This window comes from Thermochromatium tepidum ATCC 43061, assembly GCF_009664085.1.
GTDB lineage: Bacteria > Pseudomonadota > Gammaproteobacteria > Chromatiales > Chromatiaceae > Thermochromatium > Thermochromatium tepidum.
Genome location: NZ_CP039268.1, coordinates 2786303 through 2901645 on the forward strand (window position 1 = coordinate 2786303; position 115343 = coordinate 2901645).

At 64.1% G+C, this 115343-nt stretch carries 86 protein-coding genes, 1 tRNA gene and 1 other RNA gene (2 of these 88 running past the window's edge); 47 read left to right on the forward strand and 41 right to left on the reverse strand.

Annotated features, from left to right (window positions below):
• Together E6P07_RS12870 and E6P07_RS12875 are read right to left on the reverse strand one after the other, a co-directional pair.
• On the reverse strand, window positions 1-2975 hold the 5' portion of the coding sequence (locus E6P07_RS12870; RefSeq protein ID WP_153975971.1) for a DUF1156 domain-containing protein. 286 nt of this gene lie to the left of the window's left edge; only the first 2975 of its 3261 coding nucleotides appear in the window; it begins with the start codon at window positions 2973-2975; its stop codon lies beyond the left edge, outside the window.
• Window positions 2976-3069: 94 nt separating this feature from the next.
• A complete protein-coding gene (locus E6P07_RS12875) occupies window positions 3070-6657 on the reverse strand; it encodes a helicase-related protein (RefSeq protein WP_153975972.1) in 3588 nt (1195 codons plus the stop codon).
• Window positions 6658-7224: 567 nt separating this feature from the next.
• On the opposite strand from E6P07_RS12875, the gene amrB reads away from it, so the two are divergent.
• The gene (amrB, locus tag E6P07_RS12880; RefSeq protein WP_153975973.1) at window positions 7225-8025 is read left to right on the forward strand and encodes an AmmeMemoRadiSam system protein B; all 801 of its coding nucleotides are present in this window, start codon (window positions 7225-7227) and stop codon (window positions 8023-8025) included.
• Complete coding sequence (gene amrA, locus E6P07_RS12885; protein WP_153975974.1) at window positions 8003-8626, forward strand: AmmeMemoRadiSam system protein A; 624 nt, start codon at window positions 8003-8005, stop codon at window positions 8624-8626. Before amrB ends, amrA begins: the two co-directional genes overlap by 23 nt.
• Before the next feature lie 29 nt (window positions 8627-8655).
• Here the strand turns inward: amrA and E6P07_RS12890 are convergent, their stop codons facing one another.
• Both E6P07_RS12890 and E6P07_RS12895 read right to left on the reverse strand, forming a co-directional pair.
• Window positions 8656-9492, reverse strand: coding sequence for a hypothetical protein (locus E6P07_RS12890; protein WP_153975975.1), 837 nt, complete (start codon window positions 9490-9492; stop codon window positions 8656-8658).
• Between the two features lie 109 nt (window positions 9493-9601).
• Entirely contained in the window at window positions 9602-11680 is a 2079-nt protein-coding gene (locus E6P07_RS12895) for a molybdopterin-containing oxidoreductase family protein (protein ID WP_153975976.1), read from the reverse strand.
• 71 nt (window positions 11681-11751) lie between these two features.
• Between E6P07_RS12895 and E6P07_RS12900 the strand changes: the two genes are divergently transcribed.
• Window positions 11752-12948, forward strand: coding sequence for an alkaline phosphatase family protein (locus E6P07_RS12900; RefSeq protein ID WP_153975977.1), 1197 nt, complete (start codon window positions 11752-11754; stop codon window positions 12946-12948).
• Between the two features lie 118 nt (window positions 12949-13066).
• Here E6P07_RS12900 and rimI read toward each other — a convergent pair whose 3' ends face one another.
• A complete protein-coding gene (gene rimI / locus E6P07_RS12905; RefSeq protein WP_153975978.1) occupies window positions 13067-13507 on the reverse strand; it encodes a ribosomal protein S18-alanine N-acetyltransferase in 441 nt (146 codons plus the stop codon).
• A 291-nt stretch (window positions 13508-13798) separates the two neighbouring features.
• Between rimI and nifJ the strand changes: the two genes are divergently transcribed.
• Both nifJ and E6P07_RS12915 read left to right on the forward strand, forming a co-directional pair.
• Window positions 13799-17380, forward strand: a complete 3582-nt coding sequence (gene nifJ / locus E6P07_RS12910) for a pyruvate:ferredoxin (flavodoxin) oxidoreductase (RefSeq protein ID WP_153975979.1) — start codon at window positions 13799-13801, stop codon at window positions 17378-17380.
• A 78-nt stretch (window positions 17381-17458) separates the two neighbouring features.
• Window positions 17459-18475: a dihydroorotate dehydrogenase-like protein gene (locus E6P07_RS12915; RefSeq protein WP_153975980.1), complete on the forward strand. Its 1017-nt coding sequence runs from the start codon at window positions 17459-17461 to the stop codon at window positions 18473-18475.
• Window positions 18476-18530: 55 nt separating this feature from the next.
• Here E6P07_RS12915 and E6P07_RS12920 read toward each other — a convergent pair whose 3' ends face one another.
• The 6 genes from E6P07_RS12920 to E6P07_RS12945 all read right to left on the reverse strand — a co-directional run bounded on the left by E6P07_RS12920 (window position 18531) and on the right by E6P07_RS12945 (window position 27801).
• Entirely contained in the window at window positions 18531-19094 is a 564-nt protein-coding gene (locus E6P07_RS12920) for a peptidylprolyl isomerase (protein WP_153975981.1), read from the reverse strand.
• Window positions 19095-19409: 315 nt separating this feature from the next.
• Window positions 19410-19844 (reverse strand): rhodanese-like domain-containing protein, encoded by a 435-nt coding sequence (locus tag E6P07_RS12925; RefSeq protein ID WP_153975982.1) that lies wholly within the window; start codon window positions 19842-19844, stop codon window positions 19410-19412.
• An 84-nt stretch (window positions 19845-19928) separates the two neighbouring features.
• Window positions 19929-23090: an efflux RND transporter permease subunit gene (locus E6P07_RS12930; RefSeq protein ID WP_246172858.1), complete on the reverse strand. Its 3162-nt coding sequence runs from the start codon at window positions 23088-23090 to the stop codon at window positions 19929-19931.
• The gene (locus E6P07_RS12935; protein ID WP_153975983.1) at window positions 23087-24316 is read right to left on the reverse strand and encodes an efflux RND transporter periplasmic adaptor subunit; all 1230 of its coding nucleotides are present in this window, start codon (window positions 24314-24316) and stop codon (window positions 23087-23089) included. Before E6P07_RS12935 ends, E6P07_RS12930 begins: the two co-directional genes overlap by 4 nt.
• A gap of 632 nt (window positions 24317-24948) precedes the next feature.
• Window positions 24949-26766 carry an asparagine synthase (glutamine-hydrolyzing) gene (gene asnB / locus E6P07_RS12940; RefSeq protein WP_153975984.1) on the reverse strand — a complete coding sequence of 606 codons (1818 nt, stop codon included), beginning with the start codon at window positions 26764-26766 and terminating at the stop codon, window positions 24949-24951.
• Between the two features lie 6 nt (window positions 26767-26772).
• The gene (locus E6P07_RS12945; RefSeq protein WP_153975985.1) at window positions 26773-27801 is read right to left on the reverse strand and encodes a quinone-dependent dihydroorotate dehydrogenase; all 1029 of its coding nucleotides are present in this window, start codon (window positions 27799-27801) and stop codon (window positions 26773-26775) included.
• Window positions 27802-27928: 127 nt separating this feature from the next.
• Between E6P07_RS12945 and E6P07_RS12950 the strand changes: the two genes are divergently transcribed.
• From E6P07_RS12950 to E6P07_RS12965, 4 genes are all read left to right on the forward strand, one after another.
• A complete protein-coding gene (locus E6P07_RS12950) occupies window positions 27929-28516 on the forward strand; it encodes a DJ-1/PfpI family protein (RefSeq protein WP_153975986.1) in 588 nt (195 codons plus the stop codon).
• Window positions 28517-28539: 23 nt separating this feature from the next.
• Complete coding sequence (locus tag E6P07_RS12955) at window positions 28540-29001, forward strand: OsmC family protein (protein ID WP_153975987.1); 462 nt, start codon at window positions 28540-28542, stop codon at window positions 28999-29001.
• A 199-nt stretch (window positions 29002-29200) separates the two neighbouring features.
• Window positions 29201-31186: an SEC-C domain-containing protein gene (locus tag E6P07_RS12960; protein WP_153975988.1), complete on the forward strand. Its 1986-nt coding sequence runs from the start codon at window positions 29201-29203 to the stop codon at window positions 31184-31186.
• 25 nt (window positions 31187-31211) lie between these two features.
• Window positions 31212-32261, forward strand: coding sequence for a BPSS1780 family membrane protein (locus tag E6P07_RS12965; protein WP_153975989.1), 1050 nt, complete (start codon window positions 31212-31214; stop codon window positions 32259-32261).
• 47 nt (window positions 32262-32308) lie between these two features.
• Here E6P07_RS12965 and E6P07_RS12970 read toward each other — a convergent pair whose 3' ends face one another.
• Window positions 32309-33166 (reverse strand): PIG-L deacetylase family protein, encoded by an 858-nt coding sequence (locus tag E6P07_RS12970; RefSeq protein ID WP_153975990.1) that lies wholly within the window; start codon window positions 33164-33166, stop codon window positions 32309-32311.
• Between the two features lie 14 nt (window positions 33167-33180).
• On the opposite strand from E6P07_RS12970, the gene E6P07_RS12975 reads away from it, so the two are divergent.
• The 7 genes from E6P07_RS12975 (at window position 33181) to E6P07_RS13005 (ending at window position 44189) form a co-directional block, all read left to right on the forward strand.
• A complete protein-coding gene (locus E6P07_RS12975; RefSeq protein WP_153975991.1) occupies window positions 33181-35727 on the forward strand; it encodes a tetratricopeptide repeat protein in 2547 nt (848 codons plus the stop codon).
• A gap of 41 nt (window positions 35728-35768) precedes the next feature.
• Window positions 35769-36728, forward strand: a complete 960-nt coding sequence (locus E6P07_RS12980) for a GNAT family N-acetyltransferase (protein WP_153975992.1) — start codon at window positions 35769-35771, stop codon at window positions 36726-36728.
• Between the two features lie 412 nt (window positions 36729-37140).
• Entirely contained in the window at window positions 37141-38307 is a 1167-nt protein-coding gene (locus E6P07_RS12985) for a hypothetical protein (protein ID WP_153975993.1), read from the forward strand.
• 314 nt (window positions 38308-38621) lie between these two features.
• Window positions 38622-40307, forward strand: coding sequence for a WD40/YVTN/BNR-like repeat-containing protein (locus E6P07_RS12990; RefSeq protein ID WP_153975994.1), 1686 nt, complete (start codon window positions 38622-38624; stop codon window positions 40305-40307).
• A 73-nt stretch (window positions 40308-40380) separates the two neighbouring features.
• Window positions 40381-41532: a glycosyltransferase gene (locus E6P07_RS12995; protein WP_153975995.1), complete on the forward strand. Its 1152-nt coding sequence runs from the start codon at window positions 40381-40383 to the stop codon at window positions 41530-41532.
• A 3-nt stretch (window positions 41533-41535) separates the two neighbouring features.
• A complete protein-coding gene (locus E6P07_RS13000; protein ID WP_153975996.1) occupies window positions 41536-42744 on the forward strand; it encodes a hypothetical protein in 1209 nt (402 codons plus the stop codon).
• A gap of 5 nt (window positions 42745-42749) precedes the next feature.
• Complete coding sequence (locus E6P07_RS13005) at window positions 42750-44189, forward strand: hypothetical protein (RefSeq protein ID WP_153975997.1); 1440 nt, start codon at window positions 42750-42752, stop codon at window positions 44187-44189.
• On the opposite strand, the gene E6P07_RS13010 is transcribed toward E6P07_RS13005, so the two are convergent.
• The 3 genes from E6P07_RS13010 to E6P07_RS13020 are packed head-to-tail and all read right to left on the reverse strand — an operon-like array spanning window position 44135 to window position 46499.
• Window positions 44135-45328, reverse strand: coding sequence for a glycosyltransferase (locus E6P07_RS13010; RefSeq protein WP_153975998.1), 1194 nt, complete (start codon window positions 45326-45328; stop codon window positions 44135-44137). The genes E6P07_RS13005 and E6P07_RS13010 overlap by 55 nt on opposite strands.
• A 3-nt stretch (window positions 45329-45331) precedes the next feature.
• Window positions 45332-45706, reverse strand: a complete 375-nt coding sequence (locus tag E6P07_RS13015; RefSeq protein ID WP_153975999.1) for a DUF2304 domain-containing protein — start codon at window positions 45704-45706, stop codon at window positions 45332-45334.
• 7 nt (window positions 45707-45713) lie between these two features.
• Window positions 45714-46499, reverse strand: a complete 786-nt coding sequence (locus E6P07_RS13020; protein WP_343031235.1) for a glycosyltransferase family 2 protein — start codon at window positions 46497-46499, stop codon at window positions 45714-45716.
• Window positions 46500-46853: 354 nt separating this feature from the next.
• Here E6P07_RS13020 and E6P07_RS13025 point away from each other — a divergent pair, with 354 nt between their 5' ends.
• The gene (locus E6P07_RS13025; RefSeq protein WP_153976000.1) at window positions 46854-48473 is read left to right on the forward strand and encodes a hypothetical protein; all 1620 of its coding nucleotides are present in this window, start codon (window positions 46854-46856) and stop codon (window positions 48471-48473) included.
• Between the two features lie 127 nt (window positions 48474-48600).
• On the opposite strand, the gene trpE is transcribed toward E6P07_RS13025, so the two are convergent.
• The 3 genes from trpE to rpe all read right to left on the reverse strand — a co-directional run bounded on the left by trpE (window position 48601) and on the right by rpe (window position 51635).
• Window positions 48601-50100: an anthranilate synthase component I gene (gene trpE, locus E6P07_RS13030; protein WP_153976001.1), complete on the reverse strand. Its 1500-nt coding sequence runs from the start codon at window positions 50098-50100 to the stop codon at window positions 48601-48603.
• A gap of 137 nt (window positions 50101-50237) precedes the next feature.
• A complete protein-coding gene (locus tag E6P07_RS13035; protein ID WP_153976002.1) occupies window positions 50238-50912 on the reverse strand; it encodes a phosphoglycolate phosphatase in 675 nt (224 codons plus the stop codon).
• Window positions 50913-50942: 30 nt separating this feature from the next.
• Complete coding sequence (rpe, locus tag E6P07_RS13040; protein WP_153976003.1) at window positions 50943-51635, reverse strand: ribulose-phosphate 3-epimerase; 693 nt, start codon at window positions 51633-51635, stop codon at window positions 50943-50945.
• A 269-nt stretch (window positions 51636-51904) separates the two neighbouring features.
• On the opposite strand from rpe, the gene E6P07_RS13045 reads away from it, so the two are divergent.
• Window positions 51905-52945, forward strand: a complete 1041-nt coding sequence (locus E6P07_RS13045; RefSeq protein WP_153976004.1) for an NADP(H)-dependent aldo-keto reductase — start codon at window positions 51905-51907, stop codon at window positions 52943-52945.
• 14 nt (window positions 52946-52959) lie between these two features.
• Here the strand turns inward: E6P07_RS13045 and E6P07_RS13050 are convergent, their stop codons facing one another.
• The 3 genes from E6P07_RS13050 to E6P07_RS13060 all read right to left on the reverse strand — a co-directional run bounded on the left by E6P07_RS13050 (window position 52960) and on the right by E6P07_RS13060 (window position 57763).
• The gene (locus E6P07_RS13050) at window positions 52960-53352 is read right to left on the reverse strand and encodes a septal ring lytic transglycosylase RlpA family protein (protein WP_153976005.1); all 393 of its coding nucleotides are present in this window, start codon (window positions 53350-53352) and stop codon (window positions 52960-52962) included.
• A 153-nt stretch (window positions 53353-53505) separates the two neighbouring features.
• The gene (locus E6P07_RS13055; protein ID WP_153976006.1) at window positions 53506-56145 is read right to left on the reverse strand and encodes a glycosyltransferase; all 2640 of its coding nucleotides are present in this window, start codon (window positions 56143-56145) and stop codon (window positions 53506-53508) included.
• A 10-nt stretch (window positions 56146-56155) separates the two neighbouring features.
• Window positions 56156-57763, reverse strand: a complete 1608-nt coding sequence (locus E6P07_RS13060) for a glycosyltransferase family 39 protein (RefSeq protein WP_162008647.1) — start codon at window positions 57761-57763, stop codon at window positions 56156-56158.
• Between the two features lie 411 nt (window positions 57764-58174).
• On the opposite strand from E6P07_RS13060, the gene E6P07_RS13065 reads away from it, so the two are divergent.
• Window positions 58175-58849: a response regulator transcription factor gene (locus E6P07_RS13065; protein ID WP_153976008.1), complete on the forward strand. Its 675-nt coding sequence runs from the start codon at window positions 58175-58177 to the stop codon at window positions 58847-58849.
• A complete protein-coding gene (locus E6P07_RS13070) occupies window positions 58846-60261 on the forward strand; it encodes a sensor histidine kinase (protein ID WP_153976009.1) in 1416 nt (471 codons plus the stop codon). The genes E6P07_RS13065 and E6P07_RS13070 overlap by 4 nt, the downstream gene beginning before the upstream one ends.
• Here the strand turns inward: E6P07_RS13070 and E6P07_RS13075 are convergent.
• Together E6P07_RS13075 and E6P07_RS13080 are read right to left on the reverse strand one after the other, a co-directional pair.
• Complete coding sequence (locus E6P07_RS13075; protein ID WP_246172861.1) at window positions 60255-62471, reverse strand: patatin-like phospholipase family protein; 2217 nt, start codon at window positions 62469-62471, stop codon at window positions 60255-60257. The two genes, E6P07_RS13070 and E6P07_RS13075, sit on opposite strands and share 7 nt — an antisense overlap.
• A gap of 123 nt (window positions 62472-62594) precedes the next feature.
• Complete coding sequence (locus tag E6P07_RS13080) at window positions 62595-63803, reverse strand: exo-beta-N-acetylmuramidase NamZ family protein (RefSeq protein ID WP_153976011.1); 1209 nt, start codon at window positions 63801-63803, stop codon at window positions 62595-62597.
• Between the two features lie 137 nt (window positions 63804-63940).
• On the opposite strand from E6P07_RS13080, the gene queA reads away from it, so the two are divergent.
• From queA to E6P07_RS13110, 6 genes are all read left to right on the forward strand, one after another.
• Window positions 63941-64972, forward strand: coding sequence for a tRNA preQ1(34) S-adenosylmethionine ribosyltransferase-isomerase QueA (gene queA, locus E6P07_RS13085; RefSeq protein WP_153976012.1), 1032 nt, complete (start codon window positions 63941-63943; stop codon window positions 64970-64972).
• 179 nt (window positions 64973-65151) lie between these two features.
• A complete protein-coding gene (locus tag E6P07_RS13090) occupies window positions 65152-65541 on the forward strand; it encodes an H-NS histone family protein (protein ID WP_153976013.1) in 390 nt (129 codons plus the stop codon).
• Window positions 65542-65856: 315 nt separating this feature from the next.
• Complete coding sequence (locus E6P07_RS13095; protein ID WP_153976014.1) at window positions 65857-66132, forward strand: RNA recognition motif domain-containing protein; 276 nt, start codon at window positions 65857-65859, stop codon at window positions 66130-66132.
• Window positions 66133-66234: 102 nt separating this feature from the next.
• Window positions 66235-68070 (forward strand): M61 family metallopeptidase, encoded by a 1836-nt coding sequence (locus tag E6P07_RS13100; RefSeq protein ID WP_153976015.1) that lies wholly within the window; start codon window positions 66235-66237, stop codon window positions 68068-68070.
• Window positions 68063-69061 (forward strand): bifunctional biotin--[acetyl-CoA-carboxylase] ligase/biotin operon repressor BirA, encoded by a 999-nt coding sequence (birA, locus tag E6P07_RS13105; RefSeq protein ID WP_153976016.1) that lies wholly within the window; start codon window positions 68063-68065, stop codon window positions 69059-69061. The genes E6P07_RS13100 and birA overlap by 8 nt, the downstream gene beginning before the upstream one ends.
• Window positions 69058-69831, forward strand: coding sequence for a type III pantothenate kinase (locus E6P07_RS13110; protein WP_153976017.1), 774 nt, complete (start codon window positions 69058-69060; stop codon window positions 69829-69831). Before birA ends, E6P07_RS13110 begins: the two co-directional genes overlap by 4 nt.
• Here the strand turns inward: E6P07_RS13110 and E6P07_RS13115 are convergent.
• The 5 genes from E6P07_RS13115 to ppsR all read right to left on the reverse strand — a co-directional run bounded on the left by E6P07_RS13115 (window position 69810) and on the right by ppsR (window position 74006).
• Window positions 69810-69886 (reverse strand) — tRNA-Arg (locus E6P07_RS13115). The genes E6P07_RS13110 and E6P07_RS13115 overlap by 22 nt on opposite strands.
• Before the next feature lie 56 nt (window positions 69887-69942).
• Complete coding sequence (locus E6P07_RS13120; RefSeq protein WP_153976018.1) at window positions 69943-70227, reverse strand: hypothetical protein; 285 nt, start codon at window positions 70225-70227, stop codon at window positions 69943-69945.
• Window positions 70224-71417, reverse strand: coding sequence for a geranylgeranyl diphosphate reductase (locus E6P07_RS13125; RefSeq protein WP_153976019.1), 1194 nt, complete (start codon window positions 71415-71417; stop codon window positions 70224-70226). Before E6P07_RS13125 ends, E6P07_RS13120 begins: the two co-directional genes overlap by 4 nt.
• A 125-nt stretch (window positions 71418-71542) precedes the next feature.
• A complete protein-coding gene (gene chlG, locus E6P07_RS13130; protein WP_153976020.1) occupies window positions 71543-72457 on the reverse strand; it encodes a chlorophyll synthase ChlG in 915 nt (304 codons plus the stop codon).
• A 100-nt stretch (window positions 72458-72557) separates the two neighbouring features.
• Window positions 72558-74006 carry a transcriptional regulator PpsR gene (gene ppsR, locus E6P07_RS13135; protein WP_246172862.1) on the reverse strand — a complete coding sequence of 483 codons (1449 nt, stop codon included), beginning with the start codon at window positions 74004-74006 and terminating at the stop codon, window positions 72558-72560.
• A gap of 456 nt (window positions 74007-74462) precedes the next feature.
• On the opposite strand from ppsR, the gene bchF reads away from it, so the two are divergent.
• From bchF to E6P07_RS13200, 13 genes are all read left to right on the forward strand, one after another.
• On the forward strand, window positions 74463-74984 hold the full coding sequence (gene bchF, locus E6P07_RS13140; protein ID WP_153976022.1) for a 2-vinyl bacteriochlorophyllide hydratase: 522 nt from the start codon (window positions 74463-74465) through the stop codon (window positions 74982-74984).
• On the forward strand, window positions 74981-76225 hold the full coding sequence (locus tag E6P07_RS13145) for a ferredoxin:protochlorophyllide reductase (ATP-dependent) subunit N (RefSeq protein WP_153976023.1): 1245 nt from the start codon (window positions 74981-74983) through the stop codon (window positions 76223-76225). Before bchF ends, E6P07_RS13145 begins: the two co-directional genes overlap by 4 nt.
• Window positions 76226-76229: 4 nt before the next feature.
• Window positions 76230-77786 carry a ferredoxin:protochlorophyllide reductase (ATP-dependent) subunit B gene (bchB, locus tag E6P07_RS13150; RefSeq protein WP_153976024.1) on the forward strand — a complete coding sequence of 519 codons (1557 nt, stop codon included), beginning with the start codon at window positions 76230-76232 and terminating at the stop codon, window positions 77784-77786.
• Window positions 77761-81489 carry a magnesium chelatase subunit H gene (locus E6P07_RS13155; RefSeq protein WP_153976025.1) on the forward strand — a complete coding sequence of 1243 codons (3729 nt, stop codon included), beginning with the start codon at window positions 77761-77763 and terminating at the stop codon, window positions 81487-81489. Before bchB ends, E6P07_RS13155 begins: the two co-directional genes overlap by 26 nt.
• 2 nt (window positions 81490-81491) lie before the next feature.
• Complete coding sequence (gene bchL, locus E6P07_RS13160; protein ID WP_153976241.1) at window positions 81492-82397, forward strand: ferredoxin:protochlorophyllide reductase (ATP-dependent) iron-sulfur ATP-binding protein; 906 nt, start codon at window positions 81492-81494, stop codon at window positions 82395-82397.
• Complete coding sequence (bchM, locus tag E6P07_RS13165; protein ID WP_153976026.1) at window positions 82397-83098, forward strand: magnesium protoporphyrin IX methyltransferase; 702 nt, start codon at window positions 82397-82399, stop codon at window positions 83096-83098. The genes bchL and bchM overlap by 1 nt, the downstream gene beginning before the upstream one ends.
• Window positions 83099-83329: 231 nt before the next feature.
• Window positions 83330-84109, forward strand: coding sequence for a photosynthetic reaction center subunit H (gene puhA / locus E6P07_RS13170; RefSeq protein WP_153976027.1), 780 nt, complete (start codon window positions 83330-83332; stop codon window positions 84107-84109).
• Window positions 84106-84765 carry a photosynthetic complex putative assembly protein PuhB gene (puhB, locus tag E6P07_RS13175; RefSeq protein ID WP_153976028.1) on the forward strand — a complete coding sequence of 220 codons (660 nt, stop codon included), beginning with the start codon at window positions 84106-84108 and terminating at the stop codon, window positions 84763-84765. The genes puhA and puhB overlap by 4 nt, the downstream gene beginning before the upstream one ends.
• Window positions 84766-84778: 13 nt before the next feature.
• Window positions 84779-85237, forward strand: a complete 459-nt coding sequence (gene puhC, locus E6P07_RS13180; protein WP_153976029.1) for a photosynthetic complex assembly protein PuhC — start codon at window positions 84779-84781, stop codon at window positions 85235-85237.
• An 83-nt stretch (window positions 85238-85320) separates the two neighbouring features.
• A complete protein-coding gene (gene puhE, locus E6P07_RS13185; RefSeq protein WP_246172863.1) occupies window positions 85321-86211 on the forward strand; it encodes a putative photosynthetic complex assembly protein PuhE in 891 nt (296 codons plus the stop codon).
• A gap of 353 nt (window positions 86212-86564) precedes the next feature.
• A complete protein-coding gene (gene hemN, locus E6P07_RS13190) occupies window positions 86565-87926 on the forward strand; it encodes an oxygen-independent coproporphyrinogen III oxidase (protein ID WP_246172864.1) in 1362 nt (453 codons plus the stop codon).
• Window positions 87923-88522 (forward strand): bacteriochlorophyll 4-vinyl reductase, encoded by a 600-nt coding sequence (gene bchJ / locus E6P07_RS13195; protein ID WP_153976030.1) that lies wholly within the window; start codon window positions 87923-87925, stop codon window positions 88520-88522. Before hemN ends, bchJ begins: the two co-directional genes overlap by 4 nt.
• A gap of 50 nt (window positions 88523-88572) precedes the next feature.
• On the forward strand, window positions 88573-89913 hold the full coding sequence (locus tag E6P07_RS13200) for an AMP-binding protein (protein WP_246172865.1): 1341 nt from the start codon (window positions 88573-88575) through the stop codon (window positions 89911-89913).
• A gap of 89 nt (window positions 89914-90002) precedes the next feature.
• Here E6P07_RS13200 and E6P07_RS13205 read toward each other — a convergent pair whose 3' ends face one another.
• The 6 genes from E6P07_RS13205 to E6P07_RS13230 form a co-directional block, all read right to left on the reverse strand.
• A complete protein-coding gene (locus tag E6P07_RS13205) occupies window positions 90003-90800 on the reverse strand; it encodes a DUF4412 domain-containing protein (protein ID WP_153976032.1) in 798 nt (265 codons plus the stop codon).
• Between the two features lie 52 nt (window positions 90801-90852).
• Window positions 90853-92151: a phenylacetate--CoA ligase family protein gene (locus E6P07_RS13210; protein WP_153976033.1), complete on the reverse strand. Its 1299-nt coding sequence runs from the start codon at window positions 92149-92151 to the stop codon at window positions 90853-90855.
• Window positions 92152-92189: 38 nt separating this feature from the next.
• Complete coding sequence (locus E6P07_RS13215) at window positions 92190-92627, reverse strand: ACT domain-containing protein (RefSeq protein WP_153976034.1); 438 nt, start codon at window positions 92625-92627, stop codon at window positions 92190-92192.
• A 22-nt stretch (window positions 92628-92649) separates the two neighbouring features.
• Window positions 92650-93987 (reverse strand): phenylacetate--CoA ligase family protein, encoded by a 1338-nt coding sequence (locus tag E6P07_RS13220; protein WP_153976035.1) that lies wholly within the window; start codon window positions 93985-93987, stop codon window positions 92650-92652.
• A gap of 87 nt (window positions 93988-94074) precedes the next feature.
• Window positions 94075-94563: a 2-oxoacid:acceptor oxidoreductase family protein gene (locus E6P07_RS13225; protein WP_153976036.1), complete on the reverse strand. Its 489-nt coding sequence runs from the start codon at window positions 94561-94563 to the stop codon at window positions 94075-94077.
• 268 nt (window positions 94564-94831) lie between these two features.
• Window positions 94832-96457 carry a thiamine pyrophosphate-dependent enzyme gene (locus tag E6P07_RS13230; RefSeq protein ID WP_153976037.1) on the reverse strand — a complete coding sequence of 542 codons (1626 nt, stop codon included), beginning with the start codon at window positions 96455-96457 and terminating at the stop codon, window positions 94832-94834.
• A 178-nt stretch (window positions 96458-96635) separates the two neighbouring features.
• On the opposite strand from E6P07_RS13230, the gene E6P07_RS13235 reads away from it, so the two are divergent.
• From E6P07_RS13235 to E6P07_RS13255, 6 genes are all read left to right on the forward strand, one after another.
• Window positions 96636-99137 carry an EAL domain-containing protein gene (locus tag E6P07_RS13235; protein ID WP_153976038.1) on the forward strand — a complete coding sequence of 834 codons (2502 nt, stop codon included), beginning with the start codon at window positions 96636-96638 and terminating at the stop codon, window positions 99135-99137.
• 203 nt (window positions 99138-99340) lie between these two features.
• Window positions 99341-103297: a response regulator gene (locus E6P07_RS13240; protein WP_153976039.1), complete on the forward strand. Its 3957-nt coding sequence runs from the start codon at window positions 99341-99343 to the stop codon at window positions 103295-103297.
• A gap of 58 nt (window positions 103298-103355) precedes the next feature.
• Window positions 103356-103532, forward strand: a complete 177-nt coding sequence (locus tag E6P07_RS14100; protein WP_343031236.1) for an MCP four helix bundle domain-containing protein — start codon at window positions 103356-103358, stop codon at window positions 103530-103532.
• Between the two features lie 19 nt (window positions 103533-103551).
• Window positions 103552-105594 (forward strand): methyl-accepting chemotaxis protein, encoded by a 2043-nt coding sequence (locus tag E6P07_RS13245; RefSeq protein ID WP_246172867.1) that lies wholly within the window; start codon window positions 103552-103554, stop codon window positions 105592-105594.
• A gap of 33 nt (window positions 105595-105627) precedes the next feature.
• Window positions 105628-106860: a fused response regulator/phosphatase gene (locus tag E6P07_RS13250; RefSeq protein WP_153976040.1), complete on the forward strand. Its 1233-nt coding sequence runs from the start codon at window positions 105628-105630 to the stop codon at window positions 106858-106860.
• A 53-nt stretch (window positions 106861-106913) separates the two neighbouring features.
• The gene (locus E6P07_RS13255; RefSeq protein ID WP_153976041.1) at window positions 106914-107987 is read left to right on the forward strand and encodes an HD domain-containing phosphohydrolase; all 1074 of its coding nucleotides are present in this window, start codon (window positions 106914-106916) and stop codon (window positions 107985-107987) included.
• 10 nt (window positions 107988-107997) lie between these two features.
• On the opposite strand, the gene E6P07_RS13260 is transcribed toward E6P07_RS13255, so the two are convergent.
• From E6P07_RS13260 to purK, 4 genes are all read right to left on the reverse strand, one after another.
• Window positions 107998-109152 (reverse strand): PilT/PilU family type 4a pilus ATPase, encoded by a 1155-nt coding sequence (locus tag E6P07_RS13260; protein ID WP_153976042.1) that lies wholly within the window; start codon window positions 109150-109152, stop codon window positions 107998-108000.
• 60 nt (window positions 109153-109212) lie between these two features.
• Window positions 109213-110250, reverse strand: a complete 1038-nt coding sequence (locus tag E6P07_RS13265) for a type IV pilus twitching motility protein PilT (RefSeq protein ID WP_153976043.1) — start codon at window positions 110248-110250, stop codon at window positions 109213-109215.
• Between the two features lie 67 nt (window positions 110251-110317).
• A complete protein-coding gene (purE, locus tag E6P07_RS13270; RefSeq protein WP_153976044.1) occupies window positions 110318-110845 on the reverse strand; it encodes a 5-(carboxyamino)imidazole ribonucleotide mutase in 528 nt (175 codons plus the stop codon).
• Window positions 110842-111996, reverse strand: a complete 1155-nt coding sequence (gene purK, locus E6P07_RS13275; RefSeq protein WP_153976045.1) for a 5-(carboxyamino)imidazole ribonucleotide synthase — start codon at window positions 111994-111996, stop codon at window positions 110842-110844. The genes purE and purK overlap by 4 nt, the downstream gene beginning before the upstream one ends.
• A 182-nt stretch (window positions 111997-112178) precedes the next feature.
• On the opposite strand from purK, the gene smpB reads away from it, so the two are divergent.
• Both smpB and ssrA read left to right on the forward strand, forming a co-directional pair.
• Window positions 112179-112658, forward strand: a complete 480-nt coding sequence (gene smpB / locus E6P07_RS13280) for an SsrA-binding protein SmpB (RefSeq protein ID WP_153976046.1) — start codon at window positions 112179-112181, stop codon at window positions 112656-112658.
• 56 nt (window positions 112659-112714) lie between these two features.
• Window positions 112715-113072, forward strand: a transfer-messenger RNA (tmRNA) gene (gene ssrA, locus E6P07_RS13285).
• A gap of 54 nt (window positions 113073-113126) precedes the next feature.
• On the opposite strand, the gene E6P07_RS13290 is transcribed toward ssrA, so the two are convergent.
• The 3 genes from E6P07_RS13290 to E6P07_RS14045 all read right to left on the reverse strand — a co-directional run.
• Window positions 113127-113885: a ParA family protein gene (locus E6P07_RS13290; RefSeq protein WP_153976047.1), complete on the reverse strand. Its 759-nt coding sequence runs from the start codon at window positions 113883-113885 to the stop codon at window positions 113127-113129.
• A 77-nt stretch (window positions 113886-113962) separates the two neighbouring features.
• Complete coding sequence (locus E6P07_RS13295; protein ID WP_246172868.1) at window positions 113963-114982, reverse strand: PD-(D/E)XK nuclease family protein; 1020 nt, start codon at window positions 114980-114982, stop codon at window positions 113963-113965.
• 87 nt (window positions 114983-115069) lie between these two features.
• Window positions 115070-115343, reverse strand: partial view of a methyl-accepting chemotaxis protein gene (locus tag E6P07_RS14045; RefSeq protein ID WP_281346819.1) — the end only. 971 nt of this gene lie beyond the right edge of the window; only the last 274 of its 1245 coding nucleotides appear in the window; its start codon lies beyond the right edge, outside the window; it ends in the stop codon at window positions 115070-115072.

Here is a 115343-nt window from a genome sequence, read left to right on the forward strand (position 1 = left end):
TTGCGGGCGCGCCAGTCCTTGAGCTTGTACTTGCCACCACCGCCGGTTGCTGCGGCTTCCTCGGCATCGCCGTCCTCGTCGTCGTCCGCGGGCTCCGCGTCCTCGGCTTGGGATCCCCCACCACTCTTGGCCAGCAGCTCATATTGATCGGCCAGCTCGCGCTCTGACAGCCCGCAAGACACGGCGTAGAGGATGCACGGGCCGGCAGGGGCCTCCTTGAGGCCGAAATCATTGCGATGCAGCAGGTAGTACGTCGTCACGTCGTCCAGCGGGTGGTCGCCAGGCGCGGGCTCTGATTGCCCGTGCGAGAGCACGCGACCGACGACGAAATCCACCACGATGCGGCGCACGTGACCAAGGAAGTCGGTGACCGACATCAGCGCCCCAGGTTCGGACGCCTTCTTGACTGCCGGATAGCGGCTGTATGACTCCAATGCCGGTCCAGTGGCGGCCCAGATGAAGTCAGGGCCGCGGATGCCGGCATCCCAGAAGTCGCGCAGCTTGGTCGTGATGCTCGACTCCATCTCCTTGAGCACCTGGGTGTCCCATCCGGCGCGGGCCAGCGGGTCGCGCTTCCTGCAGACCAGCCACACCGAGGAGGCGAGGGCGGCGGAGGCCATCGCCCGCATCCGGTTGCCCATCTCGGTCTGGATGGGCCAGCTGCCATCGACGACGAAACCAGCCTGGATGATCGCTGAGACCAGCGTTTCCCAGGCGTCGGGCTGCTTGTGGGCGAAGACGATCACCAGCCGCCCCTCGGGCCTGAGCGCGGCATGGCAGGCCTTGAAGGCGCGTGCCATGCCGGCTTCGTAGTTGCGCTTGGACGCCTCGCGATCCCCGCCAAAGCGCGAGGCGTCGTCGATCAGCTCGCCGTCGTTGGCATCGTGGTTCCACTTGGGCGCAAGCGGCGCCGCAAAGGCGGCGTCGAACTCTGGCGACACGCCCCAGAGCGTGCGGCGCAGCCAGACGTAGAAGAAGTCCATCAAGTCGGAGTACGGAATGGCATCGTAATACGGCGGGTCGGTGACCACCACGTCGAACACACCGTCGAGGATCTGAGTCGCTGATCTTTGCAACGTTTGCGCCTGCCCGCATGCGGCCGAAAGCCCATGTTCGATGTAACGGGCAACCCAGTCCAGCTGTGCCTGCCAGCCGCCACCAACGCCATTGATCGCTGTAAGTTCTGCGATGTCCCATACCATCGGCAGCGCAAAGCGGGCGAAAGTATGGCCTATTTTTTCCCCTGAGTTATGCCATGTGCAGATGGCGGAGCTGTAATCTGCGGTCTTGTCGAACAAGATCGACAGGTACGCAAGTAGCGCCTCCCGCCACTCCGCCTCCGCGAAACTCAGTTCCCCAGGCACGGCGCGGATCGCCTTCACGAATACGCCTAGGGCCAGAAGCTGCCGCGGCGTGAACAGTTTGTGCCACTGATCGAGCCCGTAGCCGTCAACAGAGAATGCCCGCGCCGCTCCCGCGCCTCCCTTGGGAGTCTGTTCGTCTGGCAGTCCGAAAGGCATGTCTGCGAAGACACCCGCAAGCATCGACTCCGCTGAGCAAGCCATCTCGATCTCGTGCGCGGTGGGCCGCCGGTACTCTTTGCCTTCCGGGCCATCAACCACCACCGCGGTCATCACTGCACCCATCCGCCCGGCGCGGCCTTCCAGTCGCAGGTCTTCCATCGTCATGATCGTGCCGCAGCAGGGGCAGGTGACACCGGCGCGACTCATGGTCCCTTGCCCGAGTTTTTTGTCGTACTCCCGTTTCTGCGCAGCGTTGCCGCCTTTGACCGGAGGGTTGGGGTCGATGCCGAAGACCACGCCCGTCCCGTCCTCGCGGGGCTGCATGGTGAGCAGCACGCGCTTGTGGTCTTTCTTCGCCAGCCACCGGGTCTTGAGCAGCGGCACCTCGGCGCGGCAGCCTTTGCACCGGACGGTCCGCGCCCACAGGTAGGCCACCGTGGGCTTGGCCACCCAGCGCGGGTTGGCGGGGTTTTCCAAGTAGGCGGTATCGAAACCGGCGTTGAGCACCTCGACCTGCGGCTCGCCGTCATCGTTGATCGGCACGAGCTTCAACCCCTCACCCCCGGCCCCTCTCCCGTCTGCGGGAGAGGGGTGGATGTCCAATGGCACGACACGATAGGGCTTCAGGGTGCAATACTCGGCGTAGGTGGGATAAAAGCGCGCCAGGTCCTTGCGCGCCTCCTTGAGCACCCAGCGACCCCAGGCGCGCACGTGCCAGGCGAGGTCCGCATCGAGCTCCTCGGCCTCGACCTCGGGAGCCTCGAACAACTCGCGATTGTCGTGCCGTGCCGCTTGCGCCTTGCCCGCCGCTTGCCGTGCGCGCCGTTCGGCGTCCTTAGGTCTTAGGCCGCGGGCCTTAAAGTATTCGGTGAGGAAGGCCACGTCTTGGAGCGCAAAATCCGGCAGCCGCCGCTTCTGTCCCGCAAGCTTCTGCGGATATTCCAGGGTGCATTTCAGGATGAACCAGGCCACCGGGTTGATGTCGATGGCGGTTACTTCACAACCTAGCCGCATCGCCTCCAGCGGGATCGCCCCGCCGCCGGCGAAGGGGTCGAGCACGCGGGGCGCGCGCCCCCCGTAGGCCTTGCGGATCTCCTGCCGGAACCAGTCCAGGTCGGGACTGGTCTCGCGCCCCCAATGCAGCACGCCACCCTCGGTCTCCCAGGCGTCGATCTCCTCCACCCGCCCGTTGGGCATTTTCTTTTTCTTGGTGGTCTTCTTGAGCGTTCCGCCCAGGCGCTTGAGGATTTCATCGCGCTTCTCTTTGTCGCCTGGGTCGGGCAGCAAGGTGGCGATGAGCGCCGCGCGCGAGGCCGCCAAGGGACGGCGCGCCGGCCAGATGTGAAGGGTGGAGATGTGCCCATGGCGCACATTCTTCTCGTGCACCGCGTCGATGGAGGTCTGCTTGAGCGGGAAGGCGACCTCAATCAGGCGTTTGTCGTTCAGGGGCATAAGCATCTCCTAACGCCAGCTTTTCGGGCGGGTGAGGACAAAGCCGTCGTCACGCGTGATGCACTCGGGCAACTGACAACGGCGAAAGGCGGTTTCATTCGACGTCCTCCGATGCGTTGGCAATGTCGCGGTACGCGATGGCCACGCTGCCCCGCTTCTTGGCGATCAGCTTGGCAAAGGGATCCTGCACCCTCAGCAGCCGTGGCTGGGCGCTACCGCAATCGAACACGGCATACAGCCAGTAGCGCTCACGCAGGATGCAGGCGCGCGCCCATTCGTTCTCGGTCAGCTCGATCTCGCCGACGCCTACACGCCCTTTGACTTCGATGCCACGCTCTTCACCCGGCCGTTTGGAGAGCAGGTCAAATCCCGGGTAGTCGGTGAGCCCAGCCAGACGGGCTTTGTCGGGCGTTGAGACGTCGCGCACGTCCGCACCCTGCGCCGATTCAAAGGCGATCGCCACTTCCATGGCGATGCGCTCGATCTCGGCGTCGCGCGCCTTGATGTCTTCGGGATCGGTAGAGGGTTGCACCAGCGCGGTGGCCAGGATTTCCACGCGGCCAGGCTGGATCAGCTCGACCTCGCGGCGCGCTTGAAGCAAGGCCTGCTCACGGCGCTGTGCGAGGCTTCTCTGCTGCGCCTTGATCCGCTCCAGCTCTGCATGGGCGGCCCGGTTGCCGTCACGGGCCTTCTCGGTGAAGCGCTTGCGCGCAGCGGCCAGCTCCGACTCCTGGTAGTCGAACGCCCGTTGCAGATACTCCCGGGTCTCCGCGAGGCGCTGGGTCGCTTTCATGCGCTGTCGCTCAGCCATCTGGCCGACGATGCTGCGCTGGATGTGTTCCTGCGCAGCCAACCGCCACGTGTCGCTTTGGGCGAGAAACACCACGCTGCCAGGGCTGGGCTTGTCGGCGGGTTTGAGGAGCAGCAGATGCTCAACGGGCGCCTCGATCAGCCGGCCATCGGCGTATTGCTTGAGACCGACGAGGCGTTGTTCGATGACCTCAGGTTGAAGAAACGCGGGAAAGCCGGGATCCACGCCGCGCTCCACGCTGACGCGGGCGACATGGAACAGGTAGGGTGCTGCGGCGCTGACGTCTGTGAAGATGGCGCCACGCAAGGCATCGTGACGGGCGCGCTCAATGGCTATGGCCGAGAGACGCTCGAAGACGGGCTCACCCGGATGCAGAAAGACAGCATCACGCCCGTCGTCCGGGCGGTACACGGTGAAGCGGTTGCGCGCCGACTCTGGGTAGGCCTCGAGCAGCGGGAGGAGGCTGTCGAGGCCCCCCCGCTTGCGTGGCCGGATGAAGAAGACACCATCGAGATCGCCGACAAGGTCGATGCCAATGACCGGCGCGGCGTGCTCGAGATACCGCCGAACGTACCCCGGCAAAAGCCGGCGCATCTCCTCGATGGCCATGGACTCGCGCAGTGGGGGCAGGCCCATGCGGACGTCGCCGCCTTTGCCGTAAATGGTCGCCTCGCGTGCTTCGAGGGCCTTGATCTGCTCGGGTGTAAGCTGGCCGGCGAGTTCGAGCGCCTTCTTGTCCGCTTCGTCATCCGACTCGATGGCCCGCTGGATGTACTCGGTGATGGCCATGCCCTCGAAGATGCGGCCGACCACGTCGAACACCTTGTCCGAGCCGAGCTGCTTGCGGATCTCCTCCAGCTTGTCCAGCAGGGTCTTGATGACCCGGCCTTCTCGCGTCTTGCCCGCAACGAGGTTGATGATGGCAACGCGGTCTCGCTTCTGGCCGTAGCGGTGAATCCGCCCCATGCGCTGTTCCAGACGCGCCGGGTTCCAGGGCACGTCGTAGTTGATCAGGATCCAGCAGAACTGCAGGTTGATGCCCTCGGCCGCCGCGTCGGTGCCGATGAAGAAGCGCGCTCCCTTGCCCTCGGCGTTGTGCGGGCGGCGGAAGCGCTCGACCTGAGCGTCGCGCTCCTCGAAACCCAGGCCGCCGTGGATGTAGGCCACCTGGTCGGCGTAGCCCATGCCTTCGAGGCGTCGAACGAGAAATTCCAGCGTGTCGCGGTGCTCGGTGTAGATGATGACCTTCTGGTCACGATATTGCGGCGAGCGCAGCAGTTCCGCCATCCGCTCGAACTTTGACTCCTGTCCGCTGGCGTGGACCGCCTCGGCCAGTGCGATCAGCTCCTGCACCTGGTTGCGCTCGTCGATGAGCTCCGCGAGGCTGGTGGCGATGAAGGCGCCCAGCGCCTCCGCCTCGCTCTCCTCGTGCTCTTCGACGCCTGCCGATTCGGTTTCCTCATCGGCGGTCTTCGCGGCTAGCACGTCCACCAGCTTTCCTTCGCGCACCTTGCGGTTCAGGCGCTCTTGCTGGCTGCGCAGCTCTTCATCGGGCACCCGACCGGATTGGATGTCATCGATCAAAGCGTCGAGCTTGGCCAGGCGGTTGCGGAAGGAGCAGAGCAGCGCCCAGGTGCTGCTGGCCATACGCCGCTGGAACACGGTCATGGCGAACCGTGCAGCCTGACGGTTCAAGAGCCGCGCCTGGTTGTAGTAGTGGCGGATGTACGTCGTCGTGCGGTCGTAGAGTGCCTGTTCGCTGACTTCCCCCTGGGAGAGGTCGTAGCTCACGGTGTCGCAAAGGCGCTCGGGGTAAAGGGCCTTGCCACGGAGATCGACCATCTCCTCCTTGACGCGGCGGATGAAGTAGCGGTCGCGGGACTCACGCGGGAACTTGGCAAACGCCGTCTCGGTGCTGAACAGCTCGGGCTCCAGCAGCCGCCACAGACAGTAGTACGGGTATTCCTTGCCCATGTGGGGGGTCGCAGTGAGCAGCAGGAGGTGGTGCGCGGCCCAGGGCATGCGCCAGTCCTCCGGCAGCTCGCGCACGCCAGCGATTGCCTCGGCAAGGCGGTAGCGGTCCGTCGCCCGGAACGTCCCGTCCAGATCGCGGTTCGCGGAGAGCTTGTGCGCCTCGTCGAACACGACCAGGTCGTAGGGCACGACCTGAGGATCGCGTAGGGCGTTGAACAGCCGGGCGCTGCGCAGGCTGTCGATGCTCACCACGACGAGATCGCTGCCGGCGCCGACAAACGGGTTGCCGTCCTTGGTGTCGCCGCCGGTCACAATCTTGAACTGCAGCTGGAACAGCTTGTGCAGTTCGCGGTACCAGTTGCCCACCAGGCCGGCAGGCGCCACCACCATGACACGGCGGATCGTCCTGCGCGACAGGCTCTCGCGGACGTAGAGGCCGGTCATGATTGTCTTGCCGGCGCCAGCGTCATCGGCCAGCAGGAAGCGCAGGCGATGCTGAGGCAGCATGCGTTGGTAGACCGCAATCCGCTGATGGGGCAGCGGGTCGATTTCGCTGATCTCGGTCGCGAACGCCGGGTTGAACAGATGCCCGTAGGACAGTCGCTCGCCCTCGACCAGCACGCGCAGCGCGTTCGCGTCCCCCAGGAAATCGAGCCGGGGCGTCGCATCGCCCTTGTCGGAAGCCGCCGTACTCCCGCTGGGCTCCCCCGCCTCCGCCAAATGTCCGCCTGACCGACCCGCAAGCGCCTGCAACTTGGCCTGCCCCATCGCGGAGGGCTTGGATTGACCGTTCTCCCACCGATTCAGCGTGACGAACGAGACGCCCAACAGCTCGGCGAACTGCTGCTGAGTGAGGCTCAGTGTTTTGCGAAGCTGTCGGATCTCGTGGGGGGTCATCTGGTATCGTGTACGTGTTTCTTGGCTTTATATCACGCGATATAAAGAGGTTGAAAGCACACGCGATCCTTGGCTTCCTCTTGCCAGAATGGCCTTAGGGGCTCTCTGCCCCCTGCTCGCAAGCATAGGATCCATGACTCTGACTCTGTCGCCCGAGCAGTTGCAGGCGCTGTTGCGTTCTCTGCCGGATGACGATGGCGCTGCGGTCGTTCGCGTTGCGCGATGGCTGGGCCGGGGTGAGTCTGGGTTGTGCCACCATGTCCATCGGCGACACCGATCCTGCCGACGTCCTGCGGCGGGCTGACCCGGTGCGCGGCAAGCCTTGGCCTGAAGGCCAAGGAAGGATCGCGCGGACGGCGCAGCCGTCCTACAATCATGTTGTCGCCGATACCCAAGGCGACCGACGGCGGGGCACGCCAGAAGTCACGCCTGGGGAGAGACGAGCAGCGGTTGCGCACTCGGCCCAGGAACCCATCGAAGCGACTTAAGGGCGGCTCAATGCCGCGCCTGAAGCGCCGTAGGAATCTCCGGACAGAAGGCCGGGGAGGACGTCAAGAGGAAACACCCATGCCAAAAATTCGACAGACCGCCGTGGCCAATCAATTCTACCCGGGCGATCCTGCCGAGTTGGTCCGGACGCTCGATACCCTGCTCGCCGAACCCCTGCATTCGGTTTCGGTTCGACACGAGGCGCCGCCCAAGGCGCTGATCGTGCCCCATGCCGGTTATGTCTATTCCGGTCCCATCGCCGCCACTGCCTATGCCACCCTGGAACCAGTCCGGGACCGGATCCGGCGCGTGGTGTTGCTCGGTCCGTCGCATCGGGTGCCCTTCTTCGGGCTGGCCGCAAGCAGCGACGAGGTCTTCTCTACCCCGCTTGGCCCGGTCCCCATCGATCTGGAGTCCGTCGAGCGCGCCCTGACCCTGCCCCAGGTCAGGCTGTTCGATGCGGCCCATGCCAAAGAGCACAGTCTGGAGGTCCAGTTGCCCTTCCTACAACGGGTGCTCGACGACTTCAGTCTGGTGCCGCTTGTGGTCGGCGAGGCCGCGCCCGAATCCGTGGCCGAGGTGCTGGACCTGCTCTGGGGCGGCCCCGAGACCCTGATCCTCATCAGCTCGGACCTAAGTCACTATCTGGACTACCACAGCGCCCAGCATCTAGATGCTGCGACCTCAGCGGCCATCGAGGCCCTGCGTCCCGAAGCGATCGGCCATGACCAGGCCTGCGGCCGCATCCCCGTGAACGGGCTCTTGACCCTGGCGCGTCGGCGCGGGCTGACGGCCAAGACCCTGGACCTGCGCAACTCAGGGGATACGGCCGGATCGCGCGCTCAGGTGGTCGGCTATGGCGCCTATGCATTCCACTGAGCCGGCTGCAGCCGCAATCTACACCGCCGGCGAGCGCGCCATCCTGCTTGAGGTCGCCGCACGCTCGATCGCACATGGGTTGGAGCACCGACGCCCGCTCGATCTCGACCCGGACACCTATCCCGAACCGCTGCGCGCGATCCGGGCCACCTTCGTCACCCTGGAGCGCCGTGCCGCTCTGCGTGGCTGCATTGGCGTGCTGGAGGCCTGCCGTCCACTGGTCGCGGACGTGGCCCAAAACGCCTTTGCCGCCGCCTTCGAGGATCCACGCTTCCCGCCGCTAAACGCTGAGGAATATCCAGATCTGGTGATCAAGCTCTCGATCCTGACCCCCGCCGAGCCCTTGGTCTTTGGCTCCGAATCCGAGCTCCTCGCCCAGCTCAGGCCCGGTATCGACGGGCTCATCCTGAGCGATCAAGGCCGGCGCGGCACCTTCTTGCCCTCGGTCTGGGAACAGCTCCCCAACCCGCGCGACTTCCTCGCCCATCTCAAGCGCAAGGCCGGACTGCCGTCGGGCCACTGGTCAGAGACGCTGCGCGTCGCCCGCTATGAAACCGAGTCCTTCGGTGCACCCATCGCCCAGCTCCAGCTACAGGTCTGAACGCCAAGGGCCGACCGGAGGCCCCTGACTCAAGCCGCGAATGGATCGAGCCGGGCGATCAGTTCCAGGCCGCGTGCCTTGTCGGGGCAGAGGATCAGGGCGACACGGTCGGGGGTGTGCAGGTCGGGGCGAGGGGTCGCCCCGGCGGATGCGATCAGGGCCTGCTGCGCCTCGGTGAGCGGCGCGGTGCCAAAGACTGAGATCACCAGTCCACCCGGCACTGGTGGCGGTGGGGCGAACGGCTCGTTGTCCATGAGCGCGACCCAGGCCGGTACGAATCCGGGTCCATAGAGCTCGAAAAAACCGTTTGAACCGCGCAGATGGGCCTCGATCGGGCGCCCCCCGATCAGTTCTAGATTGCAAAGCCCGGTATAGCCAGTCAGATGGCGCCCAACCCAGTCGCGGACGTATCCATCGAGCTCGGGGCGCTCGACGCCCACCTCCCAGTAGATCGGGCGCGCATGATCCTTGCGCTCTGAGGCGCTGGTGTGGGCCAGCCAGACGACCTCGCCCGCGCGTACCAGACAGTCGGTGCTGGTGTGCTCGCCCTCGAGTCGCTCGCACCAGAACAGCCCGGGGTCGTTGGGCACGGCCTCGGCACGGACCGCGTGTGCCTGGAGCGCCATACCGGCCAGGTTGACGATCGGCTTGACGAACACCCAGTCGTCCGGCGCCAGCCCGTAGGCACGCGGATCGACCCCGCAGGGCGCGGCGCGCAGTCCGGCGGCGAGCGCGATCCCGAGCTTGTCATAGATATGGCGATGGGCGGGGTTGAGCCGCCAGGCGGCGGCATCATTGACCGCGACCTCGGATCTCGGCTCGGGTTGGAAGAGGTGTGCGCGTTCTGGAAGGACGCCGATGAACATGGGGCTGGACCGCTCGTTTGGGTGGGTTGATCGACAGGCGATGTCGTCCGACCAGTTTCAACCCCCTCACCGCCAAATGAGAGGGGTTGAGACCGGCGGGTGCGGGCGGTCAACCCAGGGGCACGACCTCACACAGGCTGGACTTGAACGGTGGAAAGCCGCTGATCGGGTCGAGATGTCGGTCATCGGTCAGCTCGTTGACATTGGCGCTGTTCCAACCATGGACGCAGTGGACCACACCGGGCTTGATGCGCTCGGTGACACAGGCCACGAACCGTACCGCCCCGCGCGGTGAACGGACCTCGACCCATTGACCATCCTGGATCCCGCGCGGCCCGGCGTCGCTCGGATGGATCTCGACCAAGGGGTTGGGGATGGCCAGGCGCAGGCGCTGGATGTACTGATGCTGCGAATGGGTGGCGAACTTGGTGCGCGCACCACTGGTCAGGACCAGCGGATAGTCGCGGGCGATCTCGGGTGTCGCGATCGGACTCTCGGCCGGTTCGCGATAGACCGGCAGGCCGTCGTGTCCGGCCGCGCGCAGTTCGGACGCGTCGAACTCGACCTTGCCGCTGGCGGTCGGAAAACCGCGCAGCCGATAGAGCCGGTCGGCATCGAGAAAGCCATGCTCGACCAGGTCCTCGATGGCCTGGGCATAGACGGTGACGCCATCGGGGTTGTTATAGACCTCCTCGCGGATCTCTTCCGGGATGCCCTCGGCGGCCTCGGCCCAGGCGGCCTCCAGATCGCCGTGCCAGAACTGCTCGGCCATGCCCAGCCGCACGCCGATTTCGAGGAAGATCTCGCCATCCGGACGCGCCTCGCCGCGCGGCGCGACCACAGCGCGCCGATAACGCAGCTCGCCCTGATAGGCACAGCCCGGATAGGCGATCAGCGCCGGGCGTTCGAGATTGGTCGCCGCCGGCAGCACGATGTCGGCTTGGAGTGTGGCCGGGTTATGGAAAAAGTCCGTGGCGGCGAAGAAGTCGAGCGACCCGAGCGCCCGTTCCATGCGCTTGGAATTGGGCCACATGGCGGTGTTGATGCCCATGGCCAGGAGCGCACGCACCCGTTGCGGACGCCCGTCGAGGATACAGTCGGGCAGCAACATGCTCTGCCCCGCCGGCCAATACCTGGTCCAGACCGGATAGACCTCCTCGCCGATGCGCGGCGGAAGATGCTGGCGACAGTGCTCGAACAGGTCGATCGGTTTGGGCAGCACCTTGTCGTTAAAAAAGCGGTTGCCACCCTCGCGATCCAGATTGCCGGTGACGGCCGAGAGCAGGATGATGGCGCGGTGATTCTGAAAGCCGTTGCTGTGCTGGACAGTCGCGGTCGGCGACAGCGTGATCTGGGCCGGGGCTGTGGTGGCAAAGAGTTCGGCCGCCGCGCGCAGGTCGGACTCGGCGATGCCGCAGATGGCGGCGACCCGCTCGGGGGGGAACCCGGTCACATAGTCCCGGAAGGACTCGACACCCGAGCACCATTGATCGAGAAATTCCTGATCCTGCCAGCCATTGGCGAAGATCAGATGATGGAACCCGAGCGCCAGCGCGCCATCGGTGCCGGGGCGGATCTGGAGATGGATGTCGGCCTGATCGACCATGGGCGTGCGGCGCGGATCGACCACGATCATGCGTCTTCCGGGCTTGAGTGTCACCAGACCATGGGTGTCGAACGGCGGGATCGAGCCGCGCGGGTTGGTCGACCAGATCAGATGACAGCGGGTCTTGGGCGAGACCACGGTCGAGGTGGTCTTGATCCGATAGCCGAAGGTGACCTTCTCGGCCACCAGGGTCGCCGAGAAACAACAGCCGCTCTCGGTCAGATAGTTGGGGGAGCCGAAGGCATGGGCGAGGCGCTGGAGCAGCGGGCGCCCCTCCTTGGTGTAGCCGGCAAAGAAGGCGACCGCCGGGGCACCATGCGCGTCACGGGTGGCACTCAGTCGCGCGGCGATGGTATCGAGCGCCTCGTCCCAGGAGATGCGCTCGAACTGACCGCTGCCGCGCGGTCCGACCCGCTTGAGCGGATAGAGCAGACGCTCGGGATGGTTGCGCCGGTCGAGCTGGGCGATGCAGCGCGGACAGTCCGGCCCCTGGATGGCGATCGGTTCGCCGGCCTCATCGAATTCGACCTGGATCGGGCAGTTGGCATCGCATTCATAGCAGGTGCTGGGCTTGGTGGACATCTCGATGGTCTCGCGCGATGAGGGCTGTTCGTGGTTTCATGCCGGATGATCCCCAAGATGACGCCCGATTCATGGAAACCAAGCACACCACACCCGACTACAGCGGCGGCGGCCTGCTGAATCTGATGAGCAGCCTGATCCAGGCGCGCGGCGGACGGTGTGAGCATCCGCCGCTCACTGGGTTGGCGCTGGACGATCTGACGTGCGCGACCAATCTGGTGCTGCTGATCGTCGACGGCCTGGGCGCCAACTGGCTGGAGCGTCACGCACCCGACGGCCTGCTGAGTCGGGGGCGCTGGGGGGTGATCAGTTCTGTGTTTCCATCGACGACGGCCGCGGCGATCCCGACCGTTCTTACTGGGCTGTCGCCGCTCCAGCATGGTCTGACCGGCTGGTTTACCTATTTTGGCGAGTTGGGATCTGTGCTGGCGGTCCTACCCGGGCGGCCGCGTTACGGTGGGGTATCCTATCGTGCGGCCGGGATCGATCCGCTCCGACTCTTTACCCATCGCTCGATCTTCGACCGTATCGACACGCGCGGCCTTGCCGTCTCGCCGCGCTTCATCGCCTATTCGGACTTCAATCGCGCGCATCAGGGACGCGGCGAGTTGCGTCCGTTCGAGTCGCTGACGGAGATGTTCCAACAGACGCTACGTGCGCTTCGACCCCGCCGGCGTTGGGGGCGTCCATCCGCGACACCCGAGCGGAATTATCTCTATCTGTACTGGCCGGAACTCGATCGCATCGGGCATGAGCACGGCATAGAGAGTGCGGCGGCACTTGCCCATCTGACCGAGATCGAGCAGGCGCTGGAGTCCTTTCTGATTGCAGCGGCTGGGACGGACACAGTGCTGTTGGTCTGCGCCGACCATGGTCAGATCGACACAAGGCCCGAGGATATTATCGACCTTGCGCACCACCCCGAGTTGGTCGAGTGTCTGACCCTGCCACTATGCGGTGAGCCACGCGCCGCCTGGGCACATGTCCGCGCCGACTGCGCACGACGCTTCGAGTCATATTGCATCAGCGAGCTGGGCGATGCCGTGGCGCTGATGCCAAGCTCGCAGGTGATCGAGGCGGGATTGCTCGGCCCCGGACCGGCGCATCCACGCATCCATGATCGGGTGGGGGATTACTGTCTGCTGCCAAACGCGCGCTATGTCCTGCGCCAGACGCTGCCCTTCGAGGATCCGCCCACCCATGTGGGCGTCCATGGCGGGCTGAGCGACTCCGAAATTCAGGTGCCGCTTTGTTTGTTTAGGCCCTAAGCCGCTCGGTGCGTTTCGGTCCCCAGGGCAAACGCCCCCGCGGACAAGGGGCGCGGATGGCCACCCGCCAAGACAGTCCAGGGCGGATCAGGACGGACAGGACTCAGCTTGGCAAGGGTCAAACGCGACCGTCCGTCATCAATTCGACCGCCAGGATGAGCGCATCCTCGCGCCCCTGCGGTGCTGGGTAATAGTGGCGCCGCCGACCGACCTCACAGAACCCCTCGGAACGATAGAGCGCCAGCGCCGGCGCGTTCGAGACCCGCACCTCCAGAAACGCCGTTGCGGCCGCACGCTGCCGCGCCAGCCGCAGCAGATGGCGCAACATCTGGCGTCCCAGCCCCTGCCCCTGCCAATCGGGATGGACGCCGAGATTGAAGATCTGACACTCCCCAGCTGCGACCGCCATCACACCATGCGCGACGATGGCCGCGTCGATCGCGCCGAGCCAGCAGCTATAGCCGGCCCGCAGACAGTCTTCGAAGATCTCACGACTCCAGGGAAAGGCATAGGCCGCGCGCTCGACCGCGAGCACCGCGTCCAGATCCTCCCGAGCCATGGGCCGTAGGCGTAGAGGTGCGCCTGCCGTCCCCGGGATCCTACCTGGACCCCGCCCCGCAGCGGTATTCACTCGATTCCGTCCCCCAAGATTTGAACCCAGGCCCCAATCATCGCTCAACACCCGCTAGACGCGCACCTGGTCGCGAGCGGGAGGACACCGATCGGGGCGCCGCTCGTCGAGCACCTTCACCACCGCGACCGGTTTTCGGTCTATAGTGTGCCCCTGAGTGCCGCGCTCGGCATCTCGCATCGCGGTCATCCCGTTCCACCTCCACCAATGGACAGTCCGATGTCGCACAAGAGCCTGGTCACACTCGACGGCAATGAGGCCGCCGCTTACGTTGCGCACCTGACCAACGAGGTCATCGCCATCTATCCCATCACGCCCTCCTCCAACATGGGCGAATGGGCCGACGAATGGTCTTCGCTGGGGGTCAAGAATCTATGGGGCACGGTCCCCGATGTCATCGAGATGCAGAGCGAGGGCGGCGCCGCCGGCGCCATCCACGGTGCACTCCAGGGCGGGTCGCTGGCGACCACCTTCACCGCCTCGCAGGGTCTGCTGTTGATGATCCCGAACATGTACAAGATCGCCGGGGAACTGACCCCGACGGTGTTCCATGTCTCGGCGCGGGCGCTCGCGGCTCAGGCCCTCTCGATCTTCGGCGACCACTCGGACGTCATGGCCTGTCGTGCCACCGGCTTTGCCATGCTGTGCGCCAGCTCGGTCCAGGAGGTGATGGACTTCGCCCTCATCGCCCAGGCCGCGACGCTCGAAAGCCGCCTGCCCTTCCTGCACTTCTTCGACGGTTTCCGCACCTCGCACGAGGTCAATAAGATCGAACGCCTGTCGGTTGAGACCATCCGCGCCCTGATCGACGAGGAACTGGTCAAGGCCCATCGCGCACGCGCCCTCAATCCCGATCACCCCAAGCTGCGCGGTACCTCGCAGAACCCGGACGTCTATTTCCAGGGACGCGAGAGTGTCAATCCCTATTACGCCGCCGCGCCCGGGATCGTGCAGGGTGTGATGGATCGCTTCGCCGCCCTGACTGGGCGTCAATACCGGTTGTTCGAATACCTCGGGGCTGCGGATGCCGAACGGGTAGTGATACTGATAGGGTCTGGGATCGGCGCCGCCGAGGAGACGGTCGAGCATCTGACCGCGCGCGGCGAGAAGGTAGGGCTCGTCAAGGTGCGGCTGTTCCGGCCCTTTGATGCCGCCGCCCTCATCGCCGCCCTGCCCGCCAGCGCGAACCGGATCGCCGTGCTCGATCGCACCAAGGAGCCCGGATCCGATGGCGAGCCGCTCTACAAGGACGTGACCACGGCGCTCGCGCGCGCCTTTTCCGCCGGCACGCTCCCGATCATGCCGCGGGTGATCGGCGGGCGCTATGGCCTGGGCTCCAAGGAATTCACGCCCGCGATGGTGAAGGCGGTGTTCGACGAGCTGGGTCGGGAACACCCCAAGAACCCCTTCACCATCGGCATCCTCGACGACCTCAGCCACACCAGTCTGGCCTGGGATCCGGACTTCAAGGTCGATGCGCTGGAGGGGGTGACCGCCTGCGTCTTCTATGGCCTGGGCTCGGACGGTACCGTCTCGGCCAACAAGAACTCGATCAAGATCATCGCCGAGGAGACGTCCAACTATGGCCAAGGCTATTTCGAGTACGACTCCAAGAAGGCCGGTGCGGTCACCATCAGCCATCTGCGCTTCGGACCCAAACCCATCCGCAGCACCTATCTGATCGGCGATAACGAGGCCAGCTTCGTCGCCTGTCATCAGCCGACCTTCCTGACGCGCTATGACATGCTCGATCGGGCCAAACCCGGCGGGGTCTTTCTGCTCAACTCGCCGACGCCACCCGATCGGGTCTGGGACGACCTACCTCGCCGGATGCAGCGCACCCTCATCGAAAAGGGCCTGCGTTTCTATGTCATCGACGCCTATGGCATCGCGGCGGCGACCGGCATGGGGCGGCGCATCAACACCATCATGCAGACCTGCTTCTTCGCCATCTCGGGCATCCTGCCGAAAGACGAGGCCATCGCCCACATCAAGCAGGCGGTCGAGAAGACCTATGGCAAGAAGGGACAGGGGCTGCTGGAGCGCAACTATCGGGCCATCGACGCGGCGCTCACCGGTCTGCACCAGGTCCAGGTGCCAAACCAGGTTACGAGCACCTTCGATCGCCCGCCGGTGGTCCCCGAAAACGCACCCGAGTTCGTGCGCCGGGTCACGGCCATCCTCATGGCCGGGCAAGGCAATCAGCTCCCGGTCAGCCTGATGCCCGCCGATGGCACCTGGCCGACCGGTACGGCGCGCTTCGAGAAGCGCCAACTGGCGCTGCAACTGCCCAAGTGGGACGCGGCGCTCTGCACCCAGTGTGGCAAGTGTCCACTGGTCTGCCCGCACGCGGCGATCCGCGCCAAGGTCTATCCGGCGACGCTGATCGAGCAGGCCCCGGCGGGTTTCAAGCACGCCGCGATCAAGGGCAAGGACTTCCCCGAAGGTTATCGCGTCAGCTATCAGATCGCACCCGACGACTGCACCGGCTGCGGGCTGTGCGCCGAGGTCTGCCCGATCCGCGACCGCACCAACCCCGAGCACAAGGCGCTCGATATGGTGCCGGCCGGCGAGATCCAGGAACCCGAACGCGCCAACTGGGACTTTTTCTTGACCCTCCCGGACTACGACCGTACCCAGCTCGATGCGACCAAGATCAAGCACGCCATGATGATGCAGCCCCTGTTCGAGTTCTCGGGCGCCTGTGTCGGGTGCGGCGAGACCCCCTACATCAAGCTCGCCACCCAGCTGTTCGGCGACCGGATGCTGATCGCCAATGCCACCGGCTGCTCATCGATCTATGGCGGCAACCTGCCGACCACGCCCTACACCACCAATGCCGAGGGACGCGGCCCGAGCTGGAACAACTCGCTGTTTGAGGACAATGCCGAGTTCGGTCTGGGTCTGCGGCTGGCGGTCGACAAGCAGACCGAACAGGCCCGCGAGCTGCTCGTTCAGTTGGCCGGACAGATCGGCGAGGCCCTGGTCGAGGGGCTGCTGAACGCCGACCAGTCGAGTGAGTCCGGCATCCACGCGCAACGCGAGCGGGTCGCAGCGCTCAAGTCCAGGCTGGCCGGGATCGACTCGGACGCGGCGCGCCGCCTGCTGATCCTCGCCGACAATCTGGTCAAGCGCAGCGTCTGGATCATCGGCGGCGATGGCTGGGCCTATGACATCGGCTATGGCGGGGTCGACCATGTCCTTGCCAGCGGGCGCAACGTCAATCTGCTGATCCTCGACACCGAGGTCTATTCCAACACCGGCGGCCAGAGATCCAAGGCCACCCCGCTCGGCGCCGTGGCCAAGTTCGCCGCCGGCGGCAAGTCGACCTTCAAAAAGGATCTGGCCATGATGGCCATGGCCTACGAGACCGTCTATGTCGCCCAGGTCGCCTTCGGGGCCAAGGACGTGCAGACGGTGCGCGCCTTTCTGGAGGCCGAATCCTACGACGGCCCCTCGATCATCATCGCCTACTCGCCCTGTATCGCGCATGGCGTGGACCTGTCCAACAACCTGCGCCAGCAAGACCTGGCGGTCAACTCGGGGCACTGGCCGTTGCTGCGCTACGACCCGCGCCGCACGGCGCGCGGCGAGAATCCGCTCATCATCGACAGCAAGGCGCCGAGCATCCCCTATCGCGACTTCATCAATACCGAGACCCGCTTCAGCCTGCTGACCCGGACCCATCCCGAGGCCGCCGAGCGCTTCCTGCAGCTAGCGCAGAAGCATGTGAACACACGCTTTGGCCTTTATGAGCAGCTTGCGCATCTGGCGGTGCAAAAGGGGCCGATCTCCGAGTAACTCCAGGGGTAGACGGCAGTACAAGCCTCTGCCGGCCCAGCCGATTTCACTGTTTCCAAACACGAGGTTTCGACGCTCATGAATCTGAAGACTGAGTATCTCGGACTGACGCTCAAAAATCCCCTGGTTCCATCCGCCTCACCACTCTCAAGAAGCCTGAGCTCGGCGCGCGAGCTGGAGGACAGCGGTGCGGCGGCCATCATCATGTATTCGCTGTTCGAGGAGGCGATCACCGCCGAGGCCGAATCCATGGCCCGCTTCCTGCACCACCAGGAGACTGGATTCGCCGAGTCGAGCGACGGTTTCCTGCCCGATCATCACGACTTCGAGAATGGACTTACGCGCTATCTGGAACAGATCCGACGGCTCAAGGAGAGCCTGGACATCCCAGTGATCGCCAGTCTCAATGGGGTCACGACGGGTGGCTGGATCAAGCACGCACTCGAACTCCAGCAGGCCGGCGCCGACGCGCTCGAGCTCAATGTCTATTACATCGCGGGCGACATCCACCAGAGCGGCGAGCAGGTCGAGCAGAGGTATCTGGATCTCTTAGCCGAGCTCCGAGGCCAGATCCAGATCCCGATCAACATGAAGCTCTCGCCCAGTTTCAGCTCGCTCGGCCACTTCATCGGACGACTGGCGGCAGCCGGCGCCAATGGGGTCTCGCTGTTCAACCGTTTCTATCAACCGGATATCAACATCGAGGCACTGCGGCTCCAGATGCGGCTGCATCCATCCACCTCTGCTGAGGTACTTCCGGCCATGCGCTGGATCGCGCTGCTATACGGCCGGATCCCTGGACTGTCGCTGGGCGCCACCGGCGGTGTCCATACGGCAGAGGATGCCATCAAGCTGCTACTCGCCGGGGCGGATGTGGTCCATCTGTGCAGCGTGCTGCTGCAGAAGGGACCGGCCTATCTCGGATTGATCCTGCGTGGCATCGAGGACTGGATGGAGGAACAGGGCTTCGAGTCGGTCACGGACTTTCGGGGACGGGTCAGTGCCCTGACCGTGCCCAACCCGGCCGAGTTCGAGCGCACCAACTACATCCATGTGCTCGACAGCTACAGCGTCGCGCCTGGTGTCATGGCTTGAGTCCTTGGCCCCAACCAGCCGCCTCGGTGAGGCGGACTGGCCCAGGTCGGGGCGCTCAGAGCTGGCGGCAGGACTCGAGGACCACCGGCACCCGGGTGCGACCCGAGGGGCTGCCCTGCTGTTCCATAGCGCGCACCACCTCCATGCCCTCGACCACCCTGCCGAAGACCACGTGCCGGCCGTCGAGCCAAGGCGTCGCCTCGACCGTGATGAAGAATTGCGAGCCATTGGTATTGGGACCGGCATTGGCCATGGATAGGGTGCCAGCCGCCTCGTGCTTGAGTCTGAAGTTTTCGTCCTCGAACCGCTCGCCGTAGATCGACTTGCCCCCGGTGCCATTGCCGCGGGTGAAGTCGCCCCCCTGGATCATGAAGCCCGGGATGATGCGATGGAAGGGGCTGCCGGCATAGGACAGCCCTTCGCCCTTCTCGCCGGTGCAGAGTGCGCGGAAGTTCTCGGCGGTCTTGGGCACCACATCGGCGAAGAGTTCCAGGGTGATGGTCCCTGCAGGCTTGCCGTCGATGCTGACGTCGAGCGCGACCCTGGGATTGGCGGCCAGGACCGGCGTCACGGCAGCGATCAGCAGGACGGTGGCGAGCAGGCGTTGAGGATGCTTCATAGACCCTCCGCAAGGAAACCCGCGACTTGAGTCGCGGGAGGAATTGCGGGTGCGCGAAGCGCACCATGTGGTATATAATACAGTGTGGTCTCCGGGCGCACGCCGACTGCAACGCCAGTCGAAACCTGGCCCGGATTGGCAGTGGAGCCCCGCTGCCAAGGGCGGCTGTAAACACGCCCAATGTTGGGGATGTGGTCAACCATGTTTGCTGCGTCTCACAATAAAGCCTTCGACTTCAGTTGAGGGTTGTTTACCGGATTTCTTCCTCGTGATTGGTTGTAGAGGGGTGAGGGTCGGAACGACGGATGGACCGCCTCAACAGTCGGTACAGCGCTCGATCGGAAGACCGCGTCTGATCCAGCCCGGACCCAAGCGATTGCCCAACACGCCTTCGGGGACGTCATAGACCTGGCTGAATCCCAGCTTGCGCAGCTGTTGCTGCACATAGCCACTGCGGTTGCCGGTCCGGCAGATCAGGGCGATGGGCGCCGACCTGTTACCGCCCATCGTCTGGAGCAGACGCTCGATGAACCTAGGGTCGGTCATGTCGATCCGATGGGCCTCGGCAGGTACCCCGGTCTCGCGCCACTCCTCCGGGGTACGGATATCGATCAACAGGATCTCGCCAGAGCGCGCCTTGGTGAGCGCCTCCTCCGGGCTGAGATCCAACCCAGCCGACTGGGCGCTGTAGACAAAGACGAGACCTGTGAGGATGAGCGCGGCAAGGCGTAGCAGGGTTTGGTACAGCATGGTCATTGCAATGGACTGGGTTGATGGGTCTTATCGATGGGTCTTCTCAAGGAGATGACCCAGTGCGCGGCTAGGACCTGCCCCTCAGGGGTCGAGCATGGGGGCCTGGGGTGCGCTGGGTTCAGCGCCGCTCCGCGGCAAGGCACGGCCATGTACCCATTCGCGCAGCCGCTGGAACACCACATAGAGCATCGGGATCAGAAAGATCCCGATCAAGGCCGCCGCCAGCATTCCGCCGAAGACCGCCGTGCCGACCGCGCGCTGACTGGCCTCTCCCGCTCCACTGGCCAGGATCAAGGGTACCAGCCCCAGGATGAAGGCGAAACTGGTCATGAGCACCGCCCGGATGCGCAGCCGCGCGCCCGTGACGGCAGCCTCTAGGATGGATCGGCCCGCGGAGCGCTGTTCCATGGCGAACTCGATGATGAGGATGGCGTTCTTGCTCGCCAGACCGATCAGCACCACCAGACCAACCTGGGCATAGAGGTCATTAGGCAGATGGCTGATGAGCAGGGCGAGCAGGGACCCCAGTACCCCAACCGTGACCGAGAGCAGTACCGCCGCCGGCATCGACCAGCTCTCGTAGAGCCCCACCAGGAATAGATAGGCAAAGAGTACCGCCAGACCCAGCACGATCGGGGTCTTGCCACCGGCCTCCTTCTCTTGCTGGGCCGTTCCGGTCCAGTCGAAGCCATAGCCGTTCGGCAGTGTCCGGCCCGAGACGCGCTCCATGGCCGCGATCGCCTCGCCCGAGCTATAGCCTGGTCTGGGGCCACCCTGGAGCGTGACACTGCGATAGTTGTTGTAGCGCTGGATGAGCTGGGGACCGACGATCAGCTCGGCCGACATCAGGGCACGCAGCGGGACCATCTTGCCCTCGGTGTTACGCACATGGATGCGATAGACGTCCTCGAAGGCCTTGCGGTCGGAGGCCTCGCCTTGGATCTGGACCCGCCATACCCGGCCAAAACGGTTGAAGTCGTTGACATAGTAGCCGCCGAGGGTCGACTGGAGCGCATTGAAGAGACTGTTGATCGGCACCCCGAGCATCTGCGCCTTCTCGCGGTCGAGCTTGAGATCGACCTGCGGATTGGTGGTGGTCCAGGTCGAATAGACGCGCGCGAGTACCGGATCCTGATTGGCCGCCAGCACCAGGGCGCGCATCACCGCCGCCAGAGCGGCCGGCTCGTGTCCCTGGAGATCGAGCAGCTGATACTCGAAGCCGCCGCTCGTACCCAAACCCACGATCGGCGGCAGGTTGAAGGGCATCGTGCGCGCCGCCGGCAGACCGGCGGACGCGACGGCGATGCGCCGGATGACCGCGGTCACCGCGAGATCCGGCGTGGTGCGTTCCTCAAACGGCTTGAGCCGCCCGATGATCGTCGCCGCGTTGGATTGAACGCTGCCATCGATGATGTTGAAACCTGGGATGGCGATCACATGCTCCACCGCTGGGTCGGCGAGCACGATCTTTTCGATCTGCTCGACGGCCGCCAGGGTGCGGTTGAGCGAGGCGCCCTCGGGCAGCTGGAAATGGGCCATGAAGGCCCCCTGATCCTCGTTCGGCAGGAAGCCGGTCGGTGTGACCTTGAACAGCCAGCCGGTCGCCACGCCGACCCCAGCCACCAACACCAAGGCCAAAACCGAAAAACGCACCAGACGCCGTACCACAGACGCATAGCCATCGCGCACCCGGTCGATGCCGCCCATGACAGAGCGCATGAGCCCGCGCTGGTGATGGGTCGGCTTGAGCAGGAGGGCGCACAGCGCCGGCGAGAGCGTGAGCGCATTGAGGGCCGAGATCAACATCGAAAAGGTCACCACGGCCGCAAACTGCTGGAACAACTGCCCGGTGATGCCGGGGATGAAGGCCACCGGCAGGAACACCGACAGCAGCACCAGGGTGATGGCGATGATGGGGCCGGTGATCTGGCCCATCGCCTTCTTGGCCGCCGCGCGCGGCGACAACCCTTCCTCTTCCATGATCCGTTCGACGTTCTCGACCACCACGATGGCATCGTCGACCACGATACCGATGGCCAGCACCATGGCCAGCAGCGAGATGGTGTTGAGCGAGAAGCCGATCAGGAGCAGAAAGGTCAGGGAACCGATCAGGGCCACGGGCACCGCGATCAGCGGGATCAGGGTCGCGCGCCAACTGCCCAGGAACAAAAACACCACCAGGATGACCAGCACGAAGGCCTCGAACAGGGTATGGACGACCTTCTCCAGACTGGCCTTGACGAAGTCGGTGGTGTCATAGACCACGGCATACTCGAGATCGTCTGGAAAACGCGCAGCGAGCTTCTGCATGGCCGACTCGACGCCGTCGGCCACCGCCACCGCATTCGCGCCCGGCGCCAGATAGATGGCCAAGGCCGCCATCGGCCGGCCATCGAGCCGGCTGATGACGTCGAACTGCTGGGCACCGAGCTCCACCCGCCCGAGGTCGCGCACCAGGATCCGCGAGCCGTCCGGGTTGGCGCGCACCAGGATGCGTTCAAATTCCTCGACCTCGGTCAGCCGGCCCTGGGTCTGGAGCGTGATCTGGAACTGCTGATCCGAGGCCATGGGCTGGGCGCCGATGCGCCCGACGGCGGCCTGGACGTTCTGGCTCTGGATCGCCGAGACGACATCCGAGGGCGTCAGACCGAGCGCGGTCAGCCGGTCGGAATCGAGCCAGATGCGCATGCTGTAATCAAGCGGCCCGAACGGCGAGACCTCGCCGACACCGGGCACGCGCGCCAGGGTGTCGATGATGTTGATGGCGGCGTAGTTACTCAAAAACAGCCCGTCATAGGTGTCCTTGGGCGAATAGATCGCCACCACCTGCAACATCGCCGAGGACTTCTTCTTGACCGTCAGACCCTGGCGCTTGACCTCCTCCGGGAGCTGGGGGAGGGCCAGATTGACGCGGTTCTGGACGTTGACCGTGTTGAGGTCCGGGTCGGTGCCGAGCGCGAAGGTGACGGTGAGGCTATAGCTGCCATCGTTGTTGCTCGAGGACTTCATGTAGAGCATGTTGTCGACGCCGTTGATGCGCGACTCCAGCGGCTGGGCGACGGTCGACTCGACCACGGCGGCGCTTGCGCCCGGATAGCTGGTGCTCACCGCGACCTGGGGCGGGACGATGTCGGGAAACTGGGCGAGGGGAAGCTGGGTGAGGGCCACCAGACCGACCAGGGTCAGCACCACCGAGAGGACGATCGCCAGCCGTGGGCGATCGATGAAGACGTCCGAGATCATGGCTTGGTCCCCGTCTCAGATTTCTGGGGCGGCGCAGCCTTGACCAGGCGGCCCGGGGTGACGCCCTGGGTGCCCTCGACGATGACCAGATCACCGACGTTCAGACCCTGGGTGATGGCGATCTCGGCGCCCTTGGTCTGGCCGGTCTGGACGCGGCGGATCCGAGCCGTGTTGTCCGCATCGACGATCAGCACATAGAGCCCTTGCTGATCGACCTGAAGCGCCGACTGGGGGATCAGGATCGCTGCCTCTGGCTCACCGCTCTGCACCACCACGCCGACATACTGACCATCGACCAGCAGACCCTCTGGGTTGGGCAAGCTGGCACGTAGGGTGACCGAATCGGTCGTGCGGTCTGTGGTGACATCGACGAAATCCAGATGCCCGGAATGCGCGTAAAGCTGGCCGTCGGGTAGGCGCACCTGGATCACGACCTTACGCGGATCGCCGCCCTTGGACTCGATCTGACGGCGCGCGGCGAGCAGGTCGCGCTGGGTCACGGGGAACTGGACATAGATCGGATCGCGGCTGACGATGGTGGCCAGCACGCCTGAGGATGGCCCGACCAGATTGCCGACGCTCAGTTTGGAAAGACCAATGCGACCGGCGATCGGGGCCGTGATCTGGGTATAGCTGAGATCCAATCGCGCCGCGGTGAGCGCGGCCTCGGCCTGGGCGATACTGGCCTTGGCAACGGCGGCGGCGGCCTGGAGTTCGTCGACCTTGGCCTGGGCGATGTTCTTCTGATCGAGCAGCTCCTGCCCGCGTTTGAGCTGGGCCTCGGCATTCTGCGCATCCGCCTTGGCCTTCTCCAGGTCGGCCTCGCGCTGCTTGACCACGGCTTGGTACTGATCGGGTTCGATCACGAACAGCACCTCGCCGACCGCGACCGCTTGTCCTTCCTGAAAACGCCGCTCCTTGAGGAAACCCTCGACCCGGGCGCGCAGCTCGACCCGATCGACTGCAACCACCCGCCCGACGAACCTGGCCTCTTCCTCGATGGTCTTGGTCTCGGCGGCAACCGCGATCACGCTCGGCGGGGGTAGTTCGTGTTGGGCGGGCGGGGTCGGGGCCGGTTCGCAGCCGGTGAGCGTCAGTGTCAGGACGGCCCACAATACCTCTGCCTGGACGCAGCGGGAAGATACCGAGATGGGCAGGGGCAGACGAGAGAACCAAGACGAGCGAGTAGTCGAGAGCTGGCGTTCCGACATGGCATGAGCAGGCATCGAAAGATCCTCGTCGGCCGTAAGCGAGGCTGTATAGTAAACCGGACTCAGTGGGTCCGGTAGCGCCGGAGCTCTTTTACCCGGCCCTTAAGATGTGGATCGCGCCTTACGGCGCCCCTAAAAAACCCGCCGACCCGTTCCTCCGAGATCCACCTTCAATACAGGGCCAGTGCTTGAAATCGTCCTATCGTTCACGGACTGCTCGATGCGTGTTGCAGCCTTCGAGCCCGAGGGTCTTCATAGACCCTCCGCAAGGAAACCCGCGACTTGAGTCGCGGGAGGAATGGCGGGTGCGCGAAGCGCACCATGTGGTGTATAATACAGTGTGGTCTCCGGGCGCATGCCGACTGCAACGCCAGTCGAAACCTGGCCCGGATTGGCAGCGGAGCCCCGCTGCCAAGGGCGGCTGTAAACACGCCCAATGTTGGGGATGCGGTCAACCATGTTTGCTGCGTCTTACAATAAAGCCTTCGACTTCAGTCGAGGGTTGTTTACGGGCCACCTTGAATAATAGCGGTTACGTACTCGGCCCAGGGACCCACCGAAGCGACTTAAGGGGTAGTTCAATGCCGCACCTGATCGCCCTAGGAATCTCCGGACGGAAGGCCAGGGAGGATGTCAACCGAAGGGATTCAGATCCAGTCGAGCGGGTCCTCGTCCGGGGCGGGCCTGAGCCCGGGCTGTTCGATGAACAGCCGGTACCAGATGGCAAACTGCATCAGCCCAAACAGCTCGCGTCCACCGCCGCGACCGGCCTGACGCGCAGCGACCAGCTTGGGGATGGCGCCGACCTCGAACCAGTCACGCACACCTGGATTGATCGCCAGCCGTCGCCCGACCTCGGCGGCCATATCGCCGCGCAGCCAGTCGCCGACCGGGACATGGAAGCCGCGCTTGGGACGCTCCAGGTGACCGGGCGGCAGCCTCGGCTCGGCCCAGCGCCGCACCAGCCATTTGCCCTGATGGTCCTGGACCTTGAGCGCGTCCGGCAGCGCCAGCCCGAACTCAACGATCCGGTGATCGAGAAAGGGCACCCGCCCCTCGACTCCAAAACCCATCAACAGCCGGTCGGTCTTGACCAGCAGGTTATCGGGCAGGGCCGTGACCAGATCGGTGTATTGGCGCCGCTGAAGATCCGACCAGTGGCGTGGCGTCGCGCGCCAGGCGTTGAGCACCGGGGCGCGATCGGCCGCGGCGACCGCCCGCAGTGCCGGCCCCATCAGGTGTCGCGTCCAGCGTCCGGCCCACTGTCCCCGGGTGCGGAATCCGCCGCTGCCCGGATGCAGGATCGATTTCAGCAGCCGCTCGACCAGTGGCGGACGATAGCGCCCATAGCCGGCAAACGCCTCATCCCCCCCTTCACCCGAGAACACCACCTTGAGCTCCGCGCCTGCGGTCTCGGCCAGGATCGAGGTCGGCAGACAGGCGTAATCGCGCATCAGTTCATCGACGCACCAGACCGTATGCGGCAGGCGTCCGAAGACCTTGGCCAGATCCAGTTCGAGCGGGTGATGCTCGAAGCCGAAATGCGCCGCTACGCGCGCGGCCTCGTCCAACTCATGCGCCAGGGTCGTGCCGCGATAGCCGACCGAATAGCTCTTGAGGCGTCCGGCACCCTGTTCGGCGAGCTTGGCGGCCAGGACCGCCGAATCCAGTCCGCCGGAGAGAAACAGCCCGAAGGGTACGTCCGAACGTCGATGCTCGCGCATGACAGCGTCTAGCAGGGCGTCGAGTTCGGCGCACGCCTCCTCGAGGCCGATCCGGCGCGGTTCCACCTCCAGCGCTGACCAGTAGCGATGGGTGCGGATGTTCAGATCGGCGTCGATCAGGAACGCGGTACCTGGCGGGACGCGCCGGATGCCTTCGATCAGGGTCTCCTCGCCACCGGCAAACTGGTTCTGGAGAAACTGGCGCAGCGCGCTGGACGAGATCCGGGGCGACTGGGGCAGGACCGCCAAGAGCGCCTTGATCTCGGAGGCAAACGCGATGCGGTCGGGGAGCCGGACATAGAACAGCGGCTTGATGCCGAGCCGGTCGCGTCCCAGGATCAGGCTGCCTTCGCGCGCGTCATGGAGCGCGAAGGCAAACATCCCGCGCAGACGGGCGAGCGCCTTGAGCCCATCGGCGGCATAGACATTGAGGATGGTCTCCGAGTCCGAGCCGGTGCGCGGCGCTCGGCCGAGCGCCCGCAGTTCGGCGTTCAGCTCGATGTAGTTGTAGATCTCACCATTGGCGACCAGCGCCAGCCGCCCATCCGCCGACAGCAACGGCTGATGGCCGCTTTCAAGCCCGATGATCGAGAGGCGCGTCTGCACCAACCCGACCGGCCCGGCACAATACCGGCCCCGGTCGTCGGGCCCCCGGTGCGCAAGCCGTTCGGCCATCCGGTCGAGCAGCTCTGGCTCGGGGCGCTGTCCCCGCGCCAGGATGAATCCGGCGATTCCACACATGGCCGTCTAAAGCCCGCGCAGCAGCTCGCGCACGAATCCGGGGCCACGATAGATGAGTCCGGTATAGACCTGGATCAGATCGGCGCCGGCCATGAGCTTGGCGCGCGCGCCCTCGGGGTCGAGGATCCCACCGACACCGATGAGGACCGGCTCGGGACCGAGCGCCGCGCGTACCCTGGCCAACAACTCGGTCGAGCGCGCGAACAACGGACGGCCCGAGAGCCCGCCGCTCATCCCCTCGGTCGAACTCCTGAGACCCTCGAAGCGAATGGTGGTATTGGTCAGAATCAGCCCGGTCGCGCCGGCCTCAAGCGCCGCGCGCGCACAGGCGATGGCCTCGTCATCGGCCAGATCCGGGGCCAGCTTGATGAGGATTGGGCGGGGACGGCTCAGGCGCTGGTTGGGTCCCTGGATCGCCTCTAGGATCCGCGCGACCTCATCCACCCGTTGCAGATCGCGCAACCCCGGCGTGTTTGGGCTGGAGAGGTTGACCACCACATAGTCGGCCAGCTCACCCAGCTGCTCGAAGCCCTGGCGATAGTCCTCGGCGGCCCGCTCAACCGGTGTCACCTTGGATTTCCCCAGATTCACCCCAAGCGGGATCTCCGGCAGATTGCGCGCGCGCAGACGCTGGAGCCGGCGTGCCATGGCCTCGGCCCCGTCGTTGTTGAAGCCCATGCGATTGATCAGGGCCTCGTCGCTCCTGAGTCGAAACAGTCGCGGACGCGGATTGCCGGGTTGGGGCAGGGCGGTCACGGTCCCGACCTCGACGAAGCCGAAACCGAGCGCCTGCCAGGCCGGGATGGCCTCGCCCCGCTTGTCCAGCCCGGCGGCCAGACCGATGGGGTTGGGGAAATGCAGACCCATGCGCTCACGCGCCAGCGCCGGATGGCGTGCAGGGTCTGTGTCCTTGAGCCTGCCGTCGAAGAGCGCCGACCAGCGTGCCAGCAGCCCGAGCGTGAGCCTGTGGGCCAGCTCAGGATCGAGTGCGAACAGGGCCGCGCGCGCCAACGGCCAGGGCGGGGTGACGAACATGGGTCTTAAAGGCTCCTAGGTCGAGGCGGGGCGGGAGCGCTGACGCATGCGCGTCACGGCGATCCTCAATGCTATAGTTTGAGCTTTCCAATCGCAGCGATCCTTAAAGACAAGGAGGACAGCCCTCATGGCGGTCAAGAAGATACTGATGCTGGTTGGTGACTATGTTGAGGACTACGAGGCGATGGTGCCGTTCCAGATGCTACAGATGGTCGGGCACCAGGTCCACGCCGTCTGCCCGGGCAAACAACCAGGCGACCCTGTGCGCACCGCCATCCATGACTTCGAGGGCGACCAGACCTACAGCGAGAAGCCCGGACACAATTTTGCCATCACGTCCGACTTCGCCACCGTCGATCCAGCCAAGTACGATGCCCTGGTGATCCCAGGCGGACGCGCGCCCGAGTATCTAAGGCTCAATCCGCGTGTCATCGAGATCGTGCGCCACTTCGCCGCCGGCGACAAGCCGATCGCCTCCATCGGCCACGGTCAGCAGATCCTAGCCGCCGCCGGCGTGCTCGACAGGCGCCGGTGCACCGCCTATCCGACCGTACGCCCCGAGCTGGAGCGTGCCGGCGGCACCTGGTGCGAGGTCAACGAGGGCGTCTCCAACGCCTATGTCGACGGCAAGCTGGTCACGGCCCCGGCCTGGCCGGCCCATCCGGAATGGATGCGCAAGTTCCTGGAACTCCTGGGCAGTCGCATTGAACCCTGATCTCCAGCCTCGAGGTGCCTTAGATGTCCGAGGAAGGCCGTTTCACCATCCATCTCCAGCAACGGGAAGGCTTCCTGATCAATGTCGCCTTCGACTGGAAACGCACGCCAGACCTCTTGATGGACGAGCCGCCGCCGCTCGGTGAGCAACGGGGGCCGAATGCCTCGCGGATGCTGGCCGCCGCCGCCGCCAACTGTCTGAGCGCCAGCCTGCTCTACTGTGTCTTCAAGGAAGAACCACCCGAGAACTGTCTGCGCGCCGAGGCCACCTGCATCATGGTGCGCAACGAGCGCAAGCGGCTGCGTATCGGTTCACTGGAGGTCCGGCTGATCGTCGGCGAGGCAGTCACGCAGTCGGCGCGTTTCGCCCGCTGCAAGGGGCTGTTCGAGGACTTTTGCGTGGTCTCGGCCAGCATCCGTCAGGGGGTCCCGATGCGGGTGACGATCCTGAATGAGGCCGGCGAGGTCCTCCATACCTCATCCTGAGGTCACTGGACCAGTGACATGCTGAATCAAGGGTCTCAAACCCTGGACTCAGACAACCCATCCCGGACCTGGAGCGGGATGCGTCACGCTGAATCAAGGCCATGGATGGGTTTTTCAGCCTTTGCCTAGGCCACGAGACCCTACTCGGGCCGCAGACCGTTTAGAATGACCACCTCAGTGTTGAGTGGAGGAGTGTGTCATGCTGGTCCAACACGATGCGACTGACGCGGAACGGTTCGAGCAAGTCATCGTGGAGTCGGTTCGATACATCCTGGAGCATCAAGATCCGCGTGACTATATCGACTGGGCCGACGGCTATATCCCCGCGACCCTGGGGCTGTGGGATTCCAGCCTTGACCCCGTTGAGATCACGCGGCTGACGCGCCTGCTTGCCACCCTGATCTGGAACGCCACGCCGCTACCCTCCAATGCCTTCCAACCGCGCCCGCTCCCCCAGCCGGCACCCCAGGGGCCCTGCCCCTGCGGTTCAGGGTTCACCTACGGCCAATGCTGCGGCAATCTCGACGAACTGCCGCAGCTCTCAGCCGAGCTGGTCTGGGACATCGTCATCGAGCAGCTGTCTGAGGATGGGATACGCGCGGCCCTGGCCAGCAGGGCCGTCCCCCAGCCGCTGTTGGCGCGCATCGCCGATCGCTGGCTCGACGAGGATCGGCCCGGACGGGTCGTGGCCCTGCTGGAGCCACTCTTTGCCGGTTCACTGGAGTCGCTCGATGGGCGTTACGAACCGGCGCTCGATCTGCTCTGCGACGCCTACGACCGGCTCGATCACTGGCGCAAGAAGCTCGGGCTGCTCCAGCATGTCTGCGAGGAGGCTGGGCGTGCGCTGCGTGCAGCGGCCTGGCAGCGGCTCGGCATCATGCATATCGATTCCGGCGACTACCATCTGGCCCAGATGGCCTTCACCGCTGCCCAACGCAGTGATCCGGACAGCCCAGGCACGGCCCTGCTCGAGATCACCCTGCTGGTGGCCCAGCACAAAGACGACCTGGCGCGTGAGCGGGCCCGGTTCTGGATGCACAGATTCCGGCGGCTCGGTGTCGAGTCCGAGCGCTTATGGGCGTTTTTTCAACAGGTCATCGTTGATCCGCAGGCGGCCATGGTCAACACCCAGTCCGACGTGCTCGACCCGGCGCTGGTCGATCTGCATGATTGGGTCAAGGTCGCCATGGCCCGTCCGCTGCCCGACTATGGTCGGGTCAAGCGCCGCGCGCCGCGCGCCCAAACACCGATGTCGCCGCACAGCACGCAGTTTGAGCTCTTTGCGGAACTGGACGCGCACACGCCCCCATCCGGCGATACCGATGACGCCGAGGCCCTACCCGATGCCTGGAGCGATACCGGACAACCGGTCAGTTTGCGCGCCCCGTCCGAGGTCCGGGCGTCCGAAGCCCTCTGGCGTAGGCTCTATCCAGGTGGCAAGCCGTACTCGATCCACCTGACCCTGGCTGAAGGGATCGATGTCTGGTCCGAACCGGGTTGGCTCGACCATCTGCTCGGCCATCCCGAACTGGCCGACAGTCTGGACGTGCTCGACGATCTGGCCACGGCGCTCTATGTCCATCCCGACAGCAGCCTGCCCTGGATCGCCCATGCACTGCTCACACCCGTACTGGATCGTGCCTGGTCGATCCTGCAACAGGTGCTGCCGCCGGACGCGGGCCGACAGCTGCCCTGGTCGATCGAGGCCAACCGCCCGGCCCTGCGGCTGCTGTTCCGGCGCTATCTGGCGCACGCCCAGGCGGGCTGCTCCAAGGAGGCGCGGCACACCCTTGAGACCCTGCTGCGTCTTAATCCTCAGGACAATCACGGGGCGCGTGCTGAACTCATGAACCTCTATCTACGCGACGGCGAGGATGAACGCGCCCTGGCCCTGGCACGGCGCTTCCCGGGCGACCGGCTCGCCGACCTGGCCTATGGCGAGGTGCTGGCGCTCTATCGGCTCGGACGCGAGGAGCGGGCGCGTACCGTGCTTCAGAGCGTCGTTCGGCGGCTGCCCCGCATCCCGCGCTATCTGACGCGCAAACGCATCAAGCGTCCACGCCTCGATCCGCTCGGCGTCACGCTCGGCGGCGAGGATCAGGCCTGGCTGTATCGCGAGGCCATGCGCGACGTCTGGGCCGCCGAGCCGGGCGCGCTCGACTGGTTGAAACGCTGTCTGGTCTAAAGGCTCGCAACGCACCATTGGGGGTATGCAGTTGGACACTCGCTATCGCATCATCTATACAGGCCGGCTGGCGCCGGGCCACAGTCATCACGAGGTCGTGGAACAGCTCGCGCGCCAGTTCAACATGACCGAGGCGGAGGCGCGCGGGCTGGTGATGAACGGCGGCGGGCGGGTCATCAAGCATGATCTGAGTGCCGCCAAGGCCGAGCGTTATCGGGAGGCACTGGCCTCGGTGGGGCTGGAGGTCGATGTCGAGGCCCAGTCGGGTGCATCCGGGCCGCCGCTCGACAAGCCAGCGGCGTCGGGCTCCAGGGCGTCGTCACCGATCGATCTCAACGCCGCCTCGGATCGACTCGGAGAACCGAACGCCGTCGAGGCCGGTCGGGGCTGGGGCTGGATCCAGGACGCCTGGGGGCTGTTCAAGCAGGCGCCCTGGGCCTGGATCGGCGCCCTGCTGGTATTCTCTCTGATCATGATCCTGGTCGGTCTGGTACCCCTGATCGGTGGATTGGCAACGACCGTCCTCGGCCCGATGTTCACCGCCGGGCTCATGCTCGGCGCCCGGGCTCAGGATCGCGGCGAGGGGTTTGGCGTCGGCCATCTCTTCGCCGGTTTCTCGGTGCGACCGGGTCCGCTGGCGCTCGTCGGTGTCGTCTATCTGGGGCTGACGTTGCTCATCGCGTTGGTGATCGCTCTGCTCTTCATCCTCATGGTGGGGAGTTCGGGGATGATGGCCCCGAGCCCGACCCTGACACCCGAGCCATTCGAGGCCCTGGCCGCCGGTCCACCGTTCATGCTGCCGGTGCTGATCGCGCTGCTGCTCGGTATTCCACTGGCCATGGCCATGTTCTTTGCCCCGGCGCTCGTGGCCCTGGACGCCGTGCCCGTCATGCAGGCCTTCAGGCTCAGCTTCATGGGCTGTCTGAAGAACATCCTGCCGTTTTTGGTCTTCGGTCTGATCGCATTCGTCCTGCTCTTCGTCGGCGCCATCCCCTTCTTGTTGGGCTGGATCGTGCTCTTGCCCGTGCTGACCATCGCGGTCTATACCGCCTATCGCGACATCTTCCAGTCCTGAGGCTCGAGTAACAGCTGGCTGCCGTCGTGAACGGTGGGCGCGTGGTTTCAGGTTCGGCGCAGACGCCAGACCAGCCGTCGCAGCGGGGCCGTGATCCGCCAGGAGGTCGAGTGCTCGATGGCGGCGAGTCGGGCCTCGAAGTCGCCGCATGGCCGGCGCAGTGACTCGGCCAGATCCTTCAGCGAACACGCGGGCGAGGGGCGCATCCGATCCCAGGGTGGGGCGCGCAGTTCATCGCGACTCAGGAGCCGGTAGGCCTCGGCTGAGTGGATCTCGGGTGGAAGGGTATAGGCGCGAAAGCTGTTCAGCCCGGCGACATGGTGGGCATAGTCCTGCTGGGCCATCTGGGTCGTGAAACAGGCCATGGCTGCCTGCTTGCGCTCAGTCAGGTCCGTGATGTCGAGCAGTCGATTCGGCCACAGTGGCGAGCCGACCTCATAGAACGCCAGCCGGATCGGACGCTCACAGCGTCGCACCGCCTCGGCGCTCGCCAGTGCCAGCGTCAGATGATCGGGGTGGATCTCCCACCAGGACGGGGCATACACCAGATCCGCCGACCAGGCGGTGATCGCCTCCAGGATCTGTCCGATCAAGGGCTCGCCATAGATCAGGCCGCGATCCGGCCAAGCCCAGAAGATCGGATCGGTGTAGCCTAGGACTGCCGCCGCGCGCCTGGTCTCGTCCTGACGGGTCCCGATCGGATCGGGTTGATCCGGCCCCACGCCCAGCGCACCATCCGTGACCACGATGACCCGGACTGGGTCTCCCGCCGCGAGATGGCGCATAATGGCACCCCCGCTGCCGAAGACCTCGTCGTCGGGGTGCGGTGCCAGCACCAGCACCCGACCGTGCGCCAGACAGTGCTCGGCGTGATAGGGGATGAATTCGTGTTCAGTCAAGCTCATCGTCAGGTATCGTCTTGATCAATTACTCGGTCTCCTGGTCGTCCCAGCCCACCCCAGCCGCCACGAAACCGGACGATCCGCTCGCCACCGGGCTCGATGCCCATCTGCGAGGCGAGCCGGAACGCGCCATCGCCGATTATGTGCGCGCCCTGCGCGCCCGGCCCCAGCGCATCCTCGCCGCCTACAACCTGGGCGTAGCCCTGATCGACGCCGGTTGCGGGCTGAGTTCGATCCCACTGTTTGCGCGCACTGTTCGACAATGGCCGAATTCGGCCGTGTTACGCGGCGCCTGGATCTATAGTCTGGTGCGCGCCGGGCGTCATCCCGAAGCCGCGCAACGGCTGGCGGAGGCCGAATCTCTGGGCCTTGCGCCCGCGACCCTGGCACGTTGGCACGCCTGGATTGAGGCATCCACACCCGAGGCGTATGAGGCCGAGGCACACCCGACACCGGCCCAGGTCGGTGCCGAACCGCCGGATACGCCCCTGAATCTTCCAACCGGCTCGGCCGTACAGGCCCGGCTCCAGGAGCACTTTGCCCGCCTGATCCAGCTCTATCAGTCCGGTCAGGTCGAGACCCTGCTTGCCGAGTTGGAGCACGCGCTTGCCGATCAGCCCTCCTGGGCTGAGGCCCACCATCTGCGTGGTCTCACCGCCATGGCCCAGGGTGACTTCGAGACGGCGTACCGCTCGCTCATGCGCGCCACCGAGCTCATCCCTGGCCGCGCTGAGATCTGGGATCATCTGGGCGTGGCCTATTCGCGGCTTGGGGATGCCGAGGGCGCGCAGCGGGCCATCGAGCAGTCACTGTGTCTAAACCCGCTGCGCGCCGAGACTTGGAACAATGCCGCCGATATTGCGCTGCGTTTCGACCAATTGGAAGCCGCTTTTCAATACGCACTCCAGTCGTTGCGATGCGATCCCAAACTCTTGATCGCCGGTTATTCGCTGCTGCAAGCCGCCTACAAGCGGCTCGAACGCGACCGGCCCGGGACCGAGCCGGCCGAGGATCGGACTGGACCCCTGGCGTTTGCCGCCCAGACCCTCAAATCCAAAGCAAACGACCCTGAGGGCGCCCTGACGATCGCCAGTTGGCTATCGGATCTGGGACGCTTCGAGGATGCCGTCGAGATCCTCGCGCGTGCCTACGAGTCCCAAGAACCCCAGCCGCCCCGACTGCTTGCCGAACTGATCCGCAACCAGCTCCATGTCTGCGACTGGCGCCGGTTCGATGAGCGTTGCGCGGACCTAATCGAACGGATCCGGACATCCGATCAGGCCGTGATCCGGCCATTCGCCGCGCTGGCGATCCCCGGGCTCACGGCCATCGATCAGCTGCGCATCGCGCGCCAGCAGGCCGCCGAATATGCGCCCTGGTCGGCGCGCGCCCAGGCGTTGCCGCCAACTCTGCCCAAGCCGCCCGGCGCGCGTCTGCGCATCGGCTATCTCTCCGACGACTTCCAGGAGCACGCCACCGCCTATCTCACCGCCGCGCTCTTTGAGCGTCATGATCGCACGCAGTTCGAGGTCTTCGCCTACTCGACCGGCCAGGACGATGGCGGCCCCATGCGCCGGCGTCTGCGCGCGGCCATCGAGCACTTCGTCGACATCCGCGATCTGCCCCATGACGCCGCGGCACGACGCATCCGCGAGGACGGCATCGACATCCTCGTCGACCTCAAGGGCTACACGCGCAACGCGCGCCTCGAGATCCTGGCCCAGCGTCCGAGTCCCATCCAGGTGACCTGGCTCGGCTTTCCGGGTGGGCTGGGGAGCGGTTTCATCGACTATCTGATCGCTGACCCGATCGTGGTTCCACCCGAGTCTGTCGCCGCCTATGACGAGACCATCGTCTATCTGCCCGACGTCTATGCGCCGGTCGACGACCGGCGTCAGGTCGGCGCACGACCTAGGCGCGCCGAGGTTGGACTGCCTGAGGACGCCTTCGTCTTCGCCTGTTTCAACGATCCCTACAAGATCACGCCTGCCGTCTTCGAACGCTGGTGCCGGCTGCTCCAGTCCGTCCCCGGCTCGGTGCTCTGGCTCTATGCGCGCACCGAGGCCATCCGGCGCAATCTCACGCATGAGGCCGAGCGGCACGGACTCACCGCCGAGCGGCTGATCTTTGCGCCCAAGCGTCCTCAGTCCGAGCATCTGGCGCGTCTGCCGCTGGCCGATCTCATGCTCGACACGCTTCCGGTCAATGCCCACACCACGGCCTCAGATGCACTCTGGATGGGCGTTCCACTCGTGACCTGTCAGGGTGAGACCTTCGCCGCGCGCGTGGCCTCCAGTCTGCTTACCGCTTGCGGCCTGAGCGAGCTGATCGCCACGGATCTCGACCGCTATCAGGCGCTGGCGCTCGATCTGGCCACCCACCCGGCGCGTCTCCAGGAGCTGCGGACACGCCTGAGCGAGGCCAAGACGCACGCGCCCTTCTTCGACGGCGAGCGCTTCGCCCGCCGGCTTGAAGAGCTCTATCGGTGCCTGTGGGCGCGTCACCTCCAGGGAGGCCGGTCAGCTCGGCTCGATGCCCACGCAGGCTCAGGTGCGCAGGAATAAAGCACTTGCTGGACGCGGGTCTTCCGCTAGATAATCCGTCGATGGATCGATATCAACTGCGCGCTGCCGAGTCCGACGACGAGTCCAGGCTGCGCGAGCTCTTCGCGACCGTTTTCGGTGAGCAACGGACATCCGAGCAATGGCGCTGGAAGTATGGCGCAAGTTGCGCGCTTGCCAGGAGTGCCGGATACAAGTGCGCCGACTCGGTCGTCGCGCTCGACGAGACCGGAAGGCTGGTCGCCCACGCCGGTGCCCTGACCTTGCCCGGCTGGCGTGAGGGCGCGCCCATTCCGATCGTCCAGGTCTGCGACGTGATGGTGCATCCCGAGCATCGGGGCGGACTGGGTCGCAACAACCTCTTCACGCTCATGCTGCGCGATCTGCTCGCGCGCATCGCCGAGCGGTTGCCGACGGCGTTTCGTTACGGTTTTCCAGGGCGGCGCCCCTATCTCATCGGCGAGCGTTCGGGCGTCTACGAGCGTCTGGAGATCGCCCTGGAGTCGCGTCTCACCGGGCCGCGCGGCTGGAACAACCTCTGGCGCGCTGCGCCGCTGGACTGGCAGGATGCGCGCCTCGATGCGCTCTGGGAGCGTCTGAGCAGTCAGTGTCGTCTGGGGCTCATCCGCGATCGCGCCTATCTGCGTTGGCGCTATGCCGACAATCCCAGTCGTCGCTATCGTCTCTATGGTCTGAGCCGGTTGGGGCGGTTGGCGGGTTGGGGCGTCTGTTCGCAGGACGGTTCCGAGCCGAGTCTGGTCGACCTTTGGCTACCATCGGCTGCCGCGGGGCCTGGCTTGCGCGCGCTAGTGGCGCGTCTGGAGTCGGATCTGGGGCGGGTCGGTATTCGCGCCTGGCTTCCGGGTGACTATCGGATGGCCCTGGGCGTCTCAGGTACCGAGACCCAGGTCGTGGTGGCCAACATGCGTTGGGAGTCGGCGATCTCGGCTGAGGTTGCGCGCAATCTTTTGTATTATACGATGGGCGATGTAGATATCTTCTGAAGCGCTCCGAGTCCTCGCCGCCGTCGGAGACGACGACCTCGCTGTCTCGTGCGATCCGGGTCACTGTGGCGTAAAAGCCACGCAAATCGGCTTGAGCGACATTTTCGTCAGTCGTTGTCAATTTGCAACAAGGGAGGCGGACATGCTTGAAAATCAGTCTAACAGACTCGTTTTTAAGCCTTTTTTTGGTGCGTTCCGCTGGCGCGGATCCAGCTGGGCGTCGCTAAATTTACGGATGTAGGTTGACAACAACAATTTGTGGTGTAGACTCCTGGACGAGCCGCGAGCCAGCGTGGCATGCGTTTCGGATGGGCGGCGCCTCCGCTAACTCCAGCACGAGTAGTCCAAGAGATCCGGAATACTCAACCCTTTGGTCAGTTTGTAACGTGTGAATCACAGGAGAACTCCAACGATGTTCGCAAAAAATACCCTCGCATCCGCGGTCGCGGCAGCCATCGGCGTTTCGGCGGTTGGCGTGGCGCAGGCCGATACCGTCTTCTTCCCCTATGCAGCCCTGAGCCCGACCGTCACCACCATCGTCAGTGTCATCAATACCACTGATGATAATTGGAATCAGTCCGGTGCTTATGCGGCCACTCACCTGCACTACCGCTTCTACTACAAGAACATCGCTGCTGGCGAAGGTCTGCTCAACAACTGCGAAGAGTACAACGAGTACCTGCCGACCAGCCGTAATGACATCCAGACCATTGATCTGGGTGGCGTCTTCGGTTCCAACACGGCGGGTGTTCTCTTCAACGACCCGAGCGTCAATAATCGGTGGCAGCAGTCTGGTCGTGACTATGCCCTGGGCCGCAATGTCCAGCCGGCTCGCGGCTATCTGACCGTCGACAACAGCGATGGCACCATTGTCGACCTGGATGGTGATGACGGCGAGACCCTCGCTGGCGAAGCCTTCGTGTTCGAGTTCGGGAGTGGCGCAGCTTGGGGCTACCAGGCTTACAGCTCCGATGATGCCGACTTCCGCTTCGCAGCTTCGCAGAGCCCCTCGCCGGTTGCTCTGATGCCATTCAACGAGATCACGACCGCTTTCTTTGTGACCCCGGTATCCATCGATCAGACTCCTGATTTCGCGAACGACTATCGTGCTCGCATCGAGTTCGTGACCACGGCCCGGGGTGACCTGTACGATCGTGACGAGAACCTGATCTCCGGTACCGTTCCTCAGGATGTCGTGTGCGTCGGACGCATCAACGCCTCTAGCCTGCTGAGCGATGGTACCGCTGCTCGTCTCGTGAACGGTGGCTGGGGCCAGCTGTGGAACTATCGTTTGGTTTTCGATGCTGCCGCCCAGAAGTGGGTACGGGCTAGCTTCGAACTCGGTGGCGTGGTACTTGACCACAACTACAATCCTACTACAGCCACGTTTAATCCTACTGGTAGCAGTGATTCGGCCAACCTTCCTAAGGCCCTTAACAATGTCAGAGAAAACGCGACTCCGGGCGCTGTGGTCATCAAGCTCGAGTACAACACCAGTGGCACCTTCAACGGCGAGGCTGTGGGTGGAACCTATAACAACGCCATCCTGTTCACCCCTGACGAAAACAACCCCTTCTGACGTCTAGCTCGCTCCTTGAGCGATCAAACCGTCAGTTCCTGGTAGGACTGGCCAACACCAGTCCTAACCAAAGACAAAAAAGCCGCCCTCGGGCGGCTTTTTTATGGAGGTATCGTAAGCCTCTTGCTTCTTCGATTGCCTTACAATGGGCCTGGATTCAAACAATTGGCTATCGGGGATTCAAAGTGATCGTTCAAAGATTCAAGGCCCTTGGCCTAAGCTGTGTCCTGGGTGTATTCGTTACAGGCGGCGCGTCGTTCGCTGCTGATCGAGTCGAATCCTCGGCGTCCTATGAGACGCTGAGCCATTCGACCATGGCGGCCACGAGTGGCTGGGAATACGCCCTAGACGCCTCGGGGCAACGCTGGCTCGCCTACTATGATCGTGATCGTCTGCTCAGATTGCGCGAGCCCGAAGGCCAGGAACGTCTTCTGGTTCCAGACGACCGCGCTCAGGCACCCTCTGGGCTGGCGCTATCTGCGACTGACAAGGGGCCGCTCGTACTCTGGCGCGACAAGCATCCTAAAAAGGGTCTCTATCTGCTCGACACCGAGCACCTGTCCCCGGATGCAACATCGATCAAGCCGCTGGAGATCGGTGGCGACACAGAGGCTTTAGCGCGCTTCGTGGTCCAATCCGATGCCAAGGGCCTGACCCATCTGCTCTGGTACGGCGAGAAGGCCAACCAGCCGACCGGCAGCATCCACAATCTCTATTATCGGAATCTCGACCGCTCCAAGCAGGAGCTTTCGCCGATCGAACTGGTGATGGCCGGCATCTATCCGGTCATGGCCTCAGATCCGCAAGGCAATCTGATCGTCTTTAGTTGGCAGGGCGATGTCGAGGGACGGCGCATCGTCTCGCGCTTCCGTCCGGCAGGTGGTGAGTTCGCCGACACGGTGACGGTTGCGGACGATGTGTCCGAAGTCACGCCGATCTTCGAGTCCTTCCGCTCCGGTTCGCGCTGGTTCGTGATCTGGCTGTCTCAGCGCGGCCTCGACAAGCGTGACTTCCACCTTGAAGGGGCGCACTCCGACGACAACGGCAAGACCTGGAGGCGCTTCGATTTCGAGGATCTGCGCGGGTACGACATCGCCAGCTTAAACATCGCGGCGGATGACGAGGGCCATATCCTGCTCGCCGTCAGCGGGCGCAATCGTAGCGAGCACGATCAGGACAAGCAGGATGTCTATGTCATCCATTCGAGCGACCGCGGCGAGACCTGGTCCAAGGTCGTCAGGCCGCGCACCGGCGACCAGGAACTCCTGTCCCTGTTCCATGCGCGCAACCCCTCGGTCGCCTTTGGCCGGAAGCCCGGACAGGTGCTGCTGGTCTGGGAGGACTGGCGCAACATCCGCTCCGGCCTCTACGCCAGCCTCTCCATCGACTATGGCGCGACCTGGACGATCGCCGACGTGCCGCTGCCGCGCGAGCCGGGCGTCAACCTGGGCCTGCGCTATGAGCCGAACGCGGTCTATGCCGCCGGCGATGGTTTTCGTGTGATCGCCGAGCGCTACACCGACGACAGGCTCGAGGGCAAGCAGCTCGTCGAGCTGGCAGTCGACGAATCTAGCCTGAAGTCGCTCGCCGAGTCCGCGCGCACCGAACGCGAGCGCCTGGCCAAGACCAGCGAGGCGGACCTGCGCAAGCGGGTCGAGGGCTATTGGAAGGCGATGCAGGCCGAGGATTACAAGACGACTTACAGCTATCTCGACCCCTTCTTCAGGGCCGCCAACCCGCTCGACATCTATCTGTCCAAGATGGGCAAGATCAAGTACAGCGAGGTCAAGATCGACGCGATCACCATCGAGGGTCCGATCGCCGAGGTCGTCACCACCATCCGCGCCCATGTACCCGAGTTCAAGGCCCCCAAGACCGGCGAGGTCATCAAGCAGCCCGAGCGCGTGGTTCCAGTCAAGAACCGCTGGCTATGGATCGATGGCGAGTGGGTGAGCGAATTCCGGATCGAGTCGCAGGACATCGTCTTTACGCGCTATTGATCCTAAAGCACCCTTGGGTTGGGTGCTCCTGGTGTGCCCAGCCCAGCCTTTCGACCGGCTGACGGTTCTCTCAATGCACCTGCTGATCCTGCATCTGGCCACGGTGTTCGGGGGCGCCGAGCGCACGACGAGCAATCTGATCACCCATCTCGATCGCCGCGTCGTGCGCCGGATCACGCTCGCCGCCCCCGCTGCCCTGCGCGAGCTGGTCCCGCCCGACTACGACGGTTTCCTCGACACCGCCGCGCATCTGTCGCGTGGTTGGTTCACTACCCTGGATGAACTGCGCGACGACGCGCGCATCATCGGCGCCCTGATCGCGCGTGCCAAGCCAGATCTGGTGCTCGGGATGATGCACTACCCCTCAGCGCTCGCCGTGTTCGGGACGCGGCTTCAACGTCTGTCCATCAAGACGGTCGCCAGCTTTCGCGGGCCGGTGTACGAGCACATGCGCCGCTACGAGCACGGACGCAAACGTCACCTGTTCCTGCGGCTGGCCATCGTCGCCACGGCATGGTGGGCCGATCGCATCATCGTCCCCTCCGAGGGTACCGCGCGCGAACTGAGCCGGCGCTTTCTCGGCCCGACCCGGCGCACGGTGGTCGTCCCGAATGGGATCGCCAGCGCCGAGGTCGCCCGTCTCGCCGCCGAAGCCGCGCCTGGACTGGAGACATTGCCGCCCGATCTGCCTCGTCTATGCACCGCTGCACGTCTGTCGCCTGAGAAGGATCTCGGCCTGCTGCTTGCTGCCTTCCGGCGTCTGCAAGCGATCCGGCCCGCCGCCCTGGTCCTGGTCGGGGACGGACCGGATCGCGCGATGCTTGAGCGCCAGCTCGCCGACTGGGGGCTGGCCGATCGTGTCTGTTTCGTCGGCCATCGCAAGAACGTCTATCCCTATATCCGCCAGGCCGATCTCTATGTGCACACCTGTCAGTTCGAGGGCTTTGGCTATACCATGCTAGAGGCGCTGGCCTGCGGCACCCCGGTGGTCGCGACCGATTGCCCCTATGGCCCGCGCGAGGTGCTGGGACAGAACGAATATGGTCTGCTGACCCCAATGGAGGACGCCGAGGCGCTCGCGCATGCCATCGGCTCTCTGCTTGCCGATCCTGAGCGTCGACACCGTCTGGCCGAACGGGGACGCGAGCGTGCCGAACAACTCTCGATCGAGCGCATGGTGCGCGGGTATGAGCGCGTCTTTATCGATCTCATGGAGCGCGATTGAGCCTTGAATCACTCGACTCTGCAAACCTGCGGGTATCGTCCGCTCGCCCTGGTCGCTGCGCTGCTCGGCGCCACCCTGGGTCTGTGTCTGCTGCTCGCCGGGGTCTATCTGTGGGCTGAGGATCCAGCGCGGCCGACCGTGCGGATCGAGTCCTCAGGGTTGCAGATCACGGCGGGCGAGGGTGTCCAGAGCGAACGTGGGCTGCGCGTCGAGCGCGCGGCGTCCAATGGTCTGATCCTGGTCCAGGGTGCGATCCGTCCCTTCGAGGCGCGCGACTATCACGGGCTGGGCTGGCGGATCGCCGGGTTGGATGCGAGGCACGAGCTGCGCGTCATCTGGGCCACGGCCCAGACCACCCGCAAACCCTTCGATCACCTGGTCTCAGCCGACGAACGCCGCGCGGGTTTCGTTGACCTGAGCGATGATCCGAACTGGGCGGGGCTGATCGTCGGCATCGGTCTGGCCGTCATCGGATCCGCCCCCAAGGCCGAGCCCCTGGTGTTTGAGTCGCTGGCACTCCAGCCGCATCGCCCAGCCCTGTCTGCAATCCCCGCCCTTGCCTGGAACGACTGGATACGCGACCTTGGCTGGACGGGGCGCTCGATCAACTTCACGGATTCGGCAGCGGGCGCGGGCCGGATCCGTCCGCTGATCCCGGTGGTCGTCTGGTGCGCGCTGGCGGCGCTGATCCATGTGGTGCTTGCACCACCCTGGGCTGGATTTCGGTCCTGGAGGCCCTATGGACTCATCCTGCTCGTCGGCTGGTTGGTGTTGGATGCGCGCTGGCAGTGGTTGTTGCTGGGGCGTCTCGATCAGACCCGGTCGCTTTATGCCGGACTCGCGGGTGAGGACCGTCAGCGAGTCGGGTCAGACCAGGGTTTTTATCCCTTCATCGCAGACATCCGCACCCGACTTGGGGTCAAGCCAGCGCGGGTCTTTCTCGTCGCGCCCGATCCGACGGGCTATGGTCCCAATCGCGCGCGCTACCATCTGCTCCCGCACAACGTGCGTCTGAGCGCCACCCTGGACGCCGCGACTGGGGTCAAGCCCGGTGACGCCGTGGTCTTGTTAAGCCCGCTCGATCGCACGGCCTATGATCGCCTCCGCTCCGAACTGGTGTTTGGCGACTGGCGTCTGGCCGTGTCGAGTGAGCTGTCCCAGCCGGGTCTGGGTACGCTGTTTCGGGTCAGGCCAGTCGCGCTCGAGGACTGAAAGACATGGAAACTGTTCAAACCCTGGCCTGGTTCGCCGTCGCACTGTCGCTGCTATTGCCATGGCTTGCGGGCGCCTTGCTGCTGCGGCGGCTATGGCCGGACAAGAGTCCGGGTAGCTGGCCACTGGTGTTGGGCTATGGCTATTGGTTGGCCTTGTTCGTCGGCGCGATGCTGCTCTATCCGCTGTCGATCCTCGGCCTGCGGGTCGCGTTCTGGGTGCTGATGCTGGGCTTTGCGCTAGTACTCGGTTGGACGCTGCGCGGCCTGCATCCGTCCGGTCGGGAGGTCTTCCAGTCGTTCCGGTCAGTCTGGGCGCGAGACGCGCGTGAACTCGGAGCGCGACTGCTCTTCGCGCTCCTGCTCGGCTGGATCGGACTGCGTTTCGCGGTGCTGGCGCTGGAGGTCTGGTGGCAGCCGCTGTATCCCTGGGATGCCTGGACCACCTGGGCGGTACGGGCGCGCGTCTGGTCCGAGCTGGGTCGGCTGGTGCCCTTTGTCGCACCCGAGGTCTGGGCGGGCGAGGGCACGGGCGCAGTCTATACCATCGAGGCCTGGAACTATCCGGCGCTGGTCTCATACCTGGCGCTGTGGCCGACGCTGGCCGCCGGCGGATGGAACGAGACCGCCGCCAATCTGCCCTGGCTCGGTGCCGCGATGGCGCTGGCGCTGGGGTTCTATGGCCAGGCGCGTCTCTGGACTGATTCGGCACCGGCGAGTCTGGCTGCGCTCTGGGGGCTGATCTCGCTGCCCCTGCTCGACACCCATGTGGCCCTGGCCGGGTATGCCGATCTCTGGCTGGCCGGGGCGCTGGGGTTGAGTCTGATGGCCTTTATGCAGTGGACGCGCACCGGTGACAGGCGTCAGGCGGCGCTCTGTCTGGCCTTGGCCGCGACCTGGCCGCTCCTCAAGCTGGAGGGTGCAGCCTGGCTGGTGCTCCTGGTCCCGGCCTGGATGCTCGTTCAGGTGCGCCGACCTTGGATCAGTCTGAGCCTGATCGCGGCAGCCGTCCTAGGGCTGGGACTCGCCTGGCTGATCGGTCTAAGGCTTGAGCTACCGATCATCGGTCTGATCGAGATCAGCGCCGAGGCGATCCAGTTGCCCCTCATCGGGCGCCTCGAGTTGGGCTATCACGATACCTGGGCGGCCTTCGCCCGGACGTTTTGGGGGCTTGAGAACTGGCACCTACTCGGTTATCTGCTGTTGATCGGACTGATCGTGGCCATCGGGCGGGTCGTGCGCGGCGAACGAGCACCCTGGTTGGTTTCGGGGCTGGCGCTCGTGCTCGGCAGCCTGCTGCTGCTGTGGGGGCTGTTCTTTCTCACCGACGCCCATCGCTGGGCCGAGCAGGGCACCAGCCTAGGCCGGTTGCTGCTGCACTTTGTGCCCTTCTATGTCTTTTTCTTGCTGACGCTCTGGGGGCGTGCGTCGAGCACTTCGACATAGCCCCGCGCGATCTGCTCGGCGACGCGCGCGATGCCGAAGTGCGTCTCAAGCGCCTGGGCGCCCGCCTGGCCGAGCCGCCGGGCCTGGGCGGGATCCTGACCGAGCTGCTCGATTGCGGCGGCCAGTGCCTTCGGGTCACCCGGTGGGACCATCAAGCCATGGCCCGCCTGACGCACCACCCAGCCGGTCCCCGAGCCGGGGATGTCGCTGACCACCACCGGCTTGCCGAAGCGCATCGCCTCCAGCTGCACCAGTCCGAATGCCTCGGTGCGCTCGATCGAGGGCAGACAGAGCAGATCGCACCCATCGATGAGCGCATGGACCAGCGGGTCCGGTTGCTGACCCAAGAGCTGGACGCGCCCCTCGAGACCGAGCGAGCGGATCAGGGCATGCAGCGACCCGGCCAGCTCGCCGGCGCCGACAATGAGCACGTGCGTCTCAGGCCGTTGCGCCGCGGCCTGGATCAGGATCTCGTATCCCTTGTAATAGGTCAGGCGGCCAATGGCGAGGATCCGCAACCCCTGGTTGGCCCCCCAAAGTTGCTCGGCCCGGGCGCGGCTCTCGGGGTCGGGATCCGGAAGACGGGCGGGATCTAGACCGAGCGGAATGACGACACAGCGCGCGCGCCAGGGCGCCAGCGCCTGACTGGCGTCCAGATAGTCCGGCGAGGTGACGATGATCCGCGCGGCGCGGGCGAGCAGCGCCTGCTCCCAGGGTCGATAGAGTCCATAGGCCAGTTTCAGCCGCCGGTCGAGCGTCGAGGCGACCACGTCCGAATGCCAGTGCACCACCCAGGGCAAACGGCGTGCCCGGGGTAAGGCAAGCGCCCAGAAGGCCGAGGTGTTGGGCAGGTGCAGATGCAAAAGATCGGGCCGCCACTCGCCGATGAGTCGAGCGAGCCACCACGGGAAGGTGGGACTGAGCGGGGCATAGAGCAGTCGCCCATAGGTCGGGGCGCGATACACCGGCGGATCCTCAGGCGTCGTTGGCAGTGCTCCGCGCCAGCCGGGTCGTTCATGATGCACGAGTGCACTGGACTCGACCCCGTGCGCGGCCAGTGCCGGCAGCAGGTCGGCGAGGAAATGCTCCATGCCGCCCGCGAAGGGTGGAAAATACTTGCCGAGGTGCAGGACGCGCATGGGTCAGGGGGCGGGGGACTGGGTCCGGTCGTCTGGACCGTCCGAATCCAGCGGTTTGCGCGCCTCCAACATCGCCAGCCGCTGGGCCAGCCGCCGGATCTGGCGCTCCTGACGCGAGCGCTCGAGGTCCATGGTCAGGATCTTGATCAGCAGCAGGGCAAAACCCAGCACCATGGCCAGCATCGGTGGATAGCTGACCCCGAGATAGGCGCCAAGACGATCGAAGATGCTCGGAAAGAAGCCCAGCACCATGACGGTCGCTGCTGCGCCGATCCACCAGACCGCGTAGGGCCCATGCAGATGATCGCGGCGCACCAGCCACAGGATCGTGGCAGCGAGCACCAGCCCGATCACCATCGAGGTCATTTGATACGTCATGGTGCCGTCAATTCCATCCTGATGCCTCTGAGTGCGTCCGCCGGTCGCGCGCGCGGCCATGGCCGATGCGTGCCAGACAGAGCAGAGAGGTCTGAAGCATATAGTTTCCCACTGTCCACCAGGATTTAAACACCCTGGAGACACCCTGCAGACGCGGCTGCATCGTTACGGGCTTTTCGATCACGCGCAAGCCGTGCCGATGGAGTGTCAGCAGCACGCCGACGTCCTGATAGTCGAGCAGAGTTGCCTCACGCGAGGCCAACAGTCGGATGGCCCGTTCATCATAGGCGCGAAAGCCGGAGGTAATATCCTCCAGGCCGAGCCCGGTCAACCAGCGGAAATAGCGCCAGGCGAGGCGTCGTGCTGAGCTGGCGCGGCTCGGAAAGGCCCCGATCACCACATTCGCTTGGCCGGCGAGCAGCGGGGCAAGCAGGGTGCCGATCTGGGTCGGTTCATGCTGACCGTCGGCATCCAGGGTGACGGCCAGCCGATAGCCGTTGCGCTCGGCATAGCGCAATCCGGTCTGGAGCGCACCCCAGGCACCCAGTTGCAGCGGCAGCGACAGCAGGGTCGCACCAGCGGCATAGGCGACCTCGGCTGTATCGTCAGTGCTACAGTCGTCGATCACGACCACTGGATAGCCCCAGTGCCGGCGCACCTCGCGCACGATGGCACCCACAGTCGCCGCTTCATTGTGGGCCGGGATCAGGATCAGGAGGTCTGATGGTGACGGGGGCGAGACTGGCCCGCTGGGCGGATCGCACGGTGTTGGTTCAAGAAGGCTGGTGGACACAAGTCACCCCATAGAGTCTCAGCTTTGAGCGGCAAACGACTTGATCGCGCGGTATGTTGGGATAAACTTCAGTGCAGACGTATCTGGTGCCCAAAGTTGCGTTCAAGACGAAAGTGTTACTTTTATGGTACGCCACAGGGCATGGCCTGGGTATGGGAGCTAAAGGGGCGATTCACGAGGTCTTGGGGAGTCGAGCCGCGCCCAGGGGCAGAGACAGCGCGCCAAGCGAGCCGATCGCTCGCGGTGATGCAAATCCAGGATGGGTGTTGATTGCGAGCGACAATGTTGCACCCCTGATCCAGATTCACCCATCCAAAACACTTTAATCAACTCGACGACGAAGGAACGAAAGCCATGAAACCCCTGATGTATCCTGTAGCCGGGCTTGCGCTCCTGCTGCCCATCGCGCTGAATGCGGCCTCGCTCGGTGGTTATCCCCCTGAGGAGACATGTAAGGCGGATCGTGAAGCGAGCTATGCCCAAGGGTATGCCGCAGGTCAGGCCAATGGCTGGAATCTGGGCCATCAGGCCGGTCACGACTATGGGATTCGCTCATGCGTCGCCAATCCGTTGCAGTTTGGGGTCACGCTCGCCTCGGTCATCCCGCCCGCCACCTATGGCGAGACCGAGCCGAACGACAATTTCATCTCGGCCGATCCGCTGGTCCAGGGGGCGAATTTCTGGGGACAGCTCTACGGTCTGTCCGACCAGGATTGGTTCTATACCCAGACCACCGCAGCCAATCAGAACATCCTGGTCACCTTCTCGGTCCCGTCTTGGATCAACGATGTCAATCTGCTGGAGGGTAAACCGGCCATCTGGAACATCTCGGTCCGCGATGCAGCCGGCAATATCTTTGCCAACTACAATACCAACGTCATGGGCGCGATCGATTCTTATGATAAGGATCGCGAAACCTATTACTCCATGACCTATAGCGTCACGGCCGGGCTGGCCGGTAGCTACTATATCGTCGTCAAACCGGCGGATGGAACCTTGACCAGCATACCGGCCACGAATGCGACGATCTATCCCTATTCGGTCGCGGTCGTAGTCCAGGATTCACCGCTTCCCGGAAAGCAGCCCATCGTCGGTTTCTATGACTCTGAGGTCGAGCCGAACGATGTGCCGAGTCGCGCCAATCCCTTGGCGACCGGGGTCACGATGTATGGCTTGATCAATCTGACCTTCAATGTGCCCCTCCCGGGTGGCGGTGACAATAGTGACTATGTCTGGGGGCAGGGCGAGGACGATTGGTTCGTCTATAAGAGCAATGGCAATGAGATCGCCACCCTCAATTTCTGTGCAAAGGAGTCCTGTGGACCTGGTAATTGGTTTGTCGAGGTCTATGATCAGGCGATGGCCAGTCGTTTCGAGGCCGGCGAGCGGCGTGAGAACCTGAGGCCTCTGCTGTCGATTAACACAGATACGACCAATGATCCGCGCGCGACCTTCCGGGTCGGTCTAAGGGATCCCGGCTACTACTTCATGCGGGTCAACCACAAACGACTCTTTACGGCGCCCTGTTTGGTTCATCAATTCGTCTCGACGACCTCGGAGACCGGATTTGTGGGCGCCTGTGAATGCGAGGGTGGAGGCGGGGGCTCTTGCGACGTGCCAACCAATGACTGCAGCGATCCTGCGCTGGGATTGGTCTGCAAGAACAAGACCATTACTTGCAGTGCCGGTATCGATCCAGGGTGTCAGATCGCAGACGGTCAGGGTGGACGGCCGAGATTTCCTGCGGATTGTCCAATTAAAGACGAGACTGGGGCGATCACAACGCCCTGCGCCACCTACCAGACTTTGGCGCGGTGTAGTTGCAGCCAATACGGCGGTACCGTCGAGGTCCCCAAGAACGAGTACACCAGCCCCTACAACTTCACCTGGCACGGCACCCAACTGCCGCCCAGCACCCTGGACACCGACGCCTATGAGGACTTTCTGAAGCGCCCGAATCCCTATACGCCGTAAGCCACGCCTGTCGGGGCAGGGCTGGGTCGGCTTTTTGAGATCAAGCCCTAAAATAAAACCGCTCTCGGCCGTGCCGCGGGCGGTTTTTTCGTGCTTGACCAATAAGTTGCGATCGACGCGCGTCGCTTCAGACGCGCCTTAGACCGCAGCCATAGCGCTCGATCCCGATCTCGGCGGCGGTGACGGCGCGAAAGATCGCGCGGCCTTTGTTCATGGTCTCCTGCCATTCCATCTCCGGCACCGAGTCGGCGACGATGCCGGCGCCGGCCTGGATGTGCAGGGTGCCGTTCTGGATGACGGCGGTGCGGATGGCAATCGCTGTGTCCATGTTGCCGTTCCAGGAGAGATAACCGACCGCGCCCGAGTAGATTCCACGTTTGACCGGCTCCAGCTCGTCGATGATCTCCATGGCGCGGATCTTGGGTGCCCCGGAGACGGTGCCGGCTGGGAAGGTGGCGCGCAGCACGTCGATGGCGCTCAGCCCCTCCTTGAGCCGCCCGGTCACATTGGAGACGATGTGCATCACGTGCGAGTAGCGCTCGACGATCATCTTTTCGGTCAGACGCACGCTGCCGACCTCTGCAACCCGTCCGACGTCGTTGCGACCGAGGTCGATCAGCATCAGGTGTTCAGCCAGTTCCTTGGGGTCGGCCAGGAGCTCGGCCTCGAGCGCCCGATCCTCGGCCTCGGTATGACCGCGGCGTCGGGTGCCGGCGATCGGACGCACCGTGACGATCCCGTCTTCCAGCCGGGTCAGGATCTCGGGCGAGGAGCCGACGATCTGGAAGTCGGAGAGATCGAAAAAATACATGTAGGGCGAAGGATTGAGCCCGCGCAGCGCCCGATAGAGATCGAGCGGGGGCGCCGCAAAGGGGATCGAGAGCCGCTGCGACAGCACCACCTGCATGCAGTCGCCAGCGAGGATATAGTCCTTGATGCGCTCGACGGCCTGTTTGAAGGCGGTCTCGGTGAAGCCCGAGACGAAATGCGACTCATCGACCGCGCGCGGCAGGCTGATCTGACCATTGGGGATCGGCTGGCGCATCCGGGCGTTGAGCGCATCGATGCGCGCCTCGCCGGCTTCTAGGGTGTCCCCCGCGGTCGGATCCAGATGCAGGATGATGTAGAGCCGCCCGCTCAGGTTGTCGAACACCACCACCTCGTCTGAGACCATGAGCAGGATGTCCGGTGTGCCGAGCTGGTCGGGATTGGGACAGACCCCAAGCCGCGGTTCGATATAACGGATGGTGTCATAGCCGAAATAGCCGACCAGACCACCGGTGAAGCGTGGCAGGCCCTCGATCTCGGCGACCTGGAACCGGCGCTGGTACTGCTCGATCCAGGTCAGTGGATCGGCACTCTCGGTCGATTCGATCAGGGTACCGTCGCGCTCGACCTGGATCTGATGACCCTGGACCTTGATGAGGGTGCGCGCCGGGAGGCCGATGATGGAGTAGCGGCCCCATTTCTCGCCGCCCTGGACCGATTCGAGGAGATAGGAATAGGGCCCCTTGGCCAGCTTGAGATAGACGCTGAGCGGGGTTTCGAGGTCGGCGAGCACCTCGCAAGAAACAGGAATGCGGTTGTAGCCCTGCGCGGCGAGGGCGTTGAAGGTCTTTGGGGTCATCAGGATCTCCGGACGCTGGTAAAGGACTGGGGGGTGAACGCGACCTCAGCGTCGCCATCGCCAGGATCTCATGCCCCCTCCCAGACTTGAATCGAACTGAAATCCCATCGTCCGCTTGCCCCGATCCCGATCGATCCTCAACTCACCAGCAAGCCACGCAGCTCGATGAACGAGTCGATCACGATGTCTGGGTCGGATTCGCGGATATCGATGCCGTGGTTATAACCATAGCTGGTACAGATGATCCTGAATCCGGCCGCACGCGCTGCCGTCACGTCGCTCACCGAATCGCCGATCATCAGCGACTCTTCCGGCTTGACGCCGAAGTGACCAGCGGCGTGGATCAGCGGCAATGGATCGGGCTTTTGGCGCGGCAAGCTGTCGCCACTGATGACGATGCTGAAAAAGTCACGGATCCCGAGCTGCTGAAGCAGCGGCTCGGTGAAGCGCGCCGCCTTGTTGGTGACACAGCCGAGCGGGTAGCCCGCCTCCCGTAGAAATTCCAGCCCCTCGCGCACGCCCGGATAGAGTGCGGAGCGGTTGCAGGTGTTTTCGGCATAGAGTTCGAGAAAGATCGGATAGGCGCGTTGGTAATCGGCCTCATCTGGCTCGCCGTCGAGCCGTCCGCTCAGGGCGCGGCGCACCAGACGCTCGACCCCGTTGCCCACCCAGGTGCGCACCGCCGCCTCGCCACGCGCCGGACGTCCGAGCCGCGCCAGCATGGCATCGACGCAATAGGCCAGATCCGGGACACTGTCGACCAGGGTGCCATCCAGGTCGATCAGGATCATCTTCGGCTGCAACAGCGACATGGACACGGACTCCGGAGGCGGGTTGGCAGGTCAGCGATCGACACTGGCAAGTGCGCGCCGCATCTCGGCGATGATGGTGTCGTAGCGATGGGGGTCAGAGTCGCGGCCATGGCCAAAGATGCCCGAGCCGGACACAAAGGTGTCGGCCCCGGCCGCCTTGATCTCGGCGATGTTGTCGGCCTTGACGCCCCCGTCGATCTCAAGCCGGATGTCGAGCCCCGAGTCGTCGATGATCTCGCGCACCTCGCGCAGCTTGTCGAGTGCGGACGGGATAAAGCTCTGACCGCCGAAGCCTGGGTTGACCGACATCAGGAGGATCATGTCGACCTTCTCCAGCACATAGTCGAGATAGGTCAAGGGCGTGGCCGGGTTGAACACCAGACCGGACTTGCAGCCTAAGTCGCGGATCAGCTGCAGGGTGCGGTCGATGTGCTCGCTCGCTTCCGGATGGAAGGTGATATAGGTTGCGCCCGCCTTGGCGAAATCCGGGATGATGCGATCGACCGGCTTGACCATCAGATGGACATCGATGGGGGCGGTGACGCCATGCCGGCGTAGTGCCTCACACACCAGCGGGCCGATGGTCAGGTTCGGGACATAGTGATTGTCCATGACATCGAAGTGCACGATGTCGGCCCCGGAGGCGAGGACGTTGTCGACCTCCTCGCCGAGCTTGGCGAAGTTCGCCGAGAGGATAGAGGGTGCGATCAGATCAGCCGGCATGGTGGGTTCCCCAGATCAACCCGGCGCGGCCCGAATGTCCGCGTCCGGATTAGGATGTTGGTATGGTAAATGGCATGGTCGTAAAGCCATCAACTCTAACCCATGCCGCGTCGTTTTTCACTCGCATCGACACACCTCCGACCCCATCTCCGAGCAGCCGGCTGGGCATCCGTCGTCCGCCTGCTGCCGTCGCACTCGACAGCAATGGCCTTATAGCTTTCTAATTTTCCTCGGTTTTCGGAGTTTTCCACCACTGGAGCGCAACGACCATGCAATACAGACGTCTCGGCCGTTCGGACATCGACGTGAGCGTGCTCTGTCTCGGGACCATGACCTTCGGGCAGCAGAACACCGAGTCCGAGGCCCATGCACAACTGGATCGGGCGCTGGCCGTCGGGATCAATTTCATCGACACGGCCGAGATGTATCCGGTGCCACCCCAGGCCGAGACCCAGGGCCTCACCGAGACCTACATCGGCACCTGGCTGAAATCACGTGGGTGTCGAGATCGGGTGGTGCTGGCAACCAAGGTCGCAGGTCCGGGGGACTGGTTGCCGCACATTCGCGGCGGCAAGAACCGGCTCGACCGACCCAACATCGAGGCAGCGCTCGATGCCAGTCTCAAGCGGCTCCAGACCGATTGGATCGATCTCTATCAGTTGCACTGGCCAGATCGCCAAACCAACTTCTTCGGTCAACTCGGCTATGAACCATCCGAAGACAGCGACAGCGTGCCCTTGCTTGAGACGCTCGAGGTGTTGGCCGATCTGGTCAAGGCCGGCAAGGTGCGCTGGATTGGGGTCTCTAACGAGACCCCTTGGGGGCTGATGCGCTACCTCGAGCTTGCCGAGCGGTACGGATTGCCACGCATGGTCAGCATCCAGAACCCCTACAACCTGCTCAACCGCACCTTCGAGATCGGACTGGCCGAGATTGCCATCCGCGAGCAGTGCGGGCTCCTGGCCTATTCGCCGCTGGCCTTCGGGGTGCTCTCGGGCAAGTATCTCAACGGACGGCGCCCACCGAACGCCCGGTTGACGCTGTTTGCCCGGTTCAATCGCTACTCGAACCCCGAGGCCGAGCGCGCCACCGCCGAGTATGTCGCCCTGGCCGAGCTCCATGGCCTAGATCCGGCGCAGATGGCACTGGCCTGGGTCACGAGCCGGCCCTTTGTGACCTCTAACATCATTGGGGCCACGACGCTCGAACAGCTCGAAAGCAATATCGGCAGTCTCGATCTGACGCTCGACGAGGCAGTGATCGCCGGGATTGAGTCGATCCACACCAAGCAGCCGAATCCGGCACCCTGAGGGTCGAGCTCGGCTCAACCGTCCTGTTGTGGCTTGCTCAAGACCCTGAGGTCGACCTGCGCGATGCCGCGATCAATGATGCCGAGCTCCTTGGCCGCTTCCTTGGAGAGATCGAGGATGCGACCCTTCACGAAGGGTCCGCGATCATTGACCCGGACGACGATGCTGCGCCCGGTCTTGGTGTCCGTGACCTGGATCTTGGTGCCGATCGGCAAAGTTTTGTGTGCGGCACTCAGGCGATATTTGTTGTAGACCTGCCCGCTGGCGGTCCTGCGACCGTGCAAATTGTCGTGATAGTAGGAGGCGATGCCTTTCTGGACATGGCCGATTCCGCTGTTGGCCGTGGCGCTGTCGGCGTAAGGCATGAGACCCGTCAGCAGACCCGCGGTGATGAGCGTCTTCTTCATAGAGCCAACCTCTTGTTTTCAAAGGGCGCGCCTAAACGATCAGGCGCAGTGAGACCCTTCTCTGACTTAAGGAGAGGCCCCAGTCTAGTGAAAACCCTATATGGGGTAAACCCTAAATCAAGCAAAAATATTGAATCGTGTATTAACGATTCGTCATGCCTCCCAGATTACCGGTTGATCCACCCCGTTGGCATCCCGGCAATCCATGTCAGACATGGGACCGATCAGATCCGCCGATAGCTGTGTCCAGGTGCTCAGCAGTGACACCAGTACCGTGGCCAGATACGGAATCGTCTGCACCACCAGCACCGCGACCCAGATGCGCACATCGAGCATGAAGGCATCCGGGCGCTGCATCACCGCCACTGCGGCCAATAGGAAGGCGAAGGCCAGCAGGGCCTCCTCGCGCGCATCGGCCAGGGCCCGGACCATCGCCGGTGCCTGGGCCAGCTTGGGCGTACGGAAGAAGCCGAGCTTGCCCGTCACTAGGCCAGCGAACATGGCGCGCGCGATGGTGTGCGAGAGCGCAAGCCCGGCAAATCCAGCGGCCAGACTCTGACGCAGCGTGGCCGTGACTCGACGCCGATACAAAAACAGGCTCTTGGAGAGCTTGAACAAAAACAGGACCAGCGGGACCAGGGCGATGCTCATATAGGGCGGGGTGACGGTGTCTGGGGCCATGACCATGGCCACCGACCAGGCGAGCGCGACGAGGTTGAACAGCAGGTTGAAGCCGTCGGCGAGCCAGGGCAGCCAGCCGGCGATGAAGTGATATCTTTGGCCGAGGGTAAGCGAGGTACTGCGCAATCCCAACAGCTCATGTCTGTGGTGCAACAGGATGCGTACTGCGCCATAGGCCCAACGATAGCGTTGCTTGCGGAAGTCGGCGAAGGTGTCTGGCATCAAACCCTGACCATAGGTGCAGGGGATGTAGAGCGCCTTGTGACCGGCCTCGAACAGCCGCAGACCGAGCTCTGCGTCCTCGGTGATACACCACTCGGCCCAGCCGCCGACGGCATCCAGCGCCTGGCGGCGGATCATGGTCATGGTGCCGTGCTGGATGATGGCGTTGCGCTCGTTGCGCGTGACCATGCCGAGATGGAAGAAACCGCGATACTCGGCCATGCACATGGCCTTGAAGGCGTTCTGGTCGGCATCGCGGTAGTCCTGGGGTGCCTGGACGATGGCCACCTCGGGGTCGAGGAAGGCGGGCACCAGATGGCGCAACCACTGTGGGCGCACGATGTAGTCGGCATCGATCACGGCGACCACCTCGGCGCGCGGGTCGGTGTGGCGCAGGGCGAAGTTGAGTGCCCCGGCCTTGTAGCCGGAAAGCGGATCGACATGGAAGAACCGAAAGCGCTCCCCGAGCCGGGCGCAATGGTCGCGCACTGGCTCCCAGACTGCCGGATCCTTGGTATTGTTGTCGATCACCAACACCTCGAAATGCGGGTAATCGAGTGCTGCCAGTCCGTCGAGCGTCTCCCGGAGGAGTTCGGGCGGTTCGTTATAGGCCGGCACATGCACCGAGACGAAGGGGAGCCGGTCGTCTGGCACCGAGCGCAAGGGGAAGGGGCGACGCCAACGGCGCAGCCAGACCGACTCGGCCCATTCATGGGCCTCGGCCATCAGGAGCACGATCACACCCAGCCCGCCGATCAGGAGCAGCACGCCCACGATCATCGTGGCCAGGGTCATGTATTGGCTGGTGTAGTCATAAACGATCCATACGGCAGCGGTCGAGATGGCATAGGTGATGAGCGCCAAGAAGCCCTTGCCGCGCTTAGACAGGGTCGCGCTGTCGCGGTAGAGGAAGGTCAGCAGTAACACGCCCATGACCACCGACAGCCCGGCCAGCTCGCGCCACTGCGGGATGCGTACCACGGGCTCGGTGAAGGTGAACTTGGGTTCGCGAGCGACGTTATAGACACCCCAGTAGGTGCCGGTCGCGCCCTCGGTCTTGAGCTTCCAGAGCTGGTCGAAGGCCTCCATGACGTAATAGACATAGTGCTCAGACTCAGCAACGGCCAGAAAGCGGCGCAGGAAACGGGTCTGATTGGCCAGGGATGCCTCGGCGCCGCGGTTGCGCCGCCCGTTGCTCGGCCAGCCGACCTCGCCGATGATGATCGGTTTGTCTGGATAGGCCGTCTTGACCTGGTTGTAGCGTCTGACGGCATAGTCGACGGCCTGGTCCAGGGGCACACCTTCCCAGTAGGGCAGGAGATGGATGGTGATGAAGTCCACGTGTTCGACCAATTGGGGGTTCTTGAGCCAGACATGCCAGGGCTCGGCCGTACTGACCGGCAGATAGGTGATCCGCCGGATCCGTTCCAGATAGTCGATCATCTGGTCCACACTGACGTCCTTGCGCAGGATGGCCTCGTTGCCGACGATGACCCGGACCAGGTTGCGATAGCCCTTGGCGAGGACCTCGCGCAGAAGCGTCAATTCGGACTCATTGGCCTTGAGATCGGGCCCGATCCAGGCGCCGAGCGTGACGTTCAGTCTATGCTTGGCGGCCAGACGCGGGATCTCACCCAGGCTGTTCTCGACCGAGTAGGTCCGCACCGCGTGGGTGCGGCCTGCGAGCAGGGCCAGGTCGGCGTCGATGTCCTCGAGCGTGGGGAAGCGTTTTTGGTTCGGATCCTGTGCGGCGCGCATGGGCGAGAAGCAGAACCCCTGGATGCGCGTCGGCCAGGCCGGCTCCTCGTTGGGTCGATTGAGGATCCACCAGGCCGAGATCGTAAGCACGGCGATCAGGATCGGGATGACGAAGTCGACGGACCGGTTCATTGGGTGTATGTCAATCGGGGGGCGAGGGGCGGGTCTGTGACTTGGCTTGCCGGGTGACGATGAACCACTGCCAGGTGCCGGCCAGCGGTCTTATCAGTGCCTCTTGGCTAAGCGCGCGGCGCAGTGGCTCTGTGGGCGTGAGCAGGAAGATCGGCTCATATCCGGATGGCCATGTCGATTCACCTTGCCTGGGCTGACCCCAGAGTCGCACATGCGGTTCGAGATGATAGGCAAGGGCGATGAGCTCCCCGAGGCCCACACTGCTGGCGCTGGCCAGGACCAGGGGGCGCTCGCCGGCGTTGACGAGACGGGCGACCTCGCGCGTGTGGGCGCTGAGGTGTTTGGTCGACCAGGTCTCCGCGCGGGCGATGAGGATCTGGGAGAACAGACCGAGCGCGAGCAGGAGCGTCAAGGTGCTCAAGCCGAGACGGTGCCGCATCGAGCCGGACGCGCAACCGAGGGCCGAGCCGATCCACCAGGCCATCATCAGCTGCACCGCCAGCAGCGTGGGCAGGACATAGCGTGCATGCTGGGAGCGGCTGCCGCCCAGCAGCAGATCCGGTCCAAGTACCAAACCGACATAGGCCAGCGCCATCGACAGGATCAGCCAGGCACCTGGGCGCGGCGCGGCGCGAATGAAGAACCAGAGCGCCCAGCCGAGCGGGAGCAGCAGCCACAGCCAGCCGCGATCGAATCCTGGACTCGGGTCGACGAAGGTCTCGACCAAATGACGTCCCCAGGCAGCAAGGATCTCCGGCCATCCGATCGGACGCCGCATCCAGGCCGTCAGATCGCCGACCCGTTCATGCTGGCTGAATACAAGCCAAAGCCAGGGCGAGAAGGCCAGGACGGCGAGCCCGAGGCTGATGGCCCAGCGGCGCGCCTGCTCCAGCCCATATCGGCGGTCTTCACCATCCAGGAACAGCACCAGCAGAACCCAGAACGCCTGGACCGCGATCATCGGCAGAAAGAGTAGATGGGCATAGAGGCCGAGCGCCGTGGTCAGGGCATGCACCAGCCAGGCGCCCCAGCTCCCTCGACGCAGGGCGATCGCGAGCGTGAGACAAGAGAGCACCAGGAGCAGTAACCAGAGCGCATACTGTCGAGCCTCCTGGGCGTAGAGCAGTTGCAGCGGCGAGCAGGCGACCAGCGCTGCCGCCACCCAGGGCGTGGGTCCAGGACCGAAGAGTTCGCGCGTCAGCCATGAGACCGCTGGGATCAGCAGCAGGCCGAACAGGGCCGAGAGACCGCGCAGAGCCGTGACCGGATCAAGCGGAAGTCCGACCACCAGAACGCCCAGCCCATAGTAGAGTGGGGCGTGCTCCGGGTGCCCGACAAAGGCGGCAAACGCCGCGCGCCACCCATGCTCGGGTGTAGGGGTCTGGAAACGCAACACCTCGGATGGCGTCAGGATCTGGCCGCTGAAGAGTACGGACTGCAACTCATCGTGCGAATAACCCAGGACGCGGATCAGGGTGAAGACCTCGTCGTGCCAGACGAGCAGATGGTCGAGTCCCCAGAACCTGGAGAGGATGGACCAGAGTGCGAGTGCGGCTATCGACCATAGACGCGCGCGCGACGCCGCGGGCGGCGAATACTCGATTGAATGGACTGACAAGGCGTAGCGATCCATGGCGGTCTCATCGAGGGGCATCGCCCGGAGACTCCGGTCAGGGCGGGGGGATGAGACAAAGACCCCGTCCGAGTAAGGGCCATGATAGCCTGATCCGGCCCTGGCATGGCGATCGCGAAGGTGTGCGCTGAGCCAAGCGGCTGGACGTCGAGAGATGAACAAATCTTAAACCTTCGTCAATATTTATGGTAAGGCGGTATTTGCGATACTCACTGCCGAAAGTCCTCGCCTAAGGAAACACTGAATCAATCGCGTCTCCCCCGAATCGCAGCTCAAGCTGCTCCCACACAATCAAGGGGTTATAAGAGCGACTTTAGCCGCGAACAGAATAAATCAGAGTTTCCCTAGAGGCAGGCGGATCTTAGGTCTTAAACGGGGCGAGAGGACGCAAAGACGATGCATATCCTGCTGATCGAGGATGATCCACAGATGGCCGAGTATCTGCGCAAGGCGCTCGTTGAGGTGGGCGCCGTGGTCGATCGCGCGGCCGATGGACGCGAGGGCTTGCGGATGGCCACCGCCAGCGACTATGACGTCCTCATCCTGGATCGTATGCTGCCCGGACTCGACGGGCTGGCGATCGTGCGTACCCTGCGCGCCGCGGGCAACCGTACCCCGGTCTTGTTCCTGAGCGCGCTCGGCGAGGTCGATGATCGGGTCGAGGGGCTGCGTGCCGGCGGCGACGACTATCTCATCAAGCCGTTCGCCTTCTCTGAGCTCCATGCGCGCGTCGAGGCGTTGGTGCGGCGCGGCGTGGCCGAGGCCCCCGAGACCCGTCTGCGGGTCGCCGACCTGGAGATGGATCTGCTCAAGCGCGAGGTCACACGCGCAGGTCAGCCCATCCAGCTCCAGCCGCGCGAGTTCCGGCTGCTGGAGTGTCTGATGCGCCACGCCGGACGGGTCGTCACCCGCACCATGCTGCTCGAACAGGTCTGGGACTATCACTTCGATCCCCAGACCAATGTCATCGACGTCCATATCAGTCGACTGCGCTCCAAGATCGACAAGGACTTTGATCCGCCGCTGTTACAGACGGTGCGTGGCGCCGGCTACCGGTTGCAGGCCGGGTGAGGGTCTCGCCCCTGATCAGGCGTCTGTGTGCCCGCGTGGCACGTGTCGCGCGTGGCTCCATCTTCCGGCTGGCATTGCTCTATGTGTTGCTCCTCGCCGGCTCGGTCGTCATCCTGCTCGGCTTCATCTACTGGTCGACCGCCGGCTACATGGATCGCCAGACCACAGAGACCATCGAGGCCGAGATCCGCGGTCTGGCCGAACAGTATCGTCGCCGTGGGTTGGCCGGACTGACGGCGCTCATCCGCGAGCGGGTAGCGCGCGATCCGGTCGGGGCGAGCGTCTATCTGTTGGTCGATGAGCGCTTCGAGCGCGTGGTCGGCAATCTGGATCGCTGGCCGCGCGAGTCACCGGACGCCGAGGGCTGGATTCGCTTCCGACTGCGCGAGTGGGGCACGGATCACACCGACGAGCACGAGGCGCGCGCCCAGGTCTTTTTGCTGCCCGGTGGTCTGATGCTGCTGGTCGGACGCGATGTCCGCGATCTGGAGGCCACCCGTCGGTTGATCCTGGATGCCCTGACCTGGGGGCTGGCGATCACCCTGGCACTGGCCCTCTTGGGCGCCTGGCTGATGAGCGCGAGCCTGACGCGGCGTCTGGACGCCATCAACCAAACCAGCCGTGAGATCATGGAGGGCGATCTGACGCGCCGCATCCCCTTGAGCGGTAGCGGCGACGACTTCGACCGGCTCGCCGACGGACTCAACCGGATGCTGGAGCGCATCGAGGCGCTCATGGCCAGCGTGCGCCAGGTCTCGGACAACATCGCCCATGATCTGCGCACGCCCCTGACCCGGCTGCGCAACAAGCTCGAACTGCTCGCCGCGGCCCTGCCCGAGTCGGGCGAGTCGCGTCTGCTGGCCGAGGAGGCCATTGCCGATGCCGAGGAGCTGCTTGCGACCTTCAACGCCCTGCTGCGCATCGCGCGCCTGGAATCCGGAAGCCGACGCGCCGATTTTGGGCCAGTCGATCTGGTGCCCCTGATCGAGGATCTGGTCGAGCTCTACGAACCCCTGGCCGCCGAGCGCGCACAGCGGCTGGACTGGACGACCGGCGCGCCTTCAATCCTGGTCGAGGGCGATCGTGATCTGCTGTTCCAGGTCATGGCCAATCTGGTCGACAATGCCATCAAGTACACCCAGCCTGGCGGACAGATACAGCTTAGGGTCGAGGTGGCGGGCGGTGCGACGCGGGTACTGGTCGCCGACAACGGCCCCGGCATCCCCCCAGAGTTCCGTGAGCGCGTGTTCCGGCGCTTCTTTCGGATCGACGACAGCCGCGCCACACCGGGCAGCGGACTCGGTCTGAGTCTGGTTCAGGCGGTGGTCGCATTGCACCGCGCGCACATCGAGCTCTCGGACAATGCGCCTGGGTTGCGGGTAACGCTGACTTTCGGCGGACGCCCTCAGTAAGCCCCGCTCAGACCCTCCTGCCGGCTGCCCCAGGGACGCCCGAGGAACAGATAGAGCGCGCCCTGGCCGCTGTCGGCCTGACCATAGCCGAGATAGAGCGGGCCGATGAGGGTATCGGCGCCGAGGAAGAGGCTACCAGCAAGGCGCAGGCTGTCCCAGCCGATATCGCTTCGCCGATTCCAGACGTTGCCGATCTCCAGCGAGCCGCCGGCATAGGTCTTGATGAGACCCGTCCCCAGGTCGCGCAGATAGATGGCGCGCGCGATCCCGAGATTGGAACCCGAGAGCTCATTCTGATTGAAACCAGAGAGGTTGAGGAAGCCGCCCAGCCGAAAATAGGACTGGAGCGGCACCTCGCCGCCGAGGTCCCCGGCCAGTGTCAGCCCGGTCAGCAGGCTATTACGGCCCCAGCTTCGGGCGCTTAGCCAGCTTAGGCTGGCCTGATCGTAGCTGTGGGAGGCCCCCAGTTCGCTGCGCGAGGTCAGCAGTTGCGCATCGAGCAACCAGCCGTGGCGCGGGAAGGTCAGGCTGTCGAGGACATCGACACTCAATCTCAGGCTCAGGTCACCGACCTTGAAGTCATACTCTGGATAGGGCGTGTCACCGATGCGCTGGTCGGCGCGTCCGTCGAAGCGGGCATATCTCAGCCCTAGGCGCCCCCAGGTGTCGAGGTTGCGCCCGAACTCCAACGCCCCCCCTGAGCGACTGAGCTGATATTCAGCGATGGGTTTGCTCTGGGCCTCGGGATCGAAGAACACGAGGTTGTCGTTCAGATGGCCCAGCCCGGCCATGACATACCCTTTCTCCAAGGGATCGATGGGCTGATAGAGGGCGGTGTAGATCCCAGGCTCCTCGCCCAACTGGATCTGGGTGCGCCATTCGCCGTTGAAGGCATTGAGCGGGGCCATGGTGTAGGCCAGACCGATGTTGAAGCGCGAATCGCCCCCTGTGGTCGAAGAAAACTCCAGTCCGCCCTGGAGCGAGCTGGTGCCCCAGGATTTTTCGCGCGCCGTGACCACCAGCGTGGCCTCGGAGTCGGTCTGATCCTCCAGGTGATAACGCACCGACTCAAAGTTGTCTTGCTCATGGATGCTGGCCAACTGGCGCTCCAGGGCCGCTGGGTCGAGCCGGTCGCCGGGCTGGATGTCGAGCCGTTCGCGGATGACGCGATCCGAGAGCCGCGAGCGGTTCTCGATGCGCACGGCGCGGATGGTCGGGCGCGTGTAGGGCGCCGGCTGATGGCGTGCGCGATAGGCCGCGTACTGGGCGCTCGGTAAGGCGAGTTTGACCAGGGCAGGGCGCGCCTCCACCGCGGCGCGCTCACCGATGGCGATCGCCTCGAGCATCTTGTTGAAATCACTGGCCAGCACCGCGTGCCCGAGCGCCGGCCTGATCAGGAGATCACGCGGGCCGAGCGTGGCGATCTGTTCCTGGGTATTGCGCCAGGTCACCAGACTGGCGATCTGATCGAGCATGGTCAGGATGTTCGAGATCTCCTCGCGCTCACGCCGCGGACCGCCGACATCCACGGCAATGACGATCTCGGCGCCCATGTCACGGACCACGCTTACCGGCAGGTTCATCGCCAGTCCGCCATCGACCAGCAGCCGGTCGCCGATCTCGACCGGGGCGAAGACCGCCGGCACGGCCATGCTGGCGCGCATGGCCGTGGCCAGGTCGCCCTCTCTGAGGATCACCGCCTCGCCGGTGACCACATCCGTGGCCACGGCCCGGAAGGGGATGCGCAGCGCGTCGAAGTCCCGGATGCGGCTCGCGGGCAGGCTGTACTTGCGCAGGGCCAGGTCCAGCTTCTGGCCCTGGATCAGTGCGGGTGCCAGGTTGATCCGGCGCTCGCCTTCCTGCACCCCGGGACGGGCCTTGATCAGATAATCGCGATCCTCCAGTTTGCGGCGCATCCGTCGGTCGGCGCGCTCGGCCTCGTCCTGGAAGAGGCCGTCCCAGTCGATCTCCTCGATGATCCGCTCGATCTCGTTGGGCGAGAGTCCCATCGCATAGAGCCCGCCGACGATCGCCCCCATCGAGGTACCGGCGATATAGTCGATCGGGATCCGCAGTTCTTCGATCTGCTTGAGTACCCCGACATGGGCCGCGCCGCGCGCGCCGCCGCCGGAGAGGGCCAGGCCGATCTTGGGCCGCTCCGCTGCCCTGACCAGGGGTGTGGTGAGGGCAAGGAGGACGATGAGTAACACGGCCAAGCAGGGCCTGAAAACAGATTGAGCCTTGGTCAAGGGAGACCTCCATACCTTGGACACGGGGCGCTGAGCGGTAAGGAGACCATGCTTTCGGTGACCAGGTCGAGACTCGGGCGGGTATCAACCATAGAGCAACAGCGGCCGGATCGCCTCGGCCCACTGGGCCTCATCCGGTCGCAGACGCTGTTCCAGGTCCTCGGGCCCGGCCTCGGGGTCATCGACCCATTGGCGCAGGAAGGGCCCGCCCGCAAGCAGGTCGATGGCCAGGCGTTCGGTCTCGTATTCGTAATGGAAGTGACGCCAGAGCGGATAGTCGGGATATTCTAGCCGGATGCACTTAAACAGGAGCGCGATCAGGCGATAGGGCCTGAATTGATCAGGCCGATAATCGGCATTGTCGGTATGGATCTGGAAACCGGCGCAGCGCTGGCCGACGTGCTTATGGAAGGTGGGCTCGAACCAGCACGGACGGATGAGCGCCCCCTGGAGCCAGTCGCCGCGTTCGCGTCTCATACGGGCAAGCAGGCGCCCGAAGTCTAGGTCCGGTGCGCCGACGACCTCGAGCGGCGTGGTGGTGCCGCGCCCCTCCGAGAGTCTAGTGCCTTCTAAGAGCACGGTTCCCGGAAAGCAACGCGCCATGTTGAGGCTGGAGGCATTCGGGCTGGGGTTGACCCAGGACAGTTCCAGCACTGGCCAACCGTAGCCGGGTGCCTCATGCGGGCGATAGCCCTCCATGGTCACCACCTGGAGATCGAGATCCAGGTTCAGATGGGTGACGAACCATTTGGCCAGTTCGCCCAGCGTCAGTCCATGGCGCATCGGGATGGGACCTGCACCGACGAAGCTCTCCCAGCCCGGCTCCAGCAGACTGCCCTCGATCGGTCGCCCGGCCGGATTGGGCCGATCCAGGATCCAGAGGGTCTTGCCGTGTGCGGCACAGGCGCGCAGCAGATAGACCAGGGTGGTGACATAGGTATAGATGCGGGTACCGAGGTCCTGGAGATCGACCAGCAGCACCTCGAAGGCCGCGAGCATGGCGGCGGTCGGTTCGCGCACCTTGCCATAGAGGCTATAGACAGGGATGCCATAGTGGGGATCGATCTCGTCCGGGGTCTCGATCATGTTGTCCTGCTTATCACCGCGCATGCCGTGCTGTGGCCCGAAGGCAGCGACGATCTCGAGTTCCTGCAACTCCATCAGCGCATCCAGGGCATGACGCCCGTCTCTGGTCACGGAGGCCGGATGACCGAGCAGGGCCAGGCGCCGCCCCCGCAGTGGTTTATGCAGTTGTGGATTTTCAAGGAGACGGTCCAGACCGAGTTTGATCATCGTGTATTTTGGGATCCTGTCATGTCAGTTCAGGAAGACCGCGTCCGCGTATCCAGTCGCGCACTGACTTGCGACCTAGACGTTGGAAATGTCCGACATCTCCTCTGCGGCCTTTGTTTTATCATAGAATGATGACGATGCGCCGTTCCGATTTCCATTATGAGCTCCCACCTGAACTCATTGCCCAATATCCGCTGCCTGAGCGTTCCGGCTCGCGCCTCCTGGTGCTCGATGGATCAGATCCAAGACCGCGCGATCGGATGTTCATCGATCTGCCCGAGCTACTCAATCCCCATGACCTGCTGGTCTTCAATAATACGCGCGTCATGCGCGCGCGTCTGTTTGGCCATAAAGAGACGGGCGGGCGGGTCGAGATCCTGATCGAGCGTCTACTCGACGCGCGCGAGGCGCTGGCCCAGGTACGCGCCGCCAAGTCACCTAAGCCGGGCAGTCGTATTCGTGTGACCGATGGCGCCTGGCTATTGGTCGTCGGTCGCGAGGGCGATCTATTTCGATTGCGTGCACTTGAAAGCGATTTTAGCGAACAGATGGCGCGGCATGGCCATATCCCTCTGCCACCCTATATCCAGCGCCCGGATGCAGTGTGCGATGAATCTCGCTATCAGACCGTCTTCGCGCGTTGTGCGGGTGCGATTGCGGCACCCACGGCGGGGCTTCATTTCGATGAACCTCTACTCGCACGACTCGATGCGCTCGGGATCGCGCGCGCCGAGATCACGCTCCATGTCGGTGCAGGGACCTTTCAGCCAGTGCGCGAGGAGGATCTTGCGCGCCACCACATGCATTCCGAATGGTTGGAGGTCACTGAGGGCGTGTGCGAACAGGTCGAAAAGACGCGCCGATTGGGTGGGCGTGTCATCGCGGTCGGAACCACCAGCGTCAGAAGCCTCGAGACAGCGGCTGACGAGTGGATTCTCAGGCCCTTTCGGGGTGAGACTCGGCTGTTTATTCGCCCAGGTTATCGCTTTAAGGTCGTGGATGCGATGATTACGAATTTCCATTTACCCGAATCAACGCTCTTCATGTTGGTTGCGGCTTTTTCCGGCTACACTGAAATCATGAACGCCTACCGTCATGCCGTCGAGCAGCGTTATCGTTTCTTCAGCTATGGCGACGCCATGTTTCTGACTCGTCGTGCGACGGGCTAAATTTTTTGATAAGATCTAGAAACCAGTCCATGAACTGGAATAAAATCATGCCAAGTTGACATGATTTTACAACCGCCGCATGCGGCGCCGTTCTTGGAATCTGATGCGGCTCCAAATCCTTGGTGTTATATGTCAACCTTCGATCCCGTTAAGGCATCCAACATTTAGGAGACATGCGAGTGGAACTCTCCAATCTCAGCATTGAAGAAATTCAGCGTCAGTTACAAGAGACTGATTCAAAAAAGGCCGAGCTCGAAAGCTTGCTCAAGAGCAAGCGTGAGGAGAACAAGGCGTCCATCGTTGAGCAGATCAGGTCGCTCATCTACGACAATGACTATGATCCCGAAGAAATCATGGATCTCGTGTTGCGTCGTCGTCGCAAGCTCTCGGGTAATCGCCAATATCGGCACTACGTCGATCCGGACAATCCGAACAACGTCTATTCACGCGGCGTCCTGCCCGGCTGGATGAAGGACAAAATGATCGAGCAAGGCTATGATCCGAGCTCTAAGGAAGACCGCGAAAAATTCAAGTCCACCTCGCTCAAACTGGTTGAGGCCAAGGACTGACGACGGTCCGACGCTCAAGGGCCGAGCTTCATCGGCGGATGTCTCGATCCGGACGCGGTTCGGGCTCAACGCGCGTCATCCCAACGAACCGCGCCCAGTCCGGGCATCTCTCTGGAAAATCCGTTGCGTGCCTACCGTATCCTTACGGATATCCCCCGCCCCAGTCTTGCTTTATCGTCTATCCCCACCCGAGGGATGGACGGCCTCAAAAAGCTTTGCTCCGGTTGCCGGAGCCAAGACTGTCGAATCAGTTGTGCATTGATTTTTCGACCGTTTTCTCACTCTCTTCAATGCGCTTTCCACGGAATCTGAATGATGAATATCTATGTCGGCAACCTGGCCTACGGCGTCACCCAGGACGAGCTTCGCGAGGTCTTTGGTGCCTATGGCGAAATCTCCAGCGTGAACCTGATCACGGACAAGTTCACCGGTAACTCCAAGGGCTTCGGCTTCGTCGAGATGCCAAACAACTCCGAGGCCGACGCGGCGATCAAGGGTCTCAACGAGACTCCGCTCAAGGGCCGCAACCTGAAGGTCAACCAGGCCAAGCCGCGTAGCGAGCGCCCGGTCAGTCGCGGACCGCGTTGGTAGCCACTCCCAACCGCGTCCGGCTTCGTCCCGGACGCGGTTTAAAAAAGCGATTTCGATCTGTTACCGTTACGGCATTCGTTGCCTGTCTCCGGATGCCGCCGTATGATCCATCCCGCCTTGCTGCTCTATCGGGTCCATCCCGTCTCACCTCAGGCCCATCTGTTCGAGGTCGAGATCCTGGTCGATCCCCCATTCGAAGGTGAGCTCTGGCTCTCCATGCCGGCCTGGATTCCAGGTAGCTACATGATTCGCGACTTTGCGCGCAACATCGTCGCCATCTCTGCGCTCGATGTGCATGACCAACTCCGTGCGCTCGAAAAGACCGACAAGCAGACCTGGCGTCTGACCGACATCCAGGGGCCGTGCCGGATTCGCTATCGCGTCTTCGCCTGGGATCTCTCGGTCCGGGCCGCCCATCTCGATACCTCACATGCCTATTTCAATGGACCGGCCTTGCTGTTGCGCGTGCATGGGCTCGACGATCGTCCTTGCCGGCTGGAGCTCCGTCCGCCCGATGGCGAATCCTTCAGCGACTGGCGTCTGGCCACCAGCCTCAAGCCGGTCGAGGTCACGGACCAGGGGTTCGGGATCTATGAGGCCGAGGACTACGAAGATCTGATCGACCACCCGGTCGAGATGGGGCGGTTTCGGGTACTCGAGTTCAGACTGGAGGGTGTCTTGCATCGCGTCGTGATCAGCGGGCGCTATTGGGCCGACGAGCGACGTCTGCTGACCGATTTGCAGCGGATCTGCACCGAACAGGCCGCACTCTTCGGTGAACTACCCATCGATCGTTATTTGTTCCTGGTCACTGTGCTAGGCGAAGGCCATGGCGGGCTGGAGCATCGCTATTCGACCAGTCTCATCAGTGCGCGCGACGACCTGCCCCAGCCCGGGGATGAGGCGACCACCGAGGGTTACCAGCGGTTTTTAGGGCTGTGCAGTCACGAATACTTCCATCTCTGGCATGTCAAGCGTATCCGACCGCGTGCCCTGATCGGGGCCAGTCTTGCCCATGAGGTACCGACTCGCACCCTCTGGGCCTTCGAGGGCATCACTGCCTATTACGATGACCTGACCCTGGTACGTGCCGGCTGTATCTCCGAGAAGGACTATCTCGGGTTGCTCGCTCGAACCCTCACCCAGGTGTTGCGTACCCCCGGACGGCACATCCAGACCCTGGCCGAGGCGAGTTTCGATGCCTGGATCAAGTTCTACAAACCTGACGAAAACGCGCCCAACGCCCAGGTGAGCTATTACGCCAAGGGTGCACTGGTGGCGCTGATGCTAGATCTGACCATTCGGCGTGACACTCGGGGCGCCCATTCACTCGATGATGTGATGCGCGAACTGTGGCGGGTTCATGGCCGGACAGGTGTCGGGGTCGAGGAACGCGGCGTGGAGGCCATCGCCTCGGCGGTTAGCGGACTGGATCTAAGCGATTTCTTTGCCCGCGCGTTGGATTCGACCGCTGAACTCGACCCGACCGAACTCCTGGCCAGCGTCGGGGTGGCGTTGCGCCGACGCGCGAATCGCGGCGCCAATGACCTCGGCGGCTATGTCGAGCGCTTTGAGCCGGTCACGGCTCAGCCGACGCTTGGCGTCCGCTTGCGTCCGGGCGAGACCCTGATCCAGAACGTGCTCAATGAGAGTGCAGGCGAACGTGCGGGCTTGGCACCGGGTGATCAATTGCTGGCAGTTGCGGGTCTGCGCGTCACACCCACCAATCTGGAGACACTGGTTGCGCGCGCCGCCGGGGAGGGGGCCGTAGTGCTCCATGTGTTCCGACGCGACGAGCTTCTGACCCTGACCGCGCATCCCGAGCCGGCACCCGAGGATACCTGTGACCTGATGTGGCTCGATGATGCCCCGGATAGTGCGAAACGCGCGCGTACCGCCTGGCTATCCAGCGTCGCTGATCGCACCCAAGATGGATGAGCGCCAACTGGTCCTGATCCGGCGTCTCGCCGATGGTCGATTGCATTCGGGCGAGTCCATCGCCTGTGAGCTTGGTCTGACCCGGGCAGCGGTCTGGAAGATCCTGCGCAAGACGTCCGAGACGCTCGGACTCGCCGTGATCGCCGAGCCTGGGCGTGGCTATCGGCTTGCCATGCCACTGGAGCTGCTTGAGGCCGAGCGCATCCAGTCCGCGCTCTCTGAGACCGCCTGCACCCATCTCAGTCGGCTCGACATCCATCCCGTGATCGATTCGACCAACGAGGAACTCAAGCGTCTGGCGAGCACCGGTGCACCTTCGGGAAGCGTCTGTCTGGCCGAGTGTCAGACCGCCGGGCGCGGGCGGCGTGGGCGTGCCTGGGTGTCACCGTTCGGGGTCAATGTCTATCTGTCGCTGCTGTGGCGCTATCCGTTCGCGCCGTCCCATCTCGGTGGGGTGAGTTTGGCCATCGGCGCGACGCTGGCCGAGGCCCTGACCCGGCTTGGGGCCCAAGAGCTTGCGCTCAAATGGCCGAACGATCTGCTGTGGCGGCGGCGCAAGCTCGCCGGTCTGCTGTTGGAGGTGGCGGGCGAGTCTCAGGGTCCGTGTCATCTGGTGGTCGGGTTGGGACTCAATCTCGGTATGACGGCAGGTCAGGGGAGTACCATCGATCAACCCTGGACCAGTCTTGAAGAGGCGCTCGGCGGTTTTACCGTCGGGCGCAACGCCTTGGTGGCCTGTCTACTCGATGCCTTTGTGGAGGCGCTCGACCGCTATGGACGCGAGGGCCTGGCGCCCTTTCTCGAGCGCTGGCGCGCGCACGACGCCTATCTGGGCGAGCCGGTGCGGCTACTGCTCGGCGAGCAGGTCATCGAGGGGATTCACGCCGGCGTGGCCGAGGACGGCGCACTGTTCTTGGATACGCCGGAGGGACGCCGTGCCTTCCAGGCCGGGGAGATCAGCCTGCGCCGACTGGAGTCTTCATCTCAATGAATCTGCTCGTTGATATCGGCAACACCAATCTGCGCTGGACCCTCGAGGGTGCTGGGGCCGAGTGGTTGGTTCGGATCGTGCGTCACTCGGACGCAATCCCGATCGATCTGCTGGCCACCTGGGAGCGGATTCAGCCGCCCGAGCGTGTGCTTGTCAGCCATGTCGGCGGGGCTTCGGTCGCCGAGGCCCTGGGGCGGGTGACGCGCGCCCTCTGGCGGGTCGAGCCGGAATATGTCCACGTGGTGCCAGTCGCGGCCGGTGTGCGCATCGCCTATGAGAACCCCGATCGGTTCGGCGTCGACCGCTGGCTTGCGCTCATCGCCGCCTATAACGACTGCCGCCGCGCGACCCTCATCCTGGATGCCGGCACTGCCGCGACCTTCGACCTGTTGCTGGCCAACGGGCGCCATCTCGGCGGGGTCATCCTCCCTGGGGTCGAGATGATGCGCACGAGTCTGCTCATGGGCACGCACATCCCGCGCGTCGTGTCTGAACCCACCGAGCGCGAATGGGCCACGGATACGGCCGCGGCGATCGCCGCGGGCAGCCTCGGGGCCATCGCGGCGCTCGCGACCCGGCTGTATGACCGCTTGGCCGAGACGGCGGGCGAATCTCCCAGATTCGTCCTCACGGGCGGTGATGCCGAGCGTCTGCGTCCCTATCTCGATCGTCCCAGCGAGACCGACCCTGATCTGGTGCTGCGGGGCCTGGCGATGCTGGTGGATGAGGCCAGAAAAAAGGAGGGAGATGGTGCCCACGGCAGGACTTGAACCTGCGACCTATCGCTTAGGAGGCGATCGCTCTATCCACCTGAGCTACGAGGGCTTGGGAGTAGGGGCATTCTAGCGCAGGGCAGGGGTGCGGACCAGGGCCCATCGACATCAGTCGGAGCGCCGACCTGCCCGACGCCAGCGCCAGGCCAGGTCGGCGAGATGGGTGACGAGCGACCCGGCCAGGGCCAGGCCCATCCAGCCCCACCAGGCTCCGACCAGGGCCGCCCGCAATGCCAACAGCAACAGGGCCCCCGAGAGCAGGAACCCGATCAGTTCCTGAGGCGCAAGCCCGCGACCGGTGCGGTAGTGGATCAAGGCCAGCACCAGACCCTCGACCAGGATCATGACCAGGATCAGGTCGATGATCCGCCCGCTCGCAAACAGCTCGTTCAACGCGGTGACACCAGACCCAGCAGATGGGCCATGTCCTTGAAGAAGATGCGGATATGGGCCCCCGGACGCGCCCTGACCAGGCGCTTGTTCATGTAGGCCTCCCAGGTCAGATACTGGATATCGGGGTCGGCGCACAGGCTCACGAAACGCTCGCGGCGCTTGTCGCTCGAATACCAGAAGCGCTGCATGATGCCCAGGACCCAGAACACCTTGCCGTGGTCCCTCATGAAGCGTTTGCGCGCCTGCTTGAGCGCCTTGGGATCGCCGGTGCGGCAGAGCTCATCGACCGCCTGTGCCGCCAGCCGTCCGCCCATCATGGCGTAATAGATGCCCTCGCCCGAGGCGGGGGCGACCACGCCCGCCGCATCGCCTGCCAGCAGGATGTCGCGCCCGTTGTCCCAGCGCTTGAGCGGCTCCAGCGGGATCGGCGCCCCTTCGCGGCGCAGGACCTCGGCCTTGGCCAGCCCGGCGCGGCGGATCAACTCGGTACAGGCCGTGCGCAACGAGAAACCGGGAACGGCCGTGCCTAGGCCAACGCTGATGGTGTCGCCGTGCGGGAAGACCCAGCCGTAGAAGTCGGGCGAGATGTCGCCCTGATAGTAGACGTCGCAGCGGCTGTTGCCGTCGAAATCGGACGGGGTACGCAGGATCTCGTGATAGGCCGAGACATATTTGACCGTCTCATAGCCCGGGATATAGCGCTTGCCGACGGTTGAATTGGCCCCGTCGGCGCCGATGATGGCGCGCGCCCGAACCCGCTCGCTCGGCGCGTCGCTACGCCCACGACCGGGGCGATAGACCACGATCGCGGTGCCGTCGGTGTCGCGCTCGATCTTCTCGAAGGTACCGGTACAGCGGGTGGCTCCGGACGCGGCGGCGCGTGCACGCAGCCACTCGTCGAAGTATTCGCGATCGACCAGGCCGACATAGCCGTTGGCGATCGGCATGTCCACCTTACGATCCGAGGGCGAGATCATGCGCGCCCCGGTGACGCGGTTGGCCAGGACCGATTCCGGCAGATCGAAGTCGCGCATGGCCTGGGGCGGAATGGCACCGCCACAGGGCTTGATGCGTCCGGCCCGGTCGAGCAGGCATACCGAGCGGCCCAGTTTGGCCAGATCGTTGGCGGCGGTCGCGCCGGCTGGTCCGCCGCCGATCACGACAACGTCGAAGGTTTCAAGATTGGACATGGGGGATCTCGTTGCTGGAGCGTTTGTTCAGGATGGATAGATCGACCTGCGCCCGCTTGCGCGCAGTCAGGGGGATGGAGGGCGCGTGCCTCGCCATACAATGCGCCACCCCCCATCCGCGTGGTTCAGCCAGCCGCCGTCATCAGCCCGCGCACGGCGAAGGCGCTGATCATCATGCCGGTGACATAGAGGGTCACGCCCAGTCCGCTGAACCAGACGGCGCGTTCGACCGGGCGGGCGAGGAAGCGGATCATCAGGGCGACCTGGAGCGCGAGCACCAGACCGATGGCAGCGGCATGGCCCGGCTTGCCCCAGGCCAACAGCAGGACGATCACGATCAGCTGGGGCAGACCCATGGCAAGACAGGTCCACCAGGCGGCGCGCTCGACCCCGAGCTGTACCGTCAGCGAGCGTACACCGAGCTGGCTGTCGCCCGCGATTGACTTGAAGTCATTGATGGTCATGATACCGTGGGCACCGAGACTATAGAGCAAGGCCAGCGTCAGGATCTCCCAGCCGGGTAGGGCACCGCCGAGCATGACCGCCGCCCCAGTGACCCAGGCCAGCCCCTCGTAGGAGAGTCCGGCGGCCAGGTTCCCCCACCAGCCGTTGCCCTTGAAGCGGAAAGGCGGGGCACTGTAACCCCAGGCAATGGCCATGCCGATCAGTGCCAGTCCGAACACCCAGGGGCCGAGCGCATAGGCGAGCAGGAGTGAGACCGCCGTCCAGATCAGGGACAGATACAGGCCCCAGCGCCCAGGGATACGTCCGGACGGGATCGGGCGATCCGGTTCGTTGATGGCGTCAACATCACGGTCGTACCAGTCGTTGACGACCTGACTGGTGGCGCACATCAGCGGACCGGCCAGGAGGATTCCGGCGATGAGTAGCCACCATTTTTCCAGGATCGGCACACCCGAGGAGACGACGCCACAGGTGAAGGCCCACATCGGTGGGAACCAAGTGATGGGATGCAGGACTTCGAGAATGGCCTTGGGCTCGGGATAGGTCCGGGTCGCAATGACCGTGGTCTGATTCATGCGGGAAAACCTGTCTCAGGGAGGGTATTTGGTCGTAAAACCGGCTATTTGTCGAACCACAAGGGCGCCGAGTGCGTTGAGCGGTTCGACACAGCCTTGTTTAGGTTTTTGATGGTTCTTCGGCGGATGCCGTCTGCGCGGCGGGATGATCCGCGACGATGCCGTAGCGGTCGATTTTGACGTACAGACTCTGCCGACTCAAGCCCAGCAGTTCGGCGGCCGAGGCGCGGTTGTCACCGGTGAGTTTGAGCGCCGCCTCGATGCATAATCGCTCGATGGTGTCGGTCGATTCGCGCACCAGTTCCTTGAGCGGCACGCGCCCGACACGCTCGGTGAGCTGATCCAGCCAGCGTGTCTGTTCGGGGCTGACCTGTGGCTCGTTGTGCAGCCGCCGCCCGACATCGCGGATGAAAAAGCCGAAATAGGGCCGTTCGCCATTGCGCACCGCCGTCGCCGAGATCTCGACCTCGGTGGTCGTCCCATACTCGCCGCGCAGCAGGGTCGCAAACAGCCGCACCGTGGTGTACTGACGCAGATTGGCCATGAACACATTGAGATCGACCCCCGGGCGTCCGAGCCAGCGGTCGAGCGATTCACCGCGTGCCTGCTGTTCGGTGGGGAGCTCGGCCAGGTTCAGGAAGGTGGTGTTGGCGCTCAGGATGTGCCCCTCGGCATCCGTGATGACCACGCCGTCCGGTGCCTCCTCGAGCACGCGCAGATAGCGCGCCTTGGCGTCCGGCGGCGCGTTGGTCGCTGACTCGGACAGGATCGGCGACAGCCGCACCAGCAGGAAGGAGGCGTTTTCCTGACGCAGCAGGGAGGCCGCGACCAGGAACTCCTGGGTGCTATGGGCCAGACGCGCCCGCACGTCGTCGGCACGCCCGGCGGCGCGCACGCTCGCCAGCAGGCCGTTGATGGCCTGGGTACTCTCGGTGTCGAAGCCCTCAGGAAAGGGGCGACCGATGATGCGCGCCGGTGCCTCGCCGAGGAGCTGGCCGGCGGCCGGATTGGCCTCGACCACACGCTGAGTCGGCGCGTCGATGATGAGGATGGCCTCCGAGACCATGCGGAACAGCAACCGGTAGCGGGTCTCGACCTGTCGGAAGCGCCAGTAGTCGCGCTCCAGCGCTTGCTGAGCGTCGATGAGCTGTTGCTGGAGGGCTGCCATCCCCTGGAGGCTGCGCCCGAGCGCGATGATGGGCCCAGACTCACCCCTGAGGCGCAGTGCCCGATATTGAACGGGGATCTCGTTCCCGCGCGTGCCGCGATGCGTGACCTGACGCCAGCGGGTGATCGGGACGCGCCGGACCTCGTCGAGCAGGGCCTCGAGATTGGGCCGGGTGTCGAGCGAGACGCTCGTCAGCCAGGGCTCACCGATCCAGTCGGCATCGACATCGGAGCGCAGGTCGGGGTTGCCGAAGGAGATGTCTTGGACTGTCCCCGTTGCGTCGAGCACGACGGCGACGTCGGCCATCCCCTCGATCAGGAGGGCCGCCGTCTCGGCATCGAGGGTTCCGAGATGCTCACTTGGGGCGTTGAAGGTAGTCACGGCCACCGGATCCTCCACGGCCACATGGGTACATCCTCGATCCAGGCACACCGTATCCTCACGGCCAGGGACTCGGTGGATACCAGGGCAGCCATTGAACACAGCGCTGGCTGCGATGGGCATTCACCTCCAGTTTTGGTCGTCATTGAGCTTGGCTCGATACCCAGGCGGGTTTAAGGCACTCATCCGCCGCACGGGCCGACTCACTGGACACGGGCCGACTCACTGGAGCGGATCGTCATTCCCTGAGTACGACGCAAGGGGTATCGGGTAAACGCCAGAATGGAGCGGCTCACAACCCGGGGCTTGGCCCCTATTGTGGTGGCTTGCCTGGGGTTGTCAAGTCAGGTTTACGTAAAATTTGGTTGACGCATCCAGGAAAGCGGACTAGATTGTCATTGACGATTCAGTGAATCGGGGATCGTTCGATACGCGTTTCGGCCTCAAGCACAGCAGATGACCCAGCACTCAGCCTCCAAGCCACCGCGTCGGCCACTCTATACCCCCGAGGAGCGCCGGCGACGGGACGAATCGTCATGGACCCTGGTTCAGGGGATCCTGGCGCCCGTGCAGTTCTTGGTGTTCCTGGTCAGCCTTTATCTCGTATTGCGCTATCTGGCAACGGGCGAGGGGTATTGGGCTGCGACCATCTCGGTCGTCGTCAAGACCCTGGTGCTCTATACCATTATGATCACGGGGTCCATCTGGGAGAAGGAGGTCTTCGGTCGGTATCTGTTCGCCGAGTCCTTCTTCTGGGAGGACGTATTCAGCATGCTGGTGCTGGCGCTGCATACGGCCTACCTGGTGGCCGTCTTCATCGGGCTTGCGCACCGCACCCAGATGTTCATCGCCCTGGCCGCTTACGCGACCTATGTCATCAATGCCACCCAGTTCCTGATCAAGTTGCGTGCAGCTCGGCTCGAGGGTCAGCATAAGGACGATGCCCAGGACAGCGCGCTCGCCGGAGCGGCCGAATGAACGCGCCCGAGGTCCGTTGCGAGCAGGGACAGCGGCAGGTCTTCTGTGGTCTGTCAGGCATCGTTTGGCTGCATCGCAAGATCCAGGATGCCTTCTTTTTGGTCGTGGGGTCGCGGACCTGTGCCCATCTGCTGCAATCGGCGGCGGGGGTGATGATCTTCGCCGAGCCGCGGTTTGCGACCGCGATCCTCGAAGAGCGCGATCTCGCGGGGCTGGCCGACTGCAATCAAGAGCTCGACCGGGTGGTGGCCGAGGTCTTGGAACGCCGTCCGGACATCAAGGCCCTGTTCTTGGTCGGCTCCTGTCCCTCCGAGGTCATCAAGCTCGATCTGGGCAAGGCCGCCGAGCGACTGTCTGAGGTCTATCGCGGTCGGGTGCGGGTGCTCGACTATTCGGCCAGTGGACTAGAAACCGCCTTCACTCAGGGCGAGGACGCCTGTCTCCAGTCCCTGCTGCCCGAACTCCCGACCCGTCCGGCGGGCGAGCGCTCGCTCCTGGTCGTCGGCACCCTGCCCGATGTGGTCGAGGACCAGTTCAAACGGTTGTTCACTGACCTGGGCATTGCCCCGGTCGAGTTTCTGCCGCCACGCCATGCGACCCAGTACCCGGCAGTCGGCACGAGTACCCTGCTGTTGGCGGCCCAGCCCTTCGTCGGCGAGACGGTGCGCACGCTCCAGAGGCGTGGTGCGACCCTGATCACGGCACCCTATCCGTTCGGTATCGAGGGGACACGCGCCTGGCTCAGGGCGGCGACCCAGGCCTGGGGTATCCCCGCCGAGCGGCTGGAGGCGGTCACGGCCCCGGTCATCGCCCGCGCCGAAAAGGCACTGGCCCGTCAGCGCGAGCGCCTGGCCGGCAAACGCATCTGTTTTCTGCCTGACTCTCAGCTCGAGATCCCACTGGCGCGTTTTCTCCAGCGCGAATGCGGTATGGAGCTGATCGAGGTGGCCACACCCTTCCTCGACCGTCAGCTCATGGAGGCCGAGTTGCTGCTGCTACCCTCAGATCTACCTCTGACCGAGGGCCAGGACCTCGAGCGGCAACTCGAGCGCGTGCGCGCGGCGCGGCCCGATCTGACCGTCTGTGGTCTGGGTCTGGCCAATCCGCTGGAGGCCGAGGGGTTACGCACCAAGTGGTCGATCGAACTGGTGTTCACACCCATCCATGGCTTTGATCAAGCGGCCGATCTGGCCGAGCTGTTTGCCCGCCCCCTGGTGCGGGGCGCCTTGCTAAAGGTGTGACGACATGCAGCTGACACTCTGGTCCTACGAAGGGCCACCCCATGTGGGTGCGATGCGCATCGCCGCCTCGATGAAGGGTGTGCACCTGATCCTGCATGCCCCTCAGGGCGACACCTATGCCGATCTGCTGTTCACCATGATCGAGCGCCGCCCCACGCGCCCACCCGTGAGCTATACCAGCTTCCAGGCGCGCGATCTGGGTCGTGACACGGCTGCACTGTTCAAGACCACGGTCGAGGCCGCCTATGGGCGCTTCAAGCCTGAGTTGATCCTGATCGGCGAGTCCTGCACCGCCGAACTGATCCAGGATCAGCCGGGCGCCCTGGCCCAGGGGATGGGGCTGCCGGTCCCGGTGCTGCCGCTCGAACTGCCGGCCTATACGCGCAAAGAGAACTGGGGGGCGAGCGAGACCTTCTATCAGCTGGTCCGGGGACTGCTCAAAAGCCGCGTCCCGGCACCTGGCGCCGCCCCTGAGCGACGCGCCCCGGGTGTACGGCCAAAGGCCAATCTGCTCGGCCCAACCGCACTCGGTTTCCGCTGTCGCGACGATATCCTGGAAGTGACGCGCCTGCTCGAGTCGATCGGCATCGAGGTCAATCTGGTCGCCCCGCTCGGCGCCACGGTCGCCGATTTGAAGCGTATCCCAGAGGCCGACTTCAACGTTTGTCTCTATCCCGAGATCGCCGATCAAGCCTGCGACTGGCTGCGTCGCAGCTTCGGTCAGCCAGTGGTCAAGACGGTCCCGATCGGCATCGGCGCCACCCGCGAGTTCCTCCAGGAGGCCGCGCGCGCCGCCGGGATCGAAGTCGACACGACACCCGAGCCAATCTCGTCTAGAATGCCTTGGTACGCGCGGTCCATCGACTCGACCTATCTGACGGGCAAGCGGGTCTTCATCTTTGGTGATGCGACGCACGCGGTGGCCGCGGCGCGGATCGCGGCCGAAGAGCTCGGCTTTACGGTCGTGGGTCTTGGCACCTACAGCCGCGAGTTTGCCCGTGAGGTCCGCGCGGTGGCCAAGCGCTACGGCGTCGAACCCCTGATCACGGACGACTACCTCGAGGTGGAGTCCAGGGTCGCCGAACTGCACCCAGAGCTGGTGCTCGGTACCCAGATGGAGCGCCACATCGCCAAGCGTCTGGGGATCCCCTGCGCGGTGATCTCGGCGCCGGTGCACATCCAGGACTTCCCGTGCCGGTATGCGCCGCAGATGGGCTTCGAGGGCGCCAACGTCATCTTCGACACCTGGGTCCACCCGTTGATGATGGGACTTGAGGAGCATCTCCTCACCATGTTTCGGGAGGACTTTGAGTTTCACGATGGCGCGACACCCTCGCACCTGGGGCCGACGACCACGCGCCCGATCCAGACGCCGGAGTCGACGCGGGCCGACGCGAATACCATGATTTGGGCACCGGAAGCCGAGCAGGAACTGAAAAAGATCCCGTTCTTCGTGCGTGGCAAGGCCAGGCGCAACACCGAGCGTTTCGCCGAAGAACGCGGGATCCAGACCATCACTGTGGAGACGCTCTACGATGCGAAAGCGCACTTCGGCCGCTGATCAGACGCGCCCCAACACGACCCCGGTTCGCGTCGTCATCATCAATCTCGATGGCCATCTGGCGGGGACGACCCAGCGCGCGCTCCCCCAGGTCAAGTGCGATCTGCCAGGTTTACAGCTCAGGCTGCACGCGGCGACCGAGTGGGCTGAGGACCCATCCGCACTCGAACGCTGCAAGCAGGACATCGCCGAGGGTGACATCATCCTGGTCACCATGCTGGTCATGGAGGAGCACTTCAAGCCGATCCTACCGGCGCTTGCCGCGCGGCGCGATGCCTGTGACGCCATGATCGTCTGTATGTCGGCCTCGGAACTCATGAAGCTGACCCGCATGGGCGGCTTCAGTATGGACGGTTCAGGCGGTGGCCCCATCGCCCTGCTCAAGAAGCTGCGTGGCAACAAGGAGCGCCAGCAGAGCGCCGGCGCCCAGCAGATGTCGATGCTGCGCCGCATCCCCAAACTCTTGCGCTTCATCCCCGGCACTGCCCAGGACGTGCGCGCCTATTTCTTGACGCTTCAGTATTGGTTGGCCGGTTCCGAAGAGAACCTGGGCAACATGATCCGTTTCCTGGTCGATCGCTATGCCAGTGGTGAGCGCGCCCATCTGCGTGGCACACTCAGGGTCGCCCCCCCGGTCGAGTATCCTGAGGTCGGTCTCTACCATCCGCGCATGAAGGGCCGCATCTCTGACAGGCTCGATCAGTTGCCCGGCATCCAAGACGCAAAGAAGGGGCGGGTCGGTCTGCTCCTGATGCGATCCTATGTCCTCGCCAACAACACCGGCCATTATGATGGCGTGATCCAGGCGCTCGAGGCGCGCGGTCTGCATGTCGTTCCCGCCTTCGCCAGCGGGCTCGATGCGCGTCCGGCGATCGAGAGATTCTTCATGCAGGATGGGGTCGCCACCGTTGATGCCGTGGTCTCGCTGACTGGATTTTCGCTGGTGGGCGGTCCGGCCTACAACGATGCGCATGCCGCCGAGGAGATGCTCAAGCGGCTCGATGTGCCCTATCTGTCCACGCTCGCCGTTGAGTTCCAGACGCTCGATCAATGGCAGTCCTCGGCCCAGGGCTTGCTGCCAGTCGAGGCGACCATGATGGTGGCCATCCCCGAGCTCGACGGTGCCACAGGTTCGCTGGTCTATGGCGGACGCAGCGGCGGCGCTGAGGATGGCGCGCGCGACATGCAGGCGCACCCGGAGCGGGCCCAGATGCTGGCCGCGCGGGTCGAGAAATTGGTCCGTCTGCGTCGCACCGAGCGTGCCCAGCGTAAGATCGCGGTGGTATTGTTCAACTTCCCGCCGAACGCGGGTAACACCGGCACCGCGGCCTATCTTTCGGTCTTCGCCTCGCTCTACAACACCCTGGTGGCGATGAAGGCCGCTGGCTACAACGTCGATCTGCCCGAGGGCGTTGACGACCTGCGCGAGCGCATCGTCAATGGCAATGCGGCCCGTTTCGGCGCCCATGCCAATGTCCACGTCCGCATCCCGGTCGATGACCACGTCCAGCGCGAGCCCTATCTGGCCGAGATCGAGAGGCAGTGGGGCGCGGCCCCGGGCAAGCAGCAGAGCGACGGGGCCTCGATCTTTGTGCTTGGGGCCCAGTTCGGCCATGTCTTCGTCGGCATCCAGCCCTCATTCGGCTACGAGGGCGACCCGATGCGTCTGTTGTTCGAGCAGGGGTTTGCGCCGACCCATGCCTTCAGCGCCTTCTATCGCTATATCCGCGATGACTTCGGCGCCCATGCCGTGCTGCACTTTGGCACCCATGGTGCGCTCGAGTTCATGCCGGGCAAGCAGGCCGGGTTGTCGGGTGAGTGTTGGCCGGATCGTCTGATCGCCGACCTGCCTAATTTCTATCTCTATGCCTCGAACAACCCGTCCGAGGGCACCATCGCCAAGCGTCGTTCGGCGGCGACCCTGATCAGCTACATCACCCCACCGATCGCCCATGCCGGGCTCTACAAGGGGCTGGTCGATCTCAAGGGCTCGCTGGAACGCTGGCGTTCGCTGCCGCCATCCGAGCTCGAGGAGCGCCGCTCTGTGGCCGAGCTCATCCAGGCCCAGGCCGCCGAGCTGGAGTTAGCGCCGCTTACGCCGGCCTGGGCCGAGGATGAGGTCGGGTCGCGCATCGCCAAGCTCAGCGAGGACGTGTTGGAGCTGGAATACACCCTGATCCCGCACGGTCTGCACGTCGTCGGCGAGGCGCCGAACGAGGAGGAGCGGGTCGATCTCCTGATGGCAGTCGCCGAGTCCACCAAGGACCTCCGCCCCGAGCGTGCCGCGCTCGCGGCCCTGGTCGCCGGTCAGCCGCCCGAGAAGGCGCTCAAGGCCGGCAAGATGGCGGCGAGCGACGAGAACCGCGAGCTCTTCCGCGAACTGGCTGAGATCGACCGGCTGTTGGTGCAAGATACCGAGATCCCGGCCATCCTGCGTGCGCTCGACGGACGTTTCATCCCCCCGGCCCCGGGTGGTGACCTGCTACGCACCCCGGCGATCCTGCCGACCGGACGCAATCTGCATGGCTTCGATCCCTTCCGCCTGCCGAGCCTGTTCGCAGTCAAGGACGGTGCCAAACAGGCCGAGCGCCTGATCGCACGTCATCTGGCCGGGGGCAATGGTTTCCCTGAGACCATCGCGCTCGTGCTCTGGGGTACCGACAACCTCAAGACCGAGGGCGGCCCCATCGGTCAGGCCCTGGCCCTGATCGGTGCCCGTCCGCGTTTTGATAACTATGGCCGGCTCGCCGGCGCGACCCTGATCCCGCTCGAGGAGCTGGGTCGGCCGCGCGTCGATGTGGTCATGACCCTGTCGGGTATCTTCCGTGACCTGCTGCCCTTGCAGACCAGGCTGCTGGCCGAGGCCGCCTACCTGGCGGCCTGCGCCGAGGAGCCGGTCGAGCAGAACTTCATCCGCAAGCATGCGCTCGAGTATCAGGCCGCCCATGGCTGTGATCTCGAGACTGCCGCCCTGCGCGTCTTCAGTAACGCCGACGGCGCCTATGGTGCCAACGTCAACCACCTGATCGACAGCAGCACCTGGGACGACGAGGGCGAGCTGGCCGAGACCTATACCCGCCGCAAGAGCTTTGCCTATGGCCGCTCGGGTCGGCCGGTGCAGCAGGCCGAGCTGCTCAAGAGCTGTCTCAGCCAGGTGCAACTGGCCTATCAGAACCTCGACTCGGTCGAGCTGGGCGTGACCACGGTCGACCATTACTTCGACACCCTGGGCGGCATCGCCAAGGCGGTCGGTCAGTATAAGGGTGACGAGGTGCCGGTCTATATCGGTGACCAGACGCGCGGCGACGGCGTGGTCCGGACCCTGGCCGAACAGGTGGCGCTCGAGACCCGCACCCGCATGCTCAACCCCAAGTGGTACGAGGGTATGCTCAAGCACGGCTACGAGGGCGTGCGTCAGATCGAGGTCCATGTCACCAATACCCTGGGCTGGTCGGCCACCACCGGTCAGGTCGCGCCCTGGGTCTATCAGCAGCTGACCGAGACCTTCATCCTCGACGAGGAGATGCGTAACCGGCTTGCGGCGCTCAATCCGACCGCCTCGGCCAAGGTCGCGAATCGTCTGATCGAGGCCCATGAACGCAACTACTGGTCGCCCGACGAGGCGACGCTCGAGGCGCTCAGACGCGCGGGAGAGGAATTGGAGGATCGGCTTGAGGGCGTATTCCAGGAGGCGGCGGCGTGACGATGCAGGCATCCTCCAGCGGCTTCCGTCTGCCCAGTCATCCGGACGGGGAGGGCAGCGTGCAGGTCCAGCTCGATCCCGACATCCGGATCGAGGGTGCCAAGGTCTTCGCCATCTATGGCAAGGGCGGGATCGGCAAGAGTACGACCTCCTCGAACCTCTCGGTCGCCTTTTCCAAGCTCGGTAAGCGCGTGCTCCAGATCGGCTGCGATCCCAAGCACGACTCGACCTTCACCCTCACCAAGTGTCTGGTGCCGACGGTCATCGACATCCTGGAGTCGGTGAACTTCCATGCCGAGGAGCTGCGCCCGAGCGACTATGTCTACGAGGGCTACAATGGTGTGATGTGCGTCGAGGCCGGAGGCCCACCCGCCGGCACCGGCTGCGGCGGCTATGTGGTCGGGCAGACGGTCAAGCTGCTCAAGCAGCACCATCTGCTCGAAGACACGGATGTCGTGGTATTCGATGTACTCGGCGATGTGGTCTGCGGCGGGTTCGCTGCGCCCTTGCAGCATGCCGAGCGCGCCTTGATCGTCACCGCCAACGACTTCGACTCGATCTTTGCCATGAACCGCATCGCGGCGGCGATCCTAGCCAAGTCTAAGCACTACAGGGTCCGGCTCGGTGGCCTGATCGCCAACCGTAGTCGTAACACCGATGAGATCGACCGCTTCGCCGCGGCGGTCGGGCTCAGGCGTCTGGCCCATCTGCCGGATCTGGACATCATCCGCCGCAGTCGCCTGAAAAAATCGACCGTGTTCGAGATGGAGCCCGAGCCCGGCTCGGGTCTGGAGGAGGCGCAGCAGCAGTATCTGCAATTGGCGCAACAATTGTTGGATGGCGTCGAACCGCTAGAGGTGCGTCCGATGGCCGATCGCGACATCTTCGAGTTTTTAGGGTTCAATTGATGCTGGACGCCTCCTATCACGAACGGCGCGGCAAGATCAAAACCTATTTCGATCGCACCGCCGCCGACGCCTGGTCCAAGCTGACCTCGGACGCCAAGGTCAGCCGGGTGCGCGAGACGGTGCGCGCTGGGCGTGACGAGATGCGCCGCACCTTGTTGAGCTGGCTGCCCGAGGACCTGAGCGGCAAACGGTTGCTCGATGCCGGCTGCGGTACCGGGATGCTGGCGGTCGAGGCGGCGCGGCGCGGGGCCGAGGTCGTCGCCATCGACGTGGCCCCGACGCTCATTGAGATCGCCCGCGAGCGTCTGCCGGCGGATCTGGGGCCGGGTTCGGTCGCGTTTTTGGCCGGTGATATGCTCGATCCGGCGCATGGCCAGTTCGATCATGTGGTCGCCATGGACTCACTCATCCACTATCGCCCCGAGGACGTGGTGAAGGTCTTGGCAGGGCTGGCTGCGCGCACCCTGGGCTCGATCGTCTTCACCTTTGCACCGAGGACGATCCCGCTGACCATCCTGCATGCGATCGGTCAGCTCTTTCCGCGTTCCGATCGCTCGCCGGCCATCGAGCCCGTGAGCGAGGCGAGGCTGCGGGGCCTGATTGGCGCAGACTCCGGGCTGAGCGCGTGGCAGCCCGGAAGGACGAGACGCATCGCCGTCGGGTTCTATATGTCTCAGGGGCTGGAGCTACTCCCGCGCTGAGACGTTGTGGTGAGACGCTCGCGATGGGGTCACCCCGTGCGAGCGGTTGGGTGGGCCTGGGGGATTACTCGGCAGACCCCAGGCGATTGGAATCGAGGACTGTGTTTCGCTACGCGGGTTGTTCTAAGGCTGTCTAGGCGCCTGACGAATGGATTCGGCCCATGGCAGCCACCGCGCATCGGTCTAGCCGGTCACCCCGGTTGGCTTAATTACTCTAACGGAGGTTAACTCATGTCTGCTGGCATCACTCATTATATCGACGCCGCCCAGATCACCATCTGGGCCTTCTGGCTCTTCTTCTTCGGCCTCATCATCTATCTGCGTCGCGAGGATAAGCGCGAAGGCTATCCGCTCGACTCGGACCGCACCGAGCGCTCGGGCGGTCGCGTCAAGGTCGTGGGCTTCCCCGATCTGCCCGACCCCAAGACCTTCGTCCTGCCGCACAATGGCGGTACCGTCGTGGCCCCGCGCGTCGAGGCGCCGGTGGCGGTCAATGCCACGCCCTTCTCTCCGGCCCCCGGCTCGCCGCTCGTGCCCAATGGCGATCCGATGCTCTCGGGTTTCGGCCCGGCGGCCTCGCCCGATCGTCCTAAGCACTGCGATCTGACCTTCGAGGGTCTTCCCAAGATCGTGCCGATGCGTGTGGCCAAGGAGTTCTCGATCGCGGAGGGCGATCCGGACCCGCGCGGCATGACCGTCGTTGGTCTCGACGGCGAGGTCGCGGGCACCGTTTCCGACGTCTGGGTCGATCGTTCCGAACCGCAGATCCGTTATCTGGAAGTTGAGGTCGCCGCCAACAAGAAGAAGGTCCTGTTGCCGATCGGCTTCAGCCGTTTCGACAAGAAGGCGCGCAAGGTCAAGGTCGATGCGATCAAGGCAGCGCACTTTGCCAATGTGCCGACGCTCTCTAATCCAGACCAGGTCACACTCTACGAGGAAGACAAGGTCTGCGCCTACTACGCAGGCGGCAAGCTCTACGCCACAGCCGAGCGTGCCGGTCCCCTGCTGTGAGGGAATATGACTTCGAGCCCATCCCGGGCTTGCCCGAGCGCCTGCCTCCCGGCGAGGAGGTGCTCTGGCAGGGGGCGCCGAGCTGGAAATCTCTGACTCGGCGCGCCTTTCATGTCCGTAAGGTGGCGATCTATTTCGGTGTGTTGGCGGTTTTGGCCGTGCTGGTGGATGCCTCGGACGGTCTGACCCTGATCAGCCTGGTCCAGGGACTGACCTGGATCCTGTTTCTGGCGGCCCTCTCCGTCGGCGCCCTGACCTGGTTGGGGTGGTCAATGGCGCGCTCCAGCCTCTACACCATTACCAACAAGCGCGTGGTCATGCGTATCGGCGCCGCCTTGCCGATGATGATGAATCTACCGTTCAAGCAGGTGCGCGCGGCCGATCTGCGCGTCTATGAAGACGGTACCGGGGATATTCCACTGCTCCTGGATCCCTCCGCCAAGCTGTCCTATCTGATCTTTTGGCCGCATGTGCGGCCTTGGCACTTCACCCCGGTCCAGCCGATGTTGCGTAGCATCCCGGACGCCGCCAAGGTCGCTGGCATCCTGGCCGATGCGCTCCAGGACTATCTGGAGTCGGAAACGACGGCTCGGCTCTCCGGCAACGCGGCGACGAACGATACGGTTCCAGCCTCCGCGACCGAAACCCTAGCCTGAATGAGGTCAGTGAGTGAGTGATGCATCCGAGGGACGTGCCTTTCCCAAGGGCGTCCTGATCGCTGTTGGGATTTTGTTGGGCCTTACCATCGTCATGGTCGCCGTCGCGCGTCTAACCGGCTACAGGCTGCCCCAGGCCCCCTTCCTGCCCGAGGTCGAGTCGCGCGATATCCGCTTCATCGCGCAGCCGGATGGTTCCATGTCCGTGCGTGATGCGGCCACGGACGAGCTCATCCAGACCTTGCCGCCTGGCAGTGAGGGTTTCGTGCGCGGCATGTTGCGGGGCCTGGAACGTCAGCGCAAAGGATACAAGGCCGATATCAGCGAACCCTTCCATCTGGCGCGGCGCGAGGATGGCATGTTGACGCTCGAGGATCCGATCACTGGAATCCGGCTCGATTTGCGGGCCTATGGAGTAGACAATGCCGCTGCCTTCGCGGTGTTCCTGCGCTCGGTTCCGGTGCGGCATTGAGGCGGATCACCCGAGGGGGCAAGACAGAAGTTCCGTCTCCCACGATCTTCCGGACCGCCGAGCGCCGAGACGCACGCTGACCCATGGCTGATTACGGTTTCCCCTTCCTGTTTGCGCTCGGGCTCTGGTGGTCGAGTACGGGGATCGTACTCTATCTCAACAATCTTCCTGGACGCACCTTCCGCTGGACGCTCATGGGCGGGTCGGTCGTCCTGGCCATCGCCATCTTTGTCTTGATTGTGAGCAGTACCTCGACCGGGGTGGTCAGCGCCTATGTCGCCTTCACCGCAGGTGTGGTGATCTGGGGCGTGATCGAGATGAGCTACTTTACCGGCTTGATCACGGGGCCGCGCAAGACGGCCTGTCCGCCCGGGTGCTCGAAGTGGAAGCGCTTTGGGCTGGCGATCCTCACCAGCCTCTATCACGAGCTCCTGATCCTCTCGACCCTGCTGTTCATGGTGCTGGCCACCTGGGATGAGCCGAACCAGGTCGGTACCTGGACCTTCGTCGTGCTCTGGATCATGCGCTGGAGCGCCAAGCTGAACCTCTTCCTCGGTGTACCCAATCTCAACGAGGAGTGGATGCCCGAACCGCTGCGCTATCTCAAGACCTACATGGTCAAGCGAGCGATGAATCTATTGTTCCCCGTTTCAGTCACACTGGCCACCATCGTCGATGTGCTGATCGTCTTGGAGGCGCTTTCGCCAGAGGTCACTGGGGCGGCTGCCGTGGGTCTGATCTTGGTTGCCACCCTGCTGGGTCTCGCAATCCTGGAGCACTGGCTTCTGGTGTTGCCCCTGCCCGACGAGGCGCTCTGGGCCTGGGCGCTGCCGGCCCATGCGCCACACGACAACCAGGATCGCGAGGCTCGCTCGCCGGACGACTCTGTGGCAAGCCTGCACATCCTCCAACCCAGGACGCCTCCTCAAGCGGACGCCTCGAGGCATCTCCCGGCCAGGGTGGGTCGTCTCTGACCCGGCGCACTCGTGTTCGGCCCGTTTCGTCCGTGGCATGACGGGGCGAGTGCGGGGAACTTTCAGCGCACACAGCGCTACAGACTGGAGCTTGAAGATAATTCTCGATATACTGCGCGCCCAACCTAATGGGAGCCGCGTGCTTGCGGATCATCCAGAGTGCTTCCGGTCTAGACATCAAGTCGGATGATAGGGGGTCGGTTTGCATCGATTGCTCGGGCAATCGATGGGGACCAGTGTGAGGAGCATCGCTGGGGGCGCTTCAGGGTTGTCGGTCAGGTTGGAGCACAGGCGGTTTCCCGCAGTGAGAACTACAATGACAGCGACTCAAACCGACTAGGTAGGTGACAGACATGGCGCCTCCTCTCCCCACGAGCCTTCCATTGGAATTCCTCGAACGGTACGACCTCATGGCGCCCGGTTGTCCGATGTCCTCGCTGGGTTCGGCTGGGGACAAACCCTTTACCCAGGCGCAATATCTAGATGTCCTGGACACACTCCGTCAGACGCCTGATGGCAATCTCGCTGTTTACATCCATGTCCCCTTCTGTCACGTGCGCTGTCTCTACTGCGCTTGTGACACCACTGTGACCCATAGCCTGGAGAAGGTCGACCAGTATCTCGACGCACTCGAACGTGAAATGGGGATGGTGACGGAGCGCATCGGTCGGCGTCGTCCGATTCAGCAGCTCCATGTCGGTGGCGGTACCCCAAACCATCTCAACGAGCCGCAGTTGGCGCGGCTGATGGAGATCATCGAGAGTCATTTCACGCTCACCCCAGAGTCCTGTGCCTCCATCGAGTGTAACCCACGCCGCGCCTCGGTCGGTCAGCTCGAACTGATCCATGGGCTGGGGTTCAAGCGCATCAGCTTTGGCGTTCAGGACCTCAATGCCGACGTGCAGCGCGCCATCGGGCGTGTGCAGTCGCTCAACATGGTGCGCGACGTCTTCCTGACCGCGCGCCAGATCGGATTCCAGAGCATCAATCTGGATCTGGTCTATGGGTTGCCGTTCCAGACGCCGCGCGGTTTCCAGACTACCCTGGATCAGGTGCTGGATCTGGGTCCGGATCGGGTCGCCTGTTTCAGCTATGCCCATGACCCCGCCCGCCGCCCCCACCAGCACGCCATCGACACCGCCCATCTCCCATCCCCCGCCGAAAAGCTCGCACTGTTCCACCGCGCCGTGCATACCTTCACCGAGGCCGGTTATCGCTGGGTCGGACTGGATCTGTTCGTGTTGGAGGACGACGAGCTCTATACAGCCCAGGTCGCCGGGCGGCTCTATCGCAACGCGCTCGGTTACACCACCAGTGCGGATCGGCAGGTGCTGGCGTTTGGTCCGAGCGGTACGGCCGAGTTGGGCGATGCGCTCATCCGCAACGAAAGCGATCTGCGCGTCTGGCAGATGCGCGTGAACAATGGTCAGTTCCCTGTGGCCTGGGGCCGGCGTCTCGACGAGACCGACCGGCGCCGACGTCAGGCCATGCTGCATCTCATGTGCAATCTAAAGCTTCCGGCCAGTTCGGCTGCCGATCTCGATCACGAATACGAACAGCTCTGTCGCAAGGCCGAGCAGGGCTTGGTCGAGATCTCGGATGAAGGCATTCGACTGACCCCCCAGGGGCGTTACATCCTGCACGGTCTCTGTTCTGACCAGGACGACCGGGGCGACTGCGGCGCGAATCAGTGGCGTTTTAGGATGCCCTCGTGAGTCGAACCGACAATCAGGGCCGTATCGGCCCCAATGCCGTTATCCGCGTTCTTGAGTCGCTGAATGAGCGAACTGGCCGCACGGTCGCCGAGTCGGTGTTTCAGCGGGCCGGTCTGGGCGGCTACCTCGTGGTGCCTCCCGACTCCATGGTGCCGGAGGCCGAGGTCATCGCGCTGCAACAGGCGTTGCGCGCTGAACTCGGTATCGCCGAGGCGCGCGCGATCGCGCGCGATGCCGGGCGGCGCACCGGCGACTATCTGCTCGCGCGACGCATCCCGCGTCCGGCCCAGGTCCTGCTCAAGATCCTGCCAGCGAAGTTGGCTGCCCATACCCTGCTCAAGGCGATCGCGGGCAATGCCTGGACCTTCGTCGGGACCGGGCGGTTTATGGTCGTGTCTGACGATCCGCCGCGGATCGAGATCACTGATTCGCCGCTCTGTCGCGGCACCCAGTCCGACGAGCCGTTGTGCGACTTCTATGTCGGCACCTTCGAGCGGCTGTTCCGGGTGCTGGTGCATCCGGATACGGTCTTCACTGAGACGGCCTGTCAGGCGATGGGCGATTCGAGTTGTCTGTTCGAGGCGCACTGGTCATAGCGAGTCGCTCGGTTCTGCACCCTTCCCGGTGGTTGAATGATCCGGGCCCGGTGCTCCTCACCGATGAGGGTCGATTCAGTGGGAGTGCCCTGGCGCACCGGGTTACCGAGCGTGCCGCCGTCTTTGCGGACTGTGGTCTAAAGCCCGGACAGGTCGTGATGGCGCCTGATGCACCTGCCCTCGATCTGATCCTGACGATCCTCGCACTGGGGCAGATCGGGGCCGGGATCTTCCCCTATCGTTCTAGCCTCGATGCGGTTGCACGTCTGGCGTTGGCAAGATCAGCCGGGGTCGAATGGCTGTGGCAACCGGATAGCCTGGATTTGATCCCGCTTGCGGACCAGACCCAGCGTCCGCCCATCGCACCCGAAACACGGGTCGCGCTCTTGATCAAGACCAGCGGTAGCAGTGGTCAGCCCCGGATCGTGATGCACGGTTATCCTGGGCTTCTGGCCTCGGCCCAGCGCGTCAATGCGCGGCTTGGGGTCACCACCGACTCGACCTGGCTCTGTTGTCTTCGGCCCAGCCACATCGGTGGCGCGGCCATCCTCTATCGCGCTGCGCTTGCGGGTTCGAATCTGCGGTTACAGACCGGCTTCGATGCCCCGACCGTACGGCGCGAGCTGGAGATACATGGTGTGACCCATGTCTCACTCGTCCCGCCTATGCTCGCCCGCTTGCTGGATCTCGGGGGCCGTGCGCCGCCGAGTCTGCGCGTGGTGTTGATTGGCGGGCAGGCCTTGAGTCGTCCACTCGCCGAGCGCGCGCTGGCCGCTGGTTGGCCGCTTTGGATCACCTATGGCATGACTGAGACCGGCTCCCAGGTCGCGACCAGCGGACCGCTCACCCCAGCAGACGGCGCATTGGATCCTAGCCTCGTCACGCCCCTACCCGGGGTCGAGATCGCGGCGCCGAGCTGCGATGTACCGCCCCAACGTCTGCGCATCCGCGGACCCATGCTGATGCTCGGCTATGCCAATCCCGAGCGCAGGGCCGGAGAGGGTCTGGCCGAAGGCGGCTGGTTCGAGCCGGCCGACCTCGGCTGTCTGAGCCATGACGGACGCTTGCGGATACTGGGACGCGCCGACGAGATCCGGGTGATCGGCGGGACCAATGTGTCCTTGACCCGGGTCGCGCAGGTTGTGCAGGAGGCGCCGGGTGTCAGCGAGGTGCAGATCGTCACCACCCCGGATACCGTTTGGGGGCATCGCCTGACCGCGGTCTATGCCGGAACGAGCGACGAGGCCGAGCTCGCCGCCTGGTGCCAGACCCATCTGAGCGGTCCCGAATGCCCGCGCGCCTTTCTCAGACTGGAGCGGCTGCCGTTGCTCGACTCGGGCAAATACGATCGTGCCCGGATCGCGGCCTTGGTTCGGGCTTCTGCGGGCTGAAGCCGCAGGTGGCACACCTGAGAAATGAATCCGAACCAGCCTGATGCTTGCGCGGACCGCCGGACCCGAGCAGGCCGCCATCCAGAGACTCAGGGATGCCCAGAGGGTGCATCACCGGCAGTCGGCGCGCCCGGCATGCCCATCTCGCGCTCCTGGTAATCGGCCGGCACCTCGAACAGGGTCGCCGCCATGGGTTCACGGCGGATGGCCCGCACCTCGGTCTCGGTCTCCAACGTGGTCCCCATGAGCTGCATCCTGGACCTGGTCAGGATCGGATAGCCCTTGATCTTCTCCAGCTCGGCGCGTTGCGCACGCCCGGCCTCGGAATCGGCCAAGAGACCCTCGGGGCCAGAGAGGCGCATCAGGTCGGTGTAACGGTCCAGGTCCAGGTTCAGGTCCTCGGCGGCCCAGATCTCCTGCTCGATCTCCATCAGGCCGGTCTTGGCCACCCGATACTTGCGGCAGTTCCAGCCGTTGATCTCGCGTGTCTCATCGGTCGGCTCGACCGTGATCTTGGTCTGTCCCATCAGGGCGCGCATCTGCTCCATGCCTGGTTTGGACAGGCCTTCCATCATGCCCTTGGCGTTGATCGTGTAGAACTCCTTGGCGCCGTGGTTCATGAAGGTCATGTCACCCGTGGCGGGGTCGAGGATCATGTCGGTCCCGTTCGGATCGGTGCTTGCGACCTTCATCTTGCCGTAGGCGACGAGGGTGTGGCTGACATCTTCGGTCGGGTCCTCGCCGCTCAGTCCCGAGCGGCGATTGACCGTTTCGATGAACAGGCCCTCGTCATCGGCCAGTGCGAGGGAAGGGGCGAGCACGAGTGCCAGTAGAGCCGCGAGTGCGAGCGAGACGAGCCGTGCAGAGCAAACACTGAGATGCTTCATCGGTTTTCCTGTGGGTTGATGGGAGACGGGTCATCTGGGGATGACGGGCGGTTCAATCCGTGAGGCCGCGCTTGTCGAGCACCCGCTTGGCCTTGCCGACGAAGCGCTCGAGGCTGCGTGGCTCGACCAGATCGACATGGGCACGGATGCCGGCGATGGTCTGGATCTCGCGGCTGATGCGCTCGCACAGGGCCTGCATCCGGTCCATGCGATCGGAGAAGATCTCGGGATGCATCTCGACCTTGACGTGGATCTCGTCGAGCGTGCCTGGACGGCTGACCTCGATCAGATAGTGTGGCGTGGTGCCCTCGACGCGCAGCAGGGCCTCCTCGATCTGCGACGGGAAGACGTTGACGCCGCGGATGATGAGCATGTCGTCGGTGCGCCCCTTGACCCGGCCCATGCGCATCGTCGTGCGCCCACAGGGGCAGGGGTCGCGATAGAGCTGGGCGATGTCGCGGGTACGATAGCGCAGCATCGGCATGGCCTCGCGGGTGAGTGCGGTGATGACCAGCTCGCCCGGTTCGCCCTCGGGGACCGGTTCCAGGGTCTCGGGGTCGAGACACTCGACCAGGAAGTGGTCCTCCTGGATGTGCATCCCGGTGCGCGCCAGACACTCGCCGCTCACGCCCGGTCCGATGATCTCGGACAGGCCATAGTTGTTGAACGCCTGGATGTCGAGCTGCTCCTCGATCTCACGGCGCATGTCCTCAGTCCAGGGCTCGCCGCCGAAGTGACCGATGCGGATCGACAGGGTGCGCGGATCCATGCCCAATTCGCGCGCGGCCTCGGCGATGGTCAGGGCATAGCTCGGTGTGCAGACGAGCACCTCGGGTTCGAGGTCGCGCATGATCTCGATCTGGCGGCGGGTGTTGCCGGCAGCGACCGGGATGACAGCGGCGCCGACCCGCTCGATCCCAGAGTGCAGACCAAAACCGCCGGTGAAGAGCCCATAGCCGAAGGCGACCTGAACCGTATGCTCGGGTCGCAGCCCGCCGGCGACCAGAAACCGTGCGCAGAGCTCCGACCAGAGTTGGAGATCGCCAGCGGTATAGCCAACGAAGGTCGGCGTGCCTGTGGTGCCAGAGGAGCCGTGGATGCGGACCAGGTCCTTGCGCGGCACCGCGAGCAAGCCGAGCGGATGCTCGCGGCGCATGTCGTCCTTGGTGGTAAAGGGCAGACGCTTCAGGTCGTCGAGTGAGCGCAGACTCTGGGGACCGATATCGCACTGGTCGAGGCGCTCGCGATAAAAGGGCACACGCCGGGCGCGTTCGACCTGGGCGCGCAGACGCTCGAGTTGCAGCGCCTCGAGCTCGGCGCGTGGCAGGGTCTCGGCGGCCCGATCCCACATCGGATAGGGCTGATTTGGCGTCGTTGAGCGCACTGATCTCATGGCACGGAGGACATCAGCTCCTCGGCATCGACCACATGCTGACCCCTGTCGGTCAGCACCTGGATGGCGCGGTCTGGATCCTCGAAGCGGAAGATCAGGATCGCCTTGTCGCCGCGTCGCCGTGAAAAGGCATACATGTATTCGATATTGAGATCGGCATCTTCCAGGATCCGCAGCACCTCGGCCAGACCACCCGGACGATCGGGCACATCGACCGCGACCACCTCGGTCAGGTTCACCACCCAACCGGCCTGTTCCAGGATGCGCTTGGCCTTCTCCCAGTCGCGCACGATCAGACGCAGGATGCCGAACTGAGCGGTGTCGGCCAGCGACAGGGTGAGGATGTTGATGCCCGCGGCGGCGATGGCCGACAGCGGGGCCTCCAGCCGCCCGGGGCGGTTTTCCAGAAAGAGCGAGAGTTGTTGCAGTTTCATGGGCGTGTGCTCGCTTGAGGGATCAACCTTCGTTGCGCCGATCGATGACCCGCTTGGCCTTGCCCTCGCTGCGCGCCAGGGTGTGTGGTTCGACCAGGCGCAGCTCGACCCGGATGCCGAGGATCTGCTCGATCGACTGGGCCAGGCGGGCGCGGATGTCTTCCAGGCCGCGGATGCGGTCACTGAAGACCTCGGGTGTGACCTCGACCTCGACTGTCATGCGATCCAGACCCTGTTCCCGGGTGAGGACGATCTGATAGTGCGGCAATGTCCCCTCGACCGCCATGAGCGCCGCCTCGACCTGGGACGGGAAGACATTGACCCCGCGGATGATGAACATGTCGTCGGAGCGCCGAGCGACGCGCCGCATGCGGCGGAGGGTGCGTCCGCAGGGACAGGGCTCAGCGATGAGCGCGGTGATATCGCGGGTGCGATAGCGGATCATCGGCATCGCCTTCTTGCTCAGTGTCGTGATGACCAGCTCGCCCTCCTCGCCCTCGGGCAGCGGTTCGCCGCTGTCTGGGTCGATGATCTCAGGATAGAAGTGGTCCTCGAAGAGGTGCAGTCCGTCCTGGGCCGCACATTCGGACGCCACGCCGGGGCCGATGATCTCGGATAGGCCATAGATGTCGTAGGCCTTGATGCCGGCGGCGGACTCGATGTGCTGGCGCATCCCCTCGGTCCAGGGTTCGGCGCCGAAGATGCCGACCCGCAGCGGCAGTTCGCGCAGCTCGATGCCGAGTTCGTGCGCGCGTTCGATCACATGGGTGAAATAGCTCGGTGTGCAGCAGAGCGCGGTGACGTTGAAGTCGCGCATGAGCATGATCTGACGATCGGTGTTGCCGCCCGAGATCGGGATCACGGTTGCGCCCAGCGCCTCGCCGCCATAGTGGGCGCCCAGTCCACCGGTGAAGAGCCCATAGCCGAAGGCGTTCTGGAGGATGTCGCCGCGATGCAGCCCGCAGGCAGCGAAGGTGCGCATCATGACCTCGGACCAGACCTCGACGTCTTCGCGCGTGTAGGCGACCACGATCGGCTTGCCGGTGGTGCCGGAGGAGGCATGGAGTCGCACCACGTCGCTCATGGGGCTGGCGAACAGCCCGAAGGGATAGGTGTCGCGCAGATCGGTCTTGACCGTGAAGGGCAGGCGCTGGATATCCTGGAGCGACCGGATCGACTCTGGCGTCAGTCCGCGTGCCTCCATCCGCTCACGAAAGAGCTGGACCTTGGCATAGGCACGGGCGACCACGGCGCGCAACCGACGGAGCTGGATCTCTCGGAGCGCGGTCTGAGGCAAGAAGTCAGGGGCGCTTGCGGGATGGAAGCCGCCCTCGGCGTCGTTCCAAAGCTCTTTCAGCATCAGGGCCTCGTTAAAGCGTTGTTTGTTCGGTTGGAGAAGGGGCAGGCGCAGGATGGGCCGCGCGAACGCGATACCCATCCTGACTCTTTAAGCTCGAGCCGTGCGCGCTGCCGCGCGTCCGATCTCGAACGCCTGCTCGTTGAGCAGGTGCAGCTTCTCGGCCAGATTGGCGTGGATGGCGGCGATCCAGTGCGCCTCGGCGATGTCATCGAGCACGGTCGAGGCCGCGCCGAGCAGGGCGACGTTGAGGCTTTTCTTGTTCTTGAGCGCCTCGGGGGCGAGCAGGTTGGGTGTGATCAGCACACCCTCGGCCCGCAGCGTCGGACGGTTGATCTCGACCTGGGTCTCTTCCAGCACCACCAGCACATCGGCCTCGCCTGGCGGGACCATGGGACTCAGGATCCCCTTGCCATAACGCACATCACTGCTCACCGAGCCGCCGCGCTGGCTCATGCCGTGCAGCTCGCTCTTTTTGACCTCGAAGCCGGCGCGAAAGGCCGCCTCGGCCAGGATATCGGAGGCCTTGACCACGCCCTGACCACCGAGTCCGGCGATGACGATGTTCTTGACGTTCATAGACCCTCCGCAAGGAAACCCGCGACTTGAGTCGCGGGAGGAATGGCGGGTGCGCGAAGCGCACCATGTGGTGTATAATACAGTGTGGTCTCCGGGCGCACGCCGACTGTAACGCCAGTCGAAACCTGGCCCGGATTGGCAGCGGAGCCCCGCTGCCAAGGGCGGCTGTAAACACGCCCAATGTTGGGGATGTGGTCAACCATGTTTGCTGCGTCTCACAATAAAGCCTTCGACTTCAGTCGAGGGTTGTTTACGTGTTCTCGATTCCTCAGTCGACCAGATCCGCCGCGCAGGTGGCGCGCCGTTCGGCGTTGGCCTTCTCGTAGAGCCGGATCCTGGGTGCCGCGAGCACACAGGGCTGACGGGTGATGATCAGCGAGGTCTCGTTTCGCGCCAGCAGGTCCCGGATGAGATCGCGCAGCGCGTCGTCCTTGAGCGAGTTGGTGTCCATGACATGGACGTTCTGCACCCCCATGGCGCGTGCTGTCTCCTCGAAGCTGAGCCGATGGGTCGCCGAGTGGTCGAGCAGACGCCCGGTGCCCGGATGCTCCTGCTGGCCAGTCATGGCCGTGGTGCCGTTGTCGAGGATGAGGACCAGATGCCCGGTCGGCGGCGGGTTATAGACCATCTCGGTGAGGCCGGTGAGACCCGAATGCACGAAGGTCGAGTCGCCGATGACGCTGACCACCCGCCGCGCCTGGTCCTCGGGCAGCACATGACGCAGACCCAACCCAACCCCAATGCTCGCCCCCATGCAGACACAGGTATCCATGGCCGAGAAGGGCGGCAGCACGCCGAGGGTGTAGCAACCGATGTCGCCGGCGACGATGCAGTCGAGGTCGCGCAGGGCCTCGAAGACGCCGCGATGCGAGCAGCCGGGGCAGAGTTCGGGTGGCCTGCCCTGGGGCGGCATGGCCTCGGGACGGGTGTCTTGGGCGAGGATGCGCCGCACGCGTTCGACATTGAGCTCGCCGAAGCGATACATCTCGGGCTTGCCCTCGGCCGGGATCCCGGCGGCACGCAAGGACTCGACCAATACCGGGTCGCCCTCCTCGATCACGACCAGCCGCTCGACCCGTTCGGCAAAGGCGCGGAGGCGCTCGATCGGTAGCGGGTAGGTCAGGCCGAAGCTCAGATGCATGGCCGCAGGCGCGGCCTCACGCGCATGCATGGCGCTGATCCCAGTGGCGATGATGCCGAGCCGGGGATCGCCCTCGTGGATCTCGATGGGTCCTTCGGACTCGTTCCAGGCCGCGATCTCGGCGAGCTTTTGGCGCAGACGCCGATGCGCCGGTCTGGCATAGGCCGGGATCATGACCCGTGCCGGTAGGTCGCGCGCGAAGTGCGGCTCGGGCCGGGTCTGGAGTGCCGGACGCGGATTCACCTGGGTCTTGGAATGACAGACGCGCGTGGTCAGGCGCAGGATGACCGGGATCTGCCAGCGTTCCGAGAGCTCGAACGCCAGCCAGGTGAAGTCATAGGCCTGTTGCGAGTCATAGGGTTCGAGCATTGGGACGCCGGCGGCACGCGCATAGTGACGGTTATCCTGTTCGTTCTGGCTCGAGGCCATGCCGGGGTCGTCGGCCGAGACGACCACCAAGCCCCCCTCGACATCGGTATAGGCGGCGGTGAACAAGGGGTCAGCCGCCACGTTCAGCCCGACGTGCTTCATGGTCACCAGGGTCCGCGCCCCGGCAAAGGCGCTGCCGAGTCCGACCTCGAGCGCGACCTTCTCGTTCGGCGACCATTGGGCGCGCCCGCCGATCCGGTCGAAGGTCTCGAGGATCTCGGTGGACGGTGTGCCTGGGTATCCCGTGCCTAGCCGGACCCCGGCGTGCAGCGCCGCCAGCGCAACGGCCTCGTCGCCACTCAATAGAAGTCGCTTGACAGTCATTGTGTAAGGTCGCTCTCGTTCTTGGGGTAGGACGTCCGCATTATCCGCTGCGTCGCTTGACGACAGCAACCCGGAGCGATCTTGACACCTGTAAGTCGCTGAACGGTAGGGGTGACAATAGGCCTGACGATGGCCAGACCGCCTGTCACACCTGCCTTAAATCTTGGAACAGCCTCTCATGAGCCAAACACCCCTTGCCACCGAGATGCTCGAGCAGCTCGTGGTCCCGACCTTTGTACTGGATGCCTCGGGTCGCGTCATCGTCTGGAACCGCGCTTGTGAAGAGCTGACGGGCATGCCTGCCGATCGGGTCATGGGCAGCCGGGACCACTGGCAGGCCTTCTATCCCGAATGCCGACCCTGTCTGGCCGATCTGGTGTTGCAGGAGCGTCTGGACGAGATCCCCCAGTTTTATCCCGATTTTGACCAGATGGTGTGTACTGGCCAGGTGGCCCACGCCGAGAACTGGTGCCAGATGCCCTTGCTGAACACCGAACGCTATCTCGCCATCGATGCCGGCCCGGTGCGCGACGCCGCGGGTCGGATCATCGCCGTGGTCGAGACCCTGCGCGATCGCACCTCGCATAAACTGGCCGAGATCCGGCTGCGCCAGATGGCCAGCGTCTTCGAGCACTCCCAGGAAGGGATCCTGATCACCGACCCCAAGACCCGGATCCTGGATGTCAATGCGTCCTTCGTCAGGGTCACAGGCTACAGCCGCGAGGAGGTGCTGGGCCGGACACCAGCCCTGCTCAAGTCCGGTGTGCAGGACGCCGACTTCTATCGCAGACTGTGGCGCGATCTAAACGAAACCGGGCGCTGGCACGGTGAGATCTGGAATCGCAAGAAATCGGGCGAGCTCTATCCCGAGATCCTGCATATCAATGCGGTGTGCGATCCATCCGGTCAGGTGACCCATTACATCGGTATGTTCATCGACATCACCGACCTCAAGAACACGCAGCAGCGGCTCGAACACCTGGCCCACTACGACCTGCTCACCGGCCTGCCCAATCGCCTGCTGTTGGTCAATCGCCTGCGTCAGGCGTGGGACCATGCCCAGCAGTATGAACGCCTGATCGCCGTCTGTTTCCTGGATCTCGACAATTTCAAGCTGGTCAACGATCACCACGGACACGAGATCGGCGATCGTCTATTGATCGAGATCGGTCGGCGTTTGCTCGACACCTTGCGTTCCAAGGATACGGTGTCGCGACTGGGCGGGGACGAGTTCGTGATCCTGCTCAACGACCTGCGCAACCAGGAAGAATTGGACACTGTCCTGGTGCGGTTGCTCGACCGTGTGGCGCATCCGGTGTGCATCGACGACCTTCAGATCGCGATCACCGTCAGCATCGGCGTCACCCTCTATCCGCTCGATGACCATGATCCCGACACCCTGCTGCGTCATGCCGATCAGGCGATGTATCAGGCCAAGCAGATGGGGCGCAACCGCTATCAGCTCTTCGATCCCAAAGCGGCCAAGGCGATGCAGTCGCGCCATCGCGAGCTGGAACGCCTCCGCCAGGCCCTCCAGCACGGTGAGTTCCGACTCTATTACCAACCCAAGGTCAATATGCGCCTTGGCCAGGTGATCGGCATGGAGGCCTTGATCCGCTGGCAACACCCCGAGCGTGGACTGATACCGCCCCTCCAGTTCTTGCCGCTGATCGAAGATTCGCCGCTGACCATCGACCTCGGCGAATGGGTGTTGCACGAGGCGCTGGAGCAGATCCAGCAATGGTGCGCCTCAGGGCGACCCCTGGTCATCAGCGTCAATATCGCGGCCCATCATTTCCAGCAGCCCGACTTCGTGCCGCGCCTACAGTCGATCCTGGCCGAACACCCCAAGGCACCGCCGCGCCTGCTGGAGCTCGAGATCCTCGAAAGCGCGGCCCTGGAGGATATCCGGAGTATGCGCGGCATCATGACCGCCTGTCAGGCCATGGGTGTGCGCTTTGCGCTCGACGACTTCGGCACCGGTTACTCATCCCTCAGTTATCTCAAGCAGCTTCCAGCCGAGACCCTCAAGATCGATCAGTCATTCGTGCGCGATATGCTGGAAGACCCCGAGGACCTGGCCATCATCGAGGGGGTGATCGGCCTGGCTCGGGTGTTCAGAAAGGAGGTGATCGCCGAGGGGGTGGAGACCCCGGAACAGGGGTTGCTACTGATGCGTTTCGGCTGTGATCGGGCCCAGGGCTATGGGATCGGACGGCCCATGCCTGCCGAGCAGGTCTCGGACTGGATGGACGGGTTTGCAGAAAACTGGCAATGGAATCTCTGGATGGACCCCCAGTTGAGGTCCCTGGACATCCCGCTGCTGCTGATCCAATACGATCACATCAAATGGATCAGACACATCGTCCAGGCCGTGGAGTCCGGCGAACGTCTGCCGCCGGCAGAGGCTCCAACCGCCAGCGTCGTCCTTCGCTTCGATACCTGGTACAGCGGCGAGGGGCGCACCCAGTACGGACAGCTTCCGGCCTATACTGAGCTTGGCGGCCTCCATCACGAGATCCTCCGGCTTGGACGTCTGATCATCGAACGGCACGGCAGGGGCGAAACAGCGGGGCTGAGCGCTGAATGCGACGCGCTCATCGCGCTCAAAAAGCGGCTGCTGCATCAGCTCAAGCTGCTCCATCAGAGGCGAGCCGACCCGGCGGCGAGAGCGACCTGAGGCCAACGTGACACAGTCCCGTCATATCCGTGCCGATCCAGGGCGCTGCGGCGGGCATCGTAATTTGCCGGTTATCTCGACTCGAGCCTGAGGCTGGACATCAGTGTGCGGTAGACTATCTCGGCGCCTTATTGCGCTCAGGGGCGTTGCCGTTCTAGATGCGGTTCGATGCCGGTGACAGACACAATCGATAGGGGCTCGCCATGACTTCTTCCTCCAAGCCGCCGATACTCTCCGATTGGTCGAGGATCCGCGAGCGCGCGCGCCAGGCCCTCGATCGCGGTGAACTCGAGTGGGCCGAGCAGCGACTGGCGCGCGGTGAGCTCGATCTCCCCGAGCTCACCGAGAACCTGCTCATCTATCAGGCCGAGCTCGAGCTCCAAAACGTCGAACTGCGCGAGGCCCAGGCCGCGGTCGAGCACATCGCCAACCGCTATACCGCGCTCTTCTACGGCGTCCCCCTGCCCATCCTGGTGGTCGATCGCCATGGCCTGATCCTCATGGCCAACCATGCCGCCGACCGACTGTTTGTGCTGCGCGAGAAGCACAAGCGCCAGCACTATCTGCCGCGCCTGGTCGCGCGCGAGTCTGAGGCGGGTCTGGACGACACCCTGCAACGCGCCTGGGATACCGGTGAGGCGCACTGTAGCGAGGTTCGGTTTCTCACCACAGAGGCCGGACAGTTCAGCGGCGAGCTCCATGTGGTGCGGATACCAGACGAGGAGGGGGGTGGGCAGTACCAGCTGATCTGTTCCATCGTCGATCTCACCGAGCGTCTGCGTCACGAGTCCGAGCTCCAGGCCGCTTATGTACGGCTGTATGAGAGCGAGCTGCAGTATCGGATGCTGGCCCAGTATTCGTCCGACTGGGACTACTGGCTCGGGCCGGATCGGCGCTATCTCTATGTCTCGCCGGTGTGCGAGGCCATCTGCGGCCACCCCGCCGAGTCCTTCATGGCCGATCCCGGGCTCATGGATCGCCTGATCCACCCTGAAGACCGCCTGCTGTGGCTGAGACACAAGGCCGAGATCGCCAAGGATCTCGGGAATCTCGAGGAACAGCGCCTCCAGTTTCGGATCTGCCGACCCGATGGCAGCTACCGCTGGATCGAACACCTCTGTCGTCCGGTGCACGACCTCGATGGGTCTTACCAAGGGCGACGGGGGGTCAATCGCGACATCACCGCGCGCAAGCAGGGTGAGCTGCTCATGGATCTGCAGAAGCGTCGCGCCGAGGCCCTGCTGGAGCTGCCCCAGATCGCCGACGACCTCGACGAGATCGGTTTCATGCAGCAGGGTCTGGCGCTGGCCGAAGGGCTCACCGCAAGCCGCATGGGCTTCATCCATCTGGTCAACCCCGATCAGGAGACGATCGAACTGGTCGCCTGGTCGCGCTCTATCCTCGAGGATGGCGGTTGCGTCCTGCCCGCGAACGTGCTCCATTACTCGGTCAGCCGGGCCGGGATCTGGGCCGATGCCCTGCGCCGGCGTTGCCCCATCGTCTGCAACGACTATCCGGCCCTTGCCGATAAGTCCGGTCTGCCGCCGGGCCACGCCCCGCTCCAGCGCTTCTTGGTCGTCCCGGTGATCGAGGGCGGTCTGGTGCGCATGCTGGCCGGCGTGGGCAACAAGGCCCGCGATTACAGCGAACTCGATGTCGAGAGCGTCCAGCTCCTCGCCAACGCCATCTGGCGCACGGTGCACCAGCGTCGCGCCGAGCAGGCGCTGCGCCTGAACGAGGCGCGCTTCCGGCGGCTGTCGATGCTGATGTCAGACATCGTCTATTCCTGCATCGAGGTCGGGCCGGGTCGCTACAAACTCGACTGGCTCAATGGGGCCGTCGAGGCCATCACCGGTTATACGCGCGAGGCGATCCTCGCCATGGGCACCTGGCGTCGGCTGGTGGTGCTGGAGGATCGTCCGCTGTTCGACCGCCACCAGTCCGGTCTGAAGGAGGAATCGATCTCGAGTTGTCAGCTGCGTCTGCGCCGGCGCGACGGCAGTTCGGCCTGGGTCGAGATCATCAATCAGTGCCTGATCGACGAATGCGGGGCGCGCCGGCTCTATGGCGGCATCAAGGACATCGGCGAGCGCAAGCGTGCCGAACACCAGCTCCAGGAATACGCCCGCCGCATGGAGCTCCAGAATCAGGAGCTCGACCGGGCGCTGGCCCAGGCCGAGGCCTCGACCCAGGCCAAGAGTCGGTTCCTGGCCAACATGAGCCACGAGATCCGCACCCCGATGAATGGTGTCATCGGCATCACCCGCCTGCTGCTCGACACCGACCTGGATCCCGAACAACGTCGCCTGGTCGAGATCCTGCGCACCAGCGGCGAGAACCTCCTGGCGCTCATCAACGATATCCTGGACCTATCCAAGATCGAGGCCGGCAAGCTAGAGCTCGAACACCTGGCGTTCGACCTCCGCCTCTTGATCGAAGAGACCCTGGAGATGATGGCCTTCAATGCCCAGACCAAGGGTCTGGAGTTGACCTATTGCATCGCCCCAGAGACGCCGACCGCGGTGCGCGGCGACCCGCGCTATCTGCGTCAGATCATCGTCAACCTCATGAGCAACGCGATCAAGTTCACGGAGCGCGGCGAGGTCGGGCTCCAACTCGCGCCAGTACGCACCGAGGCCGGGCGGGTCTTGATCCGGTTCGAGGTTCACGACAGCGGCATCGGTATCCCCGCAGACCAGATCGGCAAGCTGTTTACCGCCTTCAGTCAGGTCGATAGCTCGACGACACGCCGTTTCGGTGGCACCGGGCTGGGGCTGGTCATCGCCAAGCAACTCGCGCACTTGATGCACGGCGACATCGGGCTGGAGAGTCAGCCCGGCCAGGGGTCGCGCTTTTGGTTTACCGCCGAGCTCGAGTGTTCGCCAGAGACCGCGACCGAACCTCAGGGACGGGCGGAGGGACTCGAGGGGGTCCGGGTGCTGGTGGTGGACGACCACCTGGACAACCGGAACCAGGCCGCGACCTTCCTGCACGCCTGGGGCTGTCAGGTCGCGCTGGCGAGAGGCGCCGAGGAGGCGCTGCACGCCTTGCGTCAGTCCAGGCAGGCTGGCATGCCCTTCGACGTGGTCCTGATCGATCGACGTATGCCAGACCCCGATGGTCTGCAACTGGCGCGGCTGATCAAGCAGGAACCCGAGATCCGCGACACCCGGCTCGTGCTGCTGACCGCGCTGGCCAGGCGCGATGACGGCCTGTGCCTCGATTCGGGTGATTTCGCCGGCTATCTCACCAAGCCCTTGCGCCGCCATCTGGTGCGCGAGTGTCTGCTGCGCGTCATGGGGCGCGAGAGGATGGCGTCGGGGCCTGTCGAGCCGAGTGGCTGGTCGGGAATCGGTCAACCGGCCAACCCAGAAGCGCGCATCCTGCTCGTCGAGGACAACCCGACCAACCAGATCGTCGCGCGTGGCATCTTGGAGAAGCTCGGTTATCCTACGCTGGACATCGCAAGCAATGGTCGGGAGGCCCTGGAGGCCTTGGCCCGCACCCGCTACGACCTGGTGCTCATGGACGGCCAGATGCCGGAACTCGACGGTTTCGAGACCGCGCGGCTCATTCGCAAGGGCGAATCCGGAGTGCTCGATCCCAACGTCCCAATCGTGGCCATGACGGCGCTGGTCATGCCGGGTGATGTGAGACGCTGCCTCGATGCCGGGATGAACGCCTATATCTCGAAGCCGGTACAACCGGAGGAATTGGGCCGGGTCATCGCCAAACATCTGGCGCGCAGTGAGGCGCGTGTCGAACCGCCGCCGGTTGAGGCGTCCGATCCTGGACTGGATTCCGAGACCGACACGGTGCCCTCATTCGACGCCGACGACATGCTTGGGCGCGTGCTGGGGGATCGCGCCATCGCCTCTGAGGTCATCGAGCAGTTCCTGCTCGACGCCCCGGCTCGGCTCCAGGAGCTGCGCGCCTGTCTGGAGTCGGGCGATTGGTCTGGGGTGCGGCGCAAGGCCCATAGCCTGGTGGGTCTGGCCGCCAATGTCTCGGCCTTGCGTCTGCGCGGGTTGGCGGCTCGACTGGAGGATCTCGATGATCGCGACGACATCCAGGTCGAGGTCGAGCGTCTAACAGCGCTCATGGAGCATGAATTCAGCAGTTTGCGTGTCCTTTTGCTCGACTGGATGCAGGTCTCCTGATGTCACCGTTCATCCTGATCCACGGTCGAATCCACATACATTCTTAGGAATTGGCGATATGGGCAATCTAAAGGTATCGACCCGCTTGGGGTTAGGGTTCGGGGCGGTCTTGTTGTTGTTGGCCTTGGTCGCCCTCATCGGCTGGTTCAATATGTACCGGCTCAATCAGGATATCGATCCTGATCGTCGACGACCTCTTTCCCAAGACCGTCGAGGCCAATGGCATCATCGATAAGGTCAATACCGTCGCGCGCGTGTTTCGCGACGCCCTGCTGCTGGACGATCCCGCGCAGCTCGCCCAGGAGCTCGACCGGCTCCCCGCGCTCAGTCAGGCCATCACCGCCCATCTCGATCGGCTGACGGCGACCATCCATTCCGCCGAGGGACTCAAACGGCTCGAGGCGGTGAAGGCGACGCGCGCGGCCTATGTCGAGCAGGCGCGTCAGCTAGAGGCGCTCATCCGCGCGGGGCGCGATGTGGAGGCCCGAGTGCTGCTGCGAGGAGATTTTCGAACCGCCGGGAAAAACTACCTCGAGGCCATCACCACGCTCATCGAATACCAGACGGCGCTCATGGCCGAGACCGGTCAAGCGGCCAATGCGCGCGTTGAGGTCGCGGCGATTGCGATCCTCCTGATCTCGGCCGTGGCGCTCGTGGTGGGGATTGGGATCGCGCTCTGGATCACCCGCGCGCTTATGAAGCAGCTCGGCGGTGAACCCGACTATGCCGCGGCCATGGCACTTGCCGTGGCCAACGGCGATCTCTCGCACAGCATCCGGACCCGGGACGGCGATACCACCAGTCTGCTCGCCTCGTTCAAGGTGATGCAGGAGGGCCTCAAGCAGCTGGTCGGTGAGATCAACGCTATCGTCCAGGCCGCGGCCCGGGGTGATTTCAGCCGCCGTCTGGATCTGTCCAGCAAACAGGGGTTCGGCCGGGAGATCGGCGCAGGGGTCAATCGATTGGTCGAGACCACCGAGGTTGGACTCAAGGACGTCACCCGCGTAGCCCAGGCCCTGGGCGCAGGCGATCTCTCCCAGACCATCACCCGCGACTATCCGGGACTCTTCGGCGAGACCAAGGACGGCGTCAACGGTACCGTGAAGGCCCTGACTGCCATGGTCGAGGAGATCCGCCACATCGTCGAGGCCGCCAACCGGGGCGACTTCAGCAGCAGGTTGGATCTGGCTGGCAAGCAGGGCTTCGCGCGCGACATCGCGCACCTGCTCAATCAGCTCGCCGACACCATCGAGGTGGGCCTCAAAGACATCATGCGCGTGGCTCAAGCGCTCTCCGAGGGCGATCTCTCCCAGACCATCACCCGCGACTATCCGGGACTCTTCGGTGAGACCAAGGCCGGCGTCAACACCACGGTCGCCAACCTCAGGGATCTGGTGTTCCGAATCCGTGAGGCGGTCGACACCATCAATACCGCCGCCAGCGAGATCGCCACCGGCAACCAGGATCTGAGCCGGCGCACCGAGGAGCAGGCGAGCTCCTTGGAGGAGACGGCGAGTTCCATGGAGGAGCTGACCAGCACCGTCAAGCAGAACGCCGACAACGCCCGTCAGGCCAATCAGCTCGCCATCGCGGCATCCGAGGTCGCAGTCAAGGGTGGGGCTGCAGTCGAGTCTTCGGTCCAGACCATGGCCGCCATCTCCGAGTCGAGCAAGAAGATCGCCGACATCATCGGCGTCATCGACGGCATCGCCTTCCAGACCAACATCCTGGCGCTCAACGCGGCCGTGGAAGCAGCGCGTGCGGGTGAACAGGGGCGCGGTTTCGCCGTGGTGGCCGGCGAAGTGCGCAATCTCGCCCAGCGCTCGGCCAGTGCCGCCAAGGAGATCAAGGCGCTCATCACCGACAGCGTCTCCAGGGTCGAGTCGGGGACCGAGCAGGTCAACGAGGCCGGGAGACGCATGACCGAGATCGTCGCGTCGATCAACCGTGTCGCCCGCCTCATCGCCGAGATCTCGGCCGCCTCGGATGAGCAGTCCAGCGGCATCGAGCAGGTCAATCAGGCCATCACCCAGATGGACGAGGTCACCCAGCAGAACGCTGCACTGGTCGAGGAGGCCGCCGCCGCTGCCGAGTCGCTGGAGGACCAGGCCCGCACCCTGGCCGAGGTGGTCGCGGTGTTCAGGCTCGGAACCGAGGGCCAGAGGCGGACGCCCAGCCGTCCGTCTGCGTCCAGCCGGGCGACCGCCGTGGTCAAGCCCGGCAAGGCGGTGTCCAGGGTCAGTCGCGCGCGTCCGCCATCGCCGCCCGATGACGGCGAAGAATGGGCGGAATTCTGAGTCTCAGGTGTCATGGATCCAGGTGGGTTCGGTATGAATCTGGCGCCTCCGGCATCGATGATTGCCCCGGTGTCGTGCGATCCGATCGCCCCGATGGCCGGGCGTGGTCTTGCGCTGATCGTCGACGACGAGGCGTCCAATCGCCGTCTGCTCGGCGCGATGCTCGCCAAGGAGGGATTCCGCACCATTGAGGCCTGCAATGGGCGTGAGGCCGTGGAGCGCTTCGAGCGTGAGCGCCCCGATATCATCTTCATGGATCTGCTGATGCCGGAGATGGATGGTCTGGAGGCCACGCGCCAGATTAAGCAGCGCGCCGGGGAAGACTTCGTCCCGGTGATCTTCATTACCGCGCTGACGGACGAGCAGTGTCTGTTGCGTTGCATCGAGGCCGGAGGCGACGACTTTCTCGCCAAGCCCTTCAGCCTCACGCGGCTCAAGGCGCGGGTCCTGGCCATGGAGCGGGTGCGCGATCTTCAACGCGCGCTCGCCGCCAAGCAGCGTCTGCTCGAAACATTCTTCGACCACGACCAAGAAGAGAAACGACTGGCCGAGCGCATTTGGGGTCAGGCGATCAAGCGGTACAATCCGCACATCCCCGCCATCGCCCTGGTCGAGCGCCCAGCCGCCCTCTTCAATGGCGATCTGATCTTGATGGGGTGGCTTCCGGACAGGGGGTTGAGGGTCTTATTCGGCGACTTCACCGGTCATGGGCTGGCGGCGACCGTCTGCGCCCTGCCGGTGGCGGATGCCTTTCATGCCATGACGGCGAAGGGCTTTGACGATTTGGCCTTGCTCACTGAGATCAATCACAAGCTCTACCATCTTCTACCCACGGAGCGCTTCATGGCGGCCTATCTGGTCTCGATCTCCGGACGCGGCGACACCCTGTGCTGGTGGAACAGCGGCATGCCGGCGGCCCAGTTGCGAACCGCCACGGATCTGATCGAACTGCACTCGCACCAACTGCCGCTTGGTATCCTGCCAAAGCTACAGGATCCAGTCATGCAGTGCATGGGTATCTCGGCAGATGATCGTCTGCTGCTCATGAGCGACGGCTTGCTCGAGGCGCTCGATCGGCAGGGTCGGATGTTCGGCGAGGCGGGTCTGCACGACCTGTTGCAGAGATGGCCGCCTGGAACACCGATCCTCCCGGAGCTGATGCGCCGTTTCGATGCCCATTGCGCCGGGACCGCTCAAACCGACGACGTAGCCGTGGTCGAGATTCCACTTAATATCGGCCTCCTGCATCGCCAGTCAGGAACCTGAGCCTCTGGGTCATGTCAATGATCCTGACCTCCATCAGCGGGACTAAAAAGCCTATGGCAAGAGTCGATACACTGTGCCGTAAGACGGCCAGGATCCTGGTCGTCGACGATGAGCGCGTCAGTCTGGTGCTGATGGAGCGCCTGCTTCAGGTGTCTGGCTATACGAACATCGTCCTGATCCAGAATCCCTACGATTTCATGGAGATCTATGATCAGGCGCCGACCGACCTCATCTTGCTCGATATCGAGATGCCGGGCTTAAACGGGTTCGATCTCATCGAACAGCTGGCGGCGCGCGGGGATCCGCTCACGCCGCCGATCCTGGTACTCACCTCGCAGCGCACGCGCGACTACCGGTTACGTGCACTCGAGGCCGGGGCCAGTGACTTCATCGCCAAGCCCTTCGATCAGGCCGAGGTCGCCGCCCGGGTGCGCAATATGCTCGACGTGCAGCTCGCGCATCGCATGGCGCATGATCAAAAGGACATCCTGGAGCGCATCGTCTACGAGCGCACCCGCCAGATCCGCGAGACGCAGCTGCAAGTCGTGCACCGTCTGGGGCGGGCCGCCGAGTATCGCGACAACGAGACTGGCCAGCACATCCTGCGCATGAGTCACATCTCAACCCTGCTCGCCCGGCACCTGGGCTGGGATGAGGGGCGCTGTGAAATCATGCTGCACGCCAGTCCCATGCACGACGTGGGCAAGATCGGCATCCCCGACAGCATCCTGCTCAAACCTGGTGTGCTCACGCCCGAGGAATGGCGGATCATGCAGACCCACACCACCATCGGCGGGGACATCCTGAGCGGCGATGACTCTGATCTACTGCGGATGGCGCGCGAGATCGCCCTGACGCATCACGAGAAATGGGACGGCAGCGGCTATCCGCTCGGGCTTGCGGGCGAAGACATCCCCGAGTCTGGACGCATCGTGGCCCTCGCTGACGTCTTCGATGCCCTGACCTCGGTGCGCCCCTACAAACCGGCCTGGGAGGTGGGGGCGGCCCTGGAGTGGATGCGCGGACAAGCGGGGCGGCATTTCGATCCGCGTCTCATGGAGATCTTTCTCAGCCTCGTCCCCCAGATCCTGGAGATCCGCGAGCGCTTCGCCGATCCTTCGATCTAAAACGGCGTGCTCAGCGTTTGCTTCTGGGGTCTTCGTCCCGAACCAGCTGCATGCCCTCGATGGCCTCGTCCACCTCGCCGCCCGCCCCCAGCCCGCCCTGGAGCTTGATCATCAGTCGGACCTCGTTGGCCGAATCGGCATACTTCAGGGCATCCTCGTAACTGATCTCGCCTTCCTGATAGAGATTGAACAGCGCCTGATCGAAGGTGATCATCCCCTGCTCACCTGAACGCTTCATCAGATCCTTGAGTTTGTGGACCTCGCCGGCGCGGATGAGGTCGGCGGCCAGCGGGGTATTGAGCAGGATCTCGACCACCGCGCGTCGACCCTGACCGTTTTTGCGCGGCACCAGCTGCTGGGCGATGATGCCCTTGAGGTTGAGCGAGAGATCCAGCAGCATCTGCGCGCGCGATTCCTCGGGGAAGAAGTTGATGATGCGGTCCATCGCCTGGTTGGCGTTGTTGGCGTGCAGGGTGGCGAGCACAAGATGTCCGGTCTCGGCAAAGGTGATGGCATATTCCATGGTCTGGCGGGTGCGGATCTCGCCGATCAGGATGACGTCCGGGGCCTGTCTTAGGGTATTGCGCAGCGCCACCTCGAAGGACTCGGTATCGACCCCGACCTCGCGCTGGGTGATGATGCAGCCGTCGTGCTCATGGAGATACTCGATCGGGTCCTCGACCGTGATGATGTGGCCCGAGCTGTGATGGTTGCGATAGCTGATCAGGGCGGCGAGCGAGGTCGACTTACCTGTACCTGTGGCGCCGACGAAGATCACCAAACCGCGCTTGATCATCGCCAGGTCGCGCAGGATCGAGGGGAGTTTAAGCTCCTCGAGGGTGGGGATGCGGGTCTCGATGCGTCGCAGCACCATGCCGGGCGAATCGCGTTGGACGAAGGCGCTCACGCGGAAGCGCCCAAGCGAAGGACGACTGATCGCAAACTGACACTCCTTGGTGTCCTCAAACTCGGCGCGCTGGCGCTCGTTCATGAGCTCATAGACCATGGCCCGGGATTGCTCGGCCGTGAGCGGCTGCTTGGTGGCGGGATAGAGTGTGCCGTCGATCTTGATGCTCGGTGGCCAGCCGGCGGTGATGAAGAGGTCCGAGCCCTTCTTCTCGACCATGGCCTGCAACAGTTGTTCTAGTGCACGCTTCAGATCCATAAGTCAGCCTCGCTCGATTTTTTGATGGGGGACGATCCATGGTCGGGGACGCTGGCGCTCTCAGATGAAGTCCTCCTTGTTCTGCGCCTTGGCGCGGGCGTCTGCACGAGTGATCAGTCCCTTGAGCAGGAGCTCCTTGAGATTCTGATCCAGGGTCTGCATCCCGTGGGCCTGACCGGTCTGGATCGCCGAATACATCTGGGCAACCTTGGCCTCGCGGATGAGGTTGCGGATGGCAGGGGTGCCGATCATGATCTCGTGCGCGGCGATGCGTCCGCCGCCGGTCCTCTTCAACAGCGTTTGCGAGATGACCGCACGTAGGGACTCCGACAGCATGGCGCGCACCATGTCCTTCTCGGCCGCTGGAAAGACGTCGATGATGCGGACGACGGTCTTGGCCGCTGAGGTGGTGTGCAGGGTGCCAAATACCAGGTGTCCGGTCTCGGCGGCGGTCAGCGCCAGCCGGATGGTCTCTAGGTCACGCATCTCGCCCACGAGGATGATATCCGGATCCTCGCGCAGTGCCGAGCGCAGTGCCTCGCTGAACCCGAGCGTGTCCTTGTGCACCTCGCGCTGGTTGATCAGACATTTCTTACTGATGTGCACGAATTCGATCGGATCCTCGATGGTGAGGATGTGTTCGTACTTGTTGTCGTTGAGATAGTCGATCATGGCCGCGAGCGTGGTCGACTTGCCGGAGCCGGTTGGGCCCGTGACCAGGATCAGGCCGCGCGGGACATCGATGATCTCCTTGAAGATCTTGGGTGCCTTGAGTTCCTCGAGCGTCAGCACCTTGGAGGGGATGGTGCGGAAGACCGCCGCCGCACCGCGCTTCTGGTTGAAGGCGTTGACGCGGAAACGGGCCACACCCGGGATCTCAAACGAGAAGTCGGTCTCTAGGAACTCCTCGTAGTCCTTGCGCTGTTTGTCGTTCATGATGTCGTAGACAAGCGAATGGACCGCGCGATGTTCCAAGGGCGGGACATTGATGCGGCGCATGTCGCCGTCAACCCGGATCATGGGCGGGAGCCCCGCCGACAGATGCAGGTCCGAGGCGTTGTTCTTGACGCTAAAGGCGAGCAGTTCGGCGATGTCCATGAATCCTCCTCTGTTACGCCATCTTGGACAGACCGCGCTCGCGACGCGGACGCGGCTTCAGACGCTGTTACGAATTCGCTGCAGGACGCGCCCCTTCTAGGAGCAAGGCCTTGTCCATCACCATCGACTCCAGATCGCGCTTGTAGCGGACGATCCGTTCCAGCAAGGCGGCATCGGCGCTGCCCAGGATCTGCGCGGCCAGGATGCCGGCGTTCTTGGCGCCATTGATGGCGACCGTAGCCACGGGCACGCCGGACGGCATCTGAACGATCGACAGCAACGAATCCTGGCCCGCGAGCGCCGAGGTCTTGATCGGCACGCCGATGACCGGCAGCGGCGTGATGGCTGCCACCATGCCAGGCAGGTGTGCCGCGCCTCCGGCTCCGGCGACGATGACCCGCAGACCGCGCTCGACGGCCGTTTGAGCATAGTCGTAGAGGCGCCGCGGCGTGCGATGGGCCGAGACGATGGTCATCTCATAGGCTACGCCCAATTCGTCGAGGATGCTGGCGGTCTCGCGCATGACCGGAAGGTCCGAGTCGCTGCCCATGATGATGCCGACCCGCGGTTGGGTGGTCGAGCTGGATCCGTTCATGGATGATCCTCTCCCGAGATCTCAATGAGTGCGCGCACCTGAAGCGCCTTGTACTCGGCCATAGCGATGTCCGGATCGAGCACTGTGACATGGCCCATCTTACGATAGGGCGCGGTCGTCGCCTTGCCGTAGAGGTGTAGACAGACCCCCGGGATGGCCAGTGCCTCAGCCATGCCCTTGATGACCGGACGGCCATGATGCTCAGGGGCGCCGAGCAGGTTGATCATGGCCGCCGGCGAGAGCTGATCGGTCGACCCGAGCGGCAACCCGACCACGGCGCGCAGATGCTGCTCGAACTGATCGGTGACATTGGCCTCGATGGTGTGGTGTCCTGAATTATGGGTGCGGGGCGCAACCTCGTTGACCAGGAGCTCACCCGAGGCCGTCAGGAACATCTCGACACCGAAGATGCCCACGCCGCCCAGGGTCTCGACGGTGCGCACGGCCAGGGTGACGGCGGCCTCGGCGGTCTCGCGGGCGATGCGCGCTGGCGCCAGCAGTAGATCGAGCACGTTCTCGCCTGGGCGAAAGACCATCTCGACCACCGGATAGCAGCGGCAGTCGCCGTCGTGTCCGCGCGCGACCACCACGGCCAGCTCCTTGGCGGCCGGCACGAAGCGTTCGAGCAGCGAGGGCACGGGCAGATGGCGCGGGTAGTCTTCGTGCGACTTGAGGATGCAAACACCACGTCCGTCGTAGCCGCCGCGTCGCGCCTTCTGCACCAGCGGATAGCCGAAGGCGTCGAATGATTCGGGCGTCGGCTCGGACAGGGGGACGAACTCGGCCGTGGGGATACCATCAGCGGCGAGCGCCTGCTTTTGGGTCAGCTTGTCTTGGATCAGCGCCAGCACCCGGGGCGAGGGATGGATGCGGTGTCCCTCGCATTCGAGCTGGATGAGTGTGTCGGTGTCGATGTCCTCGATGTCGAAGGTGATGACATCGCAGGATGCAGCCAGTTCGCGCAGCTTGGCGGCATCATGAAAATGGCCGACGATCTGATGACCGGCGACCTGACCGGCCGGTGAACTGGGCGTCGGATCAAGCACCACGCAGGTGCACCCGAGCCGCTTGGCAGCCTTGGCCAGCATACGGCCAAGTTGGCCACCGCCAATGATCCCGATCCGGGCAAGGGGGAGTGGAAATACGTCCATGGAGCAATGATCAGGGTTATGCGGGCGATTGGGAAGCCCCGTTGCTTAAGATTGGAACGGCAAGGGGACTCTGTGCGGCATTGTGGACCGAGTGAGCGCCTCAGATTTGAGTCTTAAAGCAGTGAAGAGCACGAAATCGAGAGACTTAATCTCAAGGTTCGTTTTCGGCTACACTCGCACTCATGGCAAAGAGTAGCAAGAAAACATCCGACGGCGGCTCAACCATCGCCGTCAACAAAAAGGCCGGTCACGACTATTTCATTGAGCAGCGTCACGAGTGTGGGCTTGTGCTTGAGGGTTGGGAGGTCAAGAGCCTGCGCGCCGGGCGCGTCCAGCTCAAAGAGAGCTATGTCAAGATCCTTCACGCCGAGGCATTCCTGATCGGCGCGCACATCTCGGCCTTGGCGACCGCCTCGACCCATGTCCATCCGGATCCGACCCGTAGCCGCAAGCTGTTGCTCAAGCGCTCGGAGATCAACAGGCTGATCGGACTGACCGAGCGTGCCGGCTACACCCTGGTCCCGACCGCGATGTATTGGAAGCGCGGACGCGCCAAGCTTGAGATCGGTCTGGCCAAGGGCAAGAAGCAACACGACAAGCGCGCCACCGAGCGCGATCGCGACTGGCGGCGCGAGAAAGAGCGCCTCCTTAAGACCGGCTGATTCTTCAGATTGTCCTGGAACCAAAGCCCATTTACCATAGTCAAACGATTTTGCTTGGGGGCGACATGGCTTCGACGTGGGTCGCAAAACCTGAGGTGCATGCCGAGGTGCGGGAGACCTCGTAAAACCATCCGCAAACCAATAGTTGCCAACGACGACAACTACGCTCTCGCTGCTTAATCCCAGCGGGCCTCAGACCGCCGCCTGCCTATGGACGGCGGAGTTCTGGGGTAAAAACACATAGGATCGCGGTGACGGGCGTCCGGACCTGATCCGCTAAAACCGAACGGACTCGCCGACCGATCGCCCTGCCCCTTGGGCGGCGGGAGGCTAAACACAATAAAGCGGGCTAAGCATGTAGGACCAAGGGCAGAGGGCTTGCGGACGCGGGTTCGATTCCCGCCGCCTCCACCAATCCAAAAAGCCCGATCTATTTCGGGCTTTTTTGTGCCCGCCCGAAACTTCTCGCTATGTCAGCCGGGCGACGATTTCCTCTGCCAGCGCCGCAAAATCCTCTGCCCCGCGGCTTTTCGGGGCATAGGTGCGGATCGGTTTGCCTGCGGCCATGGCTTCGGCCAGCCGAATGTCGCTGCGGATGGCGGGCAAGAGTTTCGTTGCGCCGAATTCGTGCGAAACATTGCCGGTCACCGCGCGGTGCTGGCGCACATGTTCGGCGGCCATCATCGGCACGAAGCCGAGGATCTTGAGCGCCCGGTTGTGGCGCGTCATGATCGGATACAGCACGCGGATGAGTTGTCGCGTGCCCTCGAAGGAGAGTTGATGCGGCACATAGGGCACCAAGACGCGCGTGGCGGCCAGAAGCGCATTCATCAACAGCACATCGAGTGAGGGCGGCGTGTCGATGATAAGGCAATCGAAGCGTTCGACCAGGCCCTCAACGGCGATGGCCTCGCGCAGACGTTGGTCGTTGCGGCTGACCGTGCTGTGGTCGAAGCGCGGGTCGGCCGGGGCGAGCCAGAGGTTCGGATACGCCGTCTCGCCAATCGCATCGGACAGGCGCGCCGCCGAGTCGGTGAACAGCCGGTGCACTACCATCGTGCCTGCGCCGACTTTCACGCCCAACCCCACCGCGCAATGGCCCTGCGAATCGAGGTCGATGAGCAGCACGCGCCGCCCACGTGCGGCGAGTTCGGCGGCGACATTCACCGCCACCGTGGTCTTGCCGGTGCCGCCCTTGCGGTTGCTGACAACAAGGCTATGCATCATCTTCCAAACAGGACATTTCGCTGCGCGAGGCGCGCAGGCGCGTGCGGCCCGCGCCTTTTTTCTCAAGACCGTATGCGTTACAAGGCTTCGACTTCAGAAGAGTCGCCGAAGGTCTGGATCCCCAGCCTCTGCGCCACAGCAAGCGCACGCGCATCGATCATCGGCGAGATCGCGATCAGCTTGTCGGCCTTGCGATTGTGCCGTTTCTCGTAAAAGCGTGCCTTGCGGTGGAAGGCGTACATCCCCGCCTTGTCGATCGAGGATTTGAGCTCGCAAATGATGAGCGTGCCGTTTTTGATGACGATGTCGAGCTCGACCTGCTCGGGGTAACCGAATACCTCGCCCTCGTCGTCGAACTCGTTGATGTTGAGTACCTCGACGCCGAAGTTCTCTTCAAGGATGCCCGCCAGCGCATCGCGAAATGCACGTTCCGAGCGGATCCCCCAGCGCGCGCCCAGGGCGCCGATGCTGCGGTTGAACTTCTCCCAGGCCCGCTTGCGCTCTTTGCTCAGCTCCTCCCACCTGCGCTTTTCCTCTTCCCATTTGCGGTCGGACTCTTCCTTGGCTTCCCGCCACTTGCGGTTTTGTTCTTCCCACGCCTGCTTGCGCTCTTTGCTCAGCTCCTCCCACCTGCGCTTTTCCTCTTCCCATTTGCGGTCGGACTCTTCCTTGGCTTCCCGCCACTTGCGGTTTTGTTCTTCCCACGCCTGCTTGCGCTCTTTGCTCAGCTCCTCCCACCTGCGCTTTTCCTCTTCCCATTTGCGGTCGGATTCTTCCTTGGCCTCCCGCCATTGGCGCGTCTGTTCTTCCCACTTGCGGTTTTGCTCCTCCCACCTGCGGTCGGACTCTTCCTTGGCTTCCCGCCATTGGCGGGTCTGTTCTTCCCATTTGCGGTTTTGTTCTTCCCACTTGCGCGTCTGCGCCTCGCGGTCGCGGCGCAGCTCATCGAGCACGCGGTCGAAACGCGATTCGGTCTGAGCGCGGTCGGCGAACTCGCCGCGCAAAAGCCTGGCGAGCATCACACGAAAGGCCGGGTCTTCCTCGATCCATTGCGGCAGTTCTGCGAGAATCTGCTTTTTCAGGGTCTCGTCGATCATCGCTGTTCCTTTGCGGTGCAAGCGCCATCTCAGCGCTTTGGGTGGTCTAGCCTACCATGACATCGCACTCGCTGTGCATCGTCGACGTCAGAACAACTCGATGGCCGGCCGGCTGTCCTGCTGCACCGCCTGGCCGGTTACCTGGCCGTGGGTGACGTGCTGGGTGTGCATCACATAGCCGGCCTTCAGTCCCTCGATCTTGTCCTCCAGCGCCGGCCAGTCGGCGTTGTGGGCCTCGAGCGCGCTGCTCACCTGCCGGGCGTGCTCGGCCAGCTGGTCGAGGGCGAAACGCACCTGCTCGATCTGCTGGCGCGAGACGTCCTGGAACTGCATCTGGCCCAGGGCATTCAAGATGTTCTCG

What these genes read in the sequence shown, in the direction of transcription:
- E6P07_RS12875 (WP_153975972.1), bottom strand. Translation starts at nt 6,657, where the DNA reads ATGACCCCCCACGAGATCCGACAGCTTCGCAAAACACTGAGCCTCACT.
- amrB (WP_153975973.1), top strand. Translation starts at nt 7,225, where the DNA reads ATGCCAAAAATTCGACAGACCGCCGTGGCCAATCAATTCTACCCGGGC.
- amrA (WP_153975974.1), top strand. Translation starts at nt 8,003, where the DNA reads ATGGCGCCTATGCATTCCACTGAGCCGGCTGCAGCCGCAATCTACACC.
- E6P07_RS12890 (WP_153975975.1), bottom strand. Translation starts at nt 9,492, where the DNA reads ATGTTCATCGGCGTCCTTCCAGAACGCGCACACCTCTTCCAACCCGAG.
- E6P07_RS12895 (WP_153975976.1), bottom strand. Translation starts at nt 11,680, where the DNA reads ATGTCCACCAAGCCCAGCACCTGCTATGAATGCGATGCCAACTGCCCG.
- E6P07_RS12900 (WP_153975977.1), top strand. Translation starts at nt 11,752, where the DNA reads ATGGAAACCAAGCACACCACACCCGACTACAGCGGCGGCGGCCTGCTG.
- rimI (WP_153975978.1), bottom strand. Translation starts at nt 13,507, where the DNA reads ATGGCTCGGGAGGATCTGGACGCGGTGCTCGCGGTCGAGCGCGCGGCC.
- nifJ (WP_153975979.1), top strand. Translation starts at nt 13,799, where the DNA reads ATGTCGCACAAGAGCCTGGTCACACTCGACGGCAATGAGGCCGCCGCT.
- E6P07_RS12915 (WP_153975980.1), top strand. Translation starts at nt 17,459, where the DNA reads ATGAATCTGAAGACTGAGTATCTCGGACTGACGCTCAAAAATCCCCTG.
- E6P07_RS12920 (WP_153975981.1), bottom strand. Translation starts at nt 19,094, where the DNA reads ATGAAGCATCCTCAACGCCTGCTCGCCACCGTCCTGCTGATCGCTGCC.
- E6P07_RS12925 (WP_153975982.1), bottom strand. Translation starts at nt 19,844, where the DNA reads ATGCTGTACCAAACCCTGCTACGCCTTGCCGCGCTCATCCTCACAGGT.
- E6P07_RS12930 (WP_246172858.1), bottom strand. Translation starts at nt 23,090, where the DNA reads ATGATCTCGGACGTCTTCATCGATCGCCCACGGCTGGCGATCGTCCTC.
- E6P07_RS12935 (WP_153975983.1), bottom strand. Translation starts at nt 24,316, where the DNA reads ATGCCTGCTCATGCCATGTCGGAACGCCAGCTCTCGACTACTCGCTCG.
- asnB (WP_153975984.1), bottom strand. Translation starts at nt 26,766, where the DNA reads ATGTGTGGAATCGCCGGATTCATCCTGGCGCGGGGACAGCGCCCCGAG.
- E6P07_RS12945 (WP_153975985.1), bottom strand. Translation starts at nt 27,801, where the DNA reads ATGTTCGTCACCCCGCCCTGGCCGTTGGCGCGCGCGGCCCTGTTCGCA.
- E6P07_RS12950 (WP_153975986.1), top strand. Translation starts at nt 27,929, where the DNA reads ATGGCGGTCAAGAAGATACTGATGCTGGTTGGTGACTATGTTGAGGAC.
- E6P07_RS12955 (WP_153975987.1), top strand. Translation starts at nt 28,540, where the DNA reads ATGTCCGAGGAAGGCCGTTTCACCATCCATCTCCAGCAACGGGAAGGC.
- E6P07_RS12960 (WP_153975988.1), top strand. Translation starts at nt 29,201, where the DNA reads ATGCTGGTCCAACACGATGCGACTGACGCGGAACGGTTCGAGCAAGTC.
- E6P07_RS12965 (WP_153975989.1), top strand. Translation starts at nt 31,212, where the DNA reads ATGCAGTTGGACACTCGCTATCGCATCATCTATACAGGCCGGCTGGCG.
- E6P07_RS12970 (WP_153975990.1), bottom strand. Translation starts at nt 33,166, where the DNA reads ATGAGCTTGACTGAACACGAATTCATCCCCTATCACGCCGAGCACTGT.
- E6P07_RS12980 (WP_153975992.1), top strand. Translation starts at nt 35,769, where the DNA reads ATGGATCGATATCAACTGCGCGCTGCCGAGTCCGACGACGAGTCCAGG.
- E6P07_RS12985 (WP_153975993.1), top strand. Translation starts at nt 37,141, where the DNA reads ATGTTCGCAAAAAATACCCTCGCATCCGCGGTCGCGGCAGCCATCGGC.
- E6P07_RS12990 (WP_153975994.1), top strand. Translation starts at nt 38,622, where the DNA reads ATGGCGGCCACGAGTGGCTGGGAATACGCCCTAGACGCCTCGGGGCAA.
- E6P07_RS12995 (WP_153975995.1), top strand. Translation starts at nt 40,381, where the DNA reads ATGCACCTGCTGATCCTGCATCTGGCCACGGTGTTCGGGGGCGCCGAG.
- E6P07_RS13005 (WP_153975997.1), top strand. Translation starts at nt 42,750, where the DNA reads ATGGAAACTGTTCAAACCCTGGCCTGGTTCGCCGTCGCACTGTCGCTG.
- E6P07_RS13010 (WP_153975998.1), bottom strand. Translation starts at nt 45,328, where the DNA reads ATGCGCGTCCTGCACCTCGGCAAGTATTTTCCACCCTTCGCGGGCGGC.
- E6P07_RS13015 (WP_153975999.1), bottom strand. Translation starts at nt 45,706, where the DNA reads ATGACGTATCAAATGACCTCGATGGTGATCGGGCTGGTGCTCGCTGCC.
- E6P07_RS13025 (WP_153976000.1), top strand. Translation starts at nt 46,854, where the DNA reads ATGAAACCCCTGATGTATCCTGTAGCCGGGCTTGCGCTCCTGCTGCCC.
- trpE (WP_153976001.1), bottom strand. Translation starts at nt 50,100, where the DNA reads ATGACCCCAAAGACCTTCAACGCCCTCGCCGCGCAGGGCTACAACCGC.
- E6P07_RS13035 (WP_153976002.1), bottom strand. Translation starts at nt 50,912, where the DNA reads ATGTCGCTGTTGCAGCCGAAGATGATCCTGATCGACCTGGATGGCACC.
- rpe (WP_153976003.1), bottom strand. Translation starts at nt 51,635, where the DNA reads ATGCCGGCTGATCTGATCGCACCCTCTATCCTCTCGGCGAACTTCGCC.
- E6P07_RS13045 (WP_153976004.1), top strand. Translation starts at nt 51,905, where the DNA reads ATGCAATACAGACGTCTCGGCCGTTCGGACATCGACGTGAGCGTGCTC.
- E6P07_RS13050 (WP_153976005.1), bottom strand. Translation starts at nt 53,352, where the DNA reads ATGAAGAAGACGCTCATCACCGCGGGTCTGCTGACGGGTCTCATGCCT.
- E6P07_RS13055 (WP_153976006.1), bottom strand. Translation starts at nt 56,145, where the DNA reads ATGAACCGGTCCGTCGACTTCGTCATCCCGATCCTGATCGCCGTGCTT.
- E6P07_RS13065 (WP_153976008.1), top strand. Translation starts at nt 58,175, where the DNA reads ATGCATATCCTGCTGATCGAGGATGATCCACAGATGGCCGAGTATCTG.
- E6P07_RS13080 (WP_153976011.1), bottom strand. Translation starts at nt 63,803, where the DNA reads ATGATCAAACTCGGTCTGGACCGTCTCCTTGAAAATCCACAACTGCAT.
- queA (WP_153976012.1), top strand. Translation starts at nt 63,941, where the DNA reads ATGCGCCGTTCCGATTTCCATTATGAGCTCCCACCTGAACTCATTGCC.
- E6P07_RS13095 (WP_153976014.1), top strand. Translation starts at nt 65,857, where the DNA reads ATGAATATCTATGTCGGCAACCTGGCCTACGGCGTCACCCAGGACGAG.
- E6P07_RS13100 (WP_153976015.1), top strand. Translation starts at nt 66,235, where the DNA reads ATGATCCATCCCGCCTTGCTGCTCTATCGGGTCCATCCCGTCTCACCT.
- birA (WP_153976016.1), top strand. Translation starts at nt 68,063, where the DNA reads ATGGATGAGCGCCAACTGGTCCTGATCCGGCGTCTCGCCGATGGTCGA.
- E6P07_RS13110 (WP_153976017.1), top strand. Translation starts at nt 69,058, where the DNA reads ATGAATCTGCTCGTTGATATCGGCAACACCAATCTGCGCTGGACCCTC.
- E6P07_RS13125 (WP_153976019.1), bottom strand. Translation starts at nt 71,417, where the DNA reads ATGTCCAATCTTGAAACCTTCGACGTTGTCGTGATCGGCGGCGGACCA.
- chlG (WP_153976020.1), bottom strand. Translation starts at nt 72,457, where the DNA reads ATGAATCAGACCACGGTCATTGCGACCCGGACCTATCCCGAGCCCAAG.
- bchF (WP_153976022.1), top strand. Translation starts at nt 74,463, where the DNA reads ATGACCCAGCACTCAGCCTCCAAGCCACCGCGTCGGCCACTCTATACC.
- E6P07_RS13145 (WP_153976023.1), top strand. Translation starts at nt 74,981, where the DNA reads ATGAACGCGCCCGAGGTCCGTTGCGAGCAGGGACAGCGGCAGGTCTTC.
- bchB (WP_153976024.1), top strand. Translation starts at nt 76,230, where the DNA reads ATGCAGCTGACACTCTGGTCCTACGAAGGGCCACCCCATGTGGGTGCG.
- E6P07_RS13155 (WP_153976025.1), top strand. Translation starts at nt 77,761, where the DNA reads ATGCGAAAGCGCACTTCGGCCGCTGATCAGACGCGCCCCAACACGACC.
- bchL (WP_153976241.1), top strand. Translation starts at nt 81,492, where the DNA reads ATGCAGGCATCCTCCAGCGGCTTCCGTCTGCCCAGTCATCCGGACGGG.
- bchM (WP_153976026.1), top strand. Translation starts at nt 82,397, where the DNA reads ATGCTGGACGCCTCCTATCACGAACGGCGCGGCAAGATCAAAACCTAT.
- puhA (WP_153976027.1), top strand. Translation starts at nt 83,330, where the DNA reads ATGTCTGCTGGCATCACTCATTATATCGACGCCGCCCAGATCACCATC.
- puhE (WP_246172863.1), top strand. Translation starts at nt 85,321, where the DNA reads ATGGCTGATTACGGTTTCCCCTTCCTGTTTGCGCTCGGGCTCTGGTGG.
- hemN (WP_246172864.1), top strand. Translation starts at nt 86,565, where the DNA reads ATGGCGCCTCCTCTCCCCACGAGCCTTCCATTGGAATTCCTCGAACGG.
- E6P07_RS13205 (WP_153976032.1), bottom strand. Translation starts at nt 90,800, where the DNA reads ATGAAGCATCTCAGTGTTTGCTCTGCACGGCTCGTCTCGCTCGCACTC.
- E6P07_RS13210 (WP_153976033.1), bottom strand. Translation starts at nt 92,151, where the DNA reads ATGTGGGATCGGGCCGCCGAGACCCTGCCACGCGCCGAGCTCGAGGCG.
- E6P07_RS13215 (WP_153976034.1), bottom strand. Translation starts at nt 92,627, where the DNA reads ATGAAACTGCAACAACTCTCGCTCTTTCTGGAAAACCGCCCCGGGCGG.
- E6P07_RS13220 (WP_153976035.1), bottom strand. Translation starts at nt 93,987, where the DNA reads ATGCTGAAAGAGCTTTGGAACGACGCCGAGGGCGGCTTCCATCCCGCA.
- E6P07_RS13225 (WP_153976036.1), bottom strand. Translation starts at nt 94,563, where the DNA reads ATGAACGTCAAGAACATCGTCATCGCCGGACTCGGTGGTCAGGGCGTG.
- E6P07_RS13230 (WP_153976037.1), bottom strand. Translation starts at nt 96,457, where the DNA reads ATGACTGTCAAGCGACTTCTATTGAGTGGCGACGAGGCCGTTGCGCTG.
- E6P07_RS13235 (WP_153976038.1), top strand. Translation starts at nt 96,636, where the DNA reads ATGAGCCAAACACCCCTTGCCACCGAGATGCTCGAGCAGCTCGTGGTC.
- E6P07_RS13240 (WP_153976039.1), top strand. Translation starts at nt 99,341, where the DNA reads ATGACTTCTTCCTCCAAGCCGCCGATACTCTCCGATTGGTCGAGGATC.
- E6P07_RS14100 (WP_343031236.1), top strand. Translation starts at nt 103,356, where the DNA reads ATGGGCAATCTAAAGGTATCGACCCGCTTGGGGTTAGGGTTCGGGGCG.
- E6P07_RS13250 (WP_153976040.1), top strand. Translation starts at nt 105,628, where the DNA reads ATGAATCTGGCGCCTCCGGCATCGATGATTGCCCCGGTGTCGTGCGAT.
- E6P07_RS13255 (WP_153976041.1), top strand. Translation starts at nt 106,914, where the DNA reads ATGGCAAGAGTCGATACACTGTGCCGTAAGACGGCCAGGATCCTGGTC.
- E6P07_RS13260 (WP_153976042.1), bottom strand. Translation starts at nt 109,152, where the DNA reads ATGGATCTGAAGCGTGCACTAGAACAACTGTTGCAGGCCATGGTCGAG.
- E6P07_RS13265 (WP_153976043.1), bottom strand. Translation starts at nt 110,250, where the DNA reads ATGGACATCGCCGAACTGCTCGCCTTTAGCGTCAAGAACAACGCCTCG.
- purE (WP_153976044.1), bottom strand. Translation starts at nt 110,845, where the DNA reads ATGAACGGATCCAGCTCGACCACCCAACCGCGGGTCGGCATCATCATG.
- purK (WP_153976045.1), bottom strand. Translation starts at nt 111,996, where the DNA reads ATGGACGTATTTCCACTCCCCCTTGCCCGGATCGGGATCATTGGCGGT.
- smpB (WP_153976046.1), top strand. Translation starts at nt 112,179, where the DNA reads ATGGCAAAGAGTAGCAAGAAAACATCCGACGGCGGCTCAACCATCGCC.
- E6P07_RS13290 (WP_153976047.1), bottom strand. Translation starts at nt 113,885, where the DNA reads ATGATGCATAGCCTTGTTGTCAGCAACCGCAAGGGCGGCACCGGCAAG.
- E6P07_RS13295 (WP_246172868.1), bottom strand. Translation starts at nt 114,982, where the DNA reads ATGATCGACGAGACCCTGAAAAAGCAGATTCTCGCAGAACTGCCGCAA.